The 115343-nt window shown below is 64.2% G+C and carries 103 protein-coding genes, 1 tRNA gene, 2 rRNA genes and 1 riboswitch (1 of these 107 running past the window's edge); of the genes, 61 read left to right on the forward strand and 45 right to left on the reverse strand.

Annotation, left to right across the window (positions count from 1 at the left end):
• Positions 1-276: 276 nt before the first annotated feature.
• From BFL43_RS17020 to BFL43_RS17035, 4 genes are all read left to right on the forward strand, one after another.
• A 23S ribosomal RNA gene (locus BFL43_RS17020) occupies positions 277-3413 on the forward strand.
• Between the two features lie 115 nt (positions 3414-3528).
• A 5S ribosomal RNA gene (rrf, locus tag BFL43_RS17025) occupies positions 3529-3645 on the forward strand.
• Between the two features lie 158 nt (positions 3646-3803).
• Positions 3804-5333 (forward strand): FAD-dependent oxidoreductase, encoded by a 1530-nt coding sequence (locus BFL43_RS17030; protein ID WP_084893693.1) that lies wholly within the window; start codon positions 3804-3806, stop codon positions 5331-5333.
• A gap of 145 nt (positions 5334-5478) precedes the next feature.
• On the forward strand, positions 5479-7440 hold the full coding sequence (locus BFL43_RS17035) for an HAD-IIA family hydrolase (protein WP_084893813.1): 1962 nt from the start codon (positions 5479-5481) through the stop codon (positions 7438-7440).
• Positions 7441-7442: 2 nt separating this feature from the next.
• Here the strand turns inward: BFL43_RS17035 and BFL43_RS17040 are convergent, their stop codons facing one another.
• Positions 7443-8288, reverse strand: a complete 846-nt coding sequence (locus BFL43_RS17040; protein ID WP_084893694.1) for a shikimate 5-dehydrogenase — start codon at positions 8286-8288, stop codon at positions 7443-7445.
• A gap of 36 nt (positions 8289-8324) precedes the next feature.
• Here BFL43_RS17040 and BFL43_RS17045 point away from each other — a divergent pair, with 36 nt between their 5' ends.
• The 18 genes from BFL43_RS17045 to BFL43_RS17130 all read left to right on the forward strand — a co-directional run bounded on the left by BFL43_RS17045 (position 8325) and on the right by BFL43_RS17130 (position 26404).
• Positions 8325-8597 carry a hypothetical protein gene (locus BFL43_RS17045; RefSeq protein WP_240498322.1) on the forward strand — a complete coding sequence of 91 codons (273 nt, stop codon included), beginning with the start codon at positions 8325-8327 and terminating at the stop codon, positions 8595-8597.
• Between the two features lie 44 nt (positions 8598-8641).
• Positions 8642-9460, forward strand: coding sequence for a TlyA family RNA methyltransferase (locus tag BFL43_RS17050; RefSeq protein ID WP_084893695.1), 819 nt, complete (start codon positions 8642-8644; stop codon positions 9458-9460).
• A complete protein-coding gene (locus tag BFL43_RS17055) occupies positions 9457-10446 on the forward strand; it encodes an NAD kinase (protein WP_084893696.1) in 990 nt (329 codons plus the stop codon). The genes BFL43_RS17050 and BFL43_RS17055 overlap by 4 nt, the downstream gene beginning before the upstream one ends.
• Positions 10446-12218, forward strand: coding sequence for a DNA repair protein RecN (gene recN, locus BFL43_RS17060; protein ID WP_084893697.1), 1773 nt, complete (start codon positions 10446-10448; stop codon positions 12216-12218). Before BFL43_RS17055 ends, recN begins: the two co-directional genes overlap by 1 nt.
• A 94-nt stretch (positions 12219-12312) precedes the next feature.
• Positions 12313-13500, forward strand: a complete 1188-nt coding sequence (gene steA, locus BFL43_RS17065) for a putative cytokinetic ring protein SteA (RefSeq protein ID WP_084893698.1) — start codon at positions 12313-12315, stop codon at positions 13498-13500.
• Positions 13501-13528: 28 nt separating this feature from the next.
• Positions 13529-14452 (forward strand): copper transporter, encoded by a 924-nt coding sequence (locus BFL43_RS17070; RefSeq protein WP_084893699.1) that lies wholly within the window; start codon positions 13529-13531, stop codon positions 14450-14452.
• Positions 14453-14630: 178 nt separating this feature from the next.
• Positions 14631-16388, forward strand: coding sequence for a CTP synthase (locus BFL43_RS17075; RefSeq protein WP_084893700.1), 1758 nt, complete (start codon positions 14631-14633; stop codon positions 16386-16388).
• Positions 16385-17014 carry an NUDIX hydrolase gene (locus BFL43_RS17080; protein WP_084893701.1) on the forward strand — a complete coding sequence of 210 codons (630 nt, stop codon included), beginning with the start codon at positions 16385-16387 and terminating at the stop codon, positions 17012-17014. Before BFL43_RS17075 ends, BFL43_RS17080 begins: the two co-directional genes overlap by 4 nt.
• Positions 17015-17030: 16 nt before the next feature.
• Positions 17031-17957: a site-specific tyrosine recombinase XerD gene (xerD, locus tag BFL43_RS17085; RefSeq protein ID WP_084893702.1), complete on the forward strand. Its 927-nt coding sequence runs from the start codon at positions 17031-17033 to the stop codon at positions 17955-17957.
• 111 nt (positions 17958-18068) lie between these two features.
• Positions 18069-18965: a ParA family protein gene (locus BFL43_RS17090; RefSeq protein ID WP_143695377.1), complete on the forward strand. Its 897-nt coding sequence runs from the start codon at positions 18069-18071 to the stop codon at positions 18963-18965.
• A gap of 3 nt (positions 18966-18968) precedes the next feature.
• Positions 18969-19850 carry a segregation/condensation protein A gene (locus BFL43_RS17095; protein ID WP_084893703.1) on the forward strand — a complete coding sequence of 294 codons (882 nt, stop codon included), beginning with the start codon at positions 18969-18971 and terminating at the stop codon, positions 19848-19850.
• The gene (gene scpB / locus BFL43_RS17100; RefSeq protein ID WP_346425977.1) at positions 19843-20544 is read left to right on the forward strand and encodes an SMC-Scp complex subunit ScpB; all 702 of its coding nucleotides are present in this window, start codon (positions 19843-19845) and stop codon (positions 20542-20544) included. The genes BFL43_RS17095 and scpB overlap by 8 nt, the downstream gene beginning before the upstream one ends.
• A gap of 46 nt (positions 20545-20590) precedes the next feature.
• The gene (locus tag BFL43_RS17105) at positions 20591-21925 is read left to right on the forward strand and encodes a pseudouridine synthase (protein ID WP_084893705.1); all 1335 of its coding nucleotides are present in this window, start codon (positions 20591-20593) and stop codon (positions 21923-21925) included.
• Complete coding sequence (cmk, locus tag BFL43_RS17110) at positions 21922-22623, forward strand: (d)CMP kinase (protein ID WP_084893706.1); 702 nt, start codon at positions 21922-21924, stop codon at positions 22621-22623. Before BFL43_RS17105 ends, cmk begins: the two co-directional genes overlap by 4 nt.
• The gene (gene der, locus BFL43_RS17115; protein ID WP_084893707.1) at positions 22620-24047 is read left to right on the forward strand and encodes a ribosome biogenesis GTPase Der; all 1428 of its coding nucleotides are present in this window, start codon (positions 22620-22622) and stop codon (positions 24045-24047) included. Before cmk ends, der begins: the two co-directional genes overlap by 4 nt.
• 155 nt (positions 24048-24202) lie before the next feature.
• On the forward strand, positions 24203-25798 hold the full coding sequence (locus tag BFL43_RS17120) for an MFS transporter (RefSeq protein ID WP_084893708.1): 1596 nt from the start codon (positions 24203-24205) through the stop codon (positions 25796-25798).
• Between the two features lie 2 nt (positions 25799-25800).
• Positions 25801-26256: a MarR family winged helix-turn-helix transcriptional regulator gene (locus tag BFL43_RS17125; protein WP_168176666.1), complete on the forward strand. Its 456-nt coding sequence runs from the start codon at positions 25801-25803 to the stop codon at positions 26254-26256.
• A gap of 74 nt (positions 26257-26330) precedes the next feature.
• Positions 26331-26404: transfer RNA gene (locus tag BFL43_RS17130), tRNA-Pro, on the forward strand.
• 148 nt (positions 26405-26552) lie between these two features.
• Here BFL43_RS17130 and BFL43_RS17135 read toward each other — a convergent pair.
• From BFL43_RS17135 to BFL43_RS17160, 6 genes are all read right to left on the reverse strand, one after another.
• Positions 26553-27887, reverse strand: a complete 1335-nt coding sequence (locus BFL43_RS17135; protein ID WP_084893710.1) for an NAD(P)/FAD-dependent oxidoreductase — start codon at positions 27885-27887, stop codon at positions 26553-26555.
• A gap of 74 nt (positions 27888-27961) precedes the next feature.
• On the reverse strand, positions 27962-28780 hold the full coding sequence (locus tag BFL43_RS17140; protein ID WP_084893711.1) for a DNA-formamidopyrimidine glycosylase family protein: 819 nt from the start codon (positions 28778-28780) through the stop codon (positions 27962-27964).
• Between the two features lie 92 nt (positions 28781-28872).
• Positions 28873-29223: a hypothetical protein gene (locus BFL43_RS17145; RefSeq protein ID WP_084893712.1), complete on the reverse strand. Its 351-nt coding sequence runs from the start codon at positions 29221-29223 to the stop codon at positions 28873-28875.
• Between the two features lie 115 nt (positions 29224-29338).
• On the reverse strand, positions 29339-30055 hold the full coding sequence (locus tag BFL43_RS17150) for a Clp protease N-terminal domain-containing protein (protein WP_084893713.1): 717 nt from the start codon (positions 30053-30055) through the stop codon (positions 29339-29341).
• 32 nt (positions 30056-30087) lie between these two features.
• Entirely contained in the window at positions 30088-31125 is a 1038-nt protein-coding gene (locus BFL43_RS17155) for a HEAT repeat domain-containing protein (RefSeq protein ID WP_084893714.1), read from the reverse strand.
• A gap of 2 nt (positions 31126-31127) precedes the next feature.
• Positions 31128-31793, reverse strand: coding sequence for a HEAT repeat domain-containing protein (locus BFL43_RS17160; RefSeq protein ID WP_206186696.1), 666 nt, complete (start codon positions 31791-31793; stop codon positions 31128-31130).
• 445 nt (positions 31794-32238) lie between these two features.
• Between BFL43_RS17160 and BFL43_RS17165 the strand changes: the two genes are divergently transcribed.
• From BFL43_RS17165 to BFL43_RS17185, 5 genes are all read left to right on the forward strand, one after another.
• Positions 32239-32826 carry an alpha/beta hydrolase gene (locus BFL43_RS17165; RefSeq protein ID WP_240498323.1) on the forward strand — a complete coding sequence of 196 codons (588 nt, stop codon included), beginning with the start codon at positions 32239-32241 and terminating at the stop codon, positions 32824-32826.
• 126 nt (positions 32827-32952) lie between these two features.
• Entirely contained in the window at positions 32953-33717 is a 765-nt protein-coding gene (locus tag BFL43_RS17170) for a VOC family protein (protein ID WP_084893716.1), read from the forward strand.
• Positions 33718-33808: 91 nt separating this feature from the next.
• Positions 33809-34483 (forward strand): response regulator transcription factor, encoded by a 675-nt coding sequence (locus BFL43_RS17175; RefSeq protein ID WP_084893816.1) that lies wholly within the window; start codon positions 33809-33811, stop codon positions 34481-34483.
• A complete protein-coding gene (locus tag BFL43_RS17180) occupies positions 34476-35837 on the forward strand; it encodes an ATP-binding protein (RefSeq protein WP_084893717.1) in 1362 nt (453 codons plus the stop codon). The genes BFL43_RS17175 and BFL43_RS17180 overlap by 8 nt, the downstream gene beginning before the upstream one ends.
• 131 nt (positions 35838-35968) lie before the next feature.
• Positions 35969-36562: a PepSY domain-containing protein gene (locus BFL43_RS17185; RefSeq protein ID WP_084893718.1), complete on the forward strand. Its 594-nt coding sequence runs from the start codon at positions 35969-35971 to the stop codon at positions 36560-36562.
• 567 nt (positions 36563-37129) lie between these two features.
• Here the strand turns inward: BFL43_RS17185 and BFL43_RS17190 are convergent.
• Positions 37130-38653, reverse strand: coding sequence for a reverse transcriptase domain-containing protein (locus BFL43_RS17190; protein ID WP_084893719.1), 1524 nt, complete (start codon positions 38651-38653; stop codon positions 37130-37132).
• 225 nt (positions 38654-38878) lie between these two features.
• On the opposite strand from BFL43_RS17190, the gene BFL43_RS17195 reads away from it, so the two are divergent.
• Entirely contained in the window at positions 38879-41260 is a 2382-nt protein-coding gene (locus BFL43_RS17195) for a Tex family protein (RefSeq protein WP_084893720.1), read from the forward strand.
• Between the two features lies 1 nt (position 41261).
• Here BFL43_RS17195 and BFL43_RS17200 read toward each other — a convergent pair whose 3' ends face one another.
• The gene (locus BFL43_RS17200; RefSeq protein WP_084893721.1) at positions 41262-42059 is read right to left on the reverse strand and encodes an MBL fold metallo-hydrolase; all 798 of its coding nucleotides are present in this window, start codon (positions 42057-42059) and stop codon (positions 41262-41264) included.
• 37 nt (positions 42060-42096) lie between these two features.
• Between BFL43_RS17200 and BFL43_RS17205 the strand changes: the two genes are divergently transcribed.
• Positions 42097-44070, forward strand: coding sequence for a phage holin family protein (locus BFL43_RS17205; protein WP_084893817.1), 1974 nt, complete (start codon positions 42097-42099; stop codon positions 44068-44070).
• Positions 44071-44079: 9 nt separating this feature from the next.
• Positions 44080-45231, forward strand: coding sequence for an endonuclease/exonuclease/phosphatase family protein (locus BFL43_RS17210; RefSeq protein WP_143695369.1), 1152 nt, complete (start codon positions 44080-44082; stop codon positions 45229-45231).
• 215 nt (positions 45232-45446) lie between these two features.
• Here BFL43_RS17210 and BFL43_RS17215 read toward each other — a convergent pair whose 3' ends face one another.
• The 3 genes from BFL43_RS17215 to BFL43_RS17225 all read right to left on the reverse strand — a co-directional run bounded on the left by BFL43_RS17215 (position 45447) and on the right by BFL43_RS17225 (position 49357).
• Positions 45447-46268: an alpha/beta hydrolase gene (locus BFL43_RS17215; RefSeq protein ID WP_084893723.1), complete on the reverse strand. Its 822-nt coding sequence runs from the start codon at positions 46266-46268 to the stop codon at positions 45447-45449.
• 194 nt (positions 46269-46462) lie between these two features.
• The gene (locus tag BFL43_RS17220; RefSeq protein WP_084893724.1) at positions 46463-48883 is read right to left on the reverse strand and encodes an ATP-dependent Clp protease ATP-binding subunit; all 2421 of its coding nucleotides are present in this window, start codon (positions 48881-48883) and stop codon (positions 46463-46465) included.
• Positions 48884-48961: 78 nt separating this feature from the next.
• The gene (locus tag BFL43_RS17225) at positions 48962-49357 is read right to left on the reverse strand and encodes an NTP pyrophosphohydrolase (RefSeq protein ID WP_084893725.1); all 396 of its coding nucleotides are present in this window, start codon (positions 49355-49357) and stop codon (positions 48962-48964) included.
• An 89-nt stretch (positions 49358-49446) separates the two neighbouring features.
• Between BFL43_RS17225 and BFL43_RS17230 the strand changes: the two genes are divergently transcribed.
• From BFL43_RS17230 to BFL43_RS17245, 4 genes are read left to right on the forward strand one after another with little or no spacing between them, the layout of a single operon-like run.
• Positions 49447-49797: a cupin gene (locus BFL43_RS17230; protein WP_084893726.1), complete on the forward strand. Its 351-nt coding sequence runs from the start codon at positions 49447-49449 to the stop codon at positions 49795-49797.
• Positions 49798-49848: 51 nt separating this feature from the next.
• On the forward strand, positions 49849-50187 hold the full coding sequence (locus BFL43_RS17235; RefSeq protein ID WP_084893727.1) for a metalloregulator ArsR/SmtB family transcription factor: 339 nt from the start codon (positions 49849-49851) through the stop codon (positions 50185-50187).
• Positions 50184-50654 carry an SRPBCC family protein gene (locus tag BFL43_RS17240; protein WP_084893728.1) on the forward strand — a complete coding sequence of 157 codons (471 nt, stop codon included), beginning with the start codon at positions 50184-50186 and terminating at the stop codon, positions 50652-50654. Before BFL43_RS17235 ends, BFL43_RS17240 begins: the two co-directional genes overlap by 4 nt.
• A 60-nt stretch (positions 50655-50714) precedes the next feature.
• Positions 50715-51701 (forward strand): LLM class F420-dependent oxidoreductase, encoded by a 987-nt coding sequence (locus BFL43_RS17245; protein WP_084893729.1) that lies wholly within the window; start codon positions 50715-50717, stop codon positions 51699-51701.
• 26 nt (positions 51702-51727) lie between these two features.
• Here the strand turns inward: BFL43_RS17245 and BFL43_RS17250 are convergent, their stop codons facing one another.
• The 3 genes from BFL43_RS17250 to BFL43_RS17260 are packed head-to-tail and all read right to left on the reverse strand — an operon-like array spanning position 51728 to position 53016.
• Positions 51728-51967: a hypothetical protein gene (locus tag BFL43_RS17250; protein ID WP_084893730.1), complete on the reverse strand. Its 240-nt coding sequence runs from the start codon at positions 51965-51967 to the stop codon at positions 51728-51730.
• 45 nt (positions 51968-52012) lie between these two features.
• Entirely contained in the window at positions 52013-52672 is a 660-nt protein-coding gene (locus BFL43_RS17255) for an SRPBCC domain-containing protein (RefSeq protein ID WP_084893731.1), read from the reverse strand.
• The gene (locus tag BFL43_RS17260) at positions 52669-53016 is read right to left on the reverse strand and encodes a metalloregulator ArsR/SmtB family transcription factor (protein ID WP_084893732.1); all 348 of its coding nucleotides are present in this window, start codon (positions 53014-53016) and stop codon (positions 52669-52671) included. The genes BFL43_RS17255 and BFL43_RS17260 overlap by 4 nt, the downstream gene beginning before the upstream one ends.
• A 78-nt stretch (positions 53017-53094) precedes the next feature.
• Between BFL43_RS17260 and BFL43_RS17265 the strand changes: the two genes are divergently transcribed.
• Positions 53095-53589, forward strand: a complete 495-nt coding sequence (locus BFL43_RS17265; protein WP_084893733.1) for a DsbA family protein — start codon at positions 53095-53097, stop codon at positions 53587-53589.
• Positions 53590-53603: 14 nt separating this feature from the next.
• Here the strand turns inward: BFL43_RS17265 and nhaA are convergent, their stop codons facing one another.
• Entirely contained in the window at positions 53604-55028 is a 1425-nt protein-coding gene (nhaA, locus tag BFL43_RS17270) for a Na+/H+ antiporter NhaA (protein ID WP_240498324.1), read from the reverse strand.
• 38 nt (positions 55029-55066) lie between these two features.
• Entirely contained in the window at positions 55067-55891 is an 825-nt protein-coding gene (locus BFL43_RS17275; RefSeq protein ID WP_084893735.1) for an SDR family oxidoreductase, read from the reverse strand.
• A gap of 144 nt (positions 55892-56035) precedes the next feature.
• Here BFL43_RS17275 and BFL43_RS17280 point away from each other — a divergent pair, with 144 nt between their 5' ends.
• From BFL43_RS17280 to BFL43_RS17295, 4 genes are read left to right on the forward strand one after another with little or no spacing between them, the layout of a single operon-like run.
• Complete coding sequence (locus BFL43_RS17280; protein ID WP_143695371.1) at positions 56036-57583, forward strand: carboxylesterase/lipase family protein; 1548 nt, start codon at positions 56036-56038, stop codon at positions 57581-57583.
• Between the two features lie 22 nt (positions 57584-57605).
• Positions 57606-58376, forward strand: coding sequence for a DUF6544 family protein (locus BFL43_RS17285; RefSeq protein WP_143695372.1), 771 nt, complete (start codon positions 57606-57608; stop codon positions 58374-58376).
• Positions 58373-58885 (forward strand): PH domain-containing protein, encoded by a 513-nt coding sequence (locus BFL43_RS17290; RefSeq protein WP_084893737.1) that lies wholly within the window; start codon positions 58373-58375, stop codon positions 58883-58885. The genes BFL43_RS17285 and BFL43_RS17290 overlap by 4 nt, the downstream gene beginning before the upstream one ends.
• A complete protein-coding gene (locus BFL43_RS17295; protein WP_084893738.1) occupies positions 58882-60447 on the forward strand; it encodes a PH domain-containing protein in 1566 nt (521 codons plus the stop codon). The genes BFL43_RS17290 and BFL43_RS17295 overlap by 4 nt, the downstream gene beginning before the upstream one ends.
• Here BFL43_RS17295 and BFL43_RS17300 read toward each other — a convergent pair.
• Positions 60440-61324 carry an AraC family transcriptional regulator gene (locus BFL43_RS17300; protein WP_084893739.1) on the reverse strand — a complete coding sequence of 295 codons (885 nt, stop codon included), beginning with the start codon at positions 61322-61324 and terminating at the stop codon, positions 60440-60442. The genes BFL43_RS17295 and BFL43_RS17300 overlap by 8 nt on opposite strands.
• 55 nt (positions 61325-61379) lie before the next feature.
• On the reverse strand, positions 61380-62228 hold the full coding sequence (locus BFL43_RS17305) for an HAD family hydrolase (RefSeq protein WP_240498325.1): 849 nt from the start codon (positions 62226-62228) through the stop codon (positions 61380-61382).
• A gap of 127 nt (positions 62229-62355) precedes the next feature.
• On the opposite strand from BFL43_RS17305, the gene BFL43_RS17310 reads away from it, so the two are divergent.
• Entirely contained in the window at positions 62356-63309 is a 954-nt protein-coding gene (locus tag BFL43_RS17310; RefSeq protein WP_084893818.1) for a sterol desaturase family protein, read from the forward strand.
• 37 nt (positions 63310-63346) lie between these two features.
• On the forward strand, positions 63347-64117 hold the full coding sequence (locus tag BFL43_RS17315) for an antibiotic biosynthesis monooxygenase (RefSeq protein ID WP_084893741.1): 771 nt from the start codon (positions 63347-63349) through the stop codon (positions 64115-64117).
• Positions 64118-64145: 28 nt separating this feature from the next.
• Here the strand turns inward: BFL43_RS17315 and poxB are convergent, their stop codons facing one another.
• Complete coding sequence (gene poxB / locus BFL43_RS17320) at positions 64146-65879, reverse strand: ubiquinone-dependent pyruvate dehydrogenase (protein WP_084893742.1); 1734 nt, start codon at positions 65877-65879, stop codon at positions 64146-64148.
• 108 nt (positions 65880-65987) lie between these two features.
• On the opposite strand from poxB, the gene BFL43_RS17325 reads away from it, so the two are divergent.
• Positions 65988-67496 (forward strand): ATP-dependent DNA ligase, encoded by a 1509-nt coding sequence (locus BFL43_RS17325; RefSeq protein ID WP_084893743.1) that lies wholly within the window; start codon positions 65988-65990, stop codon positions 67494-67496.
• On the opposite strand, the gene BFL43_RS17330 is transcribed toward BFL43_RS17325, so the two are convergent.
• The 4 genes from BFL43_RS17330 to BFL43_RS17345 form a co-directional block, all read right to left on the reverse strand.
• The gene (locus BFL43_RS17330; RefSeq protein ID WP_084893819.1) at positions 67485-68126 is read right to left on the reverse strand and encodes an NAD(P)H-dependent oxidoreductase; all 642 of its coding nucleotides are present in this window, start codon (positions 68124-68126) and stop codon (positions 67485-67487) included. The two genes, BFL43_RS17325 and BFL43_RS17330, sit on opposite strands and share 12 nt — an antisense overlap.
• Before the next feature lie 22 nt (positions 68127-68148).
• Positions 68149-69363 carry a multidrug effflux MFS transporter gene (locus BFL43_RS17335; protein ID WP_240498326.1) on the reverse strand — a complete coding sequence of 405 codons (1215 nt, stop codon included), beginning with the start codon at positions 69361-69363 and terminating at the stop codon, positions 68149-68151.
• A gap of 96 nt (positions 69364-69459) precedes the next feature.
• The gene (locus BFL43_RS17340; protein WP_084893744.1) at positions 69460-70212 is read right to left on the reverse strand and encodes a dienelactone hydrolase family protein; all 753 of its coding nucleotides are present in this window, start codon (positions 70210-70212) and stop codon (positions 69460-69462) included.
• 43 nt (positions 70213-70255) lie between these two features.
• On the reverse strand, positions 70256-71092 hold the full coding sequence (locus BFL43_RS17345) for an alpha/beta hydrolase (protein WP_240498327.1): 837 nt from the start codon (positions 71090-71092) through the stop codon (positions 70256-70258).
• Between the two features lie 70 nt (positions 71093-71162).
• Between BFL43_RS17345 and BFL43_RS17350 the strand changes: the two genes are divergently transcribed.
• From BFL43_RS17350 to BFL43_RS17370, 5 genes are all read left to right on the forward strand, one after another.
• Complete coding sequence (locus BFL43_RS17350) at positions 71163-71771, forward strand: TetR/AcrR family transcriptional regulator (protein WP_084893745.1); 609 nt, start codon at positions 71163-71165, stop codon at positions 71769-71771.
• Between the two features lie 64 nt (positions 71772-71835).
• Positions 71836-72894, forward strand: coding sequence for an iron chelate uptake ABC transporter family permease subunit (locus BFL43_RS17355; RefSeq protein WP_084893746.1), 1059 nt, complete (start codon positions 71836-71838; stop codon positions 72892-72894).
• Positions 72891-73982: an iron chelate uptake ABC transporter family permease subunit gene (locus BFL43_RS17360; RefSeq protein ID WP_240498328.1), complete on the forward strand. Its 1092-nt coding sequence runs from the start codon at positions 72891-72893 to the stop codon at positions 73980-73982. Before BFL43_RS17355 ends, BFL43_RS17360 begins: the two co-directional genes overlap by 4 nt.
• A gap of 25 nt (positions 73983-74007) precedes the next feature.
• Positions 74008-74826 (forward strand): ABC transporter ATP-binding protein, encoded by an 819-nt coding sequence (locus BFL43_RS17365; RefSeq protein ID WP_084893747.1) that lies wholly within the window; start codon positions 74008-74010, stop codon positions 74824-74826.
• A gap of 10 nt (positions 74827-74836) precedes the next feature.
• Positions 74837-75910 carry an ABC transporter substrate-binding protein gene (locus BFL43_RS17370; protein ID WP_084893748.1) on the forward strand — a complete coding sequence of 358 codons (1074 nt, stop codon included), beginning with the start codon at positions 74837-74839 and terminating at the stop codon, positions 75908-75910.
• Between the two features lie 75 nt (positions 75911-75985).
• On the opposite strand, the gene BFL43_RS17375 is transcribed toward BFL43_RS17370, so the two are convergent.
• On the reverse strand, positions 75986-76348 hold the full coding sequence (locus BFL43_RS17375; protein WP_084893749.1) for a nuclear transport factor 2 family protein: 363 nt from the start codon (positions 76346-76348) through the stop codon (positions 75986-75988).
• A 100-nt stretch (positions 76349-76448) separates the two neighbouring features.
• Here BFL43_RS17375 and BFL43_RS17380 point away from each other — a divergent pair, with 100 nt between their 5' ends.
• Positions 76449-77327, forward strand: coding sequence for a LysR substrate-binding domain-containing protein (locus BFL43_RS17380; protein ID WP_084893750.1), 879 nt, complete (start codon positions 76449-76451; stop codon positions 77325-77327).
• 337 nt (positions 77328-77664) lie between these two features.
• Here the strand turns inward: BFL43_RS17380 and BFL43_RS17385 are convergent, their stop codons facing one another.
• The 4 genes from BFL43_RS17385 to BFL43_RS17400 all read right to left on the reverse strand — a co-directional run bounded on the left by BFL43_RS17385 (position 77665) and on the right by BFL43_RS17400 (position 81775).
• Positions 77665-79839 (reverse strand): glutamine synthetase III, encoded by a 2175-nt coding sequence (locus BFL43_RS17385; protein ID WP_084893751.1) that lies wholly within the window; start codon positions 79837-79839, stop codon positions 77665-77667.
• A 209-nt stretch (positions 79840-80048) separates the two neighbouring features.
• Complete coding sequence (locus tag BFL43_RS17390) at positions 80049-80630, reverse strand: GNAT family N-acetyltransferase (RefSeq protein ID WP_240498329.1); 582 nt, start codon at positions 80628-80630, stop codon at positions 80049-80051.
• 11 nt (positions 80631-80641) lie between these two features.
• Positions 80642-81379, reverse strand: coding sequence for an SDR family oxidoreductase (locus tag BFL43_RS17395; protein WP_084893752.1), 738 nt, complete (start codon positions 81377-81379; stop codon positions 80642-80644).
• A gap of 33 nt (positions 81380-81412) precedes the next feature.
• Positions 81413-81775, reverse strand: a complete 363-nt coding sequence (locus BFL43_RS17400) for a hypothetical protein (protein WP_143695373.1) — start codon at positions 81773-81775, stop codon at positions 81413-81415.
• A gap of 163 nt (positions 81776-81938) precedes the next feature.
• Between BFL43_RS17400 and fadD8 the strand changes: the two genes are divergently transcribed.
• Positions 81939-83564 (forward strand): fatty-acid--CoA ligase FadD8, encoded by a 1626-nt coding sequence (gene fadD8 / locus BFL43_RS17405; RefSeq protein WP_084893754.1) that lies wholly within the window; start codon positions 81939-81941, stop codon positions 83562-83564.
• Positions 83565-83571: 7 nt separating this feature from the next.
• Here fadD8 and BFL43_RS17410 read toward each other — a convergent pair whose 3' ends face one another.
• Genes BFL43_RS17410 through BFL43_RS17420 form a run of 3 tightly spaced genes read right to left on the reverse strand, consistent with a single transcriptional unit; the run spans position 83572 to position 85495 of the window.
• Positions 83572-84174 carry an energy-coupling factor transporter transmembrane protein EcfT gene (locus BFL43_RS17410; RefSeq protein WP_084893755.1) on the reverse strand — a complete coding sequence of 201 codons (603 nt, stop codon included), beginning with the start codon at positions 84172-84174 and terminating at the stop codon, positions 83572-83574.
• The gene (locus BFL43_RS17415; protein WP_084893756.1) at positions 84171-84869 is read right to left on the reverse strand and encodes an ABC transporter ATP-binding protein; all 699 of its coding nucleotides are present in this window, start codon (positions 84867-84869) and stop codon (positions 84171-84173) included. Before BFL43_RS17415 ends, BFL43_RS17410 begins: the two co-directional genes overlap by 4 nt.
• Positions 84866-85495 (reverse strand): biotin transporter BioY, encoded by a 630-nt coding sequence (locus BFL43_RS17420; RefSeq protein WP_084838113.1) that lies wholly within the window; start codon positions 85493-85495, stop codon positions 84866-84868. The genes BFL43_RS17415 and BFL43_RS17420 overlap by 4 nt, the downstream gene beginning before the upstream one ends.
• 168 nt (positions 85496-85663) lie before the next feature.
• On the opposite strand from BFL43_RS17420, the gene BFL43_RS17425 reads away from it, so the two are divergent.
• Positions 85664-86305 (forward strand): vWA domain-containing protein, encoded by a 642-nt coding sequence (locus tag BFL43_RS17425; protein WP_084893757.1) that lies wholly within the window; start codon positions 85664-85666, stop codon positions 86303-86305.
• Between the two features lie 79 nt (positions 86306-86384).
• Here the strand turns inward: BFL43_RS17425 and BFL43_RS17430 are convergent, their stop codons facing one another.
• Positions 86385-87584, reverse strand: a complete 1200-nt coding sequence (locus BFL43_RS17430; RefSeq protein WP_084893758.1) for an RtcB family protein — start codon at positions 87582-87584, stop codon at positions 86385-86387.
• Between the two features lie 126 nt (positions 87585-87710).
• Between BFL43_RS17430 and BFL43_RS17435 the strand changes: the two genes are divergently transcribed.
• The gene (locus tag BFL43_RS17435; RefSeq protein WP_084893759.1) at positions 87711-88259 is read left to right on the forward strand and encodes a DUF1990 domain-containing protein; all 549 of its coding nucleotides are present in this window, start codon (positions 87711-87713) and stop codon (positions 88257-88259) included.
• 46 nt (positions 88260-88305) lie between these two features.
• Here BFL43_RS17435 and BFL43_RS17440 read toward each other — a convergent pair whose 3' ends face one another.
• Both BFL43_RS17440 and ppk2 read right to left on the reverse strand, forming a co-directional pair.
• Positions 88306-88749: a VOC family protein gene (locus tag BFL43_RS17440; protein ID WP_084893760.1), complete on the reverse strand. Its 444-nt coding sequence runs from the start codon at positions 88747-88749 to the stop codon at positions 88306-88308.
• A gap of 36 nt (positions 88750-88785) precedes the next feature.
• Positions 88786-89622 carry a polyphosphate kinase 2 gene (gene ppk2 / locus BFL43_RS17445; protein ID WP_084893761.1) on the reverse strand — a complete coding sequence of 279 codons (837 nt, stop codon included), beginning with the start codon at positions 89620-89622 and terminating at the stop codon, positions 88786-88788.
• 114 nt (positions 89623-89736) lie between these two features.
• On the opposite strand from ppk2, the gene BFL43_RS17450 reads away from it, so the two are divergent.
• Both BFL43_RS17450 and BFL43_RS17455 read left to right on the forward strand, forming a co-directional pair.
• Complete coding sequence (locus tag BFL43_RS17450) at positions 89737-90786, forward strand: LLM class flavin-dependent oxidoreductase (RefSeq protein ID WP_084893762.1); 1050 nt, start codon at positions 89737-89739, stop codon at positions 90784-90786.
• Between the two features lie 65 nt (positions 90787-90851).
• Entirely contained in the window at positions 90852-91994 is a 1143-nt protein-coding gene (locus BFL43_RS17455) for a hypothetical protein (RefSeq protein WP_084893763.1), read from the forward strand.
• Between the two features lie 14 nt (positions 91995-92008).
• Here the strand turns inward: BFL43_RS17455 and BFL43_RS17460 are convergent, their stop codons facing one another.
• Positions 92009-93574, reverse strand: a complete 1566-nt coding sequence (locus BFL43_RS17460) for a hypothetical protein (RefSeq protein ID WP_143695374.1) — start codon at positions 93572-93574, stop codon at positions 92009-92011.
• A 176-nt stretch (positions 93575-93750) separates the two neighbouring features.
• Here BFL43_RS17460 and secA2 point away from each other — a divergent pair, with 176 nt between their 5' ends.
• From secA2 to gcvP, 8 genes are all read left to right on the forward strand, one after another.
• Positions 93751-96180, forward strand: coding sequence for an accessory Sec system translocase SecA2 (gene secA2 / locus BFL43_RS17465; RefSeq protein WP_084893824.1), 2430 nt, complete (start codon positions 93751-93753; stop codon positions 96178-96180).
• Between the two features lie 53 nt (positions 96181-96233).
• Positions 96234-96866: a CDP-alcohol phosphatidyltransferase family protein gene (locus BFL43_RS17470; protein WP_084893765.1), complete on the forward strand. Its 633-nt coding sequence runs from the start codon at positions 96234-96236 to the stop codon at positions 96864-96866.
• Positions 96867-96975: 109 nt separating this feature from the next.
• The gene (gene gcvH / locus BFL43_RS17475) at positions 96976-97380 is read left to right on the forward strand and encodes a glycine cleavage system protein GcvH (protein ID WP_084893766.1); all 405 of its coding nucleotides are present in this window, start codon (positions 96976-96978) and stop codon (positions 97378-97380) included.
• A gap of 218 nt (positions 97381-97598) precedes the next feature.
• Positions 97599-98057: a glycogen accumulation regulator GarA gene (garA, locus tag BFL43_RS17480; protein ID WP_346425978.1), complete on the forward strand. Its 459-nt coding sequence runs from the start codon at positions 97599-97601 to the stop codon at positions 98055-98057.
• A gap of 35 nt (positions 98058-98092) precedes the next feature.
• On the forward strand, positions 98093-98782 hold the full coding sequence (locus BFL43_RS17485) for a MerR family transcriptional regulator (RefSeq protein ID WP_084893767.1): 690 nt from the start codon (positions 98093-98095) through the stop codon (positions 98780-98782).
• A gap of 197 nt (positions 98783-98979) precedes the next feature.
• The gene (locus BFL43_RS17490) at positions 98980-99498 is read left to right on the forward strand and encodes a bifunctional nuclease family protein (protein WP_084893768.1); all 519 of its coding nucleotides are present in this window, start codon (positions 98980-98982) and stop codon (positions 99496-99498) included.
• A gap of 248 nt (positions 99499-99746) precedes the next feature.
• The gene (locus BFL43_RS17495) at positions 99747-100397 is read left to right on the forward strand and encodes a MerR family transcriptional regulator (RefSeq protein WP_084893769.1); all 651 of its coding nucleotides are present in this window, start codon (positions 99747-99749) and stop codon (positions 100395-100397) included.
• A 51-nt stretch (positions 100398-100448) separates the two neighbouring features.
• Positions 100449-100543, forward strand: a riboswitch (glycine riboswitch).
• Between the two features lie 181 nt (positions 100544-100724).
• Positions 100725-103541, forward strand: coding sequence for an aminomethyl-transferring glycine dehydrogenase (gcvP, locus tag BFL43_RS17500; RefSeq protein ID WP_084893770.1), 2817 nt, complete (start codon positions 100725-100727; stop codon positions 103539-103541).
• Between the two features lie 74 nt (positions 103542-103615).
• Here gcvP and BFL43_RS17505 read toward each other — a convergent pair whose 3' ends face one another.
• From BFL43_RS17505 to BFL43_RS17545, 9 genes are all read right to left on the reverse strand, one after another.
• Positions 103616-104800 (reverse strand): substrate-binding domain-containing protein, encoded by a 1185-nt coding sequence (locus tag BFL43_RS17505; RefSeq protein WP_240498330.1) that lies wholly within the window; start codon positions 104798-104800, stop codon positions 103616-103618.
• Positions 104801-104906: 106 nt separating this feature from the next.
• Positions 104907-105476 (reverse strand): hypothetical protein, encoded by a 570-nt coding sequence (locus BFL43_RS17510; RefSeq protein ID WP_143695375.1) that lies wholly within the window; start codon positions 105474-105476, stop codon positions 104907-104909.
• A gap of 122 nt (positions 105477-105598) precedes the next feature.
• Positions 105599-107782 (reverse strand): malate synthase G, encoded by a 2184-nt coding sequence (locus tag BFL43_RS17515; protein WP_084893772.1) that lies wholly within the window; start codon positions 107780-107782, stop codon positions 105599-105601.
• Positions 107783-107882: 100 nt separating this feature from the next.
• Positions 107883-108395 (reverse strand): hypothetical protein, encoded by a 513-nt coding sequence (locus BFL43_RS29185; protein WP_206186693.1) that lies wholly within the window; start codon positions 108393-108395, stop codon positions 107883-107885.
• Between the two features lie 394 nt (positions 108396-108789).
• The gene (locus BFL43_RS17525; RefSeq protein WP_084893773.1) at positions 108790-109866 is read right to left on the reverse strand and encodes a hemolysin family protein; all 1077 of its coding nucleotides are present in this window, start codon (positions 109864-109866) and stop codon (positions 108790-108792) included.
• Positions 109859-111247, reverse strand: a complete 1389-nt coding sequence (locus BFL43_RS17530; protein WP_084893774.1) for a hemolysin family protein — start codon at positions 111245-111247, stop codon at positions 109859-109861. Before BFL43_RS17530 ends, BFL43_RS17525 begins: the two co-directional genes overlap by 8 nt.
• Positions 111248-111357: 110 nt before the next feature.
• Positions 111358-112800, reverse strand: coding sequence for a GuaB1 family IMP dehydrogenase-related protein (locus tag BFL43_RS17535; protein WP_084893775.1), 1443 nt, complete (start codon positions 112798-112800; stop codon positions 111358-111360).
• Between the two features lie 104 nt (positions 112801-112904).
• Positions 112905-114347 carry an NADP-dependent phosphogluconate dehydrogenase gene (gene gndA / locus BFL43_RS17540; RefSeq protein ID WP_084893776.1) on the reverse strand — a complete coding sequence of 481 codons (1443 nt, stop codon included), beginning with the start codon at positions 114345-114347 and terminating at the stop codon, positions 112905-112907.
• A 107-nt stretch (positions 114348-114454) separates the two neighbouring features.
• A protein-coding gene (locus BFL43_RS17545) for a M56 family metallopeptidase (RefSeq protein WP_084893777.1) crosses the window boundary here: on the reverse strand, positions 114455-115343 show its 3' portion. It continues 59 nt past the right edge of the window; the window shows 889 of its 948 coding nt (coding positions 60-948); its start codon lies off the right edge, out of view; its stop codon occupies positions 114455-114457.

A 115343-nucleotide genomic window follows, 5' to 3' on the forward strand; every position in this document is an offset into this window, starting at 1 on the left:
GGTGGGAGCTCATGGGTGAAACGCTAACAATATCGAGGTTTCCGGTTACGGAGGCTTTGGTGCTTGTCCCTGCGAGGGGATGAGGCATTGACACACTATTGGGTCCTGAGAGAACACACGTGTTCTTTCTAGGGTTAGACAAAGATGCCGGCTGATGCGGGTGCTTGTTATCAAGTGAGTGTGAAGACATTTGTTTGGAGTACCGGTTGGTTGGTGTGTGTTGTTTGAGAATTGCACAGTGGATGCGAGCATCTTTATTTTTTGTTTTGTTTATTGTTGTAAGTGTGTAAGAGCGTACGGTGGATGCCTTGGCACCAGGAGCCGATGAAGGACGTAGGAGGCTGCGATAAGCCTCGGGGAGCTGTCAACCGAGCTGTGATCCGAGGGTGTCCGAATGGGGAAACCCAGCACGAGTGATGTCGTGTTACCCACCTGTGAATATATAGCGGGTGTGGAGGGAACGTGGGGAAGTGAAACATCTCAGTACCTACAGGAAGAGAAAACAATAGTGATTCCGTGAGTAGTGGCGAGCGAAAGCGGATGAGGCTAAACCATGCATATGTGATACCCGGCAGGGGTTGTGTGTGTGGGGTTGTGGGATCTATTTTGTCCATTCTGCCGGATGGGCCGACAGTGAGAAATCAGTGTGTTAGTCGAAGTGGTCTGGAACGGCCTGTCGTAGAGGGTGAGAGTCCCGTAGACGAAAACATGTTGACTGTTGTAGTAGACACCCAAGTAGCAGCGGGCCCGTGAAATCTGCTGTGAATCTGTCGGGACCACCCGATAAGCCTGAATACTCCCTGGTGACCGATAGCGGACTAGTACCGTGAGGGAAAGGTGAAAAGTACCCCGGGAGGGGAGTGAAATAGTACCTGAAACCGTGCGCTTACAATCCGTCAAAGCCTGCGAGCCATTTGGTTGGCTGTGGGTGATGGCGTGCCTTTTGAAGAATGAGCCTGCGAGTTAGTGCTCGGTGGCGAGGTTAACCCGTGTGGGGTAGCCGTAGCGAAAGCGAGTCCGAATAGGGCGATGGAGTCGCCGGGTCTAGACCCGAAGCGGAGTGATCTACCCATGGCCAGGTTGAAGCGACGGTAAGACGTCGTGGAGGACCGAACCCACTTCAGTTGAAAATGGAGGGGATGAGTTGTGGGTAGGGGTGAAAGGCCAATCAAACTCCGTGATAGCTGGTTCTCCCCGAAATGCATTTAGGTGCAGCGTCGCATGTTTCTCACTGGAGGTAGAGCTACTGGATGGCCGATGGGCCCTACAAGGTTACTGACGTCAGCCAAACTCCGAATGCCGGTGAGTGAGAGTGCGGCAGTGAGACTGCGGGCGATAAGGTTCGTAGTCGAGAGGGAAACAGCCCAGATCGCCGGCTAAGGCCCCTAAGCGTGTACTAAGTGGAAAAGGATGTGGGGTCGCGAAGACAACCAGGAGGTTGGCTTAGAAGCAGCCACCCTTGAAAGAGTGCGTAATAGCTCACTGGTCAAGTGATCCTGCGCCGACAATGTAGCGGGGCTCAAGTACACCGCCGAAGCCGCGGCACTCACACAAGACATTCTCTTCATCCTGCGGGGTGTTGAGCAGTGGTGTGGGTGGGTAGGGGAGCGTCCTGCATCCCTGGAAGCCACAGAGTGATCTAGTGGTGGAGGGTGTGGGAGTGAGAATGCAGGCATGAGTAGCGAAAGAACAGTGAGAAACTGTTCCGCCGAATGACCAAGGGTTCCTGGGCCAGGCTAATCCGCCCAGGGTGAGTCGGGACCTAAGGCGAGGCCGACAGGCGTAGTCGATGGACAACGGGTTGATATTCCCGTACCCGTGTAGTCGCGCCCGTGATGAATCAGCTGTACTAACCGCCCAGAATGTTCCTTTTACACCTTCGGGTGTGCCTGGGACTGGATGCGCGGGACCTTGGTTGGTAGTAGTCAAGCGATGGGGTGACGCAGGAAGGTAGTGGGGCCAGTCAGTGGTTGTACTGGTGTAAGCCTGTAGGGCGTGTTCTAGGCAAATCCGGAACACATAGAGCCTGAGAGGTGATGCGTAGCCGAATGAGGCGAATTCCATGATCCTATGCTGCCGAGAAAAGCCTCTAGCGAGTGGCGACACGGCCCGTACCCCAAACCAACACAGGTGGTCAGGTAGAGAATACTAAGGCGATCGAGAGAACTGTGGTTAAGGAACTCGGCAAAATGCCCCCGTAACTTCGGGAGAAGGGGGACCACGTCTGGTGATCAACTTCGCGTTGTGAGCTGGGTGTGGTCGCAGAGACCAGAGAGAAGCGACTGTTTACTAAAAACACAGGTCCGTGCGAAGTCGTAAGACGATGTATACGGACTGACGCCTGCCCGGTGCTGGAAGGTTAAGAGGACCGGTTAACACTTCGGTGTGAAGCTGAGAATTTAAGCCCCAGTAAACGGCGGTGGTAACTATAACCATCCTAAGGTAGCGAAATTCCTTGTCGGGTAAGTTCCGACCTGCACGAATGGCGTAACGACTTCTCTGCTGTCTCAACCACAGACTCGGCGAAATTGCAGTACGAGTAAAGATGCTCGTTACGCGCGGCAGGACGAAAAGACCCCGGGACCTTCACTATAGCTTGGTATTGGTGTTCGGTTCGGTTTGTGTAGGATAGGTGGGAGACTGTGAAGCATGCACGCCAGTGTGTGTGGAGTCGTTGTTGAAATACCACTCTGATCGTATTGGATATCTAACCTCGGACCATGATCTGGTTCAGGGACAGTGCCTGGTGGGTAGTTTAACTGGGGCGGTTGCCTCCTAAAATGTAACGGAGGCGCCCAAAGGTTCCCTCAGCCTGGTTGGCAATCAGGTGTTGAGTGTAAGTGCACAAGGGAGCTTGACTGTGAGACGTACATGTCGAGCAGGGACGAAAGTCGGGACTAGTGATCCGGCACCGGCAAGTGGAAGCGGTGTCGCTCAACGGATAAAAGGTACCCCGGGGATAACAGGCTGATCTTCCCCAAGAGTCCATATCGACGGGATGGTTTGGCACCTCGATGTCGGCTCGTCGCATCCTGGGGCTGGAGTAGGTCCCAAGGGTTGGGCTGTTCGCCCATTAAAGCGGCACGCGAGCTGGGTTTAGAACGTCGTGAGACAGTTCGGTCTCTATCCGCCGCGCGCGTAAGAAACTTGAGGAAACCTGTCCCTAGTACGAGAGGACCGGGACGGACGAACCTCTGGTGTGCCAGTTGTCCTACCAAGGGCACTGCTGGTTAGCTACGTTCGGAAGGGATAACCGCTGAAAGCATCTAAGCGGGAAGCCTGTTCCAAGATGAGGTTTCTCACCACCTTTGCGTGGTTAAGGCCCCCTACAGACCATGGGGTAGATAGGCCAGAACTGGAAGTCGGGTAACCGATGCAGGTGACTGGTACTAATCGGCCGAGGACTTACAACCAAAACAAGTAATGAAACTTTTGTTTCGCATCCACTGTGCAATATCTGAAACAACACACAAACAAAACGACGGTTCTTCATCCGGCTTTGTTTGGGTGTGGATTGTTTCATAGAGTTACGGCGGCTATAGCGGTGGGGAAACGCCCGGTCCCATTCCGAACCCGGAAGCTAAGCCCACCAGCGCCAATGGTACTGCACCCTAATCAGTGTGGGAGAGTAGGACACCGCCGAACACAATTTGCGAATACCCCGTATTCACAGCCCAACAGCTGCGAATACGGGGTATTTTGCTATCCCCACACACGGTTGACCGGCACCCCCGGCACCCCCCCGGTACCCAAGTGGGTCATACGACCCACTTGCATCGCTCGGAGCGGTTACGATTCCTGCCATGTCGAGTTCGCTGCACAGCGTCAGTCCTTCATTCCGCACCGTTGCGTCGCTCAACCGCCGCCGGCTCCTTGGTGGGGTAGCTGTCGGCGCCGCCGGACTCGCACTCGGTGGCCGAATGTTCGGAGCCGGTGTCGCGTCGGCCTCTCCTGGGGGGAGTATCGGTGCTCAGACGTATGACGCTGTGGTGGTCGGCGGAGGCCTGTCCGGTCTCGCCGCGGCCAAGACGATTGCCGAAGCCGGCCGGTCGGTCCTGGTTCTCGAGGCCCGGGAACGGGCAGGTGGGCGCGTTCACAACATCTCGACCCCGAAGCTGGGCGTGACTCTCGACGCAGGTGCGGAGTTCATCGGGCCGACTCAGACGCATATCGCGGCCCTGGCGAAGGAATATGGCGTCGCCTCGTTACCGACCTACAACGAAGGCGACAGCGTCTACTGGAACAGCGGACGTCGCTCCACGATGCCCAGCGCTCTCGGTCTGCCCATCGACCCCGCGTCACCCGAGGCAGCGCTGGCCCTGTCTCAGCTCGAGCTCGAACCGCTGCTCGGGTTTCCGGTGGGTGAGCCCTGGAAACACCGCGATGCGGCGTATCTGGATTCCGTAACCTGGCAGCAATGGCTCGAGTCGCGGACGATATCTCCGACGGCGCGGATGCTCTTGAGTCTGGCGAGTTCTGCGGCACTGTCGGTCGAGGCGCACGAGCTGTCGGCGCTGTATTTCTTCAACTACGTCGCCTCGGCAGGCGACGAGGCCAACCCCGGCAGTCTCATCCGCCTGCTCAGCACTGCGGGCGGCGCGCAGGAGCGTCTCTTCGTCGGCGGCGCGGCCCTGATCCCGTTGCGAATCGCGAATGCGCTGGGCGAGCGGGTGGTCTACAACGCTCCCGTGCGATCGATCGGCTGGACCGATGAGGTGGCGACCCTCGAGAGCGATGCCGGGACAGTGAAGGCGAAAAAGGTGATCGTTGCGATGTCGCCGGCGATCAGTGGCGGTATCGACTACAGGCAGGGTCTTACGTCGGCGCGCGCCGGCTTGCATGCCGGTTACCGGATGGGCGCGATCAGCAAGTTCGCCGCGGTGTATCGCGAGCCGTTCTGGCGTAAGAAGGGGCTGTCGGGGCAGGTCATCGGCAACGGCGATCCCATTGACGTGTGCTTCGAGAACTACGCCGAGGGCAATCACGTGTTGATGGGGTTCATCTCCGCCGACTCGATGCGTCGCCTGGACCAGGCGCCTGAAGAGCAGATCACCGCGGAGTGTACCCAGAACTTTGTCGACTACTTCGGCCCCGAGGCCCGCGATCACGTGGATCACGGCATCTTCAAGTGGGACCTGGAACCGTGGTCGCAGGGTGGCCCGGTGGCCGTGAGTAGGCCGGGAACGCTGACCCGGTACGGAGCTGCCCTTCGCGCTCCGGTTGGCCCCGTGCACTGGGCGGGAACCGAGACCTCTGACTACTGGACCGGATACATGGACGGTGCGGTGCGTTCGGGTCAGCGCGCGGCGAAGGAAGTGTTGGGCGCGCGTTGAGCGGAGTTCGACCAATTCGCGTGTCGGTGGTGTCGGCGGCTAGTCTGGCGTGCGGCCGATCGGCCGGTACAGGTAACTACATAGCGTGAATCCATCGGCTCCGTCTCTCGGGCGTGAGTGGTGTGATCGTGACGAAGAGGCAGACGTGAACGACAGAAACAATCGTGGTGGCAACGGTCGCGGCAACTCGGGCGGTGGACGACCGACCGACCGTCGTGACGGTCCGAGCGGCCGCAATTTCCGTAATGACTCGGACGCTCGCCGCGGTACCGGATCCGCGAACCGCCCGCCCGAGCCGCCCTTGCCCGACGACGTCGTCCCGCAGGACCTCGACACCGAGGTACGTCGCGACCTGCTGAGTCTCGATCGCACGAATGCCGACACGGTTTCACGACACCTCATCATGACCTTCCGGCTCCTCGACGAGGACCCCGTGTTGGCCCTCGAGCACGCCCGCGCCGCGCGACGCCGCGCAGGCCGTATTGCGATGGTTCGCGAGGCCGCAGGCATCGCCGCCTACACCGCGCATGAGTGGGCCGAGGCGTTGTCGGAGTTGAGGGCCGCGCGGCGCATGTCCGGCGGCAACGCCCTGCTGCCGATGATCGCCGATTGTGAGCGTGGACTGGGACGTCCCGAGCGTGCGATCGATGTCGCCCGCAGCGAAGAGGGCCGGGCTCTGACCGACGAGGACGCTGCCGAGATGCGGATCGTCGAGTCGGGTGCGCGTCTTGATCTCGGAGAGTTCGACAAGGCGATTGTCACGCTGCAGACGAAGGATCTCGACCCGGCTCGAGTCGGTACGGATGCTGCGCGGTACTTCTACGCGTATGCCGCTGCGCTGCTCGCAGCCGGTCGGCGCGAGGACGCGATCACGTGGTTCATGAACGCCGCCTCTGCGGATGACGATGACGTGACCGACGCCGAGGACCGGTTGATGGAATTGGCAGCGCCGGAATCGGCTGCCGATGAATCCGACGCCGAGTCCGCACTCCTCGCTCCCGTGCACGCGGAAGCCCCGAAAGCAGTGTCTGAGGTCAGCGCCCCGCCCGCGTTGAAGGAGGTGCCGGAACAGGTTGTGCCGCAACTGGTGCCGGCGGCTCCCGCCGAGCCCGGTGCGCGCCTGCGGGACGGGTACGACGTCCTGCTGCTCGATCTGGACGGAACTGTCTACGCGGGGAAGAGCGAGATCCCCGGTGCGAAGGACGCTCTCGACGCCGGCGAGCAGCGCAACTACTACGTGACCAACAACGCCAGCCGTTCTCCAGTGGACGTCGCAGAACATCTGCAGGAGCTGGGTTTTCGGGCCGAGCCCGACGAGGTCGTCACCAGTGCACAGTCGGCGGCGCGGCTCCTGGCAGAACAACTGCCGATGGGATCGCGAGTCCTGGTCGTCGGAACCGACGCACTGGTCCATGAGGTCCGGTCTGCGGGCCTCGGGGTGACCCGGAGCGCGGACGACCGACCGGCCGCTGTGGTGCAAGGACATTCACCGGACACCGGCTGGGCGATTCTGTCCGAGGCGGTACTCGCGATTCGAGCGGGTGCGCTATGGGTGGCGTGCAACGTCGATGCGACCCTGCCGACCGACCGCGGTCTCCAGATGGGCAACGGTTCGATGGTGGCCGCCGTCGCGAACGCCACGGGAGCGCAGCCGCAGGTTGCCGGGAAGCCCGCGTCACCGCTGATGGTCGACGCCGTCAATCGAAGTGGCTCGAAAACACCCCTGGTGGTCGGCGATCGCCTAGACACCGACATCGAAGGCGCGAACGCGATCGAGGCCGACAGCCTCTTGGTGCTGACCGGTGTGAGCACCGCGGCCGATGCCCTCAATGCCCCGGAGGCGCAGCGTCCGACGTTCATCGCAGCGGATTTGCAAGGTCTCAACGCCGCCGCAGACGATGTGATCGTCGGCCCGCGGCCCGGGTGGCACGTCAGCGTCCTCGACCACACCCTCACGGTCGTGGCGCAGGACGGCGCCGACCCGGCGGCCGTGCTCTACGCCGTGTTGCACGAGGCCTGGTCGCGCGAGACGTCGACGAAGTGGATCGTCGAGGCCGCCGAAGAGGTGGCCCAGTCGGCGTTGATGAGCGCCGGTCTGCTGGCCTGACGTCAGCTGCGGGAGAACTCGGACGCCGCCTCGATCTGGGCGTCCGAGGGGCGCATCCCGGTGTAGAGGACGAACTGCTCGGCCGCCTGCAAGGCGATCACCTGAGCGCCCGTGATCACGGGGCGGCCGTCGAATGCGCTGATCAATGGCGTCCGGGCGGGCATCGCGACAACGTCGAAGGCGGCTTTCGCCTCGTCCACCGCGGCGGACGGAAACGGCAACCCCTCGGCATCGGGACCGCCGGCCATCCCCACTGGAGTCGTATTGACCAGCAGATCCGGACGTGCGGTCCCGAGCTCGGGTTGCCAGGTGAATCCGTACCGCTCGGCGAGTGCCCGTCCGGTCTGCTCGTTGCGGGCGATCACTGCGGTGTCGGAGTATCCCTCGTCGCGGAGCGCCGCCACCACGGCCTTGGCCATGCCGCCACTTCCGGACACGGCGACTGTGTAGTCCGTCGGAATGGAACTGTCTCGCAGCAGGTTCGCTGCCGCTTGGTAGTCGGTGTTGTAGGCATGCAGGGTGCCGTCTTCGTTGACGATGGTGTTGACGGAGTCGATGGCCGATGCCGAGCCGTGCATCACGTCGACGAGGTCGATGATCTTTTCCTTGAAGGGCATCGAGATGCCTGCGCCTCGGATGCCCAGAGCGCGGATACCTCCGACCGCCGCAGGCAGGTCCGCAGTGCTGAATGCCTTGTAGACGAAGTCGAGTCCGAGCTCGTTGTAGAGGTAGTTGTGGAACTTCGTGCCGATGTTGCTCGGTCGCCCCGACAGCGAGATGCACAGCTGCGTGTCGCGTCGTAGAACTCGGGCATCTGGTGCGCCGGCGCCCGCGGTGGTGGAGGTCATCACTAGACGCTAACAATCGACTAGCCTTGGCAGGCAATGAACCAACCTCTGCCCGGACCCCGACCGACACCCGGTCCTGTCCCCGGACCCCGACCCGCCGCGCCGCCCGACGAGTCGGCGCACACTGTGGATCCCGATGAGATCCGGCGCCAGGTGTCCGAGCTGCTCGAACAGGCCGACGACATCGCGGCCTCGGTCGGCGACACCGCCGACAGTGAGGCGCTGGCGCAGCTCGCCCGGCAGGCGCACCTGCTCGAAAAGGCGCACGGCGTGCTCACGGATGCTTTGGAGAAGGTCGATCGTGCCTGAGGCTGCGCAATCGAAGGGTCCGGACGCGCTATGCCGTCCGAGTCATGGCGCGTAGGGCCCGCCTGGACGCAGAGCTCGTGCGCCGCGGCGAGGCGCGATCGCGGGACCACGCTCGCGAACTGATCGAAGCGGGCCGGGTGAAGGTCAACGGCACGGTTGCGGGCAAGCCTGCCACCAACGTCGATCTCGGTGCTCCGATCGTGGTGGCCGAGGGCGACGACGAGGGGTGGGCCTCACGGGGCGCGCACAAGTTGCTCGGCGCTCTGGCAGCGTTCGAACCGCAGGGCGTCAGCGTCGCCGGACGTCGTTGTCTCGACGCCGGCGCATCGACGGGCGGATTCACCGACGTACTGCTGCGACGGGACGCTCAGCAGGTGGTGGCGGTCGACGTCGGGTACGGCCAGCTGATCTGGCGTCTGCAGAATGACGCCCGCGTCGAGATCCACGACCGGACCAATGTCCGGAGCCTGACTGCCGAGCAGATCGGGGGACCGGTGGACCTCGTCGTCGCGGACTTGTCGTTCATCTCCCTTAACCTTGTCCTCGAGGCGTTCGCCAGCTGTGCGAAGCCCGGCGCAGACCTGCTACCGATGGTCAAACCGCAGTTCGAGGTCGGCAAAGATCGGGTGGGATCGGGGGGCGTGGTGCGCAGTCGCGAGTTGCGAACCGAAGCGGTGACCGCGGTGGCCGAGACGGCGGCGAGCCACGGGCTCGCCACGCTCGGTGCGGTGGCGAGCCCGCTGCCCGGTCCGTCGGGCAATGTTGAATACTTCCTCTGGCTGCGAAAACAGCCGGAACCGGCATCGGTGGATGACACGGTGCGGGCGGCGATAGCAGACGCGATCGAGAAAGGGCCCCAGTGACGAACCCAGCGGGTGGCACGGCTCCGACGGCGGGGCCGCAGGGACGGGAGTTCCTTGTGGTTGCCCACACCGGCCGGGACAACGTCCACGAGACCATGGCCGTCATCGCACGGTCATGTGCCGAGGCCGGAATCTCTCTTCGGGTCGTCGATCACGACACGATGCCGAGCCATCCGGGACCGCAATACCTGAGCACGGTGTACCCGCTCGATCCGGTGGAGCTGCGCGAGATCGGTGCCGACGTCGCGGTCACGACGGGGAACGAGTCGTCCGCGGCCGGATGTGAGGTCGTCATCGTGCTCGGCGGCGACGGAACCTTCTTGCGTGCAGCAGAGCTCGCCCACCCGGTAGAAGTGCCGGTACTGGGAATCAACCTGGGTCACATCGGCTTTCTAGCCGAAGCCGAGGCAAACCGCGTCGACGAGGTGATGGCCAAACTCGTCGACCGCGACTACGAGGTCGAGGACCGGATGACGCTCGACATCACCGTGCATGTCGACGGGCAGGTGGTGGCCAAGAGCTGGGCCCTGAACGAAGCCAGCATCCAGAACCTGTCCAGGCAAGGTGTGTTGGAGCTCATCACGGAGGTCGATGGCAGACCCGTCTCGGCATTCGGAGCCGACGGCATCCTGGTGTCCACACCGACGGGATCCACCGCGTACGCGTTCTCGGCAGGCGGTCCCGTGATGTGGCCCGACCTCGAGGCGATTCTGCTGGTCCCGTCGAACGCCCACGCCCTGTTCGCCCGGCCCATGGTCACCAGTCCGCGGTCACTGGTGGCGATCGAGGTGCTGGCGCGTGGACAGGATGCCCTGCTGGCGTGTGACGGTCGCCGCAACATCGAGGTCCCGGCCGGTGGCAGGGTGGAGATCGTCCGAGGTGAACGACCGGTGCACTGGGTCCGCATCGATTCCGATCCTTTTGCCGACCGGTTGGTGCGCAAGTTCGAACTGCCGGTCACCGGGTGGAGGGGAAGGCAACTGTAGTGCTCGAAGAGATTTCGATCAGCGGACTCGGCGTCATCGACAAGGCCGGTGCCGAGTTCCATGAAGGACTGACCGTGCTCACCGGTGAGACGGGCGCGGGTAAGACGATGGTCGTGACGAGTCTGCACCTGCTCTCGGGGGCGCGCGCCGACGCCGGCCGCGTCCGTTCGGGCCAGAGTCGCGCTGTCGTCGAGGGACGATTCCGTGCGACCGGTGCGGAGGCCGCGGAGGTACTGGATTCGTCCGGTGCCGAGCTCGACGAGGACGGCACCGTCATCGCGGTGCGCACGGTGAATGCCGATGGTCGATCCCGGGCTCATCTGGGTGGCCGATCGGTGCCAGTCGGGCTCCTCGGACAGTTCACCAGCGGGCAGCTGGCAATTCACGGCCAGAACGACCAACTCCGCCTGCTGCGGTCGGAGCATCAGCGCGATGCGCTCGACCGGTTCTCTGCCGAGGCGATCACCAAACCGCTCAAGGCCTACCGCGAGGCTCGAGAACGCTGGATCGCACTGGCCGATCAACTGCGCGACCGGCAGGCCAACTCCCGCGAGATCGCCCAGGAAGCCGATCGCCTCAAGTTCGGACTCGACGAGATCGACAAGGTTGCGCCGCAACCCCACGAGGACGAAGAGATCGCCGCGACGGTCCGGCGGCTCAGTGATCTCGAGACCATCCGTACCGCGGCGGTCTCCGCGCTCGACGCGGTGACCGGCGCGGGCCCCGACGCAGATGTGGCGAGCGGTGCCTCGGTTCTCGACGGCTTGGGTGCGGCCAGGACAATGCTGGAAACCCAGGCTGACGACACGTTGCGAGCTCTGCTGCCCCGGATCGAGGAAGCTCTCACCGTGGTCGGCGACATCGGCGAAGAACTCAGCTCGTTCGTCTCCGGGCTACCGGTCGACGCGGCCGAGCTGGAGCAACTGCTGCAGCGCCAGGCCGAACTGAAGTCTTTGGTGCGCAAGTACGCCCCAGACATCGACGGCGTCATCGGCTGGGCGGATTCGGCGCGGTCGCGGTTGGCCGAGATCGGTGACTCGTCAGAGTCGCTCGATGAGCTTGCGGTCCGCGTCGGTGCGGCGCGCGACGACGTCGCCGTCGCCGCGGTGAAGCTCACCAAGGTGCGCGTCAAGGCCGCGAAGTCGCTTGCTGCCAAAGTGAGTTCGGAACTGACGGGGCTCGCGATGGGGGATGCGCAGCTCGAGGTCACCGTAGTGCCCGACGAATCCGCGGACTCGGACCGTCGTGCCATCGACATCGACGGCCGAGCGCTACACGCCGGTTCCCACGGCGTCGACAAGGTGGAGTTCGGATTGACCGCTCACGCCGGTGCGCAGGCGCGACCGATCGCGAAGTCGGCCTCCGGTGGCGAGCTGTCTCGTGTGATGCTCGCACTCGAGGTGGTACTCGCCGGTCCGGGCGGCGGTTCGACGATGGTGTTCGACGAAGTCGACGCGGGGGTCGGTGGCCGGGCGGCCGTCGAGATCGGGCGACGGCTCGCCAAGTTGGCGCGCGCGCATCAGGTCATCGTGGTGACCCACCTGCCGCAGGTCGCGGCTTTTGCCGACAACCACCTGCTGATCGGTAAACAGACGTCCTCCGGGAAGTCGTCCAAGTCGAGCCGTGTGACGAGCTCGGTCGAGGTTCTCGACCGCGATGAGCGGGTGGCGGAACTGGCCCGCATGCTGGCGGGCCTAGGAGATTCCGATACCGGCCGCGCGCATGCGGAAGAGCTCCTGAGCACAGCCGAAAACGAGAAATCTGCCTTCTGACCGAATGACACGGGTGTTACTCGTGTGACAAAAGTGGCGTGTGTTACGGCGCGCCTCCACCAAAACTGTCGAGTGGTGGTTCAGTGTTTCTCGCATGAAGATGCCTGCCCTGCTGTCACGCACAACCGAAACTCTGCCTGGGATCAGCGGTATCGCCAGGATCGACAAGAACACCAAACGACTCCTGTCCCGGGTCGGCCCCGGGGACATCGTGATCCTCGACGAGGTCGACCTCGACAGGGTCACGGCCGATGCCCTCGTCGCCGCCGACGTACTGGTGGTGGTGAACGCCTCACCGTCCATCTCCGGGCGGTACCCCAATCTCGGACCCGAGTTGCTGGTGGCATCGGGCATCACACTGATCGACGACGTCGGTGTCGAGGTTTTCAAACGCATCAAGGACGGCGCCAAGATCCGCGCCGACGAAGGTGGCCTGTACACCGGTGAGCGTCGGCTCGCCAAAGGCACCGAACTGGGGGAGCGAGAGATCGCCGACCTCATGATCGACGCCAAGACGGGACTCGTCGATCATCTGGAAGCGTTCTCCGGCAACACCATCGAGTTCATCCGCAGCGAATCGCCGCTGCTGATCGACGGTGTCGGCGTACCCGATGTCGACGTGCGCATCGACGGTCGGCATGTGGTCGTGGTGGCCGACGGTGCCGATCATGTCGCAGACCTCAAGCGACTCAAGCCGTTCATCAAGGAATATCAGCCGATCATGGTTGGCGTCGACGGTGGCGCAGACACCCTGATGGATCTGGGCTACCGGCCAGACCTGATCGTGGGCGACCCCGAGGGCATGAAGTCGGCAACCCTCAAATCCGGCGCGCAGGTTGTGCTGCCCGCAGATCCCGACGGTCACGCTCCCGGTCTCGAACGCATCCAGGACCTCGGGATCGGTGCCATGACGTTCCCGGCGGCCGGTTCGGCCGCCGACCTCGCGCTGCTCTTGGTGGACCATCACGAAGCCGCTCTGATCGTCACCGTGGGACACGCCGCGTCGCTCGACGAGTTCTTCGACCGCAGCCTGCGCGAGTCGAACCCGTCGACGTTCCTCACCCGGCTCAAGGTCGGACCCAAGCTCGTCGACTCGAAAGCAGTTGCGACGCTCTATCGTTCGCGGGTGTCGGGAGCGGCCATCGCATTGCTGATCCTGGCCGCCCTGGTTGCGCTGATCGTCGCGGTCCTCATGTCGAGTGCCGGCGGTGAGGTCACCGAGTGGATCGTCGACCAGTGGAACCGGCTGACCGAGTGGGTCCAGCAGGTCTGGAATGAGTGAGCCCGCTGGGGCTTGGATCGGATAAGTAGTGATTTCGCTTCGCCAGCACGCTATTTCGCTGGTCGCGGTCTTCCTTGCTCTTGCCGTGGGTGTGGTGCTGGGATCCGGATTTGTCGCTGACACGTTCGGATCGTCCAGCGATGCCCAGGACAAGCGTGAGCAGGAATTGCGTGACGAGAATCAGCAGCTGACCAACAATGTCAACGCCGCCAACAACTTCGACACCGCGATAGCCGGTCGTCTGCTCGAGGGCACCTTGCGCGATCGGCCGGTACTGATCGTCACCACACCCGGTGCCGATGAAGGTGACGTGGCGGCGGTCAAGGACAACCTGAACAAATCAGGTGCGGTCTTCAACGGGCAACTCGCGCTCACCGACGAGTTCGTCAGTGATCAGAACGCCGAGAAGATCCGGTCGATCATCGATCAGTCGATCCCGGCCGGAAGTACGCTGCGCACCGAACTGACCGATTCGGGCGGTCGCGCGGGCGATCTGCTGGGTCTGCTGTTGCAGCTGTCACCTCGAGATGCCGAACCGCAGGTGTCCGGGAGCGACACAGATGCCGGGCTCGCGGCCCTCAAGCAAGGCGGTTTCGTCGACTACGCCAACGGTGCGATCGAGCCTGCCCAGTTGGCGATCATTGTGACCGGCAACAAGTTTGCCGACGACTCGGGTGCACGAGGTCAGGTCGTGGCGCGTTTCGCGGCAGCGTTCTCCGAGCGCGGCGCGGGCACCGTTCTCGTCGGAAGGACCGGATCTGCCGAAGGGTCCTCGCCGATCGCTGTGGTCAGGGCGGACCCGTCGCTGAACTCGGAGGTGTCCACGGTGGACAACGTCGATCAGGCGACCGGTCGGATCACCACCGTGCTGGCTCTCGCCGACGAGTTGGGCAACAAGCAAGGCGCGTACGGCACCGGTCCCGGTGCCACCGCGATCGCGCCCGAGAGCTGACCGAGGCCGATGGCTCGTCGGCCTCCGCTGATGCCGACGAGCGATCGCCCGTGTCAAGGCCGAGAATTCGGCCCAGTGGTGTTACCGTGGAGTCCCGTAGGTAGGCAAGGTTTTCTTGCCTGCGTTGCCGGTGGTGAGTTCCTCTACCGGCTTCGTCTCCAGCCGAACGGGAGAAGCGTTGCGACCATTACGCCATGTGCGATCAGGCACCAAGCACATCTTCGTCACCGGGGGCGTCGCGTCCTCGCTCGGAAAGGGTCTGACGGCCTCCAGCCTCGGCCAGTTGCTCACCTCCCGCGGACTGCGGGTGACGATGCAAAAGCTCGATCCCTACCTCAACGTCGACCCGGGGACGATGAACCCGTTCCAGCACGGTGAGGTCTTCGTCACCGAGGATGGCGCGGAAACCGACCTCGACGTCGGTCACTACGAACGCTTCCTGGACCGCGATCTGTCCGGATTTGCGAATGTCACCACGGGCCAGGTGTATTCGACGGTCATCGCGAAAGAGCGGCGCGGGGAATACCTCGGCGACACCGTTCAGGTGATCCCGCACATCACCGACGAGATCAAGAATCGAATCCGGGCGATGAGCCAGGCCGACGCCGACGGTGAGATCCCCGACGTGGTGATCACCGAGATCGGTGGCACGGTCGGCGACATCGAATCGCAGCCGTTCATCGAGGCCGCCCGGCAGATCAGGCACGATGTCGGCCGGGACAACGTGTTCTTCCTCCACGTCTCGTTGGTGCCCTATCTGGCCCCGTCGGGTGAGCTCAAGACCAAACCCACCCAGCACTCCGTCGCAGCGCTACGCAACATCGGTATCCAACCCGATGCCCTGATCCTGCGCTGTGATCGTGACGTACCCGAGCCGCTCAAGAACAAGATCGCGCTGATGTGCGACGTCGAGGTCGAAGGTGTCATCTCGACCCCTGACGCCCCGTCGATCTACGACATCCCCAAGGTGCTCCATTCGGAGCAACTCGACGCGTACGTGGTCCGCAAGCTCGGACTGCCGTTCCGCGACGTCGACTGGACGGTGTGGGGCGAGCTGCTCAAGCGGGTGCATGAACCGCGCGAAGAGGTCACCATCGCGCTGGTCGGCAAGTACGTCGAACTCCCTGACGCTTACCTGTCGGTGACGGAAGCGATCCGGGCCGGCGGCTTCGCCCATCGTGCCCACGTGAAGCTCGTGTGGGTTCAGTCGGACGACTGCGTCGACGACGCCGGAGCCCAGGCCGTGCTCGCCCAGGCCGACGGCATCCTCATTCCGGGAGGGTTCGGCATTCGCGGCATCGAGGGCAAGGTCGGCGCCATCAGGTACGCCCGCACCCGCGGTGTACCGCTCCTCGGACTGTGTCTCGGCCTGCAGTGCATCGTCATCGATGCCGCACGCCAGGCCGGGCTCGAGAATGCGAGTTCGACGGAGTTCGACCCGGACACCCCGTTCCCGGTGATCTCGACCATGGCCGATCAGGAGCAGGCAGTGGCCGGCGAAGCCGATCTGGGCGGCTCGATGCGGCTCGGTGCCTATCCCGCCAAGCTCAAACGCGGTTCCGTGGTCGCAGGCGCCTATGGTTCCGTGGATGTTTCCGAGCGGCACCGACATCGCTTCGAGGTCAACAACACCTACCGCGACAAGGTTGCCGAAAGTGGTCTGGTCTTCTCCGGCACCTCGCCGGACGGGCACCTCGTCGAGTTCGTCGAGTATCCGCGGGAGGTACACCCGTTCTTGGTGGGAACCCAGGCGCATCCCGAACTGAAGAGCCGCCCGACACGTCCCCATCCGTTGTTCAGTGCATTCGTGCGGGCGTCCTTGCGCTACAAGGCGGCCGAACGGCTGCCGGTGAACGTGCACGGCGACGACGACTCCGATCCCGACCTCGACGACGTCACCGGCGCAGAGGCCGGTGTCGTGGAGGCCGGGGCTTGAACGAGCCGCACGAGTTCCGGACCGTCGACACCGACGTGCGCTACGACGGGGCGATTCTCGCGCTGCGGGTCGACGAGGTCGCGATGCCCGGCGGACGAACCGCTCACCGTGAGGTCGTCGAGCATCACGGGGCGGTGGCCGTCGTGGCCGTCAATGAACGGGACGAGATCGCCCTGGTCCTGCAGTATCGGCATCCGATCGGTCGGCGCCTGCTCGAGTTGCCCGCCGGGCTCCTCGACGGTGGTCCGGACGAGGCCCCGGTCGAGGCTGCCCAACGTGAGTTGGTCGAAGAAACCGGTTTGGCGGCCGAACACTGGAGCACGTTGGTCGACGTCGCCGTCTCGCCGGGGTTCACCGATGAGGCCTTACGGGTGTATCTGGCGACGGGGATCAGCGCCGCCGAGCAGCCCGATCGCGAGGACGAAGAAGCGGACATGACCGTGCACTGGATGCCGATCGGAGACGCGGTGCACAAGGTGTTCTCCGGTGAGATCGTCAACGCCACCGCGGTTGCAGGAGTTCTGGCGCTGGTCGCGCACCGATCCGGATCGGTCCCGTTGCGCGACGTCGACGCACCATGGATCGACAAGCCGACGGCATTCGCCGGCCGGCACGCCGGGTCATGAGCTCGGCCGGACCGTCATGACCTTGGCCGACCAGGTGCAGATGTACCTGGATCATCTCGAGGTCGAACGCGGTTCGGCTCCCAACACCCTGCAGTCCTACGCCCGTGACCTGCGCCGGTACCAGGAGTATCTGGAGTCGCGGGGGATCGATGCCCTGGCGGACGTGCACGAATCCGACATCCGGGAGTTCTTGGTCGCCCTGCGACGCGGTGATGCGGACAACGACCGCCCACCACTGGCGGACAGTTCGATCGCGCGAACGCTGGTGGCCACGAGAGGTTTTCACAAATTCGCTGCCGCCGAGGGCATCGTCGTCGCCGACGTCGCCCATGCAGTGGCACCCCCGAAAGCCCCGCGCCGACTCCCGAAGAGTCTTCCGGTGGACGAGGTGCTGGCGATCCTCACCGCGAGTGGAGGCGGAGACGTCTCCGACGGACCACGGGCACTGCGCGATCGCGCACTGCTCGAACTGCTCTACAGCTGTGGGGCACGCATCTCCGAGGCCGTCGCCCTCGACGTCGACGACATCGAGACCGAATCACGCTCGGTCTTGCTGCGCGGCAAAGGTGGCAAGGAGCGCATCGTTCCGGTGGGCAGACCCGCCATCGCAGCTCTCGACGCGTATCTCGTCCGGGGTCGGCCGGCGCTGGTGTCGCGGTTCAATCCCGCCCTGTTCCTCAACACCCGGGGTGGCCGGCTCAGTAGGCAGAGCGCATGGCAGGTGCTCGTCGACGCGGCGGCCCGCGCCGGACTGGACAAATCGGTCTCGCCGCACACGCTGCGGCACAGCTTCGCGACGCACCTGCTCGACGGCGGGGCAGACGTGCGTGTGGTCCAAGAACTCCTGGGCCACGCATCGGTGACCACCACGCAGGTGTACACCCTGGTGACGGTCGGAACCATGCGTGAGGTCTACGCCCTGGCACACCCGCGAGCGCGGTAGAACGTCTGGTGACGGTGAGCCTCCACAGCCGCGCAACGCCGACGCACTAGGCTCGCAAGGGTGACAACGCCACAGCCACCTCATCGGCCCGGGCGTGATGCGAATCAGTTGATGATCTCCACGCCGCAACGTGGCGATGACGACCACGACCGCGAGAAACCGGGCACCCCCGGCGAGCTCGGCCCGACAGGGCGGCCGCTGCGCGAGGTACCCGAGCCGACTCCGCTCGACCGGCACGGTCCGGCGACGGTCGTCGCCATCTGCAATCAGAAGGGTGGCGTCGGTAAGACGACGTCGACCATCAACCTCGGAGCCGCGTTGGCCGAGTGCGGACGCCGCGTGTTGCTCGTGGATCTCGATCCGCAGGGCGCACTGTCGGCGGGCCTGGGCGTTCCGCACCATGAACTGGATCTGACAGTGCACAACATGCTCGTCCCGCCGCAGGTGTCGGCAGACGAGGTGTTGATGCGCACCCGCGTCGACGGCATGGACCTGCTGCCGTCGAACATCGACCTCTCGGCGGCGGAGATCCAGCTCGTCAACGAGGTGGGCCGCGAACACACCCTCGGCCGCGCTCTGCATCCTTTGCTCGACCGCTACGACTACGTGTTGATCGACTGCCAGCCCTCACTGGGATTGCTGACCGTCAACGCCCTCGCCTGCGCGGACACGGTCGTGATCCCGATGGAATGCGAGTACTTCAGCCTGCGTGGACTGGCACTGCTCAGCGACACCATCGACAAGGTCCGCGACCGCCTCAATCCCCGTCTCAAGCTCGGCGGCATCCTCGTGACCATGTTCGACGCCCGCACCCTGCACTCGCGTGAGGTGATGGCCCGAGTCGTCGAGGTGTTCGGAGACAAGGTCTACGACACGGTGATCAGCAGGACGGTGCGTTTCCCCGAGACCAGTGTCGCGGGTGAACCCATCACGTCGTGGGCGCCGAAGTCGGCCGGGGCCAGGGCGTATCGGGCCCTCGCCCGCGAAGTCATCTTCCGTACCCGCTAGCCGATGACCGAGACTTCACCACCGGAGCTGGACACCACCGAAGCCCCTCGTGCCGCGATCGCATCTGTGGAGGTATCGGCGGAAGAGCCGCCCGCAAAGACCGGTTTCCAGGTCAAGCTGAGGAACTTCGAGGGTCCGTTCGATCTGCTGCTGAACCTCATCGGTCAGCACCGCCTCGACGTGACCGAGGTGGCGTTGCACGAGGTCACCGACGACTTCATCGCCTACACCAAGCTTCTCGGCGCCGAGATGGACCTGGATCAGACGACGCAGTTCTTGGTGGTCGCGGCGACCCTGCTCGACCTCAAGGCCGCGCGGTTGCTGCCCTCGGGCGAGGTCGAGAACGACGAGGATCTCGCACTACTCGAAGCCCGCGACCTGCTCTTTGCGCGACTGCTGCAGTACCGGGCCTACAAGCAGGTCGCCGTGTTGTTCGCCGAACTCGAAGCTGCTGCGCTGCAACGCTATCCGCGGGCAGTGTCGCTGGAGCAACGTTTCGAGTCGCTCCTCCCCGAAGTGACCATCGGAGTGTCGCCGGGAGTGTTCGCCGAGGTCGCGGTCGCGGCGATGACGCCCAAACCGGTGCCTCAAGTCGGACTCGGGCACTTGCACGTGTCGACGGTGTCTGTCCCCGAGCAGGCGCTGCGCATCGGCGAGATCCTCCGCAATGCCGGCGCAGGTGCGTGGGTCAGCTTCACCGAACTCGTGAGCGAATGCGACAACGGTCTCGGTGTCGTCGCCCGCTTCCTGGCGTTGCTCGAGCTGTACCGGGAACGCGCGGTGGCATTCGAACAGCCCGAGGCCCTCGGCGCCCTGATGGTCAGCTGGACCGGCGAGCGTGACGAGGCCGAAGTGACAATCGACAAGGCAGATGACTATGGATGAACCGGACACCGCGACCGACGTCGAACCCGAGATGCTGTTCGAAACAGACACCGACACCCTCGACGACGACGAGCTCCGGTCGGCACTCGAGGCGATGCTGCTGGTGACGGACAGCCCCGCGACAACCGACCAGTTCGCCAAGGCGCTCGAGGAGAGCGCCGTGCGGGTCGAGGCGATGCTCCGGCAGATGACCGCTGAACTGAACGACCGGCGTAGCGGTATCGACCTGCGTTTCGCCGGCGACGGGTGGCGGTATTACACCCGCAACGAGTTCGCTCCCTACGTCGAGCGTCTGCTCCTCGACGGCGCGCGGTCCAAGCTCACCAGGGCGGCGCTGGAGACCCTGGCGGTCGTGGCCTACCGGCAGCCGGTCACCCGCTCACGCGTCAGTGCCGTCCGCGGGGTGAACGTGGACGGCGTGATCAGAACCCTCTTGGCCCGTGGACTCATCAGCGAAGCGGGCACCGATGTCGACTCGGGAGCCGTGACGTACAACACCACGGAACTTTTTCTGGAACGTCTGGGGTTGGCATCTCTGGGTGAACTACCGGATCTGGCGCCACTTCTGCCGGACGTCGACGTGATCGACGCCCTCGGCGATGAGATCAACGCCGACCCGCGATTCGCCAAACTGGCAGGTAACACGTCAGACTTGAACAACAAAACACACAACATCACCGTCGACGACGACTGATTTCGCGCTGCGGAACGGTTGTTCGACGGGAATTAGGGATACGAGCATGGCACCCGCTAGCCGAGACGGCAGACCGGACAGAAGCAAAGACAAAGGTAAGAGGCGCGGATCGCGTGAGGAAGGAAACTCCTCGGGCGATCGTGATCGGAAGCCTTATGGGGACAAAGGCGCCAGAGCCGAACATCGTGGTGGCAGGCCCGCAGAAGATCGCGGCGGCCGCCCCGCGGGAGATCGGCGTGGGGCACCGTCCCGCGATCGCGGTGGACGATCGTCTGAGGAACGTGGTGGACCCCGGCATCCTGAGCGCGGCGAACGCCGAGGCGAAGGCACTGGTCGTCCTACCGGCGAGCGCGGCCGTCCCAGCGGGGAGCGCGGTCGTCCGACCGGCGATCGCGATCGATCCCCGGGTGCAGTTGCCGGCGGCAGGCCCGCCGGTGGAAAACCGACCGGCAAACCTACTGGCGGCAAGCCGACCAAGGGCGCCGCGACCGAGCGTTTCCGTAAAGCGCACCGTAAGGGGCCGGGTCCTGAGGGCAAGCCGAAGTCGGCTCCCGATGTGAAGAGCGGGCAGGTTCGGCTCAACAACGCCAAACCCGCGCGCGACCAGAACCCGCTCGACGTCGGCGGCGACGGAGCGACCTACGTCAAGGGCGGGACGCGCCTGCAGAAGGTGCTGGCGCAGTCCGGTGTCGCATCGCGTCGCGGCGCTGAAGAACTGATCGCGGCCGGTCGCGTCGAGGTCGATGGTGAGGTCGTCACGGAGCAGGGTCTGCGCATCGATCCCGAGACCGCTGTGGTGCGTGTCGATGGCGCTCGGGTTGTCGTCAACGAAGAACATCAGTACCTGGCTCTGAACAAGCCGAAGGGCTGGCAGTCGACGATGGCCGACGAGTTCGGTCGTCCGTGCATCGGTGACCTCGTCGCCGAGCGGGTCATGGCGGGGCAGAGGCTCTTTCACGTCGGCCGGCTCGACGCCGACACCGAGGGCCTGATCCTGCTCACCAACGACGGCGAGCTCGCGCACCGGTTGATGCATCCCTCGTTCGAGGTACCCAAGACCTACATGGCGACGGTCCGAGGTGAGGTCAACCGCAGCCTGGGCCGCACCCTGCGTGACGGTATCGAGCTCGACGACGGACCGGCAAAGGTCGACAAGTTCGCTCTGCTCGACGTGAACGAAGGCATCTCGCTGCTCCGGTTGACGCTGCACGAGGGACGCAAGCGGATCGTGCGCCGCATGCTCGATGAAACGGGCCATCCGGTGATCCGCCTGGTGCGCACCGACATCGGCGCCGTGAACGTCGGCGAGCAGCGCCCGGGCACCCTGCGGGTGATGGGTAACGACGAAATCGGCGCGCTCTACAAGGCGGTGGGAATGTGACGAACCGTGCAGTGATCGCGATCGACGGGCCTGCTGGCACCGGTAAATCGAGTGTGTCGCGTCGGGTCGCAACTGCGTTGGGCGCCAACTACATCGACACCGGTGCGATGTACCGCGTGGCGACGTTACGCGTTTTGCGTGCAGGCGTGGCGCTGGACGACGCCGAAGCGATCGACAAGGCAACCGAAGGGCTGACCATCTCGGTGACGAACAGCCCGGTCAAGCAGATCGTGCTGATGGATGGCGAAGACGTGAGCGGCGAGATTCGCGGCGACGATGTCACCCGCTCGGTGTCGGCGGTGTCGGCGGTGCCGGCGGTCCGCACCCGGTTGGTGCAGGCACAGCGTGACCTGGCCCAGAGTGGGCTCAGTGTGCTCGAAGGCCGCGACATCGGGACCGTTGTGTTTCCTGACGCCGACCTCAAGGTGTTCCTGACCGCCTCGCCCGAGGCCCGCGCCCAGCGGCGGCACGATCAGAACACGGCAGCAGGCAGAGACAGTGACTACGCAACGGTGCTCGAGGACGTGATCCGGCGGGACCATCTGGATTCGACGAGGTCGACCTCGCCGTTGCGACCGGCCGATGACGCCGTGCAGGTCGACACCACCGACCTGGGCATCGAAGAGGTGATCGCCAAGCTGGTCGAGTTGGCGCGTCGCCGCATTCACGGAGAGAGCTCGAGCGAGGTTAAGGCATGAGTGACAGTTTTGATGGAGCAGGCGTCGGCGACGACGGTCTGTGGACAGACGAATCCGACTGGGATATCAGCGAGTTCACCGAGCTGGGCGAAGAAGGGTCCGCAGTCGCGGTACCCGTCGTCGCCATCGTCGGACGGCCCAATGTGGGTAAGTCGTCGCTGGTGAACCGCATCCTCGGCCGACGTGAAGCCGTCGTCGAGGACATCCCGGGCGTGACCCGCGACCGCGTCTCGTACGACGCATCATGGGCCGGCAGGCGTTTCATGGTGCAGGACACCGGCGGCTGGGAGCCCGATGCCAAGGGTATGGCGCAGTCGGTGGCACGGCAGGCCGAGGTGGCCATGAAAACCGCCGACGCCATCGTGCTCGTGGTCGATGCCACCGTCGGTGCCACCACCACCGACGAAGCGGTCGCCAAGGTGTTGCGTCGCTCGAAGACCCCGGTGTTGCTCGCGGCCAACAAGGTCGATGACGAGCGGATCGAAACCGAAGCCGCCGCGCTGTGGTCGCTGGGCCTGGGGGAGCCGTACTCGGTGTCTGCCGCCCACGGCCGCGGTACCGGCGATCTTCTCGACAAGATCCTCGAGGCGCTGCCCGAAACCCCCAGAGAGACAACGCTCACCGGTGGCCCGCGTCGTGTGTCGCTGGTCGGCAAGCCCAACGTCGGCAAGAGTTCGCTGATGAACAAGCTCACCGGTGAAGACCGCGCCGTTGTCGACAACGTTGCGGGCACCACCGTTGATCCGGTCGATGAGCTCGTCGAACTCGGCGGCAAGATCTGGAACTTCGTCGACACCGCCGGACTGCGCAAGAAGGTGCAGCAGTCGAGTGGCCACGAGTTCTATGCGTCTCTGCGGACCCGTTCGGCAATTGAAGCGGCCGAGGTGTCGGTGTTGCTGATCGACGCCTCCGAGCCCATCACCGAGCAGGACCAGCGCGTGCTGACGATGATCATCGACGCCGGTCGCGCGTTGGTGATCGCCTTCAACAAGTGGGATCTGGTCGATGAGGACCGCCGACTGCAGCTCGAGAAAGAGGTCGACCGCGACCTCTCGCGGGTGCCCTGGGCGCGCAAGGTGAACATCTCGGCGCACACCGGTCGGGCCGTGCAGCGGCTCGTCCCCGCGCTCGAGACGAGCCTGGCGTCCTGGGACAAGCGGGTGTCCACCGGGCAGCTCAACACCTGGCTCAAGGCGGTTATCGCCGAGACCCCGCCGCCGATGCGTGGCGGCCGGTTGCCGCGTGTCCTGTTCGCGACGCAGGCCGCAACGCGCCCGCCTACGTTCGTCTTCTTCACCACGGGCTTCCTGGAGGCCGGCTATCGCCGCTTCCTGGAACGCAAACTGCGTGAAGAGTTCAACTTCGACGGCTCGCCGGTCAAGGTGAACGTGCGGGTGCGCGAGAAACGCGAACGCAAGAAGTAGTGATGTCGAGACGTCGGCCCCGGTCAGAAAGTGACCGGGGCCGACGTCGTCGTACGAACCGGCCATGAGGCCAAACCGCATGCGAATCAAGCCCTTACCATTGAATCAAGACGTTGATATAAAGTCCTTGCTACTACGCGTCGAGAGGTTTGAGCATGACTGGTTTAAATTCCGCGATCGCGCCTACACGCCGCAACCACGTCGAGGTGAACGTCCTCAGGACCGTGCTGATCGCCTGTGCGGGCCTGTTTGTCGCGTTCGCGCCGATCACGATGCTGTCGGTGTCGCTCAGTTCGATCGCCCGCTCGACAGGGGCCGACACCGCCGGCCTGCAGTGGGTGATCTCTCTGCTCGTCATCCCGATGGCGGCGCTCATCCTGTCGTTCGGTGTGCTGGGGGATCTGTACGGCCGACGCCGGATCTTTCAGGCCGGTCTGCTCTTGTGTGCGGTCGGTGGCACGACGTCGTTTGCTTCCGGATGGCTTGACGGCTCCTCGTCACTGCATCTGCTCTGGCTCGGCCAGCTGATCTCGGGTATCGGTGCGGCAGCGATCATCCCGTCGAGCCTGGCCCTCATCAGCGCGGTGGAGACCGACTTCCGCAAGCGCAGCCGGTGGATTGGTCTGTGGGCGGCGACCATGGTGCTCTCGCTGGCGGTCGGCGGGTTCGTCGGCGGCGCGGTACTCCAAGTCGCCAGCTGGCACTGGATATTCGTCGTCATCATTCCGCTCGCCCTGATCGTGGGTCTGGTGGCGCAGTGGGCGATGGGCGAATCGTCGGCAGCACACGGCCGGCGTGCCGACCTCCCGGGACAGGTACTGGCCATCGTGGCGATCGTCGGCATCGTGGACGGGGTCATCGAAGGGGGCGCGGGAGGATTCGGGTCACCCCACTCGTGGGTCGCAATTGTGATCGGGCTACTCGCGCTGGGTGGTTTCATCGCGATCGAGCTGCAGACCGATTCGCCGATGCTCGACATGAAGCTGTTCGCCAACCCGGTATTCGCGGTGGCGGCCGGCGCCGCGGCCGTCGCGATGTTCGCCTACCTGGGTCTGGTGTTCCTGCTGTCGATCTTCCTGGGAGGCGCACAACATCTCGACGCCCTCATGATGGCCGGGCGGCTGGTCTTCTTGTTCGTCGCTTGCGCCATCGGCTCTCAACTAGCCGGAGTGCTGATCCACCGACTGGGAACGGGCGTCGTGCTGGTGACCGGTCTGGTGGTGTTGGCCCTCGGATTCGTCGTGCTCTCGGGCATGGAGTTGCACTCGTCGCTCTGGGACGTTGGCTGGAGGCTTGCGATCGCTGGCTTCGGCATGGGGATCGTGCTGCCGACCGTCACGTCGGCCGCGGTGAACGCCGTTCCACTGCATCAGGCGGGTATGGCGAGCGCAGGTATCAACGCGATCCGCCAGTTCGGCGGGGCGATGGGTCCTGCGGTCTTCGGTGTGCTCCTCGTGTCGTGGGCCAATACCGCTGCCACTGAGAACATCTCGAAGGTCGCGGACACAGGCGCTCGGCGGGATGGAGCGGCGCTGCTCGACGAGTACGGCGTGCAGCGCGGTGGCGCGCTGGCACACAGTGCCGCGCCGGGATCTCCGGTTGCCGAGGCATTCGGCATGGCACAGACGAGCGCTCTGCACAACACGGCCCTGGTGGCGGCCGCCGTGGCGCTGGTGGTGGCGGTAGTCTCCGGGGCAGTGTTTGCGCGATTGGCCGTCAACGCGCGCAACGTTCGGGCATCGGCGAGGTGATGATGACGCAGGCGTACGGCGATGGGGAATCCACGCCTGATCTCACCTCGTTCGGCTTGCTGGTCAAAGACATCCACCATCTGTCGGTGCGTCGCGCGGATCCGCTGGTCACCCGGATCGGCTTGACGTTCGCCCAGTTCAATCTCCTCAAGGCCATCTCCAGGCAGCCGGGTATCACCGGGGCTGATCTTGCTGTCGTCACGTTGGCCACCCCGCAGGCCGTCGCCCAGTTGTCGGCTCGGATCGAGGAAACCGGATACATCCGTCGCGAGCAGCTCAAGGGCCGGTCGATCGGGCACTACGTGACGGACTCGGGATCGAAGGTGCTCGCCGAAGGCCACGAACTCATGTGGAGTGTCCATCAGAAGACCTTGTCGGTGCTCACCGAGCAAGAAAAGGTCGAGCTCGTTTCGATGCTCGGCCGGTTGCGAGCAAAGCTGATCGAAGACCTGGAGTAGCTCTTCTGCCAGGCGATTTTCGGTGCAGGTGGTGCCTGAGGTAATCTCATTCGGCGGCCGGAAAACAGCCGCAACGGGCTGTGGCGCAGTTTGGTAGCGTGCTTGACTGGGGGTCAAGTGGTCGCAGGTTCAAATCCTGTCAGCCCGACAGTATGGCCAGGTTGATCTTCATCGACCTGGCCATTGTCGTTTCGCAAGGCCAGTTGGCCACAAACCCACTCGTTCCAGGGAAACCCAGGTGCAGCGACACTGGGTGTGCCTGGAGCTGCTGGGTCTGTGGTGCTGGGACGCGACCATTAAGAGCGGTCTCCAGCCCAAATCGTGTCGTATGGGACCGGTCGTCCCAGGATTTGTTCGGCCGTTCGATGTCCTGATTTCACGGCAGCGGTCACGGTCGATGGATCGTCGGTCCAGGTGGCTTCGCCGGACAGGTAGAGCACGTTCTCGATCGGGATGGACAGGTCATCGTGATCGCTTCGGTCCGACCCCACTGTCATGTACGAGTACGAGCCGCGCGAGTACGGGTCGTCTTGCCAGCGGGTGACGTGCACTCGATCGGGTTCGACGACACGCTCGCCGTACAGCCCGCGGAGTGCGTCGAGGACGGAGTTCGCGATGTGCTCGTCCGACCACGCGCGCGTTTCCCGGGCACAGGGGCCTGCCGCGAAGGTCAACAGTGTCGGGGAGCCATGCGCGTCGGATACGTCGTACCAGGAATGCCACCATCGACCGGCCTCACCCTGTTGACGAATCGCGTAGACGTCGTCGTCCCAGAACTTGTGGGGGAAGCGCAGGAAAACCTTCTCGAACGCGTTCATCTCGAGCCTGTCCAAGGCCTGCGAATGGTGTTCGGGCAGTGGCGGATCGATCACGAACCCTGGTGACTTCAGCACCCCGATCGGGATTGTGACCACGATTCGGGTGGCGGAGAACGGGCCATGGCGGGTGTCGGCGGTAGCACCGCCGGGCGTCCACGTCACACGCGTCACCTCATGTTGGAGCCTCACATCGAGTCCCTGGGCCAAATGCGTGGCGAGTTCGTCGTAACCGTCGGGGAACACGACTTCGTCCCCGTCGATCGCATCGTCGTCGAGACCGTGCGCGTCGAGGTCGTCGAGCCACACGCCGAGTTGCTCCTCGGTCCGGTGGCGTAGGAACTCCCGAACTCGCATCGCCCGGTCGTCGTCCCACTTCAATTGGCTGAACGTCGTTTCCACCGCCTCGCCGAAGGAAGTGTGGGGTGCCGATGTTGCGATGGTCGTCGCGAAGTACTCATTGAACGAGTAGATATCAGACACAAATCGCTCGGTGGCCTCGTCGCTCAGACGCGTTCCGGTGGGGGAGTAATAGGCGATCGGTCGCCCGTCGGGTTGGTAGCTGCCGACGGTGAACTCGACGGTCCGCATGCCGAAGGCGTCGACTGCGTCGGCGACAGGGTTGCCGTCGACACCGTGAATCCAGGACGCGCCCTGGTCGACGACCTCACCGTCGCTGCGCGACGTCCAGACCCGGCCGCCCACCCGGTCACGTGCCTCCAGGACGACGACCTGCCGGCCCTGGCTCGCAAGGATTCGTGCAGCGGTCAGTCCGGCAATCCCTGCGCCGACGATCAGAGTGTCAAAATCTGTCAAGGTCGTTCCGATCTATCGGCAGTTCGTGAATGCGACATGCACTGCTGGCGCTGGCCCCATCGAAGCACGAAAAATCACGACTGTTCGCGCGAACACCACCATGTCGTTCGTCCGCCGACGGTTCCACGCGACATCGGGGCGTCACATCGTGGGCACGTGGCGTCCGTCTTGCGGTACGGGATGATCTCGCCGGTGTGGACGCCACCCTTCTTGATCGCGGACCGGATGGCACGGCGCAGGATCACCCGTAGCTCGTCCAGTTCGTCTGTGGTCAGGGTTTTGGCGCGACGCGACGGTGACAGCTCGCTTTGCCACAACACTTCGTCGGCGAGCAGATTGCCGATGCCGGCGATGGCAGCTTGATCGAGCAGCCTCGCTTTGAGCGGGGCTCCGCTGGAACCGATGCGGCGTCGGAACTCGTCGCGGCTGATCTCCGCGGCGTCGGGGCCGAGGGCGTCGATGTTCGGTTCGAGACGAACCCTGCCGAGGCGTCGCTTGTCGAAGAGGCGAAGTTGACCACCGTCGTCGAACGTCATGGCGAACCGCGTCCACTCGGGCTTGTCGGTGTCGCGTTCACCGACGTGGGGATCACCACCGCCATAGCGCGACGTCTGCTCACCATCCGGCGCGGTGACGATGATTCGCCCGCCCATACCGAGATGGATCCCGAGAGTGGGACCGGGTGTCCCGTCCGCGGTCACGGTTTCGCACCACATGGCTTTGCCGCGTCGGCAGGCTTCGGTGAGTTGGCCGCCCTTGAGTGCCCGGGCGATCTCGCCCGGGCGATGCGGGCGGCACTCGAAGGTGTCGGTGTCGTCGATGTCGACGATGACCCGGTTCAGTGCTTTCTCGACGACTTGCCTGGCGTTCTCGACCTCAGGTAGTTCCGGCATTCATCCGGTGTACCCCGTCCTGGCGCGAAGCAACACGGGCGAATCGGGCCGGCGAACGCTCCGCCGTGCGATGAACGGGGGAGTGAGGAGGATCAGCTCGGCTGTAGTCGGCCGAGGCGGGCGCGCAGAGCGGTTGCCGGCCTTCGCCTTCCGGAGCAGTGCTTGGACCACGTCCATGGTCGGCCGGATGGTGCCAAGGCCAGGGCCGCTGCGTTGAACACCGAGACGGAGTCGTAGATCTTCGGGAGCGAAGTCATCGTGACACCAGAGCAACCGCCGAGGTTCGCGATCACGAAATCCCAGAAGTCGTGCTCGGGCGGAAACACGACGTGTAAGTGCGATCCTGACGGCGTCGACCTCACTGCGTCCGTGATCTCACCGAGCCATCGATCGTGCGCACCCGACCTCGTCAGCTGCACGATCGTCACGTGTCCGTCCGACATGTTATCCCCTCAGCACACCCGGTAGTGACGCTCGTCACGTCATGGTTGACCGTATTGTGCCCTACGCCACACAGTGCCGATGAACTTCCGCAGATGTTGCTATGTCATGTCGAAGTCACCGAGCCTGTAGTGACGTCATCATGTGCGCCTCTGCGGCGACCTTCGTCAGCCCGAGTGCGGACAAGGGGCCCTCGCCGTTCTCATACTCCAGCAGGGCAAGCAGGATGTGTTCGGTCCCGGCGTTGTCGGCGCCCAAACGCAGGGCTTCGCGAAAAGTCAGTTCCAGAACCTTCTTGGCTCCCATGTCGAAAGGAACGAGTGCCGGCATGTCGGTGGCCCGCGCAGGGAACGTGCCTGCCACTGCGGTACGCAGCTCATCGAGATCTACGCCGAGTCCCGAGATGATCCGAACGGCCATCGAGTCGAGGTCGCCGATGAGACCCAGGGTGAGGTGTCCTGTCGTGATCTCGGCGTGCCCGGCCGAGCGCGCTTCTTCCTGTGAGGCGACAACGACGTTCCGGGCGCGCAGCGTGAAACGGTTGAATCCCTGGCTCGGGTCGAGAGCCGGTATCGACGAATCGGCCTTGGTTACAAAGCGCTTTTGCGCCGCCTGCTTGGTGACACCCATGCTCACTCCGATGTCGGTCCAGGACGCGCCAGAACGTCGCGCTTGATCGACGAAGTGGCCGATCAGGTGATCGGCGATATCGCCGAGATGGTCCGCAGTGAGTACAGCGGTCGACAGTTGTTCGAGCGTATTGGTGTGGACAGTGGTGATGGCTTCGATCAGGTCGTCGAGGCGAACCTGCTTGATCGGTGTGGGGGGCGTCATGCCGTCAACCGTAGGTTGACGGCAAGGATTCGTCAACCTTTAGTTGACGAGCCGGGGTGTTTCCGGGTGGATCTCGCGTTCCGGCTGCTCAGCACCGCTCTCGCCGTATAAGCGACCGCGAGGTCCCCGTCATCAATGAGTCGCGACAGTGCGAGATGGGCAGCCACGCCTGGGATCTCCGTCAGTGCCTGGGTCAGGCGAGAACGCACCGGGGGTTCGCTGCTCTCGTCCAGAGCCTCCAGCAGCGCACCGGTCAGTTCGTCAGCGGTTTGCTGAGTCTGCGCGAGAGCGCCCAACGCGTCAGCTGCCTCTACGTCGCGCGAACCCGCGACGATCGCATCGATGAGGGTCGGTGCGGCGCGGATCAAACCTCTCGAACCCAATTCGATGGCCGCCTGACTACGAATGGTGATGTCGTCGTCTGCGAGAGCGAGTTCAAGGAGCGTGGTTGCCTCGGGCCCGTCAATTTTCGCAATGGCCATAGTTGCGCGACGCCGGACGTCGGTGTCCGATGACTCGAGTCCGCGCGCCAACGCAGCGACGGCGTCGTTACCCAGCCTCGCCAGCGACCAACCAAGTGCGCCTGCGACGTTCGGGACGACTTCGACGAGGAGCGCGTCTGCGAGCACGTCGGCAGGCGCAGAACCGTCCTCCGTCGCAGAAAATACTGCCTGTTGGCGGCGAGCTGGGCGATCCGACCCCAGATCACGCACGAGTTCGATCAGACCGAGCACGTCGCTCCAGGTGCCCGGGTCGGTGTCGTTCACCTGTTGAAGCCGTTCGAGCAACTCCTGTTCGCGCGCAAGTCTTTCGCGGGTCTGGTCGACGAGCTCGCCGACCAATGCGGTCGGGGTGAAGTCCGGGTCATCGAGAGCCCGTTGGACCTCGCGCAAGGACAACCCCAGCGACCGAAGGCTTTCGACTCGAAAGATTCGGAGTATGTCATCGTTCGAGTACTCGCGATATCCACCGTCGCTGCGATCCGGCGGGCTCACGAGACCAAGGGAGTCGTAGTGCCGCAGCATGCGCGCGCTGACGCCCGTTCGCCGCGCCAGCTCTCCGATCAGCACCGCTACTCGTCCTGCATCGCGTTGCCTGCATTGACAATTCGCTTGGCGTCGTCGGCGGTGATGGTGAACTCACTTTCGGGATCGGCCAGGAGCCGCTCGGTGGCCCTCGCGTGAGCGCGGATGGCGGGTTCGTTGCTCGTCGTCGCGGTGTTCAAGAGCGGAGATATCGCGTCGCTCAGAGCGATCAACGCGCGACTCAGACTGCGCTTCATGTCGCGATCTCCACGTCCCAGCTCGGTGATCAGTTCGCCCGCGAGATCGTTTTCCTCGTCATGTGGGACCAGGACAACGGCTGTGCGCCAGGCGGCGCGGGCGACCTCGTCGTCGGCGTCGTGCAGCAGGCTTTTCGGAATACTCCGCCACAAGTTCTTGTCCGCGATTTTCGACAGGGTGTGCAGCGACTGACTTCGGGCCTGCGGGGTGTTCGAATGGAGTTCGGTCAGCAGTGTCGGAACGGTGAGCTCCACCGAGTGCCGGGTCAGTGCCCAGGTCAGCATGTCGCGGACGAAGAAGTCCGGTTCAATTGCACACCGCTCGACCAACACCTGGACGAAGCTGGGGTCGGGAGTCGTCCCCGCCGCGAGCGCTGCCCTCAGGCGGATCGACGAGTTCGGTGCGCTCAGCGCAGATCGCAACCGGGTGTTCTGGTCGTTGTGTGGCGTGCTGATGGGAACCACCTCCTGGCTACCAGTCTTGACCTTCTCACTGTGTCAAGGTCAAGCCTGGGACGCACTATTTCGGCCCCTCATGATTGCGGGACCACTACCATTTCCACGATCACCCCCCGACTGTGGAGGACCGACGCGATGACAGCTCACTTCGATCTTCCGGCCGGTCGCGTCGCGCAAACGTCCGTAGGCCCCATCGAATACCTCGACATCGGCACCGGGTCACCGGTCCTGTTCGTTCACGGCTCCCCGGGCGGATGCGAACTGGGCGCTCTGATGACCCGGTTCCTGGCCGATCGGCACCGTGTCGTCTCGGTCTCACGACCGGGGTATCTCAATACTCCACTCGCGGAGAACAATCGGACCCCCGAGCAGCAAGCGGTAGTGCTGGCAACACTGTTGTCGGAGTTGGACATCGAGCAATTCGCAGTGGTCTGCTGGTCGGGTGGAGGACCCGCGACCTACGCCCCTCGCGGCACTGTATCCGGAGCGCATCACCGCGGTCGTTGCAGTCGCGGCCGTAAGCACCGAGTTCGATCCCGCCGGGACGCTGCGCGGACGGGTCGAACTCGGGGAAGAGAAGATGCTGTTCGGACGGCTCGGCACCTGGTTTGCCACCACCTTGGCCGAGAAAGCGCCGGCTACCGCCATCTCCACGTTGATGTTGGGTGAAGGCGATCTCACCCGTTCGCAAGCGAAGCAGCTGACGTCCGAGATCATGGCGGACGACAGTCAGCGGGAGTTCGCGACGACACTCTTCGACACCGTGACGGGACCACGAAAAGACGGCTTCGAGAACGATTTCCGCCAATTCAAGGATCTGGACCTGCCGCTGACCGACGTGAGAGTTCCGGTCCTGTTGATCCATGCCAAAACCGACGCGGACGTGCCGTACGAGCAGAGTGCTCACGCGGCCGGATCGATTGCGAACTCGCGACTCATCACCGTGGACGTCGGCACGCACCTGTCGGCGTGGCTGGGTCCTGACGCAGCTGAGATTCAAGCGGCCGTCGTCGAGCACATACGGATGTGAGGTTTCCCCACCGGGCAGGTCCTGCAGTATCGCCCGGGATGAGTTCGCAACAATTACACGTTCGACGGGCCAACCGGTCAGGAATCGAGAAGCGCGGCGCGACCGGGAGTACATAGTGTCCTCGGCATGACCAACGCGAAGCTGTCACTCGACGTACTGACCATTGCTGTGCCCACGATCGACGATGCACGTTCGTTCTACTCGTCGACTTTCTCGCTGCCGGACACGTCGCTCGATCTGCACGGTGCGGGTGTTCTGGCCCTTGAAGCCGCCGTGACCTCGGGTGCGGTAACTGACTTCCAGGGGCTCGTCGTCAGCTACATCGTCGATCAGCCGAGCGAGGTGGAGTCTCTGCTCGCTGCTGCTGCCGCAGCGGGCGGGGAGATCCTCAAGCCCGCGAAGAAGGGATTCTTCGGCGGATTCACCGCAGTCTTCCGCGCACCCGACGGTGCGATCTGGAAGCTCGCCACTGACAAGAAGAAGGACTCCGGTCCGGCCGCAGAGCCCCCGAAGCCCACCGAGACCGTCTGCATCCTGGGCGTCGATGACCCGAAGGCGTCCAAGTCGTTTTATACCGCGCTGGGAATGACGGTCGACCGCGACTACGGCAAGAAGTTCATCGATTTCAAGTTCGACGCGGGCGCCTCGAGGCTCGGTCTGCTCCGCCGCTCGGAGTTGGCGAAAGACGCGGGTGTGTCGGATGCGGGTAGCGGGGGCGGCACGTCAGTGTTGGTCAGCCGCCAGCTGTCCCGCGAGGCAGTCGACGGATTGCTGGCTGCAGTAACCTCGGCGGGAGGCCAGATCTCCGCACCGGCCTCCGCGGTCGAAGGTGGGTACGCGGGACGGTTCACCGACCCGGACGGATTCACTTGGAAGGTCACGACCGACTGACCCGAACTGCCTTCAGCTGAGATTCAGCGAGCTGACCGGACACTAGGCTGGAACACCCAGCTGTGTGCCCCGACGTTCGAAGGAGATCGGTATCCGCGTCCTTGTGGTCGACGACGAGGCCGGCCTGCTGCGGGCCATCGCAGCTGGTTTGGAGGCAGAGGGCTTCGCGGTCGACACCGCGACCAACGGCACCGATGGGTTGTGGCTGGCCCAGGAAAACGACTATGCGGTGATCGTGCTCGACATCATGCTTCCGGGGATGAACGGCTACCAGATCTGCGCGCAGTTGCGTTCGGCGCAGAACTGGACGCCGGTCATCATGCTCACCGCAAAGGACGGTGACCTCGACCAGGTCGAGGCTCTCGACACCGGAGCCGACGACTACCTCACAAAACCGTTCTCGTTTCCGGTGCTGCTCGCGAGGCTACGGGCCCTGATCCGTCGGGGCGGTGGAGAGCGACCCACGGTGCTCACGGTGGGTGATCTGGCGATAGATCCGGCGGCCAAACGCGTGTCCCGCGGTGCCACCGCGATCGAACTCACCGCGAGAGAGTTCAGTGTGCTCGAGTTCCTGGTGTCGAAGAAGGGCGCGGTGGTGTCGAAGTCGGAAATCCTGGGTGCCGTATGGGACTTCGACTTCGACGGTGACCCGAACATCGTCGAGGTCTATATTCGCCATCTGCGCAACAAGGTTGATCGGCCATTCGGTCGGTCGTCGATCGAGACAATGCGCGGTGCCGGCTACCGGGTGGTCGACGATGCCTGACAAGAACCGGCGGCGCCTGAAGTCGGTGCGCGCTCGCATCACCCTCATCGCCACCACAGTCGTGGCGCTTGCACTCGTCGTCGGGGGAGTGGCCTTCGTCATGATCCTCTCTGCCACGCTGCGCGACTCCGCCGAATCAGCCGCCGACAGTGAGGCTTCTCGCTACGAGACGATCGTCGAACAAGCGGGCGGGTCGACGCGGGCCGCAGCAGCGTTGGCCGACATCGACGGATACGCGCAGTTGATCTCAGCAGGCCGGGTCGTCGGCGCGACCGATGAACTCGAGGGGGCTGCGCCGCTCGTGACCGCCGACCTCGAAGACCCCGCGGCCGTGACGGTCGTCGAGTCCGATGGTGACGAGGGTGACCGGCTGGTCATCGTGACGAAAGAACGCGATGACGGAACAGTGTTGGTGGCGGGCGTCGACGACGAAACCCGTGCCGATGCCGTCGATGCCACGCGAACCCTGCTCTTCTTCGCGGTGCCGGTCGTTGTGGTCTTCGTCGGGCTGACCTGCTGGATCGTCGTCGGACGTGCGTTGCGGCCGGTCGAGCGGTTGCGCCGTGAAGCCGAACAGGTCACCGCCGCTGATCTGAGCCGGCGGGTCGGCATCCCGGGTTCTGGGGATGAGATCGACCGGTTGGCCTCGACCCTCAACGGCATGCTCGGCAGGCTCGAGACATCGCAGGTTCGCCAGCGCCGTTTCGTCTCGGACGCATCGCACGAATTGCGTTCGCCCATCAGCTCGTTGCGTCAGAACGCGGAGGTCGCACTGTCGTATCCCGGCCAGATCTCGCCGGACGAGTTCGCCGCAACAGTGAAGGCCGAGTCCGAGCGGATGGGTGGCTTGGTCGACAGCTTGCTGCTGCTTGCCCGCGCCGACGAGGCGACTCTGCACCTGACTGTCCGCGACGTTGATCTCGACGACGCGGCACTCCGCGAGGTCAGCCGTGTTCGCGCCGATGCAGCTGAGTTGGTCGTCGACGGGTCGAAGATCACAGCTGCTCGGGTCCGAGGCGACGAGGCGATGCTCGGACGTGCCATACGCAACCTGGTCGACAATGCCGTGCGACACGCAAGCGAGAAAGTCGCGATCTCGACGCAGGTGGTGGATGGCCGCGAACCGGTCGCCCTGGTTGCCGTGGAGGACGACGGCGCCGGTGTGCCGGAGGGTGACCGTGAGCGCATCTTCGAACGCTTTGTGCGCCTGGATGAATCACGTGCGCGCGATGCCGGTGGCGCGGGTCTGGGGCTGGCGATCGTCGCCGAAATTGCTGCGGCGCATGAGGGTTCGGTGCGAGTGGTCGACAGTGCCCTCGGTGGGGCACGATTCGAGATCAGACTGCCCATGTGAGAGCCGACCGTGTACTTGTTGCGGCATCGCCCGTGTGAGTTTCGCGACAACTACACGCTGGGTGGTTTCAGGCTGGGTTCAGCGACTGCGCGAGAAGGTGATGCCACTACCCCAACGAGAAGGAGCATCACATGCCCAAGAAGACCATCGTCATCGCCGGAGTCGCCAGTGCAGCAATCTTGGCTCTCGGTGGCACCGGCATCGCCTACGCGGTGACGGACGGTTTCGGCGGATCAGATTACCTGAGCGGCAACGATCTGGATCGGGCGACCGGCGCCGCCATCGCCGAGGTCGGTGGGGGATCGGTCACCAGCGCCGACAGGGACGACGACGGCGGCATCACCACCTACGACCTCGACGTCATCGGCTCAGACGGGGTCGAGTACGAGATCACCCTCGATGAAGGCTTCAAGGTGTTGAAGGTCGACCGCGATGACGACGATGCTGCGCCGACGAACGGCGAGCAGACCGCGCCTCCCGTGGCGCCCACCACCGCACCGCCGGTCGCCGCTCCGGTGGACCCCGACGATCTCGTCGGCGAAGAACTCCAGCGGGCCTCCGACGCCGCGATCGCAGCTGCCGGCGGCGGAACGGTGACCGATGCAGAACGCAGCGACGACCCGGGCCATGCGTTCGACGTCGAAGTGCGGCTCGCCGATGGGTCTGAGGTCGACGTTGATCTGAATGTTGATTTCAGCGTACTGGCGGTTTCTATCTCGCGCTAAACCGAGACTTTAATTTATGCTACATCCTTCTTGCTGCGGGATATTTCGCGATGACGAGTGCATCTAGATGCACTGTGAAATCTCTAAGGATGGATATAGCAAGGTCTCCCGTCGTCGGTGAAAAAACCAGTTTCCGTCCGGAGCATACTATGTCGAGGTCTGCTTTTAGGTTCTTTCGTAGTTGGATTAGCTGATTTAGCTTGCCGAGTTGCCTATCTGTCAGGCTGCCTTCATTGTGAATTATTGCATTTCTTGCTGCATTGACTCGCTGAAGTTTCTGATACGTATGTTCGCCGGTTATGGAGACGCCAAACCCTTTGCTTAACCAACTCATTCGTTGGTCCCAATTGTCTACGAAGTCGTCAGCTAACGTGTTGATCATCGATTCTGCAAAAATGTTACCCCTAATCGGACTTTCGTCTATAAGACGGCCAACCATCCGCGAGACATGTGCCTCGACCGGAGCGAGGCCGCTTATCAAGAGCTGCTGCGGTGGAAGCGCGTATCCGAGTAGTGCGTTCAGGGACAAAATGCAACGCTCGCCAGATTCGGACAGCTGTCGTGGTTCTATTTTTCGGCCCATGCCGCCGCTGCCTTACCAAGTTGGTCTTGCTTTAATTGGTTTAGAGTAGATTTCGGGAGGCTGCCTTGTTTCACGGCTGCGGCGACTAGCCCGGGTTGCGTTAATGGCGATGAGGTTGCGAAGACGCGGGTAAAAGTGTCGTCGGTCAGGAGAGATTTCTTCGCTAGCGACCATGCGGCTTCGGCGCGGACAATCTCATGACTGTCTTCGAGTTGTCCAGAAACCCAGCGACATGCTTCATCAACCGAGTTAGAATCTGCATCAGGTAGGGCTTGGAAAGTAGCCAGTAGCCATAGTTTCGCCCATGGGCTTTGTCGTGACACCGAACTGAGCGCATTGAACCGGTCCCACTGTGCGTCTGCGGTATCGAGATTGCCGGAAGTGTCAGTGGCGCGATTGATCGCGTAATTGCAGATGTTCTCCAGGGACCTTCGGTCCCTGGAGGCTACAAATTGCAGGAGTTCAGCGGGTACCGCGTCATTGTCCGATTCCAACAATCGGAGTGAAGTGCCCAAGGAACTGCGTTGAACGGGAGAGATTCCGTTTTCTGTCGTCCATGATCGCTTAATGTCACTGAGAATGTTGCGCGCGGCCGTGCGAACGTTGTCAACAACACTTACATCCTCGTGCGTATGGCTCGAATCATCATCGTTGAGTTCGTCCTCTGAGTCGTCCCCGTACGGCCCGCTTGCGAAAAACTGAACGACAGTCATTTGGCTGTCAATTGCATTCATATACTTTAGGAAGAACTCGTCTTCGTCTGATCGTGCACGAATCAGAGTCTCCCTCTTGGAGATCTTTGTCTTTTCTGAAGATAAAATCAACCCAATTTTCCGAAGTTGACTAGCGTAATCCTCAATTATGTCATTGGCTGACTCCCAGTCGCGTGAAGCGATCTTTATATCGTCGGCGAAACGATTGTGAGAGAGTTCCCTGCGTAACAATGATCGGTCGATAATGCTCAAGTAAGTGTCCGCGAGTCTGTCGCTTGAGTGCAGCATCTGGGGCAATCCGCGAGGCCTGCTAAAGAACTGTCCGAGTAGATCAACGATTGCGGTGCTAAGGGCTCGATCTGAGGATCGTAGCATTAACTCATCCTGAAGAATGGCATGATCTATATATTCGTAGCACGACGCGACATCCAAATCGACAATGTACTCGTGTTCACCTTCGGTACCAAATGAACGATGGTTCTGCCAGCCCGTTGCACGGGACTCCTCGGGCAGTGTTGGGCCAATTTGATTTACCAAGGCCGTGTATGTGGCTCGCGCTCCAATTGATATAACGTCTACGGGGCGAGTGCCGAATCTTCCCTTTGGCATGGCGATGGTTTCCGTGGAAACGCCTAGTCCACTTTTGTGGTTCTTCGTGATGTTGTCGACAAGCTCCTGTTGAGCGTTTTCCAGGCACCGATCAGAGATTAGCTTGGGAAAGTGTTCGAGCGGGGTCGACGTTGAGACTTTTGCGGCCGTCGCCAGGTCAAGTGTCGTGAACTTTAATTCTTGCAAGTTTTTCCTTCGTAAGTTCGGTCACCCCGAGTCGGATCGAGTATGAAGAGCAAGGTACCGGGCTGAAGGGTCCGACTTTGGTTGGCGCGCCGGACTAAACTAGACGGCTCGCCGTTGTTTGCGACTGCCAAGACGACGTGCTTGAGTCAACCCCATCAAACTGGTTGGGAGCCCTTCGTGGCGCCTCTATCTATCCGGCCGCGATGCTTCGGTAGGGTTCACCGGGTGAATTCGATCGCAGCTGTGAAGTCCGTGAATGCCCGTATCGCCGAGGAACTGTCTGTCGCAGAATCGCAGGTGGCGGCCGCTGTTCGACTACTCGACGAGGGGTCGACGGTGCCGTTCATCGCGCGGTATCGCAAGGAGGTCACCGGCAGCCTCGATGACGCTCAGCTGCGGTTGCTCGACGAGCGCCTTCGCTATCTGCGCGAACTCGACGAGCGTCGCACTGCGGTCCTGGCGTCCATCGAGGAGCAGGGCAAGCTCACCGATGAGCTGAAGGCCGCGCTGAACGCTGCGGAGACCAAGTCGCGGGTCGAGGACATCTACCTGCCGTACAAGCCCAAGCGCCGGACCAAGGCACAGATCGCCCGGGAGAACGGTCTCGAGCCGCTCGCGGACCGGCTCCTCGCCGACCCGTCGCTGGTTCCCGACGAGGTGGCAGCCGAATACGTCGCCGGCGAGGTCCCGGATGTGGACAAGGCACTCGAGGGTGCGCGCCACATCCTGATCGAGCGGGTGTCGGAAGATGCCGAGCTGGTCGGTGCCGTCCGCGAGAAGTTCTGGGCCGAGGGTGCCTTGCGAACCCAACCGCGCACCGAAGAGGTCGGGAAAAGTGCTGCCGCGCAAAAGTTCCGTGACTACTTCGACTTCTCCGAACCGCTGGAGAAGATGCCATCCCATCGCGTTCTTGCCGTGATGCGCGGCGAGAAGGAAGAAATCCTCTCGCTGAGTCTCGACGGAGGCGAAGACGAGGCCTACCAGGCGATGGTGGCGGCGACCCTCGGTGTCGACACCACGCAGGCCGGTCCGACCACCCCCTGGCTGCTGGGCACCGCCCGGTTGGCATGGCGAGCAAAACTGATGATCACGGCAACGCTGGATGCACGTGTGCGTCTGCGCCGTCGCGCCGAAGACGACGCGGTGGCGGTGTTCGCCGAGAACCTCGGCGACCTGCTGCTGGCCGCTCCCGCTGGGGCCCGCACCACCCTCGGCCTCGACCCGGGTTTCCGCACGGGTGTGAAGGTGGCGGTGGTCGATGGCACCGGCAAGGTTCTCGACACCGCGGTGATCTACCCGCATCAGCCACAGAAGCAATGGGACGCCGCACGCGCGACCCTCGGCGCTCTCGTTGCCCGCCACGGCATCGAGTTGATCGCAGTCGGGAACGGCACCGCCTCCCGAGAGACCGATGCCCTGGCGACCGAACTGATCGCCGACGTCCAGAAGTCCGGTGGCACCCTCACCAAAGCAATGGTCAGCGAGGCCGGCGCGTCGGTGTACTCGGCGTCGGAATACGCCTCGCGCGAGTTCCCGGACATGGATGTCTCGCTGCGCGGCGCGGTCTCCATCGCCCGTCGCCTCCAGGATCCCCTGGCCGAACTCGTCAAGATCGAACCGAAGTCGATCGGTGTCGGTCAGTATCAGCACGACGTGACGCCGGGCGTGCTGGCGCGCAGCCTGGACGCGGTGGTCGAAGACGCGGTGAACGCGGTCGGCGTCGACCTCAACACCGCGTCCGTCCCGTTGCTGGCCCGGGTCTCCGGGGTGACGACGACCCTGGCCGAAGCCATCGTGGCGCATCGCGACAGCACCGGACCCTTCAAGAGCCGCAAAGCCCTCCTGAAGGTTCCGCGCCTGGGACCCAAGGCATTCGAGCAGTGCGCAGGCTTCCTGCGCATCCGAGAAGGCGACGACCCGCTGGACGCCTCCGGCGTGCACCCGGAGGCCTATCCGGTGGTCCGAAAGATCCTCGACCGGTCGGGGGTGTCGCTGGCCGAACTGATCGGCAATGAGCGGACGCTGCGCACGCTGCGGCCGGCCGAGTTCGCCGACGACCGCTTCGGTGTTCCCACGGTCACCGACATCCTCGCCGAGCTGGAGAAGCCGGGCCGCGACCCGCGGCCGGCGTTTGCCACTGCCACCTTCGCCGCGGGTGTCGAGAAGGTCGCTGACCTCAAGCCCGGCATGGTGCTCGAGGGTGTGGTCACGAACGTCGCCGCTTTCGGCGCATTCGTGGATGTCGGCGTCCACCAGGACGGGCTGGTGCATGTCTCTGCCATGGCCAACAAGTTCGTGTCCGACCCACATGAGGTGGTGAAGTCAGGGCAGGTTGTCCGGGTCAAGGTGATGGAGGTCGACGTCGACCGGCAGCGAATCGGTCTGTCACTGCGACTCGATGACGAACCCGGTGCGGGTAAGCCCAAACCAGAACAGCGGTCGAACAATTCAGGCCAGCGTCCGGGTAAACGCCCCGAAGGCCGCAACCAACCGAACCAGCGCAATCAATCCCGGCGCGACAACAACTCCGGACGCAAACCGGCCGCAGCGCCCGCTGCGAACGGCTCCCTTGCACAGGCATTGCGCGACGCCGGGTTTGGCAAGTAGCTCACATGTCAAGCGCGTCACCGGGTGCGATCTCGGTGGCGCGCACTCCGGCCCGGCCGGCGAGAGTGACGAACTCCCCGCCGGGGCCGAAGAATCGATCGGGCTTGATCAGGCCGAGCCCTATCGGCCATAGCGTTCCGAAATGAATCGGAACCACGTGGCGCGCGGACACCTCCTGCGCTGCACGCACAGCACGCGCCGGATCCATATGTCCGACACCGAGAGTGGGGCCCCAGCCGCCCACAGGTAGCAGCGCGAGGTCGATGCCGGAAACCCAGTCGCCCAAAGCGGGGTACAGGTCGGTGTCGCCGGCGAAGTAGGTGCGCCGATCACCGGTGATCACGTAGCCCAAGGCGGAGGTGGTGGCGGGGCCGCGACGCCACCGCCGACCGTCGTGGTCGGCAGGTACAGCGCGGATCGTCACATTGCCGACGGGCACCTCATCGCCCGCGCGCACCTCGATGAGCCGGTCGCCGACGCCACGCAGCGATGGGAGTACATCGGGTGCCCCGGCGGGGACCACGATCGGCACGTCGTGGGACAGCAGATGCAGCGACCGTAGATGCGTGTGGTCGGCGTGCAGGTGCGAAAGCAGGACCGCGTCGGATGTGTGTACTTCTCCGCCTGAGGGGTTCGGCCCACGCCGGCGCCGTAGATGCGCGACCCGCGAGGTGAGGACTGGGTCGGTGAGCACCACGGTTCCACGATCTCTGATCAGAACGCTCGCATGTCCGAGCCAGCGAACCGTGGGCCGCGCAGGGGTGCCGTTTGCGTCGTTGTCCCTGGGTATGGCGGCCATGGGCACTACGATTCCAGAGATCAGCGAAAGGGGTGCGATGCGCACCACAACCAAAGTCATTCGGTTGTTCATCGAGTTCGTGGTGTTGTGGCTCTCGTCCGCTGTGGCGATCCTCGTGCTCGATACCGTGTTCGACGGGATCTCTCTCGACTCGATCAACATCGGTATCCCGAGTCTGTCGACCCTGCCGTCCGCGCTGGTGGTCGCTCTGGTCTTCGGTGTACTCAGCGCGGTGTTGTGGCCGGTGATCGTGCGGCTGATGTCATGGGTGGGTCCGGCGGTGCTCTTCTTGCTGGTCTTCTTCGCCAGCGGCGCGATCATGTGGTTGACGCTGCACATCATCCCGATGGCGTCGGTCGACAAATCCTGGGACGCCGTGGTGATGGCGGCGCTGCTGTCGCTGTTCAGTTCCTTTGTCGGAGGCGCGGTCGCGTCGCGATCCGACACCTCCTACCGCCTGATGCAGGTACGCAGGCAACGACTCCGATTCCGTCGCAATCCCGGTGGTTCGGCGGCAACACCCGGACTACTGTGTATCCAGATCGATGGCTTGGGCCACGATGTGTTGCGGCGCGCGATCGCCGATGGTGTCACCCCCGGTCTCGCGGCGATGGTCCGCAACACGCACTCGTTGATTCCGTGGCATACCGACTGGAGTAGCCAGACAGGTGCCAGCCAGCTCGGCATCCTGCATGGTTCGAACCACAACGTGCCCGCATTTCGGTGGTACGACAAGACATCCGGGAAGATCGCGGTCTTCAGCAACCCGCGCGCCAACGAGGATCGAGAAATCGAACGCGCCGAGATCCCCGGACTTTTGTCCGCCGATGGCGCGAGTCGGGGCAATCTGTTCACCGGTGGCGCCGAGGACAATGTGCTCGTCGTGAGCCGGATGCGTGGCGCGCGGCTCGGCGGCGGTGCGGGGTACTCGTCCTACTTTGCCGATCCATCGAGCACGTTGCGCACCCTGATCCGGATGATCGCCGAAGTGCAGCGGGAACTGAGGCAGGCATGGCGCCAGCGCCGCGCCGACGTCCGGCCGAGGGTGCCCCGCGGCGGTTCCTACCCGCTGGTACGGGCATTCGCGAATGTGCTGGCAACCGACGTCACGGCGGCGGCGGTCGTCCGCGACCTCATCCAGGGCCGGAGCATCATCTACGTCGACCTGATCGGCTACGACGAGGTCTCGCATCACTCCGGGATCTCCCGACCGGAAACGCTGTCGGTGCTGACCAAGATCGATGAGGTCATCGCGATGCTGCTGAAGGTGATCGAACAGGCCGACCGTTCGTACCGCGTCGTGGTGCTGTCCGATCACGGTCAAAGTCAGGGTGCGACGTTTCTGCAGCGGTATGGCGAAAGTCTCGAGCAACTTGTCTTGCGGTTGTGCGGTACCGAGGAGCTCGCGCCGGTCACGGACTCCCGACCGGGGGCCGAAGGGATCGAGTACGCGGCAGCAAGCGTGCGCCCGCCGAAGGCGGGCGAGGAGCCGGCCACACCTGAGGGAGTTCCGATCGTCCTGGGATCGGGAAACCTGGGCTTGATCAGCTTTCCACGCATACCGCACCGCGCCACCGTCGAGACGGTTGCTGCCGAATACCCCGGTCTGGTGGAGGCCTTGCGGGTCCATCCCGGCATCGGATTCGTGTTACTCGCTCGGTCGACGGGTGGGTCGGTGGTTCTCGGTGCCGATGGTTCTGTAGACGTCGACACCGGTGCGGTCGAGGGTGTCGACCCACTCGCATCCTTCGGATCCGATGCTCTCGAAAAGATTCGCAGGACAGACTCATTCGACAATGTCGCCGATATCATGGTCGGCGGTGCCTACTGGCCGGAGACGGACGAGGTGGCTGCGTTCGAAGAGCAGGTCGGGTCGCACGGCGGTATGGGTGGACCCCAGAGCACGCCATTTCTGCTCTACCCTGACGATGTACCCGCGCCACCGAATCGCGTGTACGGGGCGGAACAGGTGCACGCAGTGCTCGCCGGATGGCGGGATCGCGACGACTAGGAGCAATCGATGGGAATGTCGGTCGACAGCAACGTCCACACGGTCTCGCGTGCGCCCATTGCCAACGGGCCGCGACTGCCTGCGTTGGACGCGCCGACTCATCAGCCCGCGGGAATCGATCAGGTGGGCACGCTCGTGCGAACCTACGCAGCGCCCGTTGCAGCCGGCACCGCGCTGGGCGCTGTCGTCGGTGGCCTCACCCGCGTCGGCGAGGGATCAGGTGCCCTGGTGGGTGCGGCCGCAGGTCTGGCAGGCGGCTACTTGCGAGGTCTCACCGGGGCCGGCACTGTCGTGCCGACGTCCACGGTGTCACGACCGGTGGCCGATGAGCGGTTGCGCGTCATGGAGTTCAACGTCCACGGCGGTATGGGTGGCCCAGGCAAATTCTTTGCCACGCCAGCGACTTTGGCGCATCTCGCCAACACGATCAAGCAGCAGAATCCGGACATCGTGCTGCTCCAGGAGCTCGACCATTTCGCCACGCGGTCGAACTACACAGACACTCTCCGTCAACTCGCGAAACGTCTGCACGCAGACGGTGCCGTGATGTCTCCGGCGATCGACAAGGGCACCGGACGTCGCGAGGGGACCGGTATCTTGACGTTCAACGGGAACCTGATCACCGACGCACGAAGTCTGCGAATCGGTGACGCGCTCGGTGACGACTCGGCCCGGCGACTGCGGGCAACCATCGATGCGTGGGCTGGCGTGGTCACGTCCAAACTCGGCCACAGCAAACTGCCCTTCGGTGGTGTCACCGAGTACCAGCCTCGGGTCGCTACCGACGTGATGATCCGCACCGCGGGCCACAACTCGATCAGGGTGTTGTCGGGACATTTCAGTCCACCGCATCACGGCATCGACGAGCCGCGTCGCCAAGTGGACCCGATCGTCGCGACCCTGGAGACGTGGATGGGCCCGACGATCTTCGGTGCCGACTTCAACGTGCGCGACGGTTCAGCCGAATTCGTCAGAGAGCGCGAGGTTTTCGCTGCAGCTGGACTGACCGAGGCGACCGCGGGGGCGCCACCGAACAGCGATCGGGTGTACGTCTCCGACCACTTCGCCGCCGAGAATCCTCAGAAGCTCGATACTCCCAAAGGCGCGGTCCCGGCCAGTGACCACTCGCCGGTCGTCGTCGACCTCGCACTTCGCCTCTGACCCGTCCCTCACAGCTGGGCGCCGACGTCGGAACCTGCAGGTCGTGCCCTTCCACGGCGCCGGACGACAGCTAACAGCCCCGAAGCTGCTCTGGAGGCCGTCGCGAACGGCCCACGGCCTGACAGAGCAACCCCAGCCTGAAACTCCACGATCGCGGAGGGACGTGCGCGTCATCCGGGCCCGGCGCGAGCGTAGCCGGACCCGGACGACGTGGGTCACTTCTTGATGAACTCGAGGATGTCTTTGTCGAGTTCTTGCTGGTACGCGCCGAAGATGCCATGGGGCGCTCCGGAATAGACCTTGAGAGTGCCGTCCTTGACGAGGTCGATCGACTTCTTCGCCGCCGCGTCGATCGGAACGATCTGGTCGTCGTCGCCGTGAGCGATGAAGATCGGAACGTCGAGCGCTTTGAGGTCTTCGGTGAAGTCGGTCTCGGAGAACGCCTTCACACAGTCGTAGGCCGCCGCCAAGTTGACGAGCATGCCCTGACGCCAGAAGTCGTCCTTCGCGCCCTGCGAGACCTGTGATCCTTCGCGGTTGGCACCGAAGAACGGCTCCGTCAGGTCTTGGTAGAACTGCGAGCGGTCGCCGAGCACACCCGCCCTGATGCCGTCGAAGGCTTCGATCGGGGTGCCTTCGGGGTTGGTCTCCGACTTCACCATCACCGGTGGCACTGCGCCGGCGGTGATGACTTTGACGACACGGCCCTTGCCGTACTGCGCCGCATACCGCACGACCTCGCCGCCTCCGGTCGAGTGTCCGATCACCACAAGGTCTTTCAAATCCAGTGCCTCGACCAATTCGGACAGATCTTTGGCGTAAGTGTCCATGTTGTTGCCGTCGTACGTCTTCGACGAGCGGCCGTGTCCGCGGCGATCGTGGGCGATTGCCCGGTAGCCTGCGTCGGCGAGGATCTTGAGTTCGGTCTGCCAGGCGTCGGACGACAGTGGCCAGCCGTGGCTCAGAAGGACGGGCTGTCCTGAACCCTGCTCGGTGTAGTAGATCTCTGTTCCGTCAGAAGTAGTGATGTAAGGCATTCTGCAGTTCACCTCAGCGCATATCGGTGGTGTTCGGATGACCCTTCGAAACTACTGCTCGCACCCGACTTCAAGGTAGGTACAACCGTAGGCAAAACTCTCGACAATTGTCGGAAATCATTCGAACCCGGAACGGCGCCACACGCCGAGATCCCCGGCTCGGAACCCGAGCCGGGGATCTGGAGTGCATCTCGTCAGGCGATGATCAGGTCGAGCTCGTCATCGGTGACGCTCACCGACACCTTGCCGCCCTCGGTCAAGACCTCGTCGAGCAACAGGTCGGCGATGCGATCGTCGACCACCCGCTGGATCGACCGCCGCAACGGCCGGGCGCCGAACTCGGGCTGGTGTCCGTGTTCAGCGATCCAGTCCACCGCAGCAGAGCTGAACTCGATCTCGATACCCTTGGCGCCGAGCCGCTTGCGGCTGTCGGCCAGGAGTAGATCGGTGATCTCGTGCAGCTGGACGGTGTCGAGCTTGCGGAAGATCACGATCTCGTCGATGCGGTTCAAGAACTCGGGCCGCATCGACTCGCGCAGCCGCCCCATGACCTTCTCGCGCATCGGCTTCTCGGCCGCCCCGGTGTCACCCGAGTTGAAACCGAGGCCACCCGACTTGCTCGAGATGATGTCCGATCCCAAGTTGCTGGTCATGATCAGCACGGTGTTCTTGAAGTCGACCGTTCGACCCTGTCCATCTGTCAACCGGCCGTCGTCGAGAACCTGGAGCAACGTGTTGAACACATCCGGGTGGGCCTTCTCGATCTCGTCCAGCAAGATGACCGAGTACGGGTTGCGCCGAACCTGTTCGGTGAGCTGACCCGCTTCGCCGTAGCCGACGTAGCCGGGAGGCGCCCCGATGAGGCGGCTCACCGTATGCCGTTCGCCGAACTCGCTCATATCCAGTCGCAGCAGCTTCTTCTCGTCGCCGAACAGCGACGTCGCCAAAGCCTTTGCCAGTTCGGTCTTTCCCACACCGGTGGGTCCGAGGAACAGGAAGCTGCCGACGGGACGGTCCGGATCGCTCATACCGGTACGGCTCCGGCGCACCGCGCGAGCGATGGCCTTGACCGCATCATCCTGGCCGACGACACGCTGGTGCAGCTCGTCTTCGAGTCGGCGGAGGCGCTCCTTCTCCTGTTGGGTCATCTGACTTGCAGGTATCCCGGTTGCACGGGAGACGACGTCAGCGATGTGATCGGCAGTGACCTCGGGTGTGGACACAGGCGCGTCCGGACTTCCGTCGAGACGGGCCTGAACCTGCGCGGTCTCGTCACGCAACGCCGATGCCTTCTCGTAATCCTCTTGAGCGACAGCCTCTTCCTTAGCGGTCTCGAGTGCGGCCAGCTTCTTCTGCAAGGCCTCGATATCGTTGCCGGGGGAAGCCAGTTGCATGCGTGCACCGGCCTGGTCGATGAGGTCGATCGCCTTGTCCGGCAAGAACCGGTCGCCGATGTAGCGCGACGACAACTCGACGGCGGCAGTGATTGCCTCGTCGGTGTATCGGACGCCGTGGTGCTCCTCGTAACGGCCGCGCAGGCCGGTCAGGATCGCGACCGCGTCGTCGACGCTCGGCTCGGGGACCGTCACCGGCTGGAATCGCCGCTCGAGAGCTGGATCCTTCTCGATGTTCTTGCGGTATTCGTCGAGCGTGGTCGCGCCGACGATGTGCAGTTCGCCGCGAGCGAGCTTCGGCTTGAGGATGTTCGAGGCGTCCATGGACCCTTCGGCACCGGCACCTGCCCCTGCGATGGTGTGCACCTCGTCGATGAAGACGATCAGTTCGTCCGAATGCGCGACGATCTCATCGATCACGCCGTTGAGGCGTTCCTCGAAGTCACCGCGGTAGCGGGTTCCCGACACCATGCTCGACAGGTCGAGTTGCACGATGCGTTTGCCCGAAAGACGTTCCGGTACCTCACCGTCGACGATCCGCTGAGCGAGACCTTCGACGATGGCGGTCTTGCCGACACCTGCTTCTCCTACCAGGACCGGGTTGTTCTTGGTCCGCCGGGAGAGGATCTCGATGGTCTGCGCGATCTCGTCGGCGCGGCCGATCACGGGGTCGACTCCGCCGGTGCGAGCGCGTTCGGTGAGGTCGAAACCGTACTTGTCCAGGTTGGGGGTCTCGCTGGGGGAGACCTCGTCTGATGAACCACCCTGCAGCGCGGTCTGCAGACGTTCGGGGGTCAGTCCGGCAGCGGCCAACAGGCGGCCTGCCGACCGATCCCGATCGCCTGCGAGGGCGACGAACAGGTGCTCGGGATCGATGTAGGTCGAGCCCAGTGCCTGCGCGAGCTGATGCGCTTCGAAGACCGCGGTACGGACCGCGGCGCTCAGGGTGGTGGTGCCGATCCCTGCGGACGGACTCCCGCCGGGGAGACGTTGCTCGACGGCCGCAGCCACCGCTGCGGGGTCGGCGCCGGCCCGCTGCATCAAGCCGCGCGTCGGGTCATGCTCGGCCATGACGTGCAGAACATGCAGTGCATCGAGCTCCGCGTCGCCGCGACCGGCTGCGAACTGCGCCGCCTCGGCGATGAGGTCCTGGGTGGACTTGCTCATCAGACGACTGATGTCGATGCGCCGCGGGCCGTCGGGCCCGAAGAATGCTGCCATTCGGGAAAGCCTCCTGTGAAGAGTTGAGTGCGTACGACTCAATCAACATGAGTCGGGTGCTATCAATTCCCGGCGGGGCTAGCGATCCTTGTCGTCGCGCACTGCCCCTGGTCCCGTCACCTGTGCGCCGAGAGACTGCACACGTGCGCGCAATTCCCGGTCTGCGGTGACCACCCAGGTTGCGCAGTGGGTGTGCGCGGCGACGAGTTCGACGATGTGGTCGTCGCCCGAACCCGGGGCGCTTTCCACCTCGACCGTGGGAGTGGAGGTGATTCCGGCCGCTTGGCCTTCGACCACCAGAATGACCCGAATCGGTGGGTCGACACCACTGAAACCGTGCTCGCACAGCGACTCGAGCGAGTCCCGCAGACGCTCGTTCGCTCCGCGACGATCGCGCCACCAGCCATCTGGCCGGGATCCGACGACGTTGGCCGCGTCGATGATCACCACCGGGTGTAGGTCGTCTGCTGTCATCTGCCCATTGTCGCCGAGCGCGACCCTGGGACGGGGAAAGGCGTTAGCGTTGGCGTATCGCGGGGACCGACGGAAAGGGAATGCCAGTAATGGTCGACACCGATTCCAACCTCGACGATCTGGCGGTGAAGCATCTGCGGCTCGCACATGATGACCCGCACGGTCGGAGCGCCGACATCCTCGTCCACGATGGCCCGCTGAGGCAGACCTTGATCGCGATGGTCGCGGGTTCGGAATTGGGCGAGCACAATTCGCCTCCGGCGGCGAGTGTCCTTGTGCTGTCCGGTGCGGTCACCGTGATTGCGGGTGACGATCAGGTGACGCTCCGATCGGGGGAGCTGCGCGGTCTCAGTCATCATCGGCACAGTGTCGCTGCCTCCGAGGATTCTGTATTCATCCTCACCACGGTGACTGGAACCGGCGAGCCGTCCCGCCGCTGAGCTTAAATACTTAGCCCTTGCGGTAAGTGTCAGCTCTTGATACTTTTCCTTATGGCTCAGTATCAGCAAGAGTTGAACGGCGTTTTCCAGGCGCTCGCGGACCCCACCCGGCGTGCGGTGCTGGGCCGTCTGGGGCAGGGACCGGCGAGCATCAGCGAACTGGCCGGGCCGTTCGACATGGCGCTGCCGTCTTTCATGAAACACATCCGGCTGCTGGAGGCGAGCGGCTGGATTCGCACAGAGAAGGCCGGGCGGGTTCGCACGTGCGTGATCGAGAAGCAGCAATTCGAGGTCGCCGAGTCCTGGCTCGCGGGGCAGCGCGCCATCTGGGAGGGCCGGACCGACCGGCTCGAAGCATTTGTCACCACATCCGAGGAGCACAACCAATGACCACATACATCGACACCGAGCGCGACCTGGTGGTCTCGCGCATCATCAGAGCACCGCGGGCCGCAGTGTGGTCCGCCTGGACCGAGCCCGCAAAGTTCGAGAAATGGTGGGTCCCGGCTCCAGCCGAATGCAAGGTGGCGGCTTTCGACCTGCAACCCGGCGGCGACTTCAGGACCGAGATACGCGAGAGCGGTGGTGATTTCTCACCGCATATCGATGGATGCTTCCTCGCGGTAGACCATCTCGAACGCATTGTGTTCACCACTGCGTTGGTCGGCGGATGGCGTCCAGCTCTGAACCCCTTCATGACGGCCACCATCACGTTCGCGGATCACCCGGACGGTACCGAGTACACCGCCACCGCGATGCACAAAGACATCACAGATCGAAACATGCATGACGAGCTGGGCTTCCAGGACGGGTGGGGCACGGTCACTCGGCAACTCGCCGAACTCGCCGAGGCCTGACCGGCCGCCGAGCGCTGCTGCACCAAGGGGCGGAGCTGTCCCGAGTCTAGGATCGAGTCCATGCGATTCGGATTGTTTGTTCCTCAGGGTTGGCGTTTGGACCTGGTCGGTATCGACCCCGCAGATCAGTGGGCGGTGATGCGCGATTTCTCGGTCCGGGCGGATCAGGGATCGTGGGACTCGTTGTGGGTCTATGACCATTTCCACACAGTCCCGGCGCCGACCGAGGAGGCCACGCACGAGGCCTGGACCCTCATGTCTGCTCTCGCGGCATCGACCTCACGGATTCGGCTCGGCCAGATGTGCACGGCGATGAGTTACCGCAACCCGGCATACCTTGCCAAAGTGGCAGCGACAACAGACCTGATCTCCGGCGGGCGGGTCGAGATGGGTATCGGCGGCGGGTGGTACGAGCATGAATGGCGAGCGTACGGCTACGGATTCCCTTCGGCCGGAGAGCGTTTGGGGCGCCTCGACGAAGGTGTGCAGATCATGAAGCAGGCCTGGACCACTGGCGTTGCGACGCTTGACGGCAAGCACTACCAGGTCGATGGCGCCATCTGCCGTCCACTTCCGTTGCAGGACGGAGGTATTCCGATCTGGATCGCGGGCGGCGGAGAAAAGGTGACACTGAAGATCGCGGCGAAGTACGCGCAATACACCAACTTCGACGGCACCCCCGAGGGCTTCACTCAGAAGTCGGAGATCCTCCGTGCGCACTGCGACACGGTCGGTACCGACTTCGACGCCATCGTCCGCTCTGCCAATTACAACGTGGCCATCGGATCAACCGAGGCCGAGGTCGAGCAGCGTTTGGCGACCTTGGTGGAGCGCCTGACGCCGCATGTCGGAGCGGAGAAGGCCGAGGCGGCGCTAGGGGCGTTCCGGAACCTGCCCGGAGTCGGTACTCCGCAGCAGATCATCGACAAACTGTCGGCGCTCAAGGAGAAGGGGATGTCGTACGGAATCTTCTACTTCCCCGAGGCCGCCTACGATCTGTCGGGCATCGAACTCTTCGAGCAGGAAGTGGTGCCCGCACTGCGCTGATCGTCTCGCCGGCGAACGAGCCCGCGTCAGGCCTGGCCCCGGAACTGTTCGACCTGGCTGCGCAGTCGGGCGATGTCGTCGGCAAGGGCCGCCGCTCGCGCTTCCGTTCGCTGTGTCGCTGCCTCCTCCGAGGGCGTATCGGCCTCGGAGGAGGCGGTGTTTTCGGTGGTGAGTCCATCGATCAGACCGTCCAGTGCTGCTTCGGCCACGGCAAGCGCCTCGCGTAGTCGCTGAATCTCCGCTGCGTCCGACCCTGGTGCTGACATCACGCCAGTCTATGGGGCGTCGGTAGTTACTCTGGTCGAGCTTCGCTACGCTTCGTCGCCTTCGGTCCCGAGGTAGAACGCCGTCGTACGCATCTCGAATGCTCGGGCGAGCGCCTCGGGAGTGCCGGCGGATACCGCTGCGTCGGCCCACCGCCTACTGCTGTCGGACATGAAGTGCTGAGCCTGGTCGGTGTGCACCCACTGCGTGCTCTCCGCGGGTGCAGACGCGCCTGTCGTGAGATGGTGTGCCAGGCCCAGTAGACCGAGGTCCCAACCGATGCCGACAGAACCGGGTCCGTACTCGGTCCAGCGATCCGCGGCGACATCGGCTCCGTGCTCGATGGTCAACCGGCTGCGATCGGAGTCCAGGGACTCCAGACGAACGGTCAATTCGCTGACCTCGCCGCCGAACTCCCAGCTCAGGGTGTAACCGTGGGGCGGGTCGCAACTCTTGACAGTGCCGCCGGCGTTGCCTTCGATCTGGTACGTGCCGCCGAGTTTCAAGTCCCCGGTGACGGGTGCGAACCAGCGGGCCAGTCGGTCGGCGGTGGTGCACGCTTCCCACAGGTCATCGATATCGGTGTCGTAGCTCTGACTCAGACCCGCAACGATGCTGAACGTCCTTCCGTTGTCGGTCGTGGTCACACTGCGGGTCACTGCGTCGAGTTGCCCGTCAGCGGTGGTGGTGAGGTCCTGCTCGGTCATCTCTTCTCCTCGGGGTGAAGTCTTCGAGCTCGTTTTCCACGTGCGATCTCGGTGTCGAGGGCGGCAAGCTTCGGTGCCCAGAACCCTCGAAACTGATCGAGCCAATCGTCCACGGCGCGTAGGGGATCGGCGTCGACGGAGTACAGGCGACGAGCGCCGTCGGGCCTGACGGTCGTGAACCCGTTCTCGCGCAACAGCCGAAGATGCTGTGAGACCGCCGGCTGACTGATCCCGTACTCCTCGCAGATGACCTCACTGAGCCGGCCTGCGGGAAGCTCACCGTCGGCAAGCAACTCGAGCAGCCGCCGGCGGACGGGATCACTGAGTACATCGAACGCGTGCACAGGGCTAGTATTTCAGGGCTGGCTTATATAAGTCAACACGCAACTGATGGCCGTCTCTGAATTTGTGACAATGTCCGGGTGAGCGACATCGATCCCGATCGGCATCTCTACGGGGACCCCGACGCACCCGTCCGCATCGTCGAATACGGCGATTTCGAATGTCCGTATTGCCAAGCGGCGGCTCCGATACTCAAAAGGGTGGTGGACGAGTCGAAGGGCCGGACGTGTCTGATCTTTCGACACTTCCCACTGTTCGAGGTGCACCCGTTCGCGCTCACTGCGGCCTTGGCGGCCGAGGCGTCGGGACAACGGTTCTGGGACATGCACGACGAGCTGTTCGCCCACCAGAACCATCTCGACGACTCACACCTCGCGGAATACGCGTACCGGGCGGGGGTGGTCGATTCGGTGATCGGCCTGGCGGCACAGCCCTACAGGGCGGCGGTCGAAGCGGATTACAACAGGGGAGTCGGCGAGGGTGTCCGCGGGACCCCGAGCCTGTTCATCGACGACGTCCGGTACACCGGCGAGGTGGAGCTCGAAGCCTTACGCAGGGCCACCGGCTCTGCTTAGGCGTGCGCGGGACATCAGCGGAGGGTGGGGTCGATCCACGGCCCGACGGGCAGGCTCGGCGGGTTGTCGGCGTCGGCGAGACTGCACAACGGAAGCCGCTCACCGAGATAACGCAGTAACACCGAGCCCAGGATGGCCGCGATGGCAGAACCGGCGAGCACACCGATCTTCGCGTCCTGCTGCAGCACCGGGTCGTCGAAGGCGAGGTCGGTGATGAACAGCGAGATCGTGAATCCGATGCCGGCGAGCACCGCGCCGCCGATGAGATGTCCGTAGCGGACCTGACCCGGCAGGTATCCGAGTCCGAACTTGAGGGCCAGTCCCGCGGCGATCGAGATCCCCACACCGTTGCCGACGACCAACGCCACGATGATGCCGATCGTCACCGAAGAGCTGGAAGCCGCACTCAAGGCGTCCGCGCTCAGCACCACGCCGGCATTGGCCAGACCGAACAAGGGGACCACCACCAGTGCGCTCACGGGGTGCAAGGAGTCCTGGAGACGCTCGTTCGCGGGAACAGTCGCCCGGACCGCTGCCGACGCCAACCTCGCACGGGTGGCGTCCGCGCGTTGTATCGCGAGGCGGCCATAGGCACGAACTCGCTCGCGCTGTTCGGGTTCGACTGCCGCGGTAGGGATGATCACGCCCAGAATCACGCCGGCCAGCGTGGGATGGAGTCCCGATTCGAAGACCGCACACCACAACGCGATGCCCACCAGGATGTAGGGCCGCAGTTTCCACATGCGCGCCCAGCGCATGAACACCAGTACGGCGATCAGCACGACGACCACACCCAGGGCCGGTAGTGACACGTCATCGGTGTAGAAGATCGCCATGACGGTGATCGCGCCGATGTCGTCGACGATCGCCAGGGTCAGCAGGAACAAACGGATCTGATCGGGGCACCGAGGCCCGAACAGCGCCAAGATGCCGAGCAGGAAGGCTGTGTCGGTCGAGATCGGGATACCCCAGCCTGCGGCGGCGGGGCCCGTGGGTTGGAAGGCCAGATAGATCAGGGCGGGCAGGACTAGACCGCCGATGGCACCGAGGACGGGGACGATCACTGTGCGGCGATCGGTGAGTTCACCGACCGTGACCTCGCGGCTGATCTCCAAGCCGACCACCAAGAAAAATATGGCCATCGCGGCGTCGTTGACGATGTGCTGGAAGTCCAGCGCCGTCGACCATGAACCGATGCTGAGCACCACATCGGTGTGCCAGAACGAGTCATACTCGGCGCCGGGGACATTCGCCCACACCAAGGCCAGAACGGTCGCGGCCAGCAGCAATCCGGCGCTGCCCGACTCCTTGGAGAGGAACTGCAGCGCCCGCGGCGACACCGAGGTCCTCGACGATGTCAGCCGGGTGGTCGGCCCGGGTCCGATCGTCAGTCCAGAACCGACCGAATTCGCTGCCGGTCCGTGATCATCACTTGCCACGCCGATCATTGTGCGTCAGCGCGCGGCGTCCGGCTCGGTCAGCCCTGCGCTTCGACGGCGACCGACTGCCACTCTTCCCACGTCTGCAACCGGCTCGCGTAGTCGGCCTTCGCGATGTCGAGCGGTGCAGCACCGAAAAACACCCGCAGCGGCGGTTTCTCGGCGTCCACGACCTTCAGGATCGCGCGCCCCGACGCCTGCGGATCGCCGGGCGCGGACGTGCGCTTCTTGCGAGCTTCCGCTGCTGCCTGGTGTGCGTCGGCGTAGTCGTCCAGCGGCGTCGCGTGCTTGGCGGACGAGCCACCCCAGTCGGTGTCGAACCCGCCGGGTTCGATCAGGGTGACGTGAACCCCGAATGACTCGACCTCCAGCGACAGGGCCTGCGAGAAGCCCTCGAGGGCCCACTTGGAGGCGTGGTAGATGCCGACGTTCTGGAAGGCGCTGATGCCGCCGATCGACGACACCTGGATGATGTGGCCGCTGCGCTGTGCCCGCAGGAACGGCAGTGCCGCCTGGGTGATCCAGAGCGCGCCGAACACGTTGGTCTCGATCTGGTCGCGAGCCTCGGACTCACTGAGTTCTTCGACGAAACCGAACTGGCCATATCCGGCGTTGTTCACCACCACATCCAGGCGGCCGAAGTGCTCGTGGGCGCCGGCCACAGCTGCGAAATCGGCGTCGCGGTCGGTGACATCGAGTTCGATCGGCAGGATCGAATCGCCGTACCAGTCGACGAGGTCGGCCAGGGACGCGGTGTCACGTGCTGTCGCCGCGACCTTGTCCCCGCGTTCCAGGGCCGCAATCGCCCATTCGCGGCCGAATCCACGGGAAGTGCCGGTGATGAACCAGATCTTGTTGCTCATTGTCGATAGCCCTTTCGCAGGTGGACCGTGCCGCGGGTCGGCGGCACACAGTACTGGTCAACGCGACGGTCGTCTCGCGGCATTCCCGACGACCTTCGTTAGTGTGGCAACAGAGCGCACTTCGGCGGCAGGGAGAACTTCGAGATGGCAGACGATGGCAGCGTGGTGGAGACCACCAACGGACCGGTCCGCGGACTCGATGACGGGATCACGAAGTCGTGGCGGGGGATTCGTTATGCAGCGGCGCCGGTGGGGGAGCTGCGGTGGCGCGCCCCGGTGCGCCCCGAGCCGTGGACCGAGGTGGCTGACGCCGGCGTCTTCGGTCCGGTCGCGCCGCAGCCGAGCAACCCGGTGATCAGGCTCGGTGACGGCATCGTCCAGGACGAGGACTGTCTGAGCCTCAACGTGTCGACGGCGTCCGCGGTGGTGGCCGGGGACGCCAAACCGGTGATGGTGTGGGTGCACGGCGGCGCATACATCTTCGGGTCGTCGAGCCAGCCGCTCTACGACGCCCGGGCACTGGTGTCCGATGGCGACGTCATCGTGATCACCGTCAACTACCGGCTCGGCGCATTGGGATTCCTCGACCTGTCAGGGTTCAGCACCGACGAACACCGTTTCGACACGAACCTGGCGCTGCGCGACCTCATCCTGGCTCTGGAGTGGGTCCGGGACAATATCGCAGCGTTCGGAGGGGACCCCGACCGCGTGACCTTGTTCGGTGAGTCGGCCGGCGGGTCGATTGTCACGACCATGCTGACCATTCCCGCAGCACGAGGCCTGTTCGCTCGCGCGATAGCCCAGAGTGCGCCCGCGACATCGGTGTACGACAGTGCGCGTGCCAAGCGGGTGGCCACGACTTTTCTGGGGCTGCTCGGCCTCGAGGAGGGGGATGTCGGGACCCTCCAGGATCTGCCCGTGGACAAGATCGTCACCGCGGGTCTGACGCTGTTCAGCGACGTCCCGGCCACGGCCCCCGGGACGCTCGCATTCGCACCTACCGTCGATCGCGACCTGCTGCCCGACTATCCGCTGGCAGCGTTCCGGGCCGGACAGTCGCATCCGGTGCCGCTCATCATCGGGACGAACAAGGACGAGGCCGCGCTGTTCAAATGGATGAAGTCGCCGCTGATGCCGATCACGCCGGATGCCATCAGAGCGATGTTCACCGAGATCGCCGCAGAACAGCCCGAACTCAAACTGCCCAGCGAAGCCGAGATCGGCTCGGCCTATTCGGGTATGAAACTCAAGGCGGCCGGCCTTGCCGTCGCCCGGGACATCGGCTTCCGCATGCCGACGATCTGGCTGGCCGATGCCCACAGCGCGGTGGCGCCGGTATACCTCTACCGATTCGATTGGGCGACACCGATGTTGCGTGCACTCCGCGTCGGAGCGACTCATGCGACCGAATTGCCATATGTGTGGGGCAATCTCGTGATGGGTCGCAAGGACATCACGTTCAAACTCGGTGGACTGAAGGTGGGTAAGGCATTGTCGGCGCGCGTGCAGAACCGCTGGGTTTCCTTTGCGGTCGACGGACATCCACGCGGTCTGCCCGGGGATCCGGAATGGTTCCCCTACGAGCGCGAACAACGAGCGACCCTCGTGATCGATCGTCAGGACTCGGTGATCGACGATCTCGACCGAGATCTGCGTGAGGCGTGGGGCGATGACGTCCTGAATTTCCTGTAGCTCAGCACCTATGCTGGGCCACATGCCCCACGCCGCTGCCGACCTCACCACCGCGGCACCAGGGTCAGCGAGGCGGGTGGCGGACGTCTGGACTGATCTGGCCACCGACACGACCACGCCCGCCGACTTCTCCGTGGACATGGTCTCGGGACTGCCTGAACCGGTGGCACGGTGGCTGTTGCGCTCGATCGACGTGGGTGCTGCGCTGCGAACGTCAGTGATCGTGACCATGAGCGGACAGATCAGAATCGGCGCGTGGAGAGCTTTCGAGGCGAGGCAGATCATCGCCGCCCGCCGTGGATATATCTGGGCCGCCGTTGCTCGATTCGGCCCGCTGCCCGTTCGTGGGTTCGATCGCTACAGTGATGGCAGCGGTGAAATGCGTTGGCGTCTAGGGCGTCTGATCCCTGTTGTCACTGCAACAGGTGATGATGTGTCGCGCAGTGCCGCGGGCAGACTGGCCAGTGAGTTGATTCTGACACCGGCCGCCGCGTTGTCGCCCGGGGTCAACTGGACTGCAGTGGACGGGGACAGCGCGATGGCCGCGGTGGAGGTCGACGGCACGATCCACGACGTGACCATTCATGTCGCCGCCTCTGGAACGCTTGACTCGATCGAATTACTGCGGTGGGGCGATCCGGACCAGACCGGGTTCGGGCTTCATCGCTTCTCTGCCGTCTGCACGGGCGAACTACGCTCCGACGGGTTCGGTGTGCCCGCACACACTCGAGCGGGTTGGGGCGACCTCGAAGCGTTCATCGACTTCGACACCGAGAGGACAGTGTTCCTTTGACGTCTGCTGATTCTGCGTTGCGCGCCACAGAACCCAGGCCACCACGAAATCGGATCGACCCGCGGTCACGCTGGTATTGGCTCCTCGAGTGTCTGTTCGTGTTGACGATCACTGTGGCCGGGCTGGTCGCTCCGGCCATCATCTGGTCGGGTGTCCGCTCGGGTTTTCTGATCGCCGCGGCGATCGCCGGCGTAACTCTGCTCGGGTGGACGGTGACCATGCCGTTCCTGCGCTATCGGGTCCATCGGTGGGAAGCCAGTGGTACCGCCGTGTATGCGAAGACCGGATGGTTGTCCCGGGAGTGGAAGGTGGCGCCGCTCTCACGCATCCAGTCTGTCGAGGCCAAACGGAACCCGCTGCACCAATTGCTGGGTTTGGCACAGGTCTCGGTCACCACGGCATCAGCGCACGGCGAGATCGTCATCCAGGGTCTCGACCAGGTGGTCGCCGACGACCTCGTGGCCGAATTGACCGTGGCGACGGAAAGCACTGTCGGGGATGCGACATGAGCGGAGATCCCGCCGCGGGGTCGCTCGTTTCCCTGGCCAACCTGCCCTCCGACGTCCCGTGGCAGCGGCTCGACAGCCGGATGATCGGCGCCGCGCTCACCCGGATGCTGGTCATGGTCGGTCCAGTGGCTTTTGCATGGGTCTTTCTGGGACAGCGGGATTCGTCGGTGTCGGGCACTCTCGTCGCATTGACGGTGGTGGCCATCGCCGTACCGTGCTTTTACATCCTGCAATACGTCAGGTTTCGGTACCGGATCACCGGCACCGAACTGCAGATCACCTCAGGTCTGTTCGTCCGACGTGTCCGTAGGGTCCCGCTGCACCGGATCAGGACGGTCGACATCACCGCCAAACCGATTCTGCGGCTGTTCTCTCTGGCGATAGTCACCATCGGCACCGGACAGCAGGTGGGGGCCGGTGACTCGGGTCTGCAGCTCGATGCGGTGCGCAAGCCGGTTGCCGCTTCGCTGCGGGCCGAACTGCTTGCCGCGGCCGGAAGACAAGGCAACAGAGAATTATTCGAGGACGCAGCAGAGATACCCCTCAGTGAGGTGGAGGTGTCGTCGCCCGCGGTACTCCGGATCCGATGGGCCTGGATGGTCTATGCGATCGTCGGAGTGTGGTCGGTGGTTGCGCCCACCGCGATCTTCGGGTTCGTCTATCAGGGCATGCAGTTTCTCGGCCGCAGCCCCGATACGTACGTCGGGTGGTACTTCTCCGAGTATCTGGACCGCGTTTCCTGGGGGCTGTGGCTGCTCACCACGGTCGGTTGCTTCGTGCTGGTCGGCATCGTCGGCGCGGCAGCGGTGTTCGTCGAATCCTGGTGGAACTACACCCTTGTGCATGAGCAGCGAGGTCGGTTCGTCGCGACGCGGGGTCTGTTGACAACTCGTTCCTTCACCGTCGATCAATCCCGGCTGCGGGGCGTGACCGTGGCGGAGGCCCTGACCACCAGGGTGTTGCGCGGTGCGCGGTTGCTGCCCATCCTCACGGGCGTCAGCGCCGATCAGCAGAACAAGGAATCGGGGGTGCTGGTACCGACGACCACCCGCGACATTCCGGTGGCCCTGGCAAACACACTGCTGGGCGAGACCGTACTCTCTGCGGACAGGCTCCGAACAGGCTGGCTGCACCGGCATCCCGCGGCGGCCCTGCGGCGCATCCTGTTCCACTACGAGTCTGCGGTGGTGGTCGGGGCAGCGGGGCTCGGGGCCGCAGTGTGGTTCTGGCACTTGCCGATCGCCCTGCTGGCGATCCCGGTCCTGGCAGCTGTGCTTCTGATCCCGGCGGCGCTCGGCAACTATCGCGGCCTGGGACATCGGATCGAAGACGGTTACCTGTTCAGTCGGCGGGGATACTTCCTCCGCCGATTCGACGCCGTTCAGCTGCGCGGGGTCAGCGGGGCGTCCGTGCAGCAGTCGATCTTTCAGCGCAGGCTCGGCCTGGCGACCGTCACGGCGACCACGGCATCGGGGGAGAAGGCCTACTACGTGGTCGACGTCGGGGTCGGCGAGGCAACCCAACTCGCCGCCGCGCTCGGTGGCCGCGAGTTCCTCAGCTGATCGCCGCCGGACTACGGTCGTCGGCCGGCTCGATCGGCAACCACAGTTCGCCGGTACCCGACTGCTTGTCGTCCGAGAGCCGGACACGAACGATCTCCGGGCCTTCGACGAGTCGAAAAGGGTTGGCCGGAAACCACTCCGAATAGGCCGCCGGCCAGAGCTGCTGAAGCGACTCCGGCAGGGGGCCTGACGATTCGAAGACCACCCACAGTCCGGCGGCGACCTCGAGGGAGTCGAGGCCCTCAGGGACAGGCCGCGAGGTGGCCACCGCGTGGTAATAGTCGATTTCCGTGCCCTCGGCCCGTGTTTCATCGAAGTCAGTGCACACGGCGAGTGTTCCGGCGGGGTCCTGATCGCTCAGCTCGGCGAGGAGGTGATCGACATCGGCGGGGAAGTTGCGCTCGAAGTCGATGATCGCCGGGTTGGGGCCGGTGAACACCAGCGGCACCCGGATTCGCGAGCCGACCAGGCGGAAGGCGTCCTTCTGGACAAGGCGGTAGTGCATGTCGTTGCTCCCTTCGATGGTGAGGTGAAATGAAAGGCGTGGCTGCGAGCGCAGATGCGCGCCCGCGCGTCGTGCCTCGGCCGGGCCGACGCCGTGCATGCGCTTGAAGGCCCGGGTGAAAGCGTCGGCCGAGGTGTAGTCGTATCGGGTGGCGATGTCGATGAGGTGCTCCTCGCCGGCGACCACAGCTGCGGCCGCGACGGTCAGTCGTCGCCTGCGGATGTAGTCCGACAACGACATACCGGCGAGCGCCGAGAACACCCGTCTGAAGTGATACTCCGACGTCAGTGCCAAGCGGGCGAGCTCCGGCACGTCGATCGAGCCCGCGAGGTTGTCCTCGATGGCGTCCATTGCGCGGTTCCAACGTTCCATGCGAACCACGCTAAGAGATCAGCAGGTCCTGATGCCCGATGATCGGTGCCCGTAACTATCGGGTGTGACCTGCCGAGCGGTCAACCCTCGCGGTGTCCGAGATCAGCGACTCCAAGTACGTCGCGACACCGTCGTCGTCGTTGCTGGGCAGGACGTGATCGGCGACCGAGAGCGCGTCGACACTGGCGTTGGCCGGACACAGCGCCCGACCGGCCCAGGTGAGCATCGGGAGGTCGTTGATGGCGTCACCGCAGGCCGCGACCTCGGACCGGTCGATGTCCCAGCGAGCACATAGTCGGGCCAGGGCGGTCGCCTTGGAGACGCCGAGAGCGGCCATCTCGAGATAGGGCGCGCCCGAGTGGGTCGGCGTCACGTTCGGCATTCCCTCCGCCTGGACGCGGCGGAAGAGGACCTCGCTTGCGATGTGGGGATGTCTGGCGACGATCTTCACGATGGGCTCGTCGTCGAGCGATGTTGCATCGGAACGCTCCATCGTGCCCGGGTCGCGATGGTGATCGGTGAAAACACACAGGGCGGCATACTCGGGATCTGCGATGAACCTCGTCGGGCCGACGGTGGCGAACACGGTGCCGGGGACGAGTTCGCGGACCCGTTCGGTCGCGGCCCGGGCGACATCGAGCGTGAGTGGTTGCACGTCAACGATATTCGGTGTGCCATCGGCAAGGTCGATGAGAACCGCGCCGTTGGCGGCAACCGCGATCCCGCGGAACCCGCAGGTGGTGGCGAGGGCGTGCACCGAATGTTTGGCGCGGGCGGTCGCCCAGACCACGACGATCCCGGCGTCGGCGGCTGCGGCCATGGCTGCAGCCGTTCGCGGACTGATCGCGCGGGCGGAGTTGAGGAGCGTGCCGTCGAGGTCGGTGGCGACCAGTCGAATGTTCACATCGACCATGGTGCCAAGCTGGACGGACTTTTGCGGTACGCTTGCGTACCAATAATGGGTTACATGTTGGCCCACGGTGTAACGTGAGCACGGTCGGGTCGGTGCTGACCTGCGTGAAGGAGTGGACGTGGACCCTCTCGTATCGGCGTTCGACACGCTGCCGCAGCCACTGCGGGATCCGGTCGCGCTGGCCATCCCGTTCTTCATCCTGCTGCTTGTCATCGAGTCCGTGGCGGCCCGGGTCCTAGAGCACCGTGAGAACACAGACCGGCCAGATGACCGCGAACGACCGCGACCTGGTGCCTACCGTGGCGCAGACGCCCGGGCGAGTATCTCGATGGGGCTGGTCTCCATCGCCACCATGGCGGTGTGGAAGGGCCTCGCCCTATTGGGCTACGCAGCGCTTTTCGCCTACGTGGCGCCATGGCAGTTGCCTGCCGACCAGTGGTACACCTGGGTCATCGCGCTGGTCGGCGTGGACGTCCTCTTCTACTTTTATCACCGCACGGCACATCGGGTCCGATTGATCTGGGCAACCCACCAGGCCCACCACTCCAGCGAATACTTCAACTTCTCCACCGCTCTGCGCCAGAAGTGGAACAACAGCGGCGAGATCGTCATGTGGCTGCCTTTGCCGCTGCTCGGAGTGCCGCCATGGATGGTGTTCTTCGCGTTCTCGATCAGCCTCGTCTACCAGTTCTGGATTCACACCGAACGCATCGGGCATCTCCCTCGGCCCTTCGAGTTCGTCTTCAACACACCGTCGCATCACCGGGTCCACCACGGCCGCGACCAGGACTATCTCGACAAGAACTACGGCGGGATCCTTATCATCTGGGATCGGATCTTCGGATCATTCCAGAAAGAGCTGCAACGTCCGACCTATGGACTGACGAAGCCCGTCGACACGTTCAACATCTGGCGACTCGAGACACGCGAGTATGTGGCGATCGCCGCCGACGTCCGCAGAACACGATCGGTGAAAGACAAGATCGGCTACATCTTGGGTCCTCCCGGGTGGCAGCCTCGGCGCCGCGGTACCGGGGTCGATGTGGGTACCGCATCTGCGTCCTCAACCTGACCACGGGCCAGTATCCTCGTTGCAGGAGGCCCTGCCCATGATCCTCGAGTACATCAGATATCGCATTCCCGAGTCCGCCGCAACAGCTTTCGAAGACGCGTACCGCCGAGCCCAGGAGTGGCTTGCGACATCACCACACTGTGTCGACTTCGAGCTGTCGCGTGGCGTGGAGGAGCCCGATCGATACATCTTGCAGATTCGCTGGGACTCCCTCGACGGGCACATCGGTGGATTTCGATCGAGTCCCGAGTTTCGAGAATTCTTCTCCGAGATCCGGACGTACGTCGACGTGATCGAGGAGATGTCCCACTACGAGCCGACGAGCGTCGTCGGTGTGGGGGCGGGCACCAGCGTGCCGCCCACACTCTACGAGTGGGCCGGCGGTCAGGAGGCTCTGGAGAAACTGTTCGTACGGTTCTACGAGATCGTCCCCGCCGACGATCTGCTCGGGCCGCTGTTCGCCGGGATGGATCCGCATCACGCCCAGCACGTCGCGATGTGGGTCGGCGAGGTCTTCGGTGGGCCGTCGGACTACACCGATCACCGGGGCGGTTACGAGAACATGCTCGGCCACCACATCGACAAGGCGATCACGCCGCAGCAGCGCCGGCGGTGGGTGACCCTGTTGATCGATGCGGCAGACGAGGTCGGACTGCCGGACGACGCCGAGTTCCGGGCCGCCTTCATGAGCTACCTCGAGTGGGGGACACGCCTGGCGATGGAGAACTCACAACACGGGGCGACGCCCGTCCCGCACGCCCCGGTGCCCCGGTGGGGCTGGGGTGTGGCGCCGCCCTGGCAGGGCTGAAACCCACTGCAACGAGTGGGTTTTTCACTCAGTCGAAGAGCCGGCGGAAGACGTTGGTGTCGGCCAGGTCCATCAGTTCGTCGCCGCGTCCCGACATGATCGTCCGCAATGCGTAGAGCGTGAACCCCTTCGCCTGAGCGGCGGTCACCGTCGGCGGGATCGACAGCTCCTGACGAGCGGTGACGACGTCGATGAGGGCCGGACCGTCGTGGCTGAGGACGTCCTTGATCGCCGACTCGAGCTGGTCGGGCTCTTCGACCCGGATGGCATGGATGCCGAGCGCCTGCGCGACCTTCGAGAAATCGGGGTTGTCCAGTTCGGTACCGAAATTGACGATGCCTGCGGCTTTCATCTCGAGTTCGACGAAGTTCAATGACGAGTTGTTGAACACCACGATTTTGACGGGCAACTTGTTCTGCCGGATCGTCAGCAGCTCGCCGAGCAGCATCGCCAGTCCGCCGTCACCGGAGAACGCGATGACCTGCCGATCGGGGAACGCGGTCTGCGCGCCGATGGCGTGTGGCACCGCGTTGGCCATCGTGCCGTGCGCGAACGACCCGATGAGCCGTCGGCGTCCGTTCATCGTCAGGTACCGGGCCGCCCAGACGACGGGTGAACCCACGTCGGGGATGAAAACCGCGTCGTCCGATGCATTTTCGTCGACAAGCCGGGCGAGGTATTGGGGATGGATCGGCCGTTTGTTGCCGTCATTGGTGGCCAGCCCGTCGAGCTCGGTCCGGGCCTTGCGATAGTGCGCCACCGAGGTCTGCAGATGGCTCGAATCAGAATGCTTGGTCAGCAGCGGCAGCAACGCATCGATGGTGTCCTTGACGCCGCCGACCAACCCGATGTCGATCGGCGTACGCCGTCCGAGCTGCTCGCCCCGGATGTCGACCTGGATGATCTTCGCCTTGCTGGGGAGGAACTGCTGGTACGGGAAGTCCGTGCCCAGCATCAGGAGCGTGTCGCACTTCTCCATGGCGCGGTAGCCCGATGAGAATCCCAGCAGACCCGTCATTCCCACGTCGAAGGGATTGTCGTACTCGATGAACTCCTTGCCCCGCAACGCATGGACAACCGGTGCCTGCAGCGTGTCGGCGACGGCCAGCAGTTGCGCGTGGGCATCCTCGACCCCGGCGCCGCCGAGGATGGTCACCTTCTCCGCGGAGTTGAGAACGGCCGCCGCTTCGCGAAGTCCTTCGTCAGTCGGCCGGGTGATGCGGGGTATGTGCCGGATCGGTGCCGAGGGGCGCCGGCCTGAACTCTTCTGCAAGAAGATCTCGCCGGGTATGACCACGACGGCGACGCCGCGTTTTTCGATCGCGGTGCGCATCGCGATCTCAAGAATTCGCGGCAATTGCTCTGGGACACTGACGAGTTCGTTGTAGACGCTGCATTCGTCGAAGAGGTGTTCAGGGTGGGTTTCCTGGAAGTAGGTACTTCCGATCTCAGACGCCGGTATCTGCGCGGCGATGGCCAGGACCGGCACCCGACTGCGGTTGGCATCGAACAGGCCGTTGATGAGGTGCAGGTTGCCCGGACCGCAACTACCCGCGCAGACGGCGAGCTCCCCGGTCAGCGCGGCATCGGCTGCCGCTGCGAACGCCGCGGCCTCCTCGTGCCGGACGTGTTCCCACGTGACGGTGCCCGCCCGCCGAAGCGCATCGGTGAATCCGTTGAGTGAGTCGCCAGGCAGGCCGTAGACCCGTTTGACGCCTGAAGCGTGAATGATGTCGACGATCGTGTCCGCGATGGTGGCCATGTTTTCCACACTAGGTGCCGCGCACCGATGACCGCCCGATGATGTCCGTTTGTGCGGAGATTGTGGCGGAATCGTCTCGGTGTCGGTTCCGGCCGATACCGTGGACGGGTGCTGCTTTCAGATGTCGTGATCACGAGTTCGGCCGTCGGGGCGACGCGTTCGCGAAAGTCGAAGACAGAAGCCATCGCCGAGCTCATCCGTGGTGCCGAACCAGCCGATATAGAGCCGGTCGTGGCGTGGCTCGCGGGGGAGACGTTGCAGGGGCGACTCGGGATCGGATGGCGAACCCTGGTCGGTGCCAAGGCCACCGCCGCCGCCGAACCGACATGGACAGTCGCTGATGTCGACCAGATTCTTTCAGCACTGGCGGAAACGTCGGGTGCGGGGTCGGTGGCGCGTCGCAAAGAGTTGCTGACAGACCTCATGTCGAAGGCCACCGTCGACGAGCAGGAGTTCTTGATCCGGCTGCTCACCGGCGAGATCCGGCATGGCGCGCTCGAAGGTGTGATGACGGATGCGATAGCCAAGGCCGCCGGTCTGCCACTCGACGTGGTCCGTCGTGCGTTCATGTTGTCGGGGCGGCTCCCGGCCACGGCCTCCGCGGCGATCATCGGCGGAGCCGAAGCCTTGGCGGACTTCCAACTCGAAGTCGGTCGTCCGGTCCGTCCGATGCTGGCGTCACCGGCGACGTCACTCGCCGACGCCCACGCCGCGCTCGGAGGGGATGTCAGCGTCGAGTACAAACTCGACGGCGCGCGAATCCAGGTGCACCGCAACGGCGACGACGTCTCCATTTACACAAGGACACTGAACGACATCACCGAACGCGTTCCCGAGTTGGTCGAGCTCGTCCGCGCGCTGCCCTGCGATTCCGTCGTCCTGGACGGTGAGACCCTGGCGTTGACCGATTCAGGCAAGCCCCGCCCTTTCCAGGAGACGATGAGTCGCTTCGGCGCGAGCTCGGAACGTGAGCTCCTACTGCAGCCCTACTTCTTCGACTGCATTCACCTCGACGGCGTCGACTTGCTCGACGAGCCGCTCTCGCGACGGCTGGCGGCGCTGGACCGAGTGGCGCCGGGTCACCGCATCCCGTCGTTGCTGCGGCCGGATCTGGCAGCGACCGAGACGCACCTCGATGACGCGTTGGCGGGCGGACACGAGGGGATCATGATCAAGGCACTCGACTCGGTTTACGCGGCTGGTCGTCGCGGGAAGTCCTGGCAGAAGGTCAAACCCGAGCACACACTTGATCTGATCGTGCTCGGCGCCGAATGGGGCTACGGCAGACGCACCGGGTACCTGTCCAACCTCCACCTCGGTGCTCGCGACGCCGACGGTGGCGAACCGATCATGGTGGGCAAGACGTTCAAAGGCCTCACCGACGAGCTGCTCCGCTGGCAGACAGAAGAATTCCCGAAACACGAGCGAGCCCGCGATGATCACACCGTGTATCTGAACCCAATGCTCGTCGTCGAGATCGAACTGGACGGAGCCCAGGTCAGTACCCGGTACCCGGGCAAGGTTGCGCTGCGCTTCGCGCGGGTCCTGAGGTATCGGCCGGACAAGACACCGGCCGAGGCGGACACGCTCGATGCCGTGCGCGAACTACTTCCCTGAGCGAGCCAGCTCGATCACACGTGCCCGGGTCGTCTCGGCGCCGGCGGCGGCCTGTTCGGTGAAGGGTGCGAGCGGAGCGATCCGCCCCACGAGGGTGAGGTCGGCGGTCACGACCTCAACCGCCATCCCCAATGCTTTCCCGAAGACCTGAACCAAGGGCGGGATCGTGTAGTCGAGTCCCTCGTCCTTGGCGCCTGGCCCGTAGGTGAGGCCCCGGGACGAGATGATGATCACCGGCTTGCCCGCGAACGGCTGGTCGGGGGTGTCGAATGGGGCCGTCGTCCCGAGTACGTGGAGGTGATCGATCCATGCCTTGAGCGATGAGGGGATCGACCAGTTGTACATGGGTGCGCCGATCACCAGCACGTCGGCGGCGGTGACCTCGGCGATGAGTTCCTGCTGCCGGGCCTCGGCCTCGGGACTGGGCGACTCGGCGGGTGTCCGGAGCCGGGGCGCGTAGTGCAGACCCGCATCCGACAGATGAGGCACCGGATCGCGATGCAGGTCGCGGTAGACGACCGAGCGATCGTCGCCGGCGGCCAACCACGTCTGGGCGAACAGGCCGGTCAGTTCGCGGGAGGTCGACGATGTCGTGTCTGCGGACGAGTCGATGTGCAAGAGGGTGGGCATGCGAACCATTCTGCCCAACGCTTCATGCTGCAGCAGCGGCCAGCCTTCTCGCCGATGTGGTCCACATCAACAAAATCCCTGCCCCGAGTCCGATTCCGAGGTACAGCCAACCCAGCGGCGCCTGCGAGTTCTCCGGCAAGATACCGGCCCCGGCCATCGCGACGCTGACTATGAGATAACAACCGGCACTGATGACTCCGCCGATCAACCCCAGGTTGCGCGAGAACAAACCGAGTCCGAGGCCGTACATCTGAGGGCACAGGACACCGCATCCGGCCAGCGCCAAGCAGGCGCCGAGGGTGGTCGCCCACGCACTCGGTCCGATCGTGACGGCCGAGACCAGCAGAACCAGTGCTCCGGCGACGAATACGACCCACGCTCCGATCGCGAGTTGTCGCGGCGTGGTCCGGGCTGCCAGCGCACTGCATGCGAGCTCACCGATCAGATTCGCGCCCCCGACGATCAGCGCGACCAGTCCGTATGCGGCGGGGGAGAAATCGAGCTGCTCCTGATAGAGAAAGGGTCCGATGACACCGAACACCAGCTGTGCCGCGGCCATGAGCCCGAAAACCAGGATCAAGCTGACGAACACCCGGTTTCGTAGTGCTCCGGCGAGGACTTTGCCGGTGGCCGCGACGTCGATGCGGGCGCGGTTCCCGGCGGCAAGCGTTTCGGGAAGTGCGACGGCGACCACCAATCCGACGAGCAGTGCGAGAGCGGCGATCAGAGCGAAGATCGCGCGCCAAGACATGTACTGCACCAGAACGCCTCCGAGGGCGGGTGCGAGCACCGGAGCGAGACCCCACGCGGCGCCGAGCAGGCCGGAGATCGACGTCAACCGGCTACCGCGAAAGCAGTCGGCCGCAATGGCATACGAAAGCACCATGCACGCGCAGGCGCCGATGCCCTGCAGGAACCTGAGCCCCAGCAGCATCGGCACACTTCCTGCGACGGCGCAACCGAGGCTCGTCACGATGACGATCGCCAGGCAGGTGAGCAGAACCTTTTTCCGACCGACTGCGTCCGCGATGATTCCGACCGGAATGAGAGCGAGGCTCATACCGAGCATGTACGCGGTGACGGTGTTCTGCATCATGGCGTTCGACGAATCGAGGTCGATGACCATGTCGGGCAGAGCCGGGGTGTAGATGTCGAGCGGAATCTGGCTGAGGGGCACAACCATCAGGAGAATCGCGACGATACCCCGCGATGGCACAGCAGGAGTTGACGCGGTCACGGGCACCACCGGGGAATCGTTTGCGGACGTCGCGGTCTACCGCGACCAACGAAATCCTAAGTCGTCAGTGAGGGCCCTGCGCGGCGATCGACCGAGTCAGGGGTTGAGACTCTCGCGGAACAGCCCTTCCAACGTTTCGAAATGTCGTTCGGCGGCATCGGCTCGATAGCTCGCGGTGTCGGACATGGTGTACCCGTGCGGCGCTCCGGGATACACCTCGGAGGTGTACAGCAGTCCGGCGGTGTCGAATGTCTGCTCGAGGATCTCGATCTTGTCCGGTGGCATCGACCGGTCGTTGTCGGCGTGCCCCAGATAGAGCCGGGCCCGGGCGCGCGTCGCGACGACGTGCGGGCTGTCAGGGGAGTCGGTGACCAGATTGCCGCCATGAAACCCTGCTGCTGCCTTCACTTCATCCGGTCGAGAACCTGCGGTGCGCAGCGCCAGGCCGGCGCCCATGCAGTAGCCCGTGACACCGATGCCGTTGCCGGTCACGTCTGGGAGTTCGAGCAGGCGATCCACATATTGATGGACATCCGCAGTCGCGAGACCGGATCCGAGTGAACGGATTCGGTCCATCGCCCCGCCCATGAACTGTTCGCGGTACTCGGGGTCGCCCAGGTCGCCCTGCGGCGCCAATTCCTCAGCGCTGCCGTGCCTGTAGAACGCATTGGGGACCATGACGACGAATCCCCACCCGGCGATCCGGTCGGCCATCTCGAACAGGCGCGGCCGCAGACCCAGCGCATCCATGAAGAACAGGACACCGGGACGAGCGCTGTCATCCGGGCGGGTTATGTACGCTTCCGCGACACCGTGACCGGCCTCGATTTCGATGGTGCTGCTCAACATGAATACCAACGCTACCGCCACGGCCGGCGCCGTTGACGACGGGTCACACCGTGTCGGCCCGGACTCCCTGCGTAGTCCAGAATGCGGTGATGGCCGCGGCGGTCTCGGCCGGCCGCTCGATGGCCGGGACGACCCGTGCGCCCGGGATCGTCACCTCGCGGGCGTCGACCATCCGTTCGGCCACAGCTCGCGCCTCGTCCGGTGTCCACTCTCCGCGGTCGTCGGTGGTCACGAAAAGCGTGGGACAGGTGATCTGCTGCGCCGCCCACGAGAGGTCGGTTCGGTTGAGGATGGCGGTCTCGATGGCCCGGACCATGGCTGCCTTCGACGTCCGGCGCATCGAATCTTCCAGCAGTTCAAGGGCTCCTGGGTCGTTGGCTCGAGTGTGATCGGTGAACAGCGTGTCTTCGATCGCTCGGCGAGGCAGACCTCTGGGACCGAACAGACGATACAGCGGCGCCAGGGTCCGAACCTTGCGGCGTAGTCCTGCGTCGATGGGATGGGTCGGTGCGCTGATGGCGACCAGACTTCGGATCGCGGTGTCCTGTGTCGCTGCCAGGTGCATTCCCACATGGCCACCCCAGGCGTTGCCGACCCAGTCGACGCCCGACACGTCGAGTGCAGCGAGCAGGTCCGTGGCCGCGGCGGCGCAACCAGCGATGTCGGTTGCCCGGGCCAGTGCGTCGCTGCGTCCCGCCGACGGTGCGTCGATCAGGAACAGCGTGCGGTGGCGGGCCAATTCACCGGCGACGCGGTCCCAGCTCGTCGAGTCGACGAACATGCTGTGCCACAGAACTGCCGGGGGACCGCTGCCGACCACCCGAACATGTAGAGAGCCGAGGGAGGTGGGGATACGCAGGGTTTTGTCGACGGTGGTCATGGCGGTCACTCTCTGTTGGCGTGACTTTGAAATTACACTGTGTAAGCCCAAAAGTGGATAGAGTGATCCGATGTCCCGCCCTTATTCATCCGAACTGCGGACAGCCCGGGCGCGGGCAAACCGGCGGACGGTTGTAGACACCGCGCAGCGGATGTTCGTCGACGAGGGCTGGACGGCAACCACGATGGCGAAGGTCGCCGAGGCCTCGGGGCTGACCCGCCAAACGGTCTATCAACAGTTCGATTCCAAGTTGTCGTTGCTTGATGCCTGTATCGACAACGCGCTGTCGGACGGCAAGGCGATGCCGGTCCGGGACATGCCCGGATACCAGCAGATGGGCGTGGGGGACAGGCGCATTCGGATAAACGCAGGCGCGCGCTGGCTCTGCTCCGCGCACGAGCGGTCCGCCGAGATCCAGAACGTCCTCGACCAGGCTGCCGTCACCGACGTGGCGGCGGCCGCGAGGTTGGCGGACCGTGAGAACACCCGATGGGCAGAGGTGCACTGGGCGACATCGCTCATTCTCGGGAGCGAGCCGGCAGACGAGGTTGTCGACGGTATGTGGACGCTGACGTCGAGGCGGATCTGGCTGATGCTGGTTCGCGATCGCGGGTGGACCGCTGATCGTTGGCGGCGGTGGTTGGCCGTCCAGACGGAGGCCATCTTGACATCGGCCTGACCCCGGCGACGGTTTGATCGGACCGTGCACCTCGCCATGCGTAGTTAGGTTAGGCTTCGCACTTGTGCCTGTGTCTGCCCTGCCCGCGCTGTCGCCTCGCGCAGCCGATGCGCCACCCACCGCGCGCATCGGCCGCAACGCCGCGATCCTGCTGGCCCTGGTACTGGTGTTGGTGATCGTCATGCTCGCGAGCATTGCGCTGGGCTCGCGTGCCGTACCACTTGGTGAGGTCTGGCACGCGTTCACCAACATGGACCCCACCAACAACGATCACCTCGTCGTTCGGGATCAGCGGGTGCCACGGACACTCATCGGCCTGATGGTCGGTGTATCGCTCGGGGTGGGCGGTGCAGTGATGCAAGGACTGACCCGCAACCCACTCGCAGATCCCGGCCTGCTCGGCGTCGACGGCGGTGCCTCCCTGTGCGTGGTGGTCGGCATCGGATACCTCGGTGCGGTCGCCGCCGGCCAGTACGTCTGGTTCGCCTTGTTCGGCACTGCGGTGGCTTCGCTGGCCGTGTACGCGATCGGGGCGTCCGGTCGCGAGGGGGTCACGCCGGTCAAGTTGGCGCTGGCCGGTGCCGCACTGTCTGCCGCCTTCACCTCGGTGGTGACGGCGTTGCTGTTGCTCGACCCCAAGACTTTCGACAACTACCGCTTCTGGGTGGTGGGCTCTTTGAGTGGTCGCGACATGTCCACGTTGCTCGCGGTGTTGCCCTTCTTGGTGGTCGGGTTGATTCTCGCGCTGGCGATGGGTCGCTTTCTCAACGCACTGGCACTCGGTGACGACGTCGCCCGAGGACTCGGCCAGCGGGTCGGCGCCGCTCGAGGACTGGGCGCAGTCGTCATCGTGTTGCTCTGTGGTGGGGCGACCGCAGTGGCAGGCCCGATCAGCTTCGTGGGATTGACGGTGCCGCATGTCGCCAGGATTTTCGTCGGCGCCGATCATCGGTGGATCCTGCCGTATTCAGCTGTGCTCGGGGCGATCTTGATACTCGGCGCCGACACCATCGGTCGCCTCATCGCGCGGCCCGGTGAGATCGAGGTGGGAATCATCACGGCCCTCGTCGGTGCCCCGGTGTTCATCTTCCTGGTGCGCCGCAGTCGGATGGCGCAACTGTGACCACCACCGACAGAGCCCGCACAACCGCTGCTCTCGGCGGACTGGTCGAACTCCGCGACGATCAGTTGCGCGAGGTCCGACTCGTCCGCCGACGGGGTCGACTCCGCGAGTACGGCATCGTGGGGGTCCTGCTGGTACTACTCGCGGCGGCGTTCTGTCTCTCACTGTCGCTGGGGGATCTGTGGATACCCCTTCCGGATGTGGCGCGGATGGCGTTGGGTCTGAGTGCGGACGCCCCGGCGCCTTTCATCGTCGGAGAGCTCCGGTTCCCCCGCGCGGCCATGGCCGTGATGGTCGGTCTCGCCTTCGGTATGGCGGGGACCATCCTGCAGCAGCTCGTACGCAATCCCCTTGCCAGCCCGGACATCATCGGTGTCACGTACGGTGCGAGCGCGAGTGCGGTCGTGGCGATTCTCGTCTTCGGGGCAAGCGGATATGTGTTGTCGGTGTGGGCACTGGTCGGCGGCCTCGGCGCGGCAGCGCTCGTGTACGGACTCTCCTGGAGCCAGGGGGTGACCGGGTATCGGATGATCCTGATCGGCATCGGAGTCGCCGCGGTGGGGGACAGTCTCACCGCGTATTTCCTCACTCGGGCAAAACTCTACGAGGCCTCCGTCGCGTTGCGGTGGCTCACCGGATCTCTCAGCGATGCATCGGAATCCCAGGTGCACGTTCTCGGCTGGTGCCTCGTGGTGTTGGTTCCCGTCACCCTGCTCCTGTCGCGCTGGATCCGACCGCTACAACTCGGCGACGAGTCCGCGCGGGAATTGGGCCTTCGGGTCGAGACCTCACGTCTGAGTCTTGTTGTGGCGTCGGTGCTCCTTGCCTCGGTGGCAACTGCTGCGGCCGGTCCGATCGCCTTCGTGGCGCTGATGGCCGGCCCCGTCGCCGGCTTGCTGACCGGCAAGAGCGGCGGCGGACTGATCTCTTCGGGCTTGGTGGGCGCCCTGTTGGTGGTCGTCTCGGACATGGTCGGTCAACATCTCTTGTCGCAGTCGTTGCCGGTCGGTGTGATCACCGGCATCATCGGCGCGCCGTATCTGATCTGGCTGTTGATCCGGATGAACCGGATCGGCGGTGCCAATTGACTGCCGTGACCCGAGAGGACTTCCGGTGACCAGAGACCACGATCTGAGGGTCGAAGAGTTGACGATTTCTTACGGCGCCGGGGACGTTGTGAAAGATCTGGCGCTGGCGATCGGACCGGGACAGATCACGGCGATCGTCGGCGCGAACGCCTGCGGGAAGTCGACTCTGTTGCGGACCATGGCTCGGTTGCATTCACCCCGGCTCGGGCAGGTGGTGCTCGACGGCAAAGCCGTACACAGTATGCCGACCAAAGAGGTCGCCACCATCCTCGGATTGCTTCCACAGTCGCCGATCGCGCCCGACCAGATCAAGGTCGCCGATCTCGTTGCCAGGGGACGTTATCCGCACCAGGGCTGGTTCCGGACCTGGACGGCACGCGACGAGGAAGCGGTCACCGCCGCGCTCGTGGCGACGGGCACACTCGACCTCGCGGACCGGCATGTCGACGAGATCTCCGGTGGGCAGCGCCAACGGGTCTGGATCGCGATGACGCTGGCGCAGGAAACCGACATCCTGCTGCTCGACGAGCCCACGACGTTCCTCGACATGAGTCATCAGGTCGAGGTGCTCGATCTGATCACCGACCTGAACCGGAGCATCGGCACCACTGTCGTGGTGGTGCTGCACGACCTCAATCTTGCTGCCCGCTACGCGGACACGCTGGTGGCGATGCGCAAGGGTGAAATTGTGGCCGTCGGAACGCCCACCGACGTCGTCACGCCACAGGTGATCTCGCAAGTGTTCGACATGGACGTCCAGGTCGGCGTGGACCCGGTCGCGGGCAGCCCCGTCGTCTACCCCATCGGGCGGCACCATGCCCCCGCGATCAAGGCATCACAGTAGAGGAGAAAAGATGATCAGGTCCCGAACGCGTTCCGGGCGCGGTACTCGGCGAGGTGTGCGATTGCTCAGTGCGGTTGTCGCACTGACGCTGTCAGCAGGATTGATGGCGGCGTGTTCGTCCGACGACTCGGATTCGTCCGCTTCGTCGAGCTCGGGGGCGTCGGGTCCGACCGACGCCTTCCCGATCACCGTGGAGCACGAGTTCGGTTCCACCACCATCGAGTCCGAGCCCAAGCGCGTCGTCAGCGTCGGCTATACCGAGCAGGACATCCTGCTCCAGCTCGGGATGCAACCGGTCGCCGTCACCGAATGGTACGGAGAGCAGCCTGACGCGACCTGGCCATGGGCGCACGACCTCCTCGGCGACGACAAACCCGAGGTCCTCTCGGTCTCCGACGGCTTCGAGTACGAGAAGATCGCCGGCTTGGATCCCGATCTGATCATCGGTACGAACGCCGGTATGACGCAAGAGGATTACGACAAGCTCGAACAGATCGCACCCACTGTCGGGAGCGTCAAGGGCGCAGCGTCATACTTCTCCAACTGGCAAGCGCAGACGCGACTGATCGCCGACGCGGTCGGCCGATCCGCCGCCGGCGACAAGGCCGTCACCGATGTGGAGAACGCCTACGCGCAGGCCCGCGAGGAGCACCCGGACTTCGAGGGCAAGACGTCGACGTTCACCCAGGGTGCGCCCTACGACGGCTCGCTCTACACGTACCCGGCCGGTCTGAACACCGACTTCTTCACCGACCTCGGGTTCGTCATGAAGCCGGGGCTCGAGAAGTTTGTACCCGAACCCGACAGCCAAGCATTGATCTCGGCCGAGAACACCGATCTCATCGATGCCGATGTGGTCCTGTTCGCCACGGAAACCCAGGAGGGTTTCGATGAACTGATGAAGTTCGGCACGGTGGCAAACCTGAACGCGGTCAAGGAAAAGCGCGCTGTATTCACCGACGCGATCCTGTCCGGTGCGATCTACTTCCTCACCCCGCTCAGCCAGATGTACATCATCGAGAACCTGGTTCCGCTGCTCGATGCCGCGGTCAAGGGTGAATCGAAGCAGAGCTTCCCGAGTTAGCTCCACCTCTGAGCACGCCGACGGTCCGCCACCTCGAGTCATGGGTGGCGGACCGTTGCATTTCCGGCCGAGTATCTATTGCGGAGTGGTGAACTCGGGCTGATCGAGAACCCGGAGCCAGCTGCCGTCGGGCTGACGGCGAACGACCTGGGCGCGGGCGCCGGAGCCGTCCTTGGGTGGTGTCGAGGTCAGCGCAATGTCGCCGCTGATCAGTGTCGGCAGCGGTTCCTCGGCCTCGAAGTGGGGGTTGTGGGAGAGGACGCCCTCCCAGAGTTCGCGGATTGCTGCACGACCGACGGTTTGCTGCCCGGGTGGGTAGGCCATCACGGCGTCCTCGGCGTAGAGAAGTGCCACGCCCTCGGCGTCGCCTGCGTTGGAGCGCTCGACAAACAACCTTGTCAGGTCCTCGGGGTGCCGTGCGGTCTCGCGGTTCGTCATGGTGGTGTGTCCTTTCCTTGTCGGGGTCTGTCATCCACGATTGCGCGCAGCCGGCCAGAAGTCCAACAGATTGTTCGGATGACAACTAGAATCAGAAGTTATGGAACTGCGTCAGCTGGAGTACTTCGTGGCCGTCGCCGAGGAGGCGAACTTCACCCGCGCCGCCGAACGCGTCCGGATCAGTCAATCGGGGGTCAGCGCCCAGGTTCGCCAACTCGAGCGTGAACTCGGCTGCGAACTGTTCGACCGGTCGAGTCGGGTCGCCCGCCTGACTTCTGCCGGCCGCGCTGCGCTCGGTCCCGCCAGGGCCGCACTGGAGGCAGCAGCGGGACTCGGTCACGCCGTGGACGAGGTCGGCGGCCTCCTCCGCGGCGAGCTGTCGATCGGCATGGTCATCGGGTGCACGATCACCCCGCTGTTCGTGGGGCTGGAGAAGTTTCATCGGCGACATCCCGGGGTTGCACTCTCGCTCCACGAGGACAACTCGGACCGGATGGTCGACGATCTCCACGCGGGGAAACTCGACATCGCGCTCATTGGCGCGTACGGATCGGCGCCCGCCGGACTGGACTCCATGACCATAGTCAGCGAGGCGCTGTGTGTCCTGGTGCCGCCGGGGCACGAATGGGCGGCGAGAAAGAGCGTGAGGGTGGCTGATCTGGATGGCAGCGCCGTGATCTGCATGCCGCAGGGGACCGGCATTCGGGCGACACTCGACGACGCGTGCGCCGGTGCGAGGGTATCTCCGGTCATCGCCCTGCAGGCGACCTCGGCAGACGCGATCGCCGACCTGGCATCACGAGGACTGGGTGCCGCGGTGCTCAGCGAGTCGATGTCCGCCGATTTCGCGGAGCGCCTGGTGGCGCTTCCGCTGGACGGCGTGCCTGAACCTGCCCTGCTGTTGCTGGTGTGGTCATCATCGTCGAATCCGGCACTCCGAGTGCTCATTTCATGCTTGACCGACGCGTTCGGCGTCTGATGGCGCGTCAGGGTTGGCAACCCTATCTGCGTTCGGCGATCGCGGCGGTGCACGAGGCCGCACGGCACCGGCAGCGCCGAGATTCCGCTACCTGACCCTCGCCGAGCGTGCTCTTCCGGACACCGATCGTGCTCTTTAAGACGTCGAGTGTGCCCTTTGGGGCGCCGAGCGTGCACTACCCCCGCGGACGGCCCACTGGATCGAAAAAATGGCCCGCTCAACGTATTTAAGGGCCCGCCCGGCGTCTGGAAGGGCCCGCTCGGCGGGTTGTCGACGGGTGGTGAACGGCGAATGCCGCCGGCGCGGGGCGTCGGCGGCATTCATCGTCAGGCTGTGACTACAGGATGTAGAGCATTTCCTGGTAGGTCGGGAGCGGCCAGAGGTCATCGGCCACAATGGCTTCGAGTTCGTCAGCTGCAGTTCGAACAGCAGCCATGGCGGGCAGGAGGGTGTCGCGGGCGAAGAGAGCCTCAGCCGGGGCACCGTCCACGTGCTCGCCGAGCGCGGACTTGAGAGTAGCCAGCGCTGTGGTCAGTGCCGACATCGGTTCGCTGACCATCGAGAGCAGCGTGGTGTCTGGCTCCAGACCGGCACTCTTGAGCGCGGTCACGTTGGTGGCGATCTCCGTCTGATAGCGCACGGCGGCCGGAAGGACGAGGGTCGACCCGATCTCGAGAGTCAGCTTGGCCTCCACCGCGATGGTCAAGAAGTACTGTTCCAGCCCGATCTCGTAGCGGCTGTGCATCTCTCGATCGTTGAAGACGCCGTACTTGGAGAACAGTTCGATGGACTTCTCGGTGATGAGCTCCGGAAGGGCGTCGACTGTGGTCTTGAGGTTGGGCAGTCCACGGGACTCCGCTTCGATCGGCCAGGTGTCGGAGTAGCCGTCGCCGTTGAACACGACCGCGCCGTGTTCGGTGATGATGTCGGTGAGCAAGTGCTGCACGGCAGTGTCGAACTCGACACCTTCCTTGACTGCTTTCTCGAGAACGGTGGCGCAGTAGTCCAGGGAGTCGGCCATGATCGTGTTCAGGACGACCATCGGTTCGCTGACGGTCTGCATCGAACCCGGCGCGCGGAACTCGAAGCGGTTGCCGGTGAACGCAAACGAGCTCGTGCGGTTGCGGTCACCGGGGTCGGTCGGCAGGACAGGCAATGTGTCGACACCGATGATCATGGTGCCCTTGCCCTTCGAAGAAGTCGCTGCACCCTTCGCGATCTGATCGAAGACATCTGCGAGCTGCTCGCCGAGGAAGATCGAGACGATCGCGGGCGGGGCCTCGTTGGCGCCCAGGCGATGATCGTTCGTGGCCGAGGCGACCGAGACGCGCAGAAGACCTGCATGCAGATGCACTGCGCGGATGACGGCCGCACAGAACACCAGGAACTGGGCATTCTCGTGCGGGGTGTCACCGGGGACGAGCAGGCTACCGAACTTGTCGTTACCGAACGAGAAGTTGACGTGCTTACCGGAGCCGTTGACACCTTCGAAAGGCTTCTCGTGGAAGAGACATTCCATGCCGTGCTTCTTGGCGACGGTCTTGAAGGTGGTCATCAAGAGTTGCTGGTGGTCGGCTGCGATGTTGCCACGCTCGAACATCGGCGCGATCTCGAACTGTCCTGGCGCGACCTCGTTGTGGCGGGTCTTGGCTGGAATGCCGAGCTTGAACAGCTCACGCTCGGTGTCCATCATGAACCCGAGCACCCTCTCGGGGACGGCACCGAAGTAGTGGTCGTCGAACTCCTGGCCTTTCGGCGGCTTGGTGCCGAACAGGGTGCGCCCGGCGTTGAGCAGGTCGGGGCGCGCGAGGAAGAAGTGGCGGTCAACCAGGAAGTACTCCTGCTCCGGTCCACAGAATGCGACGATGTGGCCGGGGTTGTCGTGGCCGAACAGTTTGAGAACACGCTCGGCGTGCTTGCCCATCGCCTGCTGCGAGCGCAGCATCGGGGTCTTGTGGTCGAGTGCTTCACCGGTCATCGAGACGAAGACCGTCGGGATGCACAGGGTGTTGCCGTTCGGGTTCTCGAGTATGTATGCGGGGCTGGTCACGTCCCAGCCGGTGTAACCGCGTGCCTCGAAGGTGTTGCGGAGGCCACCGTTGGGGAAGCTCGATGCGTCGGGCTCGCCCTGGATGAGGGTTTTGCCCTGGAACTCGGCCATCGTCGAACCGTCGCTGGCCGGCTCGAGGAAGCTGTCGTGCTTCTCTGCGGTGAGGCCGGTCAGAGGGTAAAAAACGTGAGCGTAGTGGGTGGCGCCCTTCTCCAGCGCCCAATCCTTCATCGCGGACGCAACAGCGTCGGCGACAGCTGGATCGAGCTTGCTGCCCTTCTCGATCGTCGTGATGACCGATTTGAAGACGTTCTTCGGCAGCCGCTTCATCATCACGGACTTGTTGAAAACGTTCTCGCCGAAGATGTCTCCCGGCGCCTCGGTGATGTCGAAGCTCACGGGTGGCGGAACGTACGCTTCGACAGCAGTGATGGCGGCGAGCCGGATGTTGTTACCACTCATTTATCTCATTACCCTTCAGGCGGGGGTCCTGCACTTGTCCTGCAAGCCCTGACCTGCGAACTCTACGAACCGTCGGTAACCGACTTGTTTCATCGCAGTGACGATGAAAAGCGGTATGGGTCGAGTGTTTCGAATTGGTTGCCTGTCGCCGGTAGATGTCCGTTTCGACGTGGCACACGCACCTCGAGAGCGCACATCTTTGTTTCAGCTCACCGCCCCGACGGCCGATCGATCCGGAACACGTGATGCTGACCGTCGTCGACGGGGTTGTCGGGCTGGAGATACCCGGTGGCGATCTGAGTGAATCCGGCAGCCAGCAGCGCGCGCCACGAGGCCGGATTCGCCACTGCCACCGGAACGATCACGGTGGTGGACGACGGGTAGTCGTCCCAGCACTTGTCCACCATCTCTTTGATCATCGCGGTGCCGAGACCGTGTCCCGTAAAACGCGTCTCGCCGATGAAGTAATCGATCGACAAGGTGCCCTCGGGTACTTCGACGAGCGTCTCCATTTCGACCTGATCGTCGGGATAGTCGGAAAATCGGTATCGCTGGATGAAACCGATCGGATCCGGCTCGTGGATGACGATGAAGTCCTCCGACGCCTCCGTTCCGTCGAAGCTGCCGGCGAAGTCGCGTTCGATCGCCTCGTCCGAGGTGTCGTGGAACCAGAACCTCGCGACGTGCAGATTCTGCAGCCAGGTCTGGATGAGTGGAAGATCCTCGCGGGTGGTGCGGCGGAACTGCATCTCATCAGCTTCGGCCTCCGGAGGGGCCGGGTCAACCGGCATTCTCCCGACGATCAGATGGCTCCACCGTTGACGTAGATGACCTGTCCGTTCACCCACCGGGCTGGGCCGGCCAGAAACGCAACCGATTCGGCGATGTCCTCGGGCTGTCCGAGACGTTCCAGGGGCGTTGCCTTCTCCAGGGTCTCGATGGTGTCGGAGTCCTTACCGTCGAGGAACAGAGAAGTCGCGGTCGGACCAGGTGCCACCGCATTGACGGTGATGTCGCGGCCACGTAGTTCACGGGCAAGGATGAGGGTGATGGCATCGACCGCACCTTTGCTCGCGGCGTAGGGCGCATATCCCGGGAACGCGAGTTTCTTGACTGACGTGGAGAAGTTGATGATCGCGCCACCGGACCGGACCCGTCGTGCCGCCTGCTGATCAACGACGAATGTGCCGCGAATGTTGGTGCGATGCATTCGGTCCAGGGCGTCGAGGTCGAAGTCGGCGACAGATCCGAGCGTCATGGTCCCGGCGGTGTTCACGACGACGTCGATACCTCCGAATGCTGCCTCGACGGCATCGAAAGCCTGCGTCATGGCGTTCTCGTCTGCCACGTCGCCGCCGACCGAGATCGCCGATCCGCCGGTGGCCTCGATGGAGCTCACCACGTCGTCGGCTTTGCCCTTGTTTCCTGCGTAGTGCACGGCAACCGCCATGCCGTCGCGCGCCAGGCGTTCGGCGACGACCTGGCCGATACCTCCGGAGCCGCCGGTGACGAGTGCTACGCGCATGTTGTTGTCGGACATGTTGATACTCCTTCGAACTGTGGAAGAAACGGATCAGAGCCTGGGTGCGAGGCGGCGTAACCATTCGACGAACAGCCCGAGTTCGGCTGCGGTGAGGTCGCTCGGCGGATCGGCTTCGACGGTGGCGGATATCGTCGCGAGAGCGCTTGGCCGGGCGTCGTCGGGGGTTGTTGAATCCTGGGGTGTGAGAATTCCGGTGAACGTGATGTCGCGGACCTCGGCGGAGATCGAGTGGTCGGGGTACATCTCGGGCCGGGTGATCAGGGCCAGAGCGACGCCGGTGTTCGCCGACATGATCGTGCGGACGGCAACCTCCTTCGGGACGCGAAGGCGCCCGACTCTGGCCACTCGGTCGACCACGCCGGCCAGCAATTCATGGGATTCGCGAACGGCCAAGGGTTCCTTCTTCAGACCCGGGCCGAACATGAGCCGGTATGAGTTGGGGTTTGCGAGGGCGAAGCCCGATCTGTTATCGTCGCAAACATCGCGGCATCTGCTCGTATTGGAGTGTTGAGCTCGAAGACTTCCGCAAATCTGTAACACGTTCTAGTGTGACCTCATGACTGTTTCTGCGGACGCAACCACTGAATTCGATCACCTGCGCGGCGGTACCCACCTCGGACACCTGATGGTTGCCTCGCTCAAACGGCATCACAACGACCCGGTGCTCTTTCTCGGCGAGACCACGCTCACCGGCGGTCAGATGGCCGAGCAGATCAGCCGTTACATCCAGGCATTCGAGTCGCTCGGTGCCGGTTCCGGAAGCGCGGTCGGACTTCTCGCTCTGAACCGGCCCGAAGTCCTGCTGGTGATCGGTGCGGGACAGACCCAAGGCTGGCGCCGTAGCGCCCTGCACCCGATGGGCTCGCTCGACGACCACGCGTACGTGCTCTCCGATGCAAAGATCAGCACCCTGGTCATCGATCCCGTACCCATGTTCGTCGAGCGCGCGGTGGCCCTGCTCGAGCGGGTCGACAGTCTCAAACAGGTGCTCACCTTGGGCCCGGTGCCCGCCGAGCTGGCGGACGTGGGCCGCGATGTCATCGCTGAGGCGAACAGGTACGAGTCGAAGCCTCTGGTGGCAGCGGACCTCCCGCCCGACCACGTCGTGTCCATCACGTACACCGGCGGCACCACCGGAAAGCCCAAGGGCGTCATCGGTACCGCTCGGGCGATGTCGACCATGACCCAGATCCAGTTGTCGGAGTGGGAGTGGCCGGATCACCCTCGCTTCCTCATGTGCACCCCGCTGTCTCACGCCGGGGCAGCGTTTTTCGTGCCGACGCTGATGAAGGGCGGCTCGATGGTGGTGCTGTCCAAGTTCGACCCCGCGGAGGTCCTGCGCACCATCGAGGAACAGAAGATCACGGCGACGATGCTGGTGCCCTCGATGCTGTACGCGCTGATGGATCATCCGGACTCGCGTACACGCGACCTTTCTTCTCTCGAGACCGTCTACTACGGGGCGTCCGCGATCAACCCCGTGCGGCTGGCCGAGGCGATCGAGCGGTTCGGGCCGATTTTCGCGCAGTACTACGGGCAGTCCGAGGCGCCGATGGTGATCAGCTATCTGCCCAAGGGTGCTCACGATGCCAAGCGGTTGTCGAGCTGCGGACGGCCGTCGGCGTTCTTGCGTACCGCGCTCATCGGTGACGACGGCAAACCGGTGCCGGTGGGGGAGCCCGGCGAGATCTGTGTCGCCGGGCCATTGCTGGCCGGTGGGTACTGGGGTCTGCCCGAGGCCACCGCCGAGACGTTCAAAGACGGGTGGCTGCGCACCGGTGACGTCGCCCGCGAGGACGAGGACGGCTACTGGTTCATCGTCGACCGGACCAAGGACATGATCGTCACCGGCGGATTCAATGTCTTCCCTCGGGAGGTCGAGGACGTTGTCGCCGAGCATCCTTCGGTGGCCCAGGTCGGTGTCATCGGGGTGCCCGACGAGAAGTGGGGTGAAGCCGTGACAGCGATCGTCGTGCTGCGGTCGGACGCACCCACCGACGAGGGTTCGATCGCGACGATGATCTCCGAGATCCAGAGCGCGGTAAAGGACCGCAAAGGGTCGGTGCAGTCGCCGAAACAGATCATCATCGCCGAGTCCCTACCGCTCACCGCGCTGGGTAAGCCGGACAAGAAATCACTGCGCAAGCAGTACTGGAGCGACAGTGATCGATCGGTCGGCTGAGGCCGGATCAGTCGAGCCCGCGCGCGGTGAGCGACTCGGCGAATCCGTCCGCGGCGTGCAGGGTGGCGATCACCGCGGGAGCCACCACGACACGAGGTGAGAACCGCAGTCCCCGTGCGCGGCGGGCTTCGTCGACCTGCGCGATGATCTCGACCATCAGCGGAATCGCGCGGATGGCCAGTGCCATGGCGAGCGCGATCTGACTCGGCCTCATGCCGATACGGGACAGCGGGCTCAGCATTGTGGTCAGTGCAGCGAGCATGGCGGTCGTCTTCGTGGTCAGGGTCACCACGGCGGCAAGGGCAACCGACAACACGAGCACGCCACACACGACGACGGCCCTGGCCCAGTCCGTGAAGACGATCTGGAACACGAAGACGAATCCGACCACCCAGACCAGCGGTCGCAGCTGTTCCAGGGCCACCCGCGGGCCGATCGCGGCCAGTGCGTAGACGCCGGCCACGGCAAGAGCGGCAACGGCCAGGCGCAACGGGCTGGTGACCAGGAGAGCCATCACGAGGATGGTCACGGCGAGTAGCAGGAGCTTCACGCCTGCGGGCAGTCGGTGAACGAGGGATCGGCCGGGCCGGTAGATCCCCAGGACACTCACGACATCAACTCGCGGTAGGCGGCGATGGCGACCCCCGGTGGACCGTCGCAGTGGACGGCGCCGTCATCGATGACGATGACCCGGTCGAAATCGCTCAGCAGCTCGAGGTCATGGGATACCACGATCAGTTGCTCGTCGATCGTCGCGAAGGTGTTGCGCAACATGCTCGTGTTCCGCAGGTCGAGCAAAGTGGTGGGTTCGTCGGCGACGATCACCGCAGGGTCGGTGACCAGTACCGAAGCCAGGGCGAGCAGTTGCTTCTGCCCGCCCGACAAGCGATGAGCGGGATGATCGGCGTGCTCGTGCAGGCCGAACCGTTTCAGCGTCTGTGCAACTCGATGCTCCCGTTCTTCGCGAGACAGTTCGCTGCGGGAGAGCGACAGATCCACGTCCTCGGCGACCGTCGGCATGATGATCTGACGGTCGGGATCGGTGAACACGAAGCCGACCATCTTGCGGACCTCGCGTGCCCGGCGCCGGGTCGGAACACCGTTGACCCACACCGACCCTCGGTCCGGAATCACCAGACCGTTCACCATCCGCGCCAACGTCGACTTGCCGCTGCCGTTGGAGCCGACGATGCCGATCCTGCGCTCGGTCAGGGTCAGGGACACGTCCCGAACGACAGTTCTGTCCCCGAAGGCGTGGCCCACATTCTCGAAGACCACCCCAGACTGTGAACGCTCGGCAGTCATGCACCACCGGTGTTGCGGCGTATCCGCAGCGGTCTGATCAATCCGGGGTAACCGCGGTGGACCTGGCGTGCCACCAATGCGGTGATCACCGCCTTCGCCACGTCCCCCGCCACGTAGATGCCGTTGGTCGACAACGCTCCCCACCAACTCAGGTCGGTGCGCAGCAACAGACCGATCGTCCCGAACAGGTAGATGACTCCCATGCCGCCGACGATGTTGATCACGATGCCCGGCAGCACCCGGTACCGCGGCATCATCGTCGCCGTCAGGATCCCGATCACGACGACAGCGGGAAGCCAGCCGATGAAGAAGCCGGCGGTGGGGGACGTCAGTGAAACCAGTCCGGTGCGGCCGCCGGCCAGTATGGGGAGCCCGGCGATGGCGAGCAGCGAGAAAATGATCACCGCGAGCCCGCCCTTGCGCCACCCGAGGATGGCTCCGGCAAGCATCACTCCGAGGGTCTGCAGGGTGATCGGCACCCCGCTCGGCCCGATGGTGATCGTGCCCGGCAGTCCCAACGCTGCGATCAGGGCGGCGAACACCGCCGCCTGCGTCAGGTCGCCGACCCCGATTGCCCAGCGCGCTCGCGATGTCGGGTTCTCGTGCACATAATCCGTGGAAGACATTCCAGTCACCTCTTACCCATCTTTTCCAGATGGGATTATGTCCCGTGCGGGTGCGAATCCCAGAATCGGGCGACCCTTGCGATCCAGCCGAGCCCAAGGACGTGTCGGTACCGGGCGCTACCTTCGGCAGCAGCCATTGTGGCTGGCCATGCACGAAGGGAGCACCTCATGACCGATCCCGACCGCACGCTTCTCGCGATATTGCTCGACCGCTCGGGTTCGATGGCGTCCATCCAGGACGACACCGAAGGCGGATTCAACACGTTCATCGACAAACAGCGACTGGCCGCAAAGTTCGTCGGTGTCACGCTGGCGCAGTTCGATACCGAGTACGACGTCGTCTATACGAACCGGTCGATCGATGAGGTGCCGACTCTCGACCTGCAACCGCGGGGAGGGACCGCACTCTACGACGGAATCGGTCGGCTCATCACCGAGGTCGGCAGAGACCTGGCTTCATTGCCGGAGTCCGAACGCCCAGGGGCCGTGACCGTCGTGGTGCTGACGGATGGTCACGAGAACTCCAGTCGGGAATGGACCCACGACGCGGTCAAGGCGGCGATCACGCGCCAGGAACAGCACTACGCGTGGGACTTCCTGTTCCTCGGAGCGAACATGGACGCCGTGGCGGTCGGGACCTCGATGGGATTCGCGGGTAACAAGTCGATCACCTACACGACGTCGTCGGCAGGAGTCGAGGGCGCGTTCGCGGCCGCCGCGTCCTACAACGTCCGCAAGATGTCGGCCCCGCTCGGTGCGCCTCCGGTCGACGGCTTCTCTGATGAGGACCGTGCCGGCGCCGCCCGCTAGTGCACTCGGGAAGAGCACCCGGTGGGGCGTTCCCTCTCGGGAGTGCCCCACCGTGATGTCCCGGTGCCTGCTGGACGTTCTAGCCCTTCACGCAGACCACCTGGCGCAGGTGTGCGACCACCTCGACCAGGTCGGTCTGAGCCGCGATCACCGCGTCGATGTCCTTGTAGGCGGCAGGGATCTCATCGACGACACCCGCGTCCTTCCTGGATTCGACACCGGTCGTCTGCGCGACCAGATCATCGGCGGTGAACATCTTCCGGGCCTTGGTCCGGCTCATCTTCCGTCCTGCGCCGTGTGACGCGGAGTAGAAGGATTTCGCCGAACCCAGTCCACGCACCACGTACGATCCGGTGCCCATGGACCCCGGGATCAAGCCCATGTCGCCCGACCCCGCGCGAATGGCGCCCTTACGGGTCACCAGCAGTTCGAGACCGTCGATCTCCTCGGTTGCGACATAATTGTGGTGGCATGAGATCGGCTCGTCGAATACGACAGTCCGGGACGGGAAAGACTCCCGTACGGCTGCGCACACCAACTCGAGCATCACCGCGCGGTTGCGTGCCGCGTACTCCTGAGCCCAGGTGAGATCGTGACGGTAGGCGTCCATCTCCGGGGTGCCGGTGACGAACACCGCGAGGTCACGATCCGGAAGGTCGGCATTGTGGGGGAGTGCTGCTGCGACCGCCATGTGACGATCGGCGAGCTCCTTGCCGATGTTTCGCGAACCGGAGTGCAGCATCACCCAGACAGCGTTGTCACCCTCGGCAACGCAGATCTCGATGAAGTGGTTGCCGCCGCCGAGGGTGCCGATCTGCTTGTGCGCCCGGGTGTCGAGCTGCTGCACACCACGATCGAGATCGCCGAACCGAGACCAGAAGTCGCCCCAGCCACCGCCGACCGCCAGCTCGCGCAGGTTGACCGGGCGCTTGTGCGAGTGAAAGCCCACCGGGACCTTCGCTTCGATCGCCGACCGCATCCCGGAGAGATCGTCAGGCAGGTCAGAGGCGACGAGATCGGTTCGAACAGCGGTCATTCCACATCCGATGTCGACTCCGACAGCGGCAGGGCATATCGCGTCACGCATGGCGATCACCGATCCGACGGTGGCTCCCTTGCCCACGTGGACGTCGGGCATCACCCGGACCCCGTGCACCCATGGCAACTGCGACACCCGGCGCAGCTGTTTCACGGCCTCTTGCTCGATCGTCTCTTCGTCGGCCCACAACAGGGTCGAGGCGGACGCGCCGGAAAGGGCAACGGGGAAACGGGAGTTCATGACAGGAGTTCCTTGATAGACGGCGTTTGGCCACCAATGGATGGCTCGCTCAAGGTATTTGGGTCGACGCCGTGGTGTCCACCGATTTGTTCGTCTCGTACCGGTGGCCGGTCGTACGATGGGGCCATGGGAACTCGCACTGTGGGACCGCTCACCGCGGCCGAAGTCGACGGCCTCCGCGTCGCCGATTACGCCTACCCGGAGGTGGGCGCCACTGCGACCGAGCCGCCCGATGGGTACCACCACCTCCGCCGTGAGCGGGTCATCGGCCACGGCGAAGCCCTGTTCCGCTCGAGCGGTTCAGATGTGCTGCAGTGGCAGATCCAGCTGCGTAGCGGTTTCACCGTCAACGCCTCGGCGAACGTCATCGTCGAAGGTGCGAGCGCCCTGCTCGGGATCGGCGTTGGTCGCCTCCGGCTCAAAGCGCCCGTTCGCGTCGTGTATGTGATCGATGAACCACGCCGCCAGGGTTTCGCCTACGGCACACTGCCCGGGCACCCGGAGTCGGGTGAGGAACTGTTCTGCGTCGAACACCGATCCGATGATTCGGTTGTGCTGGTGATAGCCGCTTTCTCGCGGCCCCAGACGACGTTGGCCAAGGGCGCCGGACCGCTTGGCAGAGTGGGCCAGCGACTGATCACCGTCAGATACCTGCGATCGCTTCGCGATCGCTGACCGCGATCAGCTGAAACTGACCACACTCAACTGAAACTGACCACACTCAACTGAAACTGACTTGGCCCGCGTCGTCCACCTGCCAGCCCGGGTTGTGGGCGATTTCCCAGATGATGTCATTCGGGTCCAGGACATGTCCGTGAAATGTCCCACCGAACGCACTGTCACTTGCCTGCTTCAGCACCCGGCCTCCAGCGGCGACCATCGACTCGATCAAGGGAACGACCTCGTCGCGACTACTCACGTTGTGCGCCAATGTGATCCCACGGGCAGAGGCACTGTGCAGATCCGCGGGTACGTCACTGCCGAGGTCTTCGGCGAACTTCGCGCTGTCGAAAAAGCCCAGAGTCATCCGCGGCGCGATCTGAAAGAAGATGATCTCGTCCGGGACGTCGAGCAGTGGCGTCCAACCCAGCCCGTCTCGATAAAACGTACGGACAGCGGGCAGGTCAGGGGTCGAGAACGTGAGGAAATTGATCTCTTGCTGCATTCCACCAATGTAGTCAGGCGGCGGCGCGACCCGGGATCAGTTCTCGGGATCGCCCAGCAACTCCGCCACATGATTCGGAACGTACGTCGACAGCGTTCGCGAAGGCCGCTGGTAGGTCCCGGTATCGATCGGTCGATCGGGCAATTCCACGGTCGGCATCTTGACCTCGTGGTACTCGATCGTCGACAGCAGGTGCGAAATCATGTTCAATCGAGCGTGCTTCTTGACATCCGATTCGACCACATACCACGGGCTGTTCGGCGTATCGGTGTGCACCATCATCTCGTCCTTCGCTCGGGAATAGTCTTCCCAGCGGTAGACCGACTCGAGGTCCATCGGACTCAGTTTCCATTGTCGCACGGGATCATTCAGCCGCGAACGGAAGCGACGCAGTTGTTCGCCGTCAGACACCGAGAACCAGTACTTGCGCAGAATGATGCCGTCGTCGAGCAGCATTTGCTCGAACACGGGTGTCTGTCTCAAGAACAATGAATGTTCCTGTGGGGTGCAGAATCCCATGACCTTCTCGACGCCTGCTCGGTTGTACCAGGAGCGGTCGAACAGCACGATCTCACCGGGGGCCGGAAGGTGCGCAATATACCGTTGGTAGTACCACTGTCCACGTTCTCGATCCGTCGGCGCGGGCAGGGCAGCAGTACGAACCACTCGGGGTGAGAGATACTCGGTGATCCGTTTGATCACCCCGCCCTTGCCCGCCGCGTCCCGACCCTCGAAGATCACGACCACCCGCGACTTGGAGTCTTTCACCCATTCCTGCAGTTTTACGAGTTCGGTCTGCAGACGAAACAGCTCGGCCTCGTAGGCGTCTTTCGGCAGTTTCGGAGATTTCTTCTTCCCGTGGCTCTTACTCATGGAGGGAGCCTACTGGCTCATCCAGGCGAGAGGCGGGGTTTACGCCGCGGGAACAATCTCGGACCAGGTGTAGTTCTGAGGAGGTCATCACCCCGCCGATGGAAAGAGGCCGCAATGGGCAAGCCCGGAGAACAGTTCGACATCGAACTCGGTCTGGACACCTTCGGTGACCGAACCGCTGATGACGATGGCGTGCTGCAGTCGTACGACCGGGTGATCAGAGACGTCATCGCCGAGGGAGTACTCGCCGACGAGGTGGGGCTCGATTTCTTCGGCGTCGGAGAACATCATCGGGCCGACTTCGCGGTGTCGGCTCCGGAAGTGGTGCTCGCCGCGATCGCCGCCAAGACGAGGAACATCGCGCTGGGCACCGCAGTCACGGTGCTCAGTTCGGACGACCCGATCAGGGTGTACCAGAGGTTCGCGACGCTCGATGCGATCTCGGAAGGTCGCGCCGAGGTGATCTTGGGCCGCGGCTCGTTCACAGAGTCGTTTCCGCTCTTTGGGTACGACCTCAGCCAGTACGAGGAACTCTTCAGCGAAAAGCTCGATCTGTTCAGCGCGCTGCGTTCGGAAGGTCCCATCGAGTGGTCGGGGACCACGAGGCCACCCCTGCAGGGCGAGCAGGTGTATCCCAAGACCGCTGCGGGAGCGGTGAAGACCTGGATCGGCGTCGGTGGATCGCCGGAATCAGTGGTGCGTGCCGCCCGCTACGGAATCCCGTTGATGCTGGCGATCATCGGTGGAGAACCGGCACGCTTCGAGCCGTTTGTCGCCCTTTACCATCGTGCGCTCGCCGAGTTCGGGCAGCCGGACCTGCCGGTGGGCATGCACTCACCGGGACACATAGCGGACTCTGATGAACAGGCTCGCGAAGAACTCTGGCCGCACTACCGGGACCAGATGACCAAGATCGGACGTGAGCGCGGATGGCCGGCGACCACCAGAGGACAATTCGAGCAGGCCGCAGGACCGAACGGTTCGCTGTACGTCGGGTCCCCGGAAACCGTCGCCGAAAAGATCGTGCGAAATATCGAAGCGGTGGGCGTCAACAGATTCGACCTCAAGTACGGCAACGGCACGCTCGGCCACGAGACCAAGATGCGCAGCATCGAGCTCTTCGGCACCAAGGTCGCTCCGATCGTCCGGGAAGCTCTCGCCTGAGGCGGTAAAGTCCGCGTGAGATTTGTTGCCGCCGTCGGGCGCGGCACGGGGCAAGAGGAGAACACGTGGCGAGCAGACCCGGTCCGGTATCGGTGACGTCGCGAACCGAGTACCGCCTGCCCATCCACGACCGCCTGGCCACCGTGGCCAGCGCGCTGGCGGCCGCGGCGTTGCTCGAGTTGGTTGTGCTGACGATCGTCGACACCGATCCGGTCGTGACCGGGTTGGTGGTGATCGCCACGCTCGGTCTGAGTCTGCTGTTGGCCGCCTTCGGCAGGGTCATCGACCTCCCGGGAATCAGCATCACGGTCGACGACGAGATGGTGCACTTCGGCAACGAGGTGGTCATCCATTCCTTTCCCCTCGCGGACCTCCTGTCGGTGAAGCAGAGCACCGAACTGTCGAGCGACACGTCGGTGGCCCGTTCGTCGCGCGCCGACCAGTATCGGGTGAGGGGATGCCGGTACCTGCAGTTCCGTTTCGCGAGCAACCCTGATCAGGAGTGGCAGGTCGCCACCATCGAGTCGGATCCCGCCGCCGCCGAGGTCGTCTCGCGATTGCGCGCGCAGCAGCCCAAGAAGCGGAAGGTGTCCGTCGGCAAGACCATGGGGGACCTCGCGAAGCCGGCACAGGCCGAACCCGACTACCAGCCGACCCAACCTCAGCCCGACCGCCAAGCGCCCCGGATCGCCAACGCGGGAAGCGCCGAGGCCGCCGAACGACTGTGGCAGGCCGCGATTCGCCAGCATGAGGCTGTATTGATCGACTACGCCCAGTACGAACTCGAACCCGAACTGCTGCTGCGCTTTCCCGCTGTCACAGATGTCTCGGTCGACACAGTCGTGCGGTTTCACACGGCGCTCAGCCGGGCACAGGAACTACGCACCGAGCGTTTCCCGGTCAATCTCGACCGTGCGGACGAATACCAGCAGGCGGTGATGGCCGTGCGTAAGGCGTGGGCAGACTGCGAGAAGTACGGTCGCGCAGTCGGTGCCGGACTTCTCGACGTCACCGATCAGCGCGAACTGACCACGGCACTGTCGTTATTGGAGAACGCGCGGCACACAGAAGGAGCGCAGCAGGCCGACTACCTCGACCGCATCCACCACATCGTCACCGATCTTGCGGACCGGGGCAGTCTGCACCCGCAGCAACAGGCCATCGACGAGATCGAAGCCGGTCGTCGACGGGCGCTCGAAGCGGAGTAGGGCGCCGAGCCCGGTCAGTCGGATTCGATGAACCGACCGTCGAGGGTGTAGTAGTCGATCGGACTGTCGGGGCCGACCTCGACCATGATCACTGTCTGATACTGATCGACGACGTAGGTGCTCGAGGTTTGGATATCGACGCGATTGCGGTCGAAGGCATCCACGGAGTGCCGACGCATCGCGTCGTCGCGGACGGCGTCGAACGTCTGCGCCGAGATGTCGTCGAACGCGACCGCGCCGTCGGTGTAGTCGCGAGACGGAGTATCGGTGCTCCTGAAGACCGGAAACGAGCCGGGGACGATCGAGAGACTTCCGTTTCGGCTGATGTCTGAGAAGTCCATCAATACTCCGCCGGAGTTCTGGATGGTTCCCGCCCGCATGATGGGCGTGTCGGAGTCCGTACCGCGGATCTCGAATCTTGTGAAAAGTGGCTCAGACGTCGACAGCCCGGTCTCCTCCAGAGCGCGCGCCGCTTGGTTCATGGCCGCGTCGAAGTCACCTGGCTGGAACCAGGCCGCAAGTTTGCCTGTGGTGTCGGCTTGCATCGTGGCCTCGCCTTCGAAGACCTCACCGAAGGTCGCGGAGGCGAGAACGGGCTGGTTATCCGCGGATCGCTCGATCTTCATCGTTCTCAAGCCCCCGATCTCCGGGGGTATCGCGGCCGCCATCTGATCGCGAATTTCGTTGAACCGCATGCCCGAGACGTCGGCGAGCGAGAACGTCTTGCCCGCTCGGAACTGCGTCGAGTCGCGATCGGGTCCGTACCACTTGTCACTTGATGCGGAGTACCAGAGGTAGAGGCTTTCGCCAGTGGCAGGGTCGAGAACATACGCGCGATCGCTCCCATCCTCTCCGAGTTCGAGACTGAGCACGTTCGTCGCGGCCGTAGGACTCGCATCCACGACCTTCTGGGCCAGCGCGTCCATCCGCTCCTGCAGGTTGTCGCTGCCGCCGTCCCCGATGACCGAGCCGATGTCCGTCGACGGAAGCGATACCGAAAAACGCCAGCCGCCGCCGACGCCGAGGAACAGCGCCGCCGCGACGGCGACGATGATCACGGGATACAGAAGCGTCGACTTTGCGGGGTTGTCACCGAACTCGGGTTCCGGAACCGGCTTGCCACCGGACTGATACGGCAGCGATTCCGGTGGGCGAGGGGGGATGAAGGAAGCCGGCAGTCGATTGTCGGCATCGCTCAGGAGATTGGCGACCATGCTCTTCGGCATTGCCGACAGCCACCGGGTTCGATATTCGGTGTCGTTCGGCGGAGTGATGGTGGCGGTGACGAGAGTCGGCTGCAGGTTCGACGCATCGAGGCTCGATCGGGTGAGCGCCTCCACGGTCACGGGGATCTGCTGCGACGAATGGCCGCCCTGCAGCGCACCGTCGATGCGCCGAGGCCGGGGAGCGACGAAGACCGCGGCGATCGTCAGGGGTACACCCAGCCCCAGCGCCAGGCCCCAGTGGTTGTAGGCGCCGAGGCCCACCGCGCACCCCAACAGGACGCCGGCGAACACCGATCGGATCGCAAAGCGAACCCCTGGTGAGCGCGACGCACCAGACCCGCGTTTCGAACCCATGGCCACCTCCGGATGGCATCCTATTGGCTTGCGTGACCTGCGCGGAAGTGCGGAGCTTGCGGTGGTCTGGCGATTGCCGCGTACGGTAACGCGCGAACGTGATCCGCGTACGGTGGAGCACGGCAGTTTTCGAATGTGACCGCGTATTTGCAGTATGGATGAGGGAGTACGGCTCGGTGGGAAAGCTCACGAACAACATGTGGCGGCTACTGGGAGCGCAGTCCTCGCGTAACCAGTCGAAGTCTCTGACACTCCTGAAGAAGGCCGCCTCGTTCGACGACTGGGCAAAAGAGCTCGAGGACAAGGAATTCGCAGCCGCTGCCGAGAAGCTGGACATCACAGACCCCGAAGGCGACGACCGTGCCCGATTCCTCGCTCTCGCGCGAGAGGCGGGTGACCGGACGCTGGACATGCGCCCGTTCGACGTCCAGCTACAAGGTGCACTTCGTCTACTCGAGGGCGACATCATCGAGATGGCGACCGGTGAGGGCAAGACGCTTGCCGGAGCCATCGCCGCCGTCGGCTTCGTCCTGCAGGGTCACCGTGTGCATGTCATCTCTGTGAACGACTACCTCGCCACCCGCGACGCGGACTGGATGAAGCCACTGTTCGACCACTTCGGCATCGTTTCCGCGGCAGTCTCGGAGAACTCGACCCGCGCCGAACGCAAAGCGGCCTACGACGCAGACATCACCTACGGCTCGGTCAACGAGATCGGCTTTGACGTGCTGCGCGACCAGCTCGTCACGCGGGCCGACGACCTCGTCTCGCCCAAACCCGATGTCGCCATCATCGACGAAGCCGACTCGGTACTCGTCGACGAGGCGCTCGTGCCCCTCATCCTGGCCGGCGCCACCATCGGCGAAGTCCCGGACAAGCCGATCCACGACGCTGTCGCCCGCCTCAAGAAGACCCACTACGAAATCGATGCCGAAGGCCGGAACGTCTATCTCACCGACGAGGGTGCCGCCTACATCGAGGCCGAACTCGGGGGCATCAACCTCTACGACGAAGAGCACGTCGGCACGACACTGGTGCACGTGAACGTGGCCATGCATGCGCACATCCTCGTCGAGCGCGATGTCCACTACATCGTCCGCGACGGCGGTGTACACCTGATCAACGCCTCACGAGGCCGAGTGGCGCAGCTCCAGCGGTGGCCGGATGGTCTGCAGGCCGCTGTTGAGCTGAAAGAGGGCCTGGCGCAGACGGATTCGGGTGAGGTCATTGACACCATCACGGTGCAGGCGCTGATCGGGCGCTACCCGAAGGTGTGCGGCATGACCGGCACCGCACTGGCGGCCGGCGAGCAGTTGCGGCAGTTCTACCAGCTTGCGGTATCGCAGATCCCGCCCAACACCAAGAACGTTCGCATAGACGAGGTCGACAGGGTCTTCGACAACAAGTCCAACAAGGCCGACGCCGTCGTCGAGTTCGTCAAAGAGGTCCACGAGACCGGTCAGCCGATCCTCATCGGCACCCATGATGTGGCCGAGTCGGAAGAGCTCGCCCATCTGCTAGGTCGCGCCGGTGTGACATCGGTGGTCCTCAACGCCAAGAACGACGCTGAGGAAGCCAAGATCATCGCCGAGGCCGGGGCCAAGAATGCGGTCACGGTGTCGACGCAGATGGCAGGGCGAGGTACCGACATCAAACTGGGTGGCTCGAAGGGGCAGAAGGACGGAGAGTCGACATCGGAGCGCGATGAGGTCGTCGAACTCGGTGGTCTCTGTGTCGTCGGAACCGGCAGGCACGACACCGAGCGGCTGGACAACCAATTGCGTGGACGCGCGGGACGGCAGGGGGACCCGGGTCGGTCGGTCTTCTTCTCCAGCGCCGAAGATCCGGTCGTGACGCGCAACCTGACCCTCAAGCGCGATCCGGTCAGTTCTTCTGAGGACGGTTCTCTCGGGTCAAAGGGTGTCGACCTGATCGAGCAGGCGCAACGGGTCGCGGAGGGCGTCATGCTCGAACTCCACGCGAACACGTGGCGCTACAACCAGTTGGTCAATCAGCAGCGCGAGATCGTTGTCAGGCGGCGCACAGAACTGCTGACCACCGATGCCGCGCTCACCGAGCTCAAGGAGTCCGAGAACAAGCGCTACCTCGAGTTGATCGGCGAAGCCCCGGTCGAGGCCGAAGAGAAGGCCGAGGCGGACAAGGCCGAAACGGACGCGGACAATGCGGAGGCCACAGGGAACATGGAGGAAGCCGCAAAGGACGAGAAGACCGAGCCGGTGCCTGTTGAGGTCCTCGAGCAGGCAGCTCGCGAGATCATGCTCTTTCACCTCGACCGCGCCTGGGCTGATCACCTCGCGTTCGTCTCCGACGTTCGCGCCAGCATCCACCTGCGCTCGCTCGGCCGCGAATCGCCGCTCGATGAGTTCCACAAGCTGATCCTCGAGGAGTTCGGGAAGTTGCCCGGCGACGCGGTCGAGAATGCCCGCAAGACATTTCGGGAGGCGATCATCACCGCGGACGGAGTCGATCTCGAACAGGCCGATCTGCGCCGATCGACCACGACGTGGACCTACATGGTCCATGACAGTCCGTTCTCGTCAGGCGGCGCCAAGGCGCTGCAGGGCATCATCGGCATCTTCCGATAGTCCGCCCGCGCCGATCTCCCGCGCGGTGCGGGTGATGTGACAGGCTGTTCGGCATGGAGGAGACCGACTCGGACCCGATTGTGGAGTCGGATCGGATATTCACCGTTCCCAACCTGCTCAGCGCGTTGCGGCTGGCACTCGTGCCCGTATTCCTGTGGGTGCTGTTGGTAGAAGAGGCCGACGGGTGGGCTTTCGCGATCCTGTTCTTTTCCGGACTCTCGGATTGGGCGGACGGCAAGATCGCACGCCTACTCGACCAGTCCTCGAAGCTCGGGGCTCTGCTCGACCCAGCGGCCGACAGGCTGTACATGCTGGTGGTGCCGATCGGTCTCGCGGTGCGGGGAATCGTCCCGTGGTGGTTGGTGGGCCTGTTGGTCGGCCGCGATGTGTTGCTCCTGGCCACTGCGCCGCTGCTGCGCTCGCGCGGGATCACGGCGCTGCCGACGATCTACGTCGGCAAGGCGGCGACCTTCGCGCTGATGTATGGATTCCCGATGATCCTTGCCGGACAAATCGATTCGGTGGTCGGGGACGTCTTCTACCCGTGCGGTTGGGCCTTCATGATCTGGGGCACCGCGATGTACCTGTGGTCGTTCGTGTTGTATTGGATACAGGCGATACTCGTGGTGCGGACCTTGCCGCCGGCCAAGGGTTCGGACCGTTCGGCAAAGGACTCGGCCCGATGAGGGCAGTGAGCTCGATACGCTAAATTTTCCCTTCAACTCCCGCTGAAGTTTTTCTTCGACCCAGTGCCGGAGCCGTGACGGCCCAAGCGCAAGACGGAAGGCGACAATCGTGACCGAAAAGCAGACTCCAGACGATCTGCGGTACACCACCGAACACGAGTGGGTGCAGCAGGTGTCCGACCGCACGGTGCGGGTCGGAATCACCGATTACGCACAGGATCAACTGGGCGACGTGGTCTTCGTGCAGCTGCCGGCCATCGACGATCCCGTGGTGATCGGGGAATCGTTTGCCGAGGTCGAATCGACCAAGAGCGTCTCCGACATCTTCGGGCCGCTTGCCGGTGTGGTCTCGGCGATCAACGACGACCTGGAGGCAAGCCCCGACCTCGTCAACTCCGAGCCCTATGGCCTCGGTTGGCTGGTCGAGATCACTGTCGATTCCGGCACCGATCTCGACGAGGTGCTCGGCGAGATGCTGGACGCCGCCGGGTACGGCGAAGTCGCTGCCGGATAAGATATGCCGCGATGCCGGTTGCACACACTGTATGCAGCCGGTTTATGCATCTGCGGGCGGTTGCAGGGTACGGTCTAGGTCACGGGTAATGCCCCAATCCACTCGATGAGGCCGAACTCGGCGGATGAGTAGTCAGACCGCCGAAGCCGCCGCAATCACCGTGGAACGACAAGGTCCCAATCGGTGGCCGCGGGGACAATTACGAAGAAGGAGAATTGGTGAGCGACAACGAGAAGGACTTCGAGGCTCCGGTGGAGACCACCTCGGTCTTCCGGGCCGATTTCATCAAGGAGATGGAGTCGACCGGTGGTTCCACCACCGAAGCTGCGGCCAGTGGCGTAGAACGCCTCTCGGCCGGTACGGCGCTGCTGGTGGTCAAGCGTGGCCCCAACGCCGGATCGCGATTCCTGCTCGACCAGGCCACGACCTCGGCCGGTCGACACCCGGACAGCGACATCTTCCTCGACGACGTCACGGTGAGCCGGCGTCACGCCGAGTTCCGCTTGGGCGACAACGATTTCCAGGTTGTCGATGTCGGCAGCCTCAACGGCACCTACGTCAATCGCGAGCCTGTCGATTCGGCAGTTCTCGCGAACGGTGACGAGGTCCAGATCGGCAAGTTCCGGCTTGTCTTCCTGACCGGCCCCAGTGGTGACGAAGGCTCCTCGAACGCGTGACCTCACCGTCGGCGGGGCAACAATCTGAAGGATCGATGTCGATCGGCTCGGTTCTGGATCAGTTGCGCGGCGAGTTCCCTGACGTGACGATCTCCAAGATCAGATTCCTGGAGTCCGAGGGCCTGATCACCCCGGAACGATCACCGTCCGGGTACCGCCGTTTCAGTCGTGCCGACTGTGAACGTCTGCGCTTTGTCCTCACGGCGCAGCGTGACCGTTACCTGCCGCTGAAGGTCATCAAAGAGCAGCTCGAGGAGATCGATCGCGGCGCCGTTTCTGAGGCGCAATCGGGCACCCGCCTGCTGTCGTCTGCGAAGAACTGGGTGGCTCCGGCGACCGATTTCTCGCAGAGCGGCGGGGGGAGGCTCAGTAGGGACACGCTCATCGAGCGGACCGGCGTCGATGCCGCCTTCGTCGCAGAGCTGTGTGACAACGGACTTCTCGTTCCCGGCGCTCGCGGATTCTTCGACGAGGATGCGGTGCGTCTGGTGTCGGCGGCCTCGGCCCTTGCGAACTTCGGCGTTCAGGCTCGCCATCTCCGGGCGTTCAAGGTTTCGGCCGACCGTGAGGCCGGGCTGGTCGCGCAAATCGCGAGTCCCATCGCCAAGGGCAAGGGAACGGGTGCGCGCGATCGAGCCGAAGAGATGGTGCGTGAGATAGCAGCGCTGTCTGTCACCCTGCACACCCAGTTGGTCAAGCAGGCTGTGCGCGAAGTTCTCGACTGAGCCCGCTCGACCAACTTGGCGGAGACGAAGCCGGAGGCGGAGCTCGACCAACTTGGCGGAGACGAAGCCGGAGGCGGAGCTCGACCAACTTGGCGGAGCTGCACCATTTGAGCTGGCCGCTCGTGGGGCGGGTCGCCTTGCCATAGGATTGGAAGCGGTGAGCATATGACCGCAGAACCGTTGGGAGGGCCGATCGCATGAGTGAAATGCGCGTGGTAGGTATTCGTGTGGAACCGCCGCAGAGCCAGCCGGTGCTCCTGCTGCAGGAGACGTCCGGTGAGCGCTATCTGCCAATCTGGATCGGGCAGAGCGAGGCGGCGTCAATTGCTTTGCGCCAAAAGGGTGTTGAGCCACCCAGGCCCCTGACCCACGATCTGATCGTCAACCTGATCAGCGCTCTCGGCCACGAGCTGGTCGAGGTCCGGATCGTCGACATGCAAGAAGGCACGTTCTACGCAGATCTCGTGTTCGCGGGAGATCTGCGGATCTCGGCACGTCCGTCGGATTCGATCGCCATCGCGATGAGGGCCGAGGTTCCCATCTATGCCGAGGAATCCGTGCTCGCCGAAGCAGGCTTGCTGATGCCCGCCGACGATGTGGAGGAGTCGGATGACGACGAGTCCGCGACGGAGGTTAAGGAGGACGAGGTCGAGAAGTTCAAGGAGTTCCTCGACTCGGTCTCCCCAGATGATTTCAAGGCCACCGGAGGAGCCTGACCCGGCTGGTCCGATCCGCAGTCACGGTCACGGAATGGAAACTGCGGGGTCACGAAACGCCTAAAGCTCGAGTTTAGGTTCAGGGTTAGGGCGAGTCGCGTTGATCGCGGGGTCTGAGCCCCTTACCGTCTTCTCAGACCGCGAAAATTGCGGTGATGTGATTTTGACCGGTCATAACGAGTAAAGTTGGTGCGTCGGCGCCAGGACGTTGCTCAGACGGTCACCGACCAGCACGCGAGGAGATCCCAGTGGGCGATCAGCCACACGACGGTGAGTACGGAGCCCACGGGGCGGAAGATGCCGACCACGCGACGGGTGATGCGCCACGGCCGGATGTACCCACCCAGGGATCACTGGTCGACATCGCACCGGGACTCTTCCCCAACGACACGGTGCCCGATGAACTCGTTGGCTATCGCGTGCCCAGTGCGTGCCAGATCGCCGGCATCACCTACCGTCAACTCGACTACTGGGCGCGTACCTCGCTGGTCGTTCCGTCCATTCGTGGTGCGGCTGGGTCGGGCAGTCAGCGGCTGTACTCCTTCAAGGACATCCTGGTCCTCAAGATCGTCAAACGCCTTCTCGACACCGGTATCTCACTGCAGAACATCCGCGTCGCCGTCGACCACCTCCGTCAGCGCGGGGTCGAGGACCTGGCCCGGATCACCCTGTTCTCCGACGGCACCACCGTGTACGAGTGCACGTCCGCAGAAGAAGTGGTCGACCTGCTGCAAGGTGGTCAGGGAGTCTTCGGCATCGCGGTGAGCGGCGCAATGCGCGAGCTCAGCGGCACGATCGCAGATTTCCCGGCCGAACGGGCCGACGGCGGGGTCACCGAGACCGCACCCGAGGACGAACTGGCCTCACGTCGCAAGAACCGCGCTCGGCGCACCGGCTAGGAGCCCTGGCCCGGCGCGCTCTGCCACGATCGGTCTAGACTGGCTAGGCGTCGCAGCGACCCGGGAGAGAGCCACACCAGATGTGGCCGCCGAAGGAGCAACACCTCTCCGTCAAACTCTCAGGCATCAAGGACCGTGTCGTCGTCGGCGTCTCTGGAGAGTGATGGCTGTTGCCGTCCGCCCATGGTGAAAGGCCGCGTACGCGTGGCTGAATCTCTCAGGCGTCCACCGCGAGGTGGATAGGACAGAGGGGGAGGACCGGCGTCCGGCCGCGAGCCGGCACAACACGTGGTCGACCCCTGGTCGGTCATTGCGGAGGTCCTACCCATGACCGATATGTCTTTCACCACTCGTCACATCGGCCCCGACGGTCCCGAGCTCGAACGCATTCTCGCTCTCGTCGGCGCCGATTCACTAGATGATCTGGCCACGCAGGTGGTGCCCGCAGGCATCCTCGACCGCGCAGACAGCAACGGACTCGACGCGTTGCCACCGGCCGCCTCGGAGCACGAGGCCCTGGCCGAACTGGCCGAGCTCGCTGCCCAGAACACCGTGGCGACGTCGATGATCGGACTCGGCTACTACGACACATTGACCCCACCCGTGCTCGTGCGCAACATCCTAGAGAATCCGGCCTGGTACACCGCGTACACGCCGTACCAGCCCGAGATCAGCCAGGGTCGGCTCGAGGCGCTCCTCAACTTCCAGACCATGGTCTCCGACCTGACCGGGATGGAGATCGCGGGCGCGTCCATGCTCGACGAGGCCACTGCGGCGGCCGAGGCGATGACCCTCCTACGCCGAGCAGGCAAGAGCAGGTCTCCACGTTTCGTCGTCGACCTCGATGTGTTCCCCCAGACGGCGGCCGTGATCGCCACCCGGGCAGAACCACTCGGGATCGAGGTGGTGACCGCCGACCTGTCGCAGGGTCTGCCCGACGGTGACTTCTTCGGGGTGCTGGCGCAGACCCCGGCTGCATCGGGCCGAATCCTGGATTGCGCGGCAATCATCGACAGCGCACACGAACGCGGCGCGTTGGTGGCGATCGGTGCGGATCTGCTCGCGATGACCCTGATCGCGCCGCCCGGAGAACTCGGTGCAGACGTCTGCTTCGGCACCACGCAGCGGTTCGGCGTCCCGATGGGATTCGGCGGACCCCATGCCGGCTATCTGGCGGTGCACTCCAAGCACGCGCGCCAGCTGCCGGGACGCCTTGTCGGGGTGTCGAAGGACGTCGACGGCAACCTCGCCTACCGCCTGTCGTTGCAGACGCGCGAACAGCACATCCGCCGGGAGAAGGCGACCAGCAACATCTGCACGGCGCAGGTGCTGCTCGCCATCATCGCCGCCATGTACGCGAGCTACCACGGGGCCGACGGCCTACGGGCCATTGCGCGGCGGGTCCATGGCCACGCTCAGCGCATCGCTGCGGCACTGGGGGATTCGCTCGTGCACACGGCGTACTTCGACACCGTGCTGGCCCATGTTCCCGGGCGCGGAGCAGCGATCGTTGCCGCAGCCAAAGATCGCGGCATCAATCTCCGTCTCGTCGACGAGGATCACGTCTCCGTCGCGTGCGACGAGGCGACCACCGATACTCATGTCGCCGCCGTGCTTGAAGCGTTCGCGGTGACCGCCGTCGAGCCGGGGGATCCGGAGGTCCTCGAGCGGACCTCCGAGTTCCTCACCCACCCCGCGTTCAACCGTTACCGCACCGAAACGGCGATGATGCGCTACCTGCGGACGCTGGCCGACAAGGACATCGCGCTGGACCGCAGCATGATCCCGCTCGGATCGTGCACGATGAAACTCAATGCCGCCGCAGAGATGGAGGCCATCACCTGGCCGACCATCTCCCGGCTACATCCCTTCGCGCCGTCCGACGACGTCCGCGGGATGCGAACGATCATCTCGACCCTCGAGGACTGGCTGGTGGCGATCACCGGCTACGACAAGGTGAGCGTTCAGCCTAATGCGGGGTCGCAGGGTGAATACGCCGGGCTCCTCGCGATCCGCGAGTACCACCGCAGCCGGGGCGACCTCGACCGCACCGTCTGCCTGATCCCGTCGAGCGCGCACGGGACCAACGCCGCGTCCGCAGTGATGGCGGGTATGCGGGTGGTGGTCGTCGCGTGCCGTGACAACGGTGACGTGGACGTCGACGATCTGCGGGCGAAGATCGACACGCACGCCGGCGAACTCGCGGCGATCATGATCACCTACCCGTCGACGCATGGGGTGTTCGAGCACGAGATCGGTGACATCTGTGCGGCCGTCCACGACGCGGGCGGGCAGGTCTACGTCGACGGCGCCAACCTCAACGCCCTGGTCGGGGTCGCCCGGCCAGGCCGATTCGGTGGGGATGTCAGCCACCTCAACCTCCACAAGACCTTCTGTATCCCACACGGTGGTGGCGGCCCGGGCGTCGGACCCATCGGAGTGCGGGAGCACCTCGCGCCGTTCCTGCCGGGACACCCGCTGGCCGACGAACTACCTGGACAGCTGACGATCTCGGCGGCGCCCTACGGCTCGGCGTCCATCCTGCCGATCACCTACGCGTACATCCGGATGATGGGTGCGGCCGGACTCCGCGAGGCGACGCTGACCGCGATCGCCTCGGCCAACTACATCGCCGCGCGCCTGCGCGATTCCTACCCGGTGCTCTACACCGGCGCGGGGGATCGGGTGGCCCACGAATGCATCATCGACCTCCGTCCACTGACCAAGAGTACGGGCGTCACGATTGATGACGTCGCAAAACGTCTGGCGGACTATGGTTTCCATGCCCCGACCATGAGCTTCCCGGTGGCGGGCACGTTGATGATCGAACCCACCGAGAGCGAGAACCTCGACGAGATCGACGCCTTCTGCGATGCGATGGTCGCAATCCGCGCGGAGATCGCCAAGGTCGCCGCCGGCGAGTGGACGGTGGACGACAACCCGATGCGTGGGGCTCCGCACACCGCGGAATGCCTGGTCGGCGAGTGGGACCACGCGTACGACCGGCTCGTCGCCGTCTACCCGAACGGACTGCCGTCGGCGGGTGGTCGAGCGAAGGTATGGCCGGGGGTGCGTCGCATCGACGGCGTGTACGGCGACCGCAACCTGGTGTGCAGCTGCCCACCGGTCGAGGCTTTCGCCTGATCCACCTCCGATGATGGGTCGTCTTGGCGAACATCTGCCCAGGTGGGCAACGCCAGAACGACCCATCATCGGGGCTAGCGGCGGGTCAGAATCTCGGTGATCGAGTTCTGGGCCGGCGCGGAGGGTGCGGGCATGGGCGACGGGGTCACCGGGAAGGTGACCGCAGCGGTGGCGGGCGGCAACCGACCGCCACCGCGGAATCCGAGTTCGGTGATCGTCGAGATCTGTTCGGGTGCATGAACGTAATCGATGAAGTCGTTCACCGCGTCGCGGGCCGCGACGTCGACCTGATCCCCGGTCAACGTCACCACCGGGAAATCGGCCATGGGGGTCGGCCCGGTCGGCAGGAGCGCCACCACACCCGGATCGGCGTCATCCTTGGTCTGCAGGTACAGCTGCTGCTCGGTGATCGGCACGGCGTGGAGCGTGCCCGCGGCGGGGTCGGTTTGTTTCATCAGCATCTGCACGCCGCTCTCAGCGGTGCCGAGGTCGGTCGGCGGGGCCTCGGCCTTCATCGCTGTCAACGTCGAGGACACCAACTGCGACGCGGCGTCTTCGGGTGACAGGGCGCCGCTGGTGGTGCGAGAGATCTCTGTCGCGATCGCCTGCGCGGCAAGGAACGTCGCGTCTGTCTGCGGCCCGATCGGCATCGCCATCTGCAGTGGTCCCCACCCCCGGAGGCCGAGGCGTTCCATCGCGGCCTCAGAGCGTTGCAGAGTCGGCAGCTCGATCCAGCCGACGTTGCCGTCCATGGCTTGTCGGGCGGCTGTGGGGATGGCCAACACCACGGGACTCGACACCAGCGAGGACGGATTGCCGTCGACGATGCTCGGATTCGCCGTCGTCAGCTGCGAACTCCACACCGACGACTGCGGAATCCAGGCGGCCGGGTACTGACCCCGGGATTCGACATCCCACGTGCCGGTGAGGCCGTCGAGCGTGACCTTGGCGTCGGACGGGCGCACCTCGATCGTGATGCAGCGATCCCTGGCGACGGGGTCGGTGGCGTTGTACTTCGCAGCCACCGTCTCGAGCGGGGCGGCCAGAGCCGGGTCGCTGATGATCGAGACGGCGAGATCACCCTCGACGCAGCGTTCGGCCGCGTCCTGTCCCTGCTTGCTGATCCGGTCGCCGAGGAGCGACCAGAGAAAACCGAGGATGACCAGGATGATGATCAGCGCGACGGCGATCAGGAGGCCGCGACTGATACCTCTACTGCCGCCGGCCCTGCGATGTTCCCCCACCACACCTCGATTCACCGATTACTTCTCGACCCGGATCCGCATCGTCCCCGCCGGTCGTGAACCGCGATCGGCGGGGAGAGGCAGACTGTGTTGCGCAGTCTATGCGGTACCGGTGGCCGGGTCAGGCAGCAGGCGCTGTGCAGACGACCTTCTGTCGCTCGTCGTAGGTGTAATAGGTCTCGGTGCCATCGGGGCACTCGTTCTCATCGACGGTGCCGGTCAGGACAGCAAGCACCTTCTCGCCGGCGGGATCGGTGCAGGGGACCTGGACCGTACTGTCCGAGCCCGTTCCCGGTTCGAAGCACTTGCCCTCGACCCAGTCGACGTCGAGACACAGCACCCCGGTGGTGGACCCGCCCAATTCCTCGTAGTAGGTCTGGTCGATGTCCGTCGCGCAGTCGGCCTCGTTGGCGGCCTTCGCGACGATCACATAGTGCAAATCGGTGGTACCGCAGGTCGCGGTGTCGATCTCGGCGTCCATCATGGTGCCACCCAGGGTGACGCAATCTCCGACCTCGGCATCGATCTCCGAGATCTCGCCGCTGTCCTCCGCAGTAGCCGGAGTGGTTGCGGAGGTGTCCGATGCCGCCGTCGGGGCACTGGAAGCCGCTGTGGCGGAACCTTCCTCATCGCTACCGCAGCCTGTGGCAACCGCCGCCAGCAGGACCGCGCCGAACATGAACACCGTCAAACGCCTGATCGTCTGAAACACAGTCCTCGACCTCCCGAAATGCCTTGTGGTCCGGGCGGAGTGCCCGGGCCACAAGATAATTAGCAGATCAGAGTAGCTGCCCGCGATGCTCTGATCACATGTCAGGCGTTCGCAGCCTTGTACTCCCGACGCCGGCGGTGCAGGATCGGTTCGGTGTATCCGTTGGGCTGTTTGCCGCCCTCGAGGATGAGTTCCTTGGCTGCCTGGAACGCGATGTTGTCTGCGAAGTCGGGAGCCAACGGGCGATAGGTGGGGTCGCCGGCGTTTTGCTGGTCGACCACCGGTGCCATTCGTTCGAGCGAGGCCACGACGTCGGTTTCGGTGACGATGCCGTGATGGAGCCAGTTCGCGAGTAGCTGGCTCGAGATCCGCAGGGTCGCGCGGTCTTCCATCAGTGCGACGTCGTGGATGTCGGGGACCTTGGAGCAGCCGACGCCGTGATCGATCCAGCGCACCACGTAGCCCAGGATGGACTGGCAGTTGTTGTCGAGTTCTTCGCGCTTTTCCTCGTCCGTCCAGTCTGTGCGGGGCGCGAGCGGGATGGTGAGGATGTCATCGACCGAGGCGGGGTCGCGTTTGGCAATCTCGTCCTGGCGTTCGAAGACGTCGACCTGGTGGTAGTGCAGGGCGTGCAGTGTGGCTGCGGTCGGGGACGGGACCCAGGCGGTGTTGGCGCCGGCCTTGGGGTGCCCGATCTTCTGCTCGAGCATGTCGGCCATCAGGTCGGGCATGGCCCACATGCCTTTACCGATCTGGGCTTTGTGCTGCAGCCCGGCGTGTAGTCCGGTGTCGACGTTGAAGTCCTCGTAGGCCTTGATCCAGGTCTGCGACTTCATCTCGCCCTTGCGGACGACGGTGCCGGCGTGCATCGAGGTGTGGATCTCGTCGCCGGTGCGGTCGAGGAATCCGGTGTTGATGAACACGACGCGGTCGGCGGCGGCCTTGATGCAGGCTTTGAGGTTGACCGTGGTGCGGCGCTCCTCGTCCATGATGCCGACCTTGAGGGTGCCCGTCGGCAGGCCCAGGACCTGTTCGACCCGGCCGAACAGCTCGACGGTGAACGCCACCTCGTCGGGTCCGTGCATCTTGGGTTTGACGATGTAGATCGACCCGGTCCGCGAGTTCTGTTGTCCGTCGGTCTTGAGTCCATGACTGCCGATCAGGGAGGTGAAGAGCGCGTCGAGGATGCCTTCGGGGACCTCGTCGCCCTCGGCGGTGATGATGGCGTCGTTGGTCATCAGGTGTCCGACGTTGCGGACGAACAGCAGCGACCGGCCGTGCAAGGTCAGGTCTGAGCCGTCGGGTGCGGTGTAGTGGCGGTCGTCGTTGAGGACGCGGGTGAAGGTCTTTCCCCCTTTGGTGACCTCTTCGGCGAGGTCGCCCTTGTTCAGGCCGAGCCAGTTGCGGTAGCCGGTGACCTTGTCCTCGGCGTCGACGGCCGCGACCGAGTCCTCGAAGTCCATGATCGTGGTGATCGCCGACTCGACGAGCACATCCTTGACGCCGGCGGCATCGGTCGAGCCGATGGGGGAGTCGGCGTCGATCTGGATTTCCAGGTGAAGACCGTTGTGACGCAGCAGGATGCCGGTCGGGGTGGCGGCATCTCCGGTGTATCCGGCGAATGCGGCGGGGTCGGCGAATCCGGTCTTCGAGCCGTCGGCCAGGGTGACCTGGGCCTGACCGTCGACGACGGTGTACGCGGTGGCGCCCGAATGCTTGCCCGATTCCAGTGGCACCGCGGTGTCGAGGAAGTCCTTGGCGAAGGCGATGACCTTGTCGCCGCGAACCTTGTTGTACGACTTGCCCTTCTCGGCGCCTCCGTCTTCGGAGATGACGTCGGTGCCGTACAGGGCGTCGTACAGCGATCCCCAGCGCGCGTTGGAGGCGTTGAGGGCGAAACGGGCGTTGAGCACCGGGACCACCAGCTGAGGTCCGGCGGTGCTGGTGATCTCCGTGTCGACACCGGTCGTGCTGATCTGGAAGTCGGCAGGGACCTCGGTGAGGTAGCCGATCTCGGTGAGGAAAGCCTTGTAGGCTGCGTGATCGAAGTCGGCGGGCCCGCTCGAAGGGTGGTCCTTGTGCCACCCGTCGATCTTGGCCTGGATGTCGTCGCGGATCGCGAGCAGTTCCCGGTTCCGTGGCGCGAGGTCGTTGATCACGGCGGCCGCGCCTGCCCAGAACGCATCCTGCTCTACGCCAGTGCCGGGGAGAGCCTCGTTGTTGATGAAGTCATACAGAACCGACGCAACCTGCAAGCCGCCGTCGACGGTGACGCGCTGAGCCATTACCGGCCTCACTCTCTCTTGATCCAGGGCATTTCGGGCCCTATGTTACTTGGCGGTAGCTAAACCTCGTGCCTCGGGGAGTAGGCCATTGCCCCTCTGGTCAGGAGCGATCTGTCCCAGTGTCGAGTTCCGGGACCGACAGCCTGCGACAGGTGTCGATCAACCTGCTGCGCAGTTGCTGAGAGCGATCACTGAGCCTGGTCTGCGCCCGTACGTAGTCCGCGCGGCCCGCCGCGTCCTCGATGCGGATCGGGTCGAGTGCGAACTCCGACAGATCGTAGGGGCTGGCCCGCATATCGAGTTCACGGAAATCGAGCGCCAGGTCGAACGCGTCGGCCACCAGTTCGGCGGGAAGCAGAGGCGACAACTTGTGCGCCCACTTGTACAGGTCCATTCCGGCATGGATGCATCCCGGTTGTTCGTCGTGGACCTGGGTATCGCGGTCTAGAACGGTGAGATTCAACGGCCGGGCGGGCCCGGTGAAGAACCGGTAGGCATCGAAATGAGTACACCGCAACGGTAGTGAGCGGACGACCTCATCCGTGTCGGCAGGACTGAGGCGCAGCGGAACCCCGGTGTGTCGGATCTGCTCTGGTGCGGCCTGGAAGACCATGGCCCATTCGTGGAGGCCGAAGCAGTTGAACTCGGTGATCGGTCCCGGCTCGTGGTCAGCAGGTCGATGACGAAGTCGACTGTTCGACGCCGTTTGCGCAGGTACTCCGCGCTCACCGTGACGACGTCCCCGACCATGGTGTAACCGGTGTACTCCGCATAACCGCGGGCGGCGCGGCCGGCGAGCGCGACACCATGGCCTGGATGCCATCTGCGCAGCTGAGCGGGCCGAAAACTGTAGTACGTGAACAGGAATCCCCACACCGGATGGGCGGCGTCGGCGTCGCCCACAGTCGGCGGGTGTACCTCCAGCAGACTGTCGACGCGGTCGCGGTGCGCGTGCGCCGCTGCGAGCCACACTGCTTCGGTCAGCGGTCGCGGGTTCGCGGCGGCAGTCACACCCGATGTGTTTCGTCGCGCACGGTACCGACGAACTCCTCGACCAGATCTTCGAGTGCCACGACCGCGACCGTGCGGCCGTTGTCGTCCACCACTGCAGCGAGGTGAGAGCTGGTCCGGCGCATGGCGGCGGTGGCTTCGTCGAGTGGGGTCCGGTCAGCCAGCACCGGCAACGGATGGATCTTGTCCACACCGATGATGCTGTCCGGACCCACCTCTTCGTCGAGGATCTCGTCGAGCACGTCTTTGAGATGGAGGTAGCCGGTGTAGGTGCCGTCGGTACCGCGGACCGGATACCGCGAGAAGCCGGTGTCGGTGACCGCCTGCTCGATCGACCCCAGGGTGGGTCCGACCCGACCGGTGTTCGGGTCCCTGGTGACCTGCACGCTGCGGAGTTCGCTCAGAGGTATCGCAACCTCGAGCACTGTTCGTCCGGATGTCTGGAGTGCACGGGTGAGCCGCTCGTGCTCCTCCTGATCGATCAGGCCTTCCTGGCGGGATTCGCCGATCATCTCGGACAACTCGTTGGCCGAGACGGTCGCATCGAGTTCGTCCTTGGGTTCCACGCGCAGGATCCGCAGCGAGACGTTGGCGGCCCAGTTGTAGAACGCGATTAGTGGACGCGCCAACTTGATGAACATGAGATGCGCCGGTACCAGCAGCATCGCCGAACGTTCGGGACCTGCCAGCGCGATGTTCTTCGGAACCATCTCTCCCAGCAAGATGTGGAGCACGACGACCAGCGACAACGCCAGCGCGAACGAGATCGGGTGCAGCAGACCGTCGGGCACGTGGGCGAGATGAAGGGGTTTCTCTATGAGGTGGGCCACCGCGGGTTCTCCGACCCGGCCCAGCAGGATAGAGCAGATCGTGATGCCGAGCTGGGCTGCGGCGAGCATGAGGGACAGATGCTCGCTTGCCTCGATGACCGTGCGCGCACGGCGTTTTCCCTGTTCCTCGAGTGCTTCGAGTCGGTCGCGGCGGGCTGAGATCAGCGAGAACTCCGCGCCCACGAAGAAAGCGTTCCCGGCGAGCAGGAACACCGTCAGAACGACTCCGAGAAGATCACCCATGGGAAGCCTCCGAGTCGGAACCGTCGATGGGGGTCAGCGCGACGACATCGATGCGCCGGCCTTCCATCCGGACCACGCGGGCCCGCCAACGCTGCTCGGGTTCGGTGTTCGACCGGTCGTCGTCTTCGTCGGATGCGACGACGCGTTCCGGCAGATCGATGACATCCCCCTCGGCGGCGATACGGCCGAGTTCGAACATCAGTAGTCCTCCGAGCGTGTCGAATTGTCCCTCCGGAGCGCGATAGCCGATCGCATCGTAAAGTTCGTCGATGCGTAGGAGTCCATTGCAGATGTACCCGTCGCCGTCACTCTGGACGTCCGCCTGCTCGTCGTCGTGTTCGTCGGTCACGTCGCCGACGATCTCCTCGATCAGGTCTTCGGTTGTGACGATCCCCGCGGTCCCGCCGTATTCATCGACGACGACGGCGACCTGAAAACCGTCGGCCCGGATCTGGTCCATCAGCGAATCGCCGTCGAGGCTGGCGGGAACAACCGGTACGTCTCGGGCGAGAGAGCCCAGTTCGGTCGTGGCGCGATCGGCCATGGCAACCGTGAAAGCCTGTTTGACGTGGACGACCCCGACGATGTTGTCGAGGTCGCCGCCGTCGAGGATCGGGAATCGCGAGTAGCCAGTTCGGGAAGACGCGATGATCAGGTCGCGGACGGTGTCATGAACGTCGAGTGATTCGACGGTGACCCGCGGACTCATCAGGTCTTCGGCGGTGCGCTCTCCGAACTGCAGTGAGCGGTCGACAAGTGCGGCAGTGCCCGGATCGAGGGCGCCGTGCCGCGCCGAGTTGCGAACCAGTGAGCCCAGCTCCTGGGGGGAACGAGCCGATCGTAGTTCCTCTGCCGGTTCGACGCCGACCCGCCGGACCACCCAGTTGGCGGTCCCGTTGAGTGCGTTGATGAGCCAGCGGAACATGGCCGAGAACAGGCTCATCGGTCCCGCGGTTGCGCGTGCTGTCGGCAGGGGCTTGGCGATCGCGAGGTTTTTCGGGATCAGCTCGCCGAGGATCATCGAGAGCGAAGTCGCGATGACGAGGGCCAGGATCAGCGAGATCGCGCTCGTCACACCGTCCGGCAAGCCGACAGCGTCGAACGCGGGCGCGAACAGCTGCGCCAGCACCGGTTCAGCGATGTACCCGGTCACCAGGGTGGTGATGGTGATGCCGAGCTGGGCGCCGGAGAGCTGGAACGACAGGGTTCGGTGCGCGTTCCTGACCTGCTTCGATCGCAGATCACCACGCGTCCGGTAGTCGTTGTCCACTGTCGATCGTTCCAGCGCCGTCAGCGAGAACTCGGCAGCCACGAAGAGGGCGGTGCCGAGTGTGAGAGCGATGAATCCGAGGAGACTGGCGACGAGAATGAGTGCTTGCATCACCGATCACCACGGGTGACGTCCAGCGGTGCCGCGGGCACCAAACGAGCCTCCAAGTTATCGTCGAGCCCGGTCGGGAGTCGTGCCCGGGATACAGCGAGCTTAACGGGTCACCAGCCCGTGGGCAGTGGCCGTCCTTCGGCGAACCCTGCTGCGGACTGCACGCCGAGCACCGCCTTCTGGTGCAACTCGTCCAGCGAGCGCGCGCCGGCGTAGGTCGCCGTGGACCGGACACCGGAGCAGATGTGGTCGATGAGGTCTTCGACACCGGGCCGTTCGGGGTCCAGCGCGATGCGAGAACTGGAGATGCCCTCCTCGAACAACGCCTTGCGGGCACGGTCAAAGGAACTGTCGGTGGCGGTGCGGGCCGCGACCGCTCGCTTGGACGCCATTCCGAAACTCTCCTTGTACGGCTTGCCTGCGCGGTCCCACTTGAGGTCTCCGGGGCTCTCATACGTACCGGCGAACCAGGAGCCGATCATGACGTTCGAGGCCCCCGCAGCAACGGCCAGGGCGACATCGCGCGGATGTCGGACACCGCCATCAGCCCACACGTGTGCGCCACTGTCTCTTGCCGCAGAAGCGCACTCGGCAACCGCGGAGAACTGCGGGCGGCCGACGCCGGTCATCATCCGGGTCGTGCACATCGCACCCGGGCCGACCCCGACCTTGACGATGTTCGCACCCGCGGAGACAAGGTCCTTGGTTCCTTGGGCGGACACGACGTTGCCGGCGCAGAGCGGTACGCCCAGATCCGCGTCGGCGATCTGTTCGAGTGCGGTCAGCATCTTCTCCTGATGCCCATGGGCGGTGTCCACCACGAGGAGGTCGGCACCCGCTTCCACGAGGGCAGCGGCCTTGGCCCGAACATCGCCGTTGATGCCGACCGCGGCGGCGACCCGGAGGCTGCCGCTGTCGTCGACGTTCGGTTGATAGATCCCGGCACGAACTGCGCCGACCCGGGTCAGGACCCCGGCGAGTGAGCCGTCGGCGTTCGTCAGCACAGCGAGGTCGGTATGGGCGCCGTCCAGGAGCTCGAAGATCTCGCGTGGCGGCGTATGGACCGGTGCCGTGACAAAGCTCGGATCGAGTACGTCGGTGAGGCGAGCGAAGCGATCGACGTCGGCGCAGGCCGACTCGGTGACCACCCCGATGGGGGTGTGCGCGTCGGTGTCGAGGACGACAACCGCGCCGTGGGCGCGTTTGGGGAGCAGCGCGAGGGCATCGGACACGGCGGCGTCGCCGCCGAGCACGACCGGAGTGTCGGCCACGAGGTGTCGGCCCTTGACGAACGAGATCATCTCGGCGGCAGCGTTGATGGGCAGATCCTGTGGGAGTACGACCAGACCGCCTCGGCGCGCCACGGTCTCAGCCATCCGTCGTCCCGCCACCGCGGTCATGTTGGCGACAACCAGGGGAATCGTGGTTCCGGACCCATCCACCGACGACAGATCCACATCGAATCGGGAGGTGACATCGGTGCGCCCGGGCACCAGGAACACGTCGTCGTAGGTCAGGTCGTAGCTGGGGAAATGATCATCGAGGAATCGCACGTGAGTCGATTGTACGCAGTAATGCCCAGCACCCCCGAAAATGTGCCCTTTTGGCGGAGGTCACCTGCGGGTTTGTTCGCCAAAAGGGCACATTTTCGGGTAGGTCAGGCTTCGATTTCGGTGCGGCCTTCGCTCCACAGGGTGTGGAACGTGCCTTCCTTGTCGATGCGCTGGTAGGTGTGCGCTCCGAAGAAGTCGCGCAGACCCTGGGTCAGCGCCGCCGGGAGCCGATCGGCGCGAAGCGCGTCGTAGTACGACAGCGACGACGCGAACGCCGGCACCGGGATTCCCATGGTCGTCGCGGTCGCCACGACCCGGCGCCAGCTGTCCACGGCGTTCTCGACCGCGTCGCGGAAGTACGGGGCCAACAGGAGGCTGGGCAGTTCCGGATTCTCGGCGTACGCGTCGCGGATGCGATTGAGGAACTTGGCGCGGATGATGCAGCCGCCGCGCCAGATGGTGGCGAGGTCGCCGGGGTGCAGATTCCAGTCGTATTCGGTGCTGCCGGCGGCGATCTGATCGAAGCCCTGGGCGTAGGCGACGACCTTCGAGGCGTACAGCGCCTTGTTGATGTCGTCGACGAATGCTTTCTTGTCGGTCGGCGAGTCGGCAAGGGTTCCCGATGCGAGACCCTTGGCCTGCTTGCGCTGATCGGTGGCGCTGGACAGTGCGCGGGCGAACACGGCCTCGGCGATACCGGTCGTCGGGATACCAAGGTCGAGGGCGGACTTGACCGTCCAGCGGCCGGTGCCCTTCTGGCCGGCGGCGTCGACGATGACGTCGACGAGCGGCTTGCCGGTCTCGGCGTCGATCTGGCTGAGGACCTCGGCGGTGATCTCGACGAGGTAGCTGTCCAGATCTCCGGAGTTCCATTCGCGGAACACATCTGCGATCTCGGCGACGGGGAGGTCGAGGGCTTTGCGCATGAGGTCATAGGCCTCACCGATCAGCTGCATGTCGGCGTACTCGATGCCGTTGTGAACCATCTTCACGAAATGACCGGCGCCATTGGGGCCGATGTGGGTGCAGCACGGTTCACCGTCGACGTGTGCGGAGATCGACTCCAGCAGCGGGCCGAGGGACTCGTAGGACTCTTTGGGGCCGCCAGGCATGATCGACGGGCCGTTCAGCGCACCCTCTTCGCCGCCGGAGATGCCGGCGCCGACAAAGTTCAGGCCGCGCTTGGACATTGCGGCTTCGCGGCGGATGGTGTCGGTGTAGAGCGAGTTACCACCGTCGATGATGATGTCGCCCTCTTCCATCAACGAGGCCAGTTCCTCGATGACGGCGTCGGTGGGATCGCCCGCCTTGACCATGATCAGAACCCGACGTGGCTTCTGGAGTGCTGCGACGAATTCTTCCATCGTCTCGGTACGTACGAAATCGCCCTCGGTGCCGTGCTTCTCGATGAGCGTGTCTGTCTTGGCGATGCTGCGGTTGTGCAGCGCCACCGTGTGGCCGTGTCGGGCAAAGTTGCGGGCGATATTCGAACCCATCACCGCGAGTCCGGTGACACCGATCTGGGCGCGGGCAGCAGTTTCAGTCATGGCTACACCCTATGACGAACCTCTCGCGGGCGCGGACGATGGTCTCACACCACCCTGGGAGGCCCGGGCCTTCTCCCCGCTGGGCGGGTGAAACGGCCCGGTCGACATCAGTTGTCGATGAGGCGGTGGAGCTCGGTGAGCCAAGGCACGGCAACCGCAATGGTGGGGACGACCAGGATGGCGGCAGCGGCCGTGTACGCGACAAGGCTGATCGCTCTGGTGGAGCGGGTGTCCGAGAGGCGCTTGACTCGTGCGAGGGTGCTGGGGCCACCGATGGCCATTGCGCCGCGCGGCGCCACCGAGTCGGCGCAGGCGACCAGGGCGCGACCGAGCTGAGTGTGCCCCGAGCTGCGCACGGCTGTGTCGTCCGCCAGCAGTTCGACGAGCAACTGCACAGCACCGAGTGCAGACCGGCTTCGGACGAAACGTGGGAAGGCCTCGTGCACTGCGATGAAGGCCTCGAGCACCAGGTCGTGGCGGGCGCGGAGATGAGCGCGTTCATGACTGATGACGGCTTCGAGTTCGTCGCGACTGAGGCGGGCGACCGTGCCCTCGCTCAGCACGACCCGTTGACGCAGTCCGGGCAGGCAGTAGGCCATCGGCTGGTCGACCTCGAGCATGCGGACGTCGCGTGCATTGAGCAGATCACTCGACGACGACCGATCCATGCGGTCGAGCAGATCGATGAGTTGGCGGTGCGCCGAACGCCGGGCGCGGGTACGCATACCGACGCGGATGACGGTGTAGAAGAGTCGAGCGCCGATGACCAGGGTCAGCAGGAACACCGCGACGTAAATGGTCCAGAGTCCGATACCCAGGCTCGCGACCTCTTTGAGTGGATCGGTGGTGGGACGACCCTGTGCGTCGGGTACCAGCAGGTTCGCGGCGATCGCGAGTCCGCAACTGAATGCGGACAGTACGGCGGCGATCGCAATCGACTGCCACAAAGCCATGGCCGCACGAGGCGCCCGCAGCGGCCACTCGGCTCTGGCGAGC

Origin of the sequence: Williamsia sp. 1135 (assembly GCF_002095395.1) — a bacterium.
In the GTDB taxonomy this organism is placed as follows: Bacteria; Actinomycetota; Actinomycetes; order Mycobacteriales; family Mycobacteriaceae; genus Williamsia.

What these genes read in the sequence shown, in the direction of transcription:
- BFL43_RS17090 (WP_143695377.1), top strand. Translation starts at nt 18,069, where the DNA reads ATGATCTCCACGCCGCAACGTGGCGATGACGACCACGACCGCGAGAAA.
- xerD (WP_084893702.1), top strand. Translation starts at nt 17,031, where the DNA reads ATGACCTTGGCCGACCAGGTGCAGATGTACCTGGATCATCTCGAGGTC.
- BFL43_RS17230 (WP_084893726.1), top strand. Translation starts at nt 49,447, where the DNA reads ATGGTCGACACCGATTCCAACCTCGACGATCTGGCGGTGAAGCATCTG.
- steA (WP_084893698.1), top strand. Translation starts at nt 12,313, where the DNA reads ATGAAGATGCCTGCCCTGCTGTCACGCACAACCGAAACTCTGCCTGGG.
- BFL43_RS17170 (WP_084893716.1), top strand. Translation starts at nt 32,953, where the DNA reads ATGACCAACGCGAAGCTGTCACTCGACGTACTGACCATTGCTGTGCCC.
- BFL43_RS17435 (WP_084893759.1), top strand. Translation starts at nt 87,711, where the DNA reads ATGGGAACTCGCACTGTGGGACCGCTCACCGCGGCCGAAGTCGACGGC.
- BFL43_RS17515 (WP_084893772.1), bottom strand. Translation starts at nt 107,782, where the DNA reads ATGGCTCAGCGCGTCACCGTCGACGGCGGCTTGCAGGTTGCGTCGGTT.
- ppk2 (WP_084893761.1), bottom strand. Translation starts at nt 89,622, where the DNA reads ATGAGTAAGAGCCACGGGAAGAAGAAATCTCCGAAACTGCCGAAAGAC.
- scpB (WP_346425977.1), top strand. Translation starts at nt 19,843, where the DNA reads ATGGATGAACCGGACACCGCGACCGACGTCGAACCCGAGATGCTGTTC.
- BFL43_RS17275 (WP_084893735.1), bottom strand. Translation starts at nt 55,891, where the DNA reads ATGAGCAACAAGATCTGGTTCATCACCGGCACTTCCCGTGGATTCGGC.
- BFL43_RS29185 (WP_206186693.1), bottom strand. Translation starts at nt 108,395, where the DNA reads ATGGTCTTCCAGGCCGCACCAGAGCAGATCCGACACACCGGGGTTCCG.
- BFL43_RS17205 (WP_084893817.1), top strand. Translation starts at nt 42,097, where the DNA reads ATGCGCACCACAACCAAAGTCATTCGGTTGTTCATCGAGTTCGTGGTG.
- BFL43_RS17150 (WP_084893713.1), bottom strand. Translation starts at nt 30,055, where the DNA reads ATGACGCCCCCCACACCGATCAAGCAGGTTCGCCTCGACGACCTGATC.
- BFL43_RS17345 (WP_240498327.1), bottom strand. Translation starts at nt 71,092, where the DNA reads ATGACCACCGTCGACAAAACCCTGCGTATCCCCACCTCCCTCGGCTCT.
- BFL43_RS17225 (WP_084893725.1), bottom strand. Translation starts at nt 49,357, where the DNA reads ATGACAGCAGACGACCTACACCCGGTGGTGATCATCGACGCGGCCAAC.
- gcvP (WP_084893770.1), top strand. Translation starts at nt 100,725, where the DNA reads ATGACCGATATGTCTTTCACCACTCGTCACATCGGCCCCGACGGTCCC.
- BFL43_RS17330 (WP_084893819.1), bottom strand. Translation starts at nt 68,126, where the DNA reads ATGCCCACCCTCTTGCACATCGACTCGTCCGCAGACACGACATCGTCG.
- BFL43_RS17235 (WP_084893727.1), top strand. Translation starts at nt 49,849, where the DNA reads ATGGCTCAGTATCAGCAAGAGTTGAACGGCGTTTTCCAGGCGCTCGCG.
- BFL43_RS17425 (WP_084893757.1), top strand. Translation starts at nt 85,664, where the DNA reads ATGACCGATCCCGACCGCACGCTTCTCGCGATATTGCTCGACCGCTCG.
- BFL43_RS17440 (WP_084893760.1), bottom strand. Translation starts at nt 88,749, where the DNA reads ATGCAGCAAGAGATCAATTTCCTCACGTTCTCGACCCCTGACCTGCCC.
- BFL43_RS17185 (WP_084893718.1), top strand. Translation starts at nt 35,969, where the DNA reads ATGCCCAAGAAGACCATCGTCATCGCCGGAGTCGCCAGTGCAGCAATC.
- BFL43_RS17485 (WP_084893767.1), top strand. Translation starts at nt 98,093, where the DNA reads ATGTCGATCGGCTCGGTTCTGGATCAGTTGCGCGGCGAGTTCCCTGAC.
- BFL43_RS17145 (WP_084893712.1), bottom strand. Translation starts at nt 29,223, where the DNA reads ATGTCGGACGGACACGTGACGATCGTGCAGCTGACGAGGTCGGGTGCG.
- BFL43_RS17245 (WP_084893729.1), top strand. Translation starts at nt 50,715, where the DNA reads ATGCGATTCGGATTGTTTGTTCCTCAGGGTTGGCGTTTGGACCTGGTC.
- BFL43_RS17255 (WP_084893731.1), bottom strand. Translation starts at nt 52,672, where the DNA reads ATGACCGAGCAGGACCTCACCACCACCGCTGACGGGCAACTCGACGCA.
- BFL43_RS17380 (WP_084893750.1), top strand. Translation starts at nt 76,449, where the DNA reads ATGGAACTGCGTCAGCTGGAGTACTTCGTGGCCGTCGCCGAGGAGGCG.
- BFL43_RS17430 (WP_084893758.1), bottom strand. Translation starts at nt 87,584, where the DNA reads ATGAACTCCCGTTTCCCCGTTGCCCTTTCCGGCGCGTCCGCCTCGACC.
- BFL43_RS17125 (WP_168176666.1), top strand. Translation starts at nt 25,801, where the DNA reads ATGACGCAGGCGTACGGCGATGGGGAATCCACGCCTGATCTCACCTCG.
- der (WP_084893707.1), top strand. Translation starts at nt 22,620, where the DNA reads ATGAGTGACAGTTTTGATGGAGCAGGCGTCGGCGACGACGGTCTGTGG.
- BFL43_RS17045 (WP_240498322.1), top strand. Translation starts at nt 8,325, where the DNA reads ATGAACCAACCTCTGCCCGGACCCCGACCGACACCCGGTCCTGTCCCC.
- BFL43_RS17280 (WP_143695371.1), top strand. Translation starts at nt 56,036, where the DNA reads ATGGCAGACGATGGCAGCGTGGTGGAGACCACCAACGGACCGGTCCGC.
- BFL43_RS17215 (WP_084893723.1), bottom strand. Translation starts at nt 46,268, where the DNA reads ATGCCTTACATCACTACTTCTGACGGAACAGAGATCTACTACACCGAG.
- BFL43_RS17340 (WP_084893744.1), bottom strand. Translation starts at nt 70,212, where the DNA reads ATGTTGAGCAGCACCATCGAAATCGAGGCCGGTCACGGTGTCGCGGAA.
- BFL43_RS17525 (WP_084893773.1), bottom strand. Translation starts at nt 109,866, where the DNA reads ATGGGTGATCTTCTCGGAGTCGTTCTGACGGTGTTCCTGCTCGCCGGG.
- BFL43_RS17140 (WP_084893711.1), bottom strand. Translation starts at nt 28,780, where the DNA reads ATGCCGGAACTACCTGAGGTCGAGAACGCCAGGCAAGTCGTCGAGAAA.
- BFL43_RS17220 (WP_084893724.1), bottom strand. Translation starts at nt 48,883, where the DNA reads ATGGCAGCATTCTTCGGGCCCGACGGCCCGCGGCGCATCGACATCAGT.
- BFL43_RS17180 (WP_084893717.1), top strand. Translation starts at nt 34,476, where the DNA reads ATGCCTGACAAGAACCGGCGGCGCCTGAAGTCGGTGCGCGCTCGCATC.
- BFL43_RS17300 (WP_084893739.1), bottom strand. Translation starts at nt 61,324, where the DNA reads ATGGAACGTTGGAACCGCGCAATGGACGCCATCGAGGACAACCTCGCG.
- BFL43_RS17250 (WP_084893730.1), bottom strand. Translation starts at nt 51,967, where the DNA reads ATGTCAGCACCAGGGTCGGACGCAGCGGAGATTCAGCGACTACGCGAG.
- BFL43_RS17460 (WP_143695374.1), bottom strand. Translation starts at nt 93,574, where the DNA reads ATGGGTTCGAAACGCGGGTCTGGTGCGTCGCGCTCACCAGGGGTTCGC.
- BFL43_RS17395 (WP_084893752.1), bottom strand. Translation starts at nt 81,379, where the DNA reads ATGTCCGACAACAACATGCGCGTAGCACTCGTCACCGGCGGCTCCGGA.
- BFL43_RS17040 (WP_084893694.1), bottom strand. Translation starts at nt 8,288, where the DNA reads ATGACCTCCACCACCGCGGGCGCCGGCGCACCAGATGCCCGAGTTCTA.
- BFL43_RS17415 (WP_084893756.1), bottom strand. Translation starts at nt 84,869, where the DNA reads ATGACTGCCGAGCGTTCACAGTCTGGGGTGGTCTTCGAGAATGTGGGC.
- gndA (WP_084893776.1), bottom strand. Translation starts at nt 114,347, where the DNA reads ATGACTGAAACTGCTGCCCGCGCCCAGATCGGTGTCACCGGACTCGCG.
- BFL43_RS17285 (WP_143695372.1), top strand. Translation starts at nt 57,606, where the DNA reads ATGCCCCACGCCGCTGCCGACCTCACCACCGCGGCACCAGGGTCAGCG.
- poxB (WP_084893742.1), bottom strand. Translation starts at nt 65,879, where the DNA reads ATGGCCACCATCGCGGACACGATCGTCGACATCATTCACGCTTCAGGC.
- BFL43_RS17200 (WP_084893721.1), bottom strand. Translation starts at nt 42,059, where the DNA reads ATGGCCGCCATACCCAGGGACAACGACGCAAACGGCACCCCTGCGCGG.
- BFL43_RS17295 (WP_084893738.1), top strand. Translation starts at nt 58,882, where the DNA reads ATGAGCGGAGATCCCGCCGCGGGGTCGCTCGTTTCCCTGGCCAACCTG.
- BFL43_RS17210 (WP_143695369.1), top strand. Translation starts at nt 44,080, where the DNA reads ATGGGAATGTCGGTCGACAGCAACGTCCACACGGTCTCGCGTGCGCCC.
- BFL43_RS17530 (WP_084893774.1), bottom strand. Translation starts at nt 111,247, where the DNA reads ATGCAAGCACTCATTCTCGTCGCCAGTCTCCTCGGATTCATCGCTCTC.
- BFL43_RS17385 (WP_084893751.1), bottom strand. Translation starts at nt 79,839, where the DNA reads ATGAGTGGTAACAACATCCGGCTCGCCGCCATCACTGCTGTCGAAGCG.
- BFL43_RS17370 (WP_084893748.1), top strand. Translation starts at nt 74,837, where the DNA reads ATGATCAGGTCCCGAACGCGTTCCGGGCGCGGTACTCGGCGAGGTGTG.
- BFL43_RS17490 (WP_084893768.1), top strand. Translation starts at nt 98,980, where the DNA reads ATGAGTGAAATGCGCGTGGTAGGTATTCGTGTGGAACCGCCGCAGAGC.
- fadD8 (WP_084893754.1), top strand. Translation starts at nt 81,939, where the DNA reads ATGACTGTTTCTGCGGACGCAACCACTGAATTCGATCACCTGCGCGGC.
- BFL43_RS17105 (WP_084893705.1), top strand. Translation starts at nt 20,591, where the DNA reads ATGGCACCCGCTAGCCGAGACGGCAGACCGGACAGAAGCAAAGACAAA.
- BFL43_RS17375 (WP_084893749.1), bottom strand. Translation starts at nt 76,348, where the DNA reads ATGACGAACCGCGAGACCGCACGGCACCCCGAGGACCTGACAAGGTTG.
- BFL43_RS17050 (WP_084893695.1), top strand. Translation starts at nt 8,642, where the DNA reads ATGGCGCGTAGGGCCCGCCTGGACGCAGAGCTCGTGCGCCGCGGCGAG.
- BFL43_RS17470 (WP_084893765.1), top strand. Translation starts at nt 96,234, where the DNA reads ATGGAGGAGACCGACTCGGACCCGATTGTGGAGTCGGATCGGATATTC.
- BFL43_RS17240 (WP_084893728.1), top strand. Translation starts at nt 50,184, where the DNA reads ATGACCACATACATCGACACCGAGCGCGACCTGGTGGTCTCGCGCATC.
- BFL43_RS17390 (WP_240498329.1), bottom strand. Translation starts at nt 80,630, where the DNA reads ATGCCGGTTGACCCGGCCCCTCCGGAGGCCGAAGCTGATGAGATGCAG.
- BFL43_RS17350 (WP_084893745.1), top strand. Translation starts at nt 71,163, where the DNA reads ATGTCCCGCCCTTATTCATCCGAACTGCGGACAGCCCGGGCGCGGGCA.
- BFL43_RS17450 (WP_084893762.1), top strand. Translation starts at nt 89,737, where the DNA reads ATGGGCAAGCCCGGAGAACAGTTCGACATCGAACTCGGTCTGGACACC.
- BFL43_RS17095 (WP_084893703.1), top strand. Translation starts at nt 18,969, where the DNA reads ATGACCGAGACTTCACCACCGGAGCTGGACACCACCGAAGCCCCTCGT.
- BFL43_RS17120 (WP_084893708.1), top strand. Translation starts at nt 24,203, where the DNA reads ATGACTGGTTTAAATTCCGCGATCGCGCCTACACGCCGCAACCACGTC.
- BFL43_RS17315 (WP_084893741.1), top strand. Translation starts at nt 63,347, where the DNA reads ATGATCCTCGAGTACATCAGATATCGCATTCCCGAGTCCGCCGCAACA.
- BFL43_RS17420 (WP_084838113.1), bottom strand. Translation starts at nt 85,495, where the DNA reads ATGTCTTCCACGGATTATGTGCACGAGAACCCGACATCGCGAGCGCGC.
- BFL43_RS17030 (WP_084893693.1), top strand. Translation starts at nt 3,804, where the DNA reads ATGTCGAGTTCGCTGCACAGCGTCAGTCCTTCATTCCGCACCGTTGCG.